This window comes from Bacillus sp. FSL K6-2841, assembly GCF_037976435.1.
Lineage (GTDB): Bacteria > Bacillota > Bacilli > Bacillales > Bacillaceae > Bacillus > Bacillus pumilus.
The window spans coordinates 1-115343 of sequence record NZ_CP150266.1; the positions used below are offsets into that span (position 1 = coordinate 1).

The following is a 115343-nucleotide window of genomic DNA, read 5'->3' on the forward strand; positions in this document are numbered from 1 at the left end:
ATGGAAAATATTTTGGATCTGTGGAATAAAGCACTTCAAAAAATAGAGACAAAGTTGAGCAAACCTAGTTTTGAGACATGGATGAAATCGACAAAAGCCCATTCTCTTCAAGGTGATACGCTCACAATTACGGCACCTAATGAATTTGCTAGAGACTGGCTCGAATCAAGATATCTCCACTTAATTGCTGATACCATCTACGAACTGACAGGTGAAGAGCTCAGCATTAAATTTATTATTCCTCAAAATCAAGATGAAGTGGAAGCTATGCCAAAGTCTCCAATTAAAAAAATATCTAAAGAAGATCCCGTCGATATTCCACAAAATATGCTGAATCCAAAATATACATTTGATACTTTTGTTATTGGTTCAGGCAACCGATTTGCGCATGCCGCTTCACTTGCTGTTGCGGAAGCACCAGCAAAAGCATATAATCCGCTCTTTATTTATGGGGGCGTTGGTTTAGGAAAGACTCACTTGATGCATGCGATTGGTCATTATGTCATCGACCATAATCCATCAGCCAAAGTGGTCTATCTATCATCTGAAAAATTTACAAATGAATTTATCAACTCAATTCGAGACAACAAAGCTGTCGATTTCCGTAATCGCTATCGGAATGTCGATGTGCTTTTGATAGATGATATTCAATTTTTAGCAGGAAAAGAACAAACACAAGAAGAGTTTTTCCATACATTCAACACACTTCACGAAGAAAGTAAGCAAATCGTCATTTCTAGTGACCGGCCGCCGAAAGAAATTCCGACACTTGAAGACAGATTACGCTCTCGATTTGAATGGGGCCTAATCACAGACATTACCCCGCCAGATTTAGAAACGCGTATTGCGATTTTACGAAAAAAGGCAAAAGCAGAGGGCTTAGACATTCCGAATGAAGTCATGCTTTATATTGCCAATCAAATCGACAGCAACATTCGTGAACTGGAGGGTGCGTTGATTCGTGTCGTTGCTTACTCTTCTTTAATTAATAAAGACATCAATGCGGATCTAGCAGCTGAGGCGCTAAAGGACATCATTCCTTCATCGAAGCCAAGGGTCATTACAATTAAAGATATTCAAAGAATTGTAGGGCAGCAATTTAATATTCGTTTAGAGGATTTCAAAGCGAAGAAACGTACAAAGTCAGTTGCTTATCCAAGACAAATTGCCATGTATCTCTCTAGAGAAATGACCGATTCCTCTCTGCCTAAAATAGGAGAAGAATTTGGAGGTCGTGATCATACGACTGTCATTCATGCTCATGAGAAGATTTCGAAATTAATGGTTGAGGATGAACAGCTTCAGCAGCATGTGAAAGAAATCAAAGAACAATTAAAATAACCTGGCTGATATAATAAGTACGGGAAAATGTGAATAACTAGAACATAGTCATACACAGTCTGTCCACATGTGGATAGGCTGTCTTTCCTTTCTTTTTACCGACTTATCCACATATTCACAAGCCCTACTATTACTTCTACGATTTTTATTAATAAAATATATATACATGTCATTAAGAAAATTTAGGAGGACCACTATGAAATTCACGATTCAAAAAGATCGTCTTGTCGAAAGTGTCCAAGATGTATTAAAGGCCGTATCCTCTAGAACAACGATCCCTATTTTGACAGGGATCAAAATTGTTGCATCTGATGAGGGGGTTTCTCTCACAGGAAGCGACTCTGATATCTCAATTGAATCCTTTATTCCTCAAAGAGATGGAGATTTAGAAGTAATCACGATTGATCGTCCAGGGAGTATTGTGCTTCAGGCCCGCTTCTTTAGTGAAATTGTGAAGAAACTGCCGATGGCTACTGTCGAAATTGAAGTAGAACAAAATCACCTCACCATCATCCGTTCTGGTTCAGCGGAATTTAACTTAAACGGTCTAGATGCGGAGGAATATCCACATCTTCCGCAAATCGAAGAGCATCATGCATTTCAAATTCCGACAGATCTACTTAAAAACTTAATTCGTCAAACCGTTTTTGCAGTGTCCACCTCAGAAACACGTCCTATCTTGACAGGTGTAAACTGGAAGGTGGAAAAAGGTGAATTAATATGCACAGCGACGGATAGTCACCGTCTTGCTTTAAGAAAAGCGAAGCTGGATATTGACGAGGAAAGCTCATACAATGTTGTCATTCCAGGGAAGAGCTTAACAGAACTAAGTAGAATCCTTGATGACGGACAAGATCTTGTGAGCATCGTGATTACAGAAACGCAAGTTCTCTTTAAAGCACAAAACGTGTTGTTCTTCTCAAGATTGCTGGATGGTAATTATCCAGATACAGCTCGCCTGATCCCGCAGGAAAGTAAAACAGATGTTGTGGTCAACACGAAGGAATTCCTTCAAGCTATTGATCGTGCATCACTTTTGGCAAGAGAGGGACGTAATAATGTTGTAAAGCTGTCAGCTGATCCTGAACAAAGCCTTGAGATTTCTTCTAATTCACCTGAAATTGGTAAAGTAGTCGAAACGGTTCAAGCAGATGATATTAAAGGGGAGGACCTCAAAATCTCCTTTAGTCCAAAATATATGCTAGATGCGTTAAAAGTATTAGAGGGAACAGAAATTCATGTAAGTTTCACTGGTGCCATGAGACCGTTTCTGTTGCGCACACCAAATGATGATTCAATCTTGCAGTTGATTCTTCCAGTCAGAACATATTAATTCAATCTAAAATAGCTGCTGTGTGAGTGCACAGCAGCTTTTCTTCTCGTTCACCATGCTTTCTTTCATCCCGGTTCGCTTTCCCCCTTTCCTTCTTGTCTTGTTTTTTAGTACAATTAGATATTAGTGATATTGAAAGAGGTCGATACAATGCCTAATCCTATAACCATTGAGAAAGAAATGATTACATTAGGGCAATTTTTGAAATTAGCCGAAGTCATCCAATCTGGCGGAATGGCGAAATGGTTTTTAAGTGAACATGAGGTGTTCATTAATCAAGAGCCAGATAATAGACGGGGACGCAAACTATACCCAGGAGATGTTGTCGAGATAGAAGGTTATGGCACATTTCAAGTTGTGAATTAGAAACGGGTGACAATACATGTACATTCAAAGTCTGGCGTTAACTTCATACCGAAACTATGAACACACCGAGCTTCAATTCGACAACAAGGTGAATGTCATGATCGGTGAGAATGCCCAAGGTAAAACGAACTTGATGGAAGCAATCTATGTATTGTCGATGGCAAAGTCGCATCGTACGTCAAATGATAAAGAACTTATCCGATGGGACCAAGACTATGCTAAAATAGAAGGTAGAGTCATTAAAAAAAATGGTCCACTCCCAATGCAGCTCGTGATCTCCAAAAAAGGGAAAAAGGGCAAGGTCAATCACATTGAACAACAGAAGCTCAGTCATTATGTTGGTGCGCTAAACACCATCATGTTTGCACCAGAGGACTTAAGTCTTGTAAAGGGCAGCCCGCAAATCCGCAGAAGATTCCTCGATATGGAGATTGGACAAGTTTCTGCTGTCTACTTGCATGATTTATCGCTCTATCAAAAAATTCTCTCTCAGCGGAATCATTACTTGAAACAACTGCAGACAAGAAGGCAAACGGATCAAGCGATGCTGGAGGTTTTAACAGAGCAGTTGATTGATGCAGCTGCGAAGGTTGTCAAAAGACGACTGACTTTTACGAAACAGCTCGAAAAATGGGCGCAGCCGTTGCATTTTGGCATATCTAGAGAGCTAGAAACACTCACGCTCCAATACCAAACGGCGATAGAGGTATCAGAAGCGTCAGACTTGTCGAAAATAAAGAATAGCTATGAAGAATCGTTTCAGAAACTAAGAGACAGAGAAATAGACCGAGGAGTGACGTTGTGGGGACCTCACAGAGATGACCTTCTTTTCTTTGTGAATGGTCGGGATGTTCAGACATATGGCTCTCAAGGGCAGCAAAGAACAACAGCTCTTTCACTAAAGCTGGCAGAAATCGACTTGATACACGAAGAAATCGGAGAATATCCCATTCTTCTACTCGATGATGTTTTATCTGAACTTGATGATTACAGACAGTCTCATTTGCTCCATACCATTCAGGGACGTGTACAGACCTTCGTCACCACAACAAGTGTTGAAGGCATCGATCACGCCACCTTGAAAGAAGCGGAAATTTTCAGAGTAGCCAGTGGAAAAGTAATTGACTGATAAATGAGGTGTGGGTCTTGTATATTCATTTAGGTGATGATTGTGTTGTTTCTACACGAGAGATTGTCGCAATTGTTGATTACAAAATGAGGTCGTCTTCTGTTGTAGAAGAGTTTCTTCAAAAACAAGAAGGACAAATCATTTCGTTATCGCATGGGACACCCAAATCCATCGTCGTCACAACTAAATCTGTTTATTACTCTCCTCTTTCCTCAAGCACGCTCAAAAAACGTGCTTCATTTGTGATTGAAATTGAAGTCTAAAAGCTCAATTCATATAAATATATCGTTTAAGAAAAGTGTAGGTGAATGTACGTGGCAATGGAACAGCAACATAATAGTTATGATGAAAATCAGATACAGGTGCTTGAAGGACTAGAAGCTGTTAGAAAACGTCCAGGAATGTACATTGGGTCAACCAGTGCAAAAGGACTTCACCATCTTGTATGGGAAATTGTCGACAACAGTATTGATGAGGCTTTAGCTGGGTATTGCACAGATATTACGGTGCAAATTGAAAAGGATAATAGCATTACAGTGAAAGATAATGGCCGCGGAATTCCTGTTGGGATTCATGAGAAAATGGGACGTCCTGCTGTAGAGGTTATTATGACTGTTCTTCACGCTGGCGGTAAATTTGACGGCAGCGGTTATAAAGTATCTGGCGGTCTGCATGGCGTAGGGGCATCTGTTGTTAATGCGTTATCTACGACCTTAGACGTGACCGTATATCGTGATGGGAAAATTCATTATCAACAATTCAAACGCGGTGTTCCAGCTGGAGATTTAGAGATCATTGGTGAAACAGATGTTACAGGGACAACCACTCATTTTGTGCCAGATCCAGAAATTTTTACTGAAACCATTGAATTTGATTACGACACACTTGCTAACCGTGTACGTGAGTTAGCTTTCTTAACAAAAGGTGTAAACATCATTATTGAAGACTTACGCGAAGGTAAAGAACGACGAAATGAATACTGCTACGAAGGCGGTATTAAGAGCTATGTAGAACATTTAAATCGCTCAAAAGAAGTCGTTCATGAAGAACCTGTTTACATCGAAGGTGAAAAAGACGGAATCACGGTTGAAGTGGCATTACAATATAACGATTCCTATACAAGCAACATCTATTCCTTCGCCAACAATATCAACACGTATGAAGGCGGAACACACGAAGCGGGCTTTAAAACAGGTCTGACGCGTGTCATCAATGATTATGCTCGTAAAAATGGCGTATTCAAAGATGGAGACTCGAATTTGAGCGGTGAAGATGTGCGAGAAGGCTTAACAGCCATTATCTCTATCAAACATCCAGATCCTCAATTCGAAGGACAAACGAAGACAAAGCTTGGGAACTCAGAAGCAAGAACCATTACCGACTCCCTTTTCTCTGAAGCACTTGAGAAATTCCTCTTAGAGAACCCTGATTCTGCAAAGAAAATTGTGGAAAAAGGCGTGATGGCAGCTCGTGCAAGAATGGCTGCCAAAAAGGCACGTGAGCTGACAAGACGTAAAAGTGCACTGGAAGTCTCCAGCTTACCGGGGAAACTAGCGGACTGTTCTTCTAAAGACCCTTCCATCTCTGAACTCTATATCGTAGAGGGAGATTCTGCGGGTGGATCTGCTAAGCAAGGTCGTGATCGTCACTTCCAAGCAATCTTACCGTTAAGAGGGAAGATCCTAAACGTTGAAAAAGCGCGACTAGATAAAATTCTATCGAACAACGAGGTTCGTTCAATGATTACAGCGTTAGGAACTGGAATCGGAGAAGACTTCAATTTAGAGAAAGCTCGCTATCACAAAGTTGTGATTATGACCGATGCCGATGTGGATGGAGCGCACATTCGAACGCTGCTTTTAACATTCTTCTATCGCTACATGCGTGAAATCATTGAAAACGGTTATGTGTATATTGCACAGCCGCCTTTATATAAAGTGCAGCAAGGAAAACGTGTTGAGTACGTGTATAACGATAAACAGCTAGACGAGCTGTTGAAATCACTTTCTCAAACACCAAAACCTGGACTTCAGCGTTATAAAGGTCTTGGAGAAATGAATGCTTCTCAGCTTTGGGAAACAACAATGGATCCGGATGCGAGAACACTTCTTCAAGTGACACTTGAGGATGCAATCGATGCTGATGAGACATTTGAAATGCTCATGGGAGATAAAGTAGAGCCGAGAAGAAACTTTATCGAAGAAAATGCGCAATACGTGAAAAACCTCGATATTTAGATCCCTACTGAGAACAACCTTATTTCTTGTTTGGAATAAGGTTGTTTTTCAAGAAATAGGGGCGTGTAACCAATGTCCTGTTTTTCCGTGTTTTCGTTGATTTTCTAGTAAATAAATGTGTATAAAGACGAGATTATTGATATAATGGAGAATAGTCTTGTGAAGATAAATACATATTTTACTCCCACATAATTTATTTCATGTGATACGTAAAGGGAGGTTCTTATAGTGAGTGAACAACATACACCAAATGTACGCGAAGTGAATATTAGTCAGGAAATGCGTACGTCTTTTTTAGATTATGCAATGAGTGTGATTGTGTCGCGTGCATTACCAGATGTGCGTGACGGATTAAAGCCCGTGCATCGAAGAATTTTGTATGCGATGAATGACCTAGGTATGACAAGTGATAAACCATTTAAGAAATCTGCACGTATTGTCGGGGAAGTTATCGGTAAGTATCACCCTCATGGTGACAGTGCTGTATACGAAGCGATGGTTCGTATGGCGCAAGACTTCAACTATCGTTATATGTTAGTAGATGGTCATGGAAACTTTGGTTCAGTCGATGGAGACGGAGCAGCGGCGATGCGTTACACCGAGGCACGTTTATCGAAGATTTCTATGGAAATCCTCCGTGATATCACTAAGGATACCATTGATTATCAGGATAACTATGACGGCAGTGAAAGAGAGCCAATGGTGATGCCTGCAAGATTCCCGAACTTGTTGGTCAACGGAGCGACAGGAATTGCTGTAGGCATGGCGACTAATATTCCACCGCACCAACTAGGTGAAGTGATTGATGGGGTATTGGCTATCAGTCAAAACCCGGAAATGACCACACAGGAGCTTATGGATATCATTCCAGGTCCAGATTTCCCAACAGCAGGTCAAATCATTGGTCGAAGTGGTATTCGAAAGGCGTATGAAACAGGGCGCGGCTCTATTACATTAAGAGCAAAATCGAATATTGAGGAAACATCTAGTGGTAAACAGCGCATTGTTATCAATGAGATTCCTTACCAAGTCAACAAAGCCCGTTTAATTGAAAAAATTGCTGATCTTGTACGTGATAAAAAGATTGATGGCATTACAGATTTGCGTGATGAATCAGACCGTAATGGTATGCGTATTGTCATTGAACTGCGTAGAGATGCAAACGTCCATGTTCTATTAAACAATCTTTATAAACAAACGACACTTCAAACGTCATTTGGTATCAACTTATTAGCACTTGTTGATGGACAGCCGAAAGTCTTGTCCCTCAAACAATGTCTTGAGTATTATCTAGAGCATCAAAAAGTGATCATTCGCAGAAGAACAGCGTATGAGCTGCGTAAAGCAGAAGCAAGAGCACACATTTTAGAAGGTCTGAGAATTGCACTTGATCACTTAGATGAAGTTATTGCTTTAATTAGAGGCTCTCAAACTGCGGAAATCGCAAGAAATGGTTTGATGGAAAACTATAGCTTGTCCGAAAAACAGGCACAGGCCATTCTTGATATGCGACTTCAGCGTTTGACTGGTCTAGAACGAGAAAAGATAGAAGATGAATATAAAGGACTTGTTGATTTGATTGCTGAATTAAAAGCCATTTTAGCAGACAATGAGAAAGTACTTGAAATCATTAGAGAAGAATTAACAGAAATTAAAGAACGCTTCAATGATACGCGCCGTACTGAAATTGTGACAGCGGGTATTGAAACAATTGAAGACGAAGATTTGATTCCTGTTGAGAACATCGTGATTACGCTGACGCATAATGGTTATATCAAGCGTCTCCCAGCGTCTACATACCGCAGTCAAAAAAGAGGCGGTAAAGGTGTCCAAGGAATGGGAACCAACGAAGATGATTTCGTTGAACAGTTGATTTCAACATCGACCCACGATACGATTCTTTTCTTCTCTAATAAAGGGAAGGTTTATCGTGCGAAAGGGTACGAGATTCCTGAATTCGGACGGACAGCGAAAGGGATTCCGATCATTAACCTTCTTGAAGTAGAAAAGGGAGAATGGATTAACGCCATTATTCCTGTAAGCGAATTTGATGAAAATTCGTATCTCTTCTTTACAACAAGACACGGTGTATCAAAACGGACGACATTGTCTCAGTTCGCTAACATTCGAAACAACGGTCTTATTGCACTTAGCCTTCGTGACGAGGATGAACTGATGGCTGTTCGTTTAACCAATGGAGAAAAACAAATCATCATTGGAACGAAAAAGGGAATGCTGATCCGTTTTGACGAGACTGATGTTCGAGAAATGGGACGTACGGCAGCTGGAGTGAAAGGGATCACACTTTCCGAAGATGACATTGTCGTAGGTATGGAAATCCTTGAGCCAGATGCAAACGTATTGATTGTAACTGAAAAAGGATATGGCAAACTAACCCCTGAAAAAGAATACCGTGTTCAAAGTCGTGGCGGTAAAGGTCTTAAAACGTGCAAAATCACTGACAATAACGGCCCACTTGTCACAGTGAAAGCAACTAATGCTGAAGCCGAAGAAGACTTGATGATCATTACAGGAAGCGGTGTAATCATTCGTATGGCCGTTTCTGACATTTCGACAACAGGTCGAGTCACTCAAGGTGTTCGCCTAATCCGTCTCGGTGATGAGGAACATGTCGCAACAGTGGCATTAGTTGAACAATCACAAGAAGACGATGAAGATGATGAAGAGAACGTAGAAAATATAGAGTCAGATCAAGAGCAATCTGAGTAAAAATAAAGCCGGTTCTACACCGGCTTTATTTTTTTTGAAAAAACACCACTTTTTTTGAAATTTATAATGCTTTTTTCATAGATATGTGTTAATCTTTCAAAGGAGCAAAAAGAGGCTCTATTTTTTATCTCATTCCCCAGTAAAAACTTCTTAGAAAAACAAAATGTTTTTTAAGAAAAATGTTGACTGTTGATAGAGATATATGATATATTTAAGTGGTCGCTTTAAGAGAGTGACACACAAGTTCTTTGAAAACTAAACAAGACAAAACGTACCTGTTAATTCGAGTTTTTATAAAAAAATCCTATGAAATATCATAGGTAGTCAGTCAAACGCTGACGAAAAACAAAACTTCGGTTTTGTACTTTTTCGGAGAGTTTGATCCTGGCTCAGGACGAACGCTGGCGGCGTGCCTAATACATGCAAGTCGAGCGAACAGAAGGGAGCTTGCTCCCGGATGTTAGCGGCGGACGGGTGAGTAACACGTGGGTAACCTGCCTGTAAGACTGGGATAACTCCGGGAAACCGGAGCTAATACCGGATAGTTCCTTGAACCGCATGGTTCAAGGATGAAAGACGGTTTCGGCTGTCACTTACAGATGGACCCGCGGCGCATTAGCTAGTTGGTGGGGTAATGGCTCACCAAGGCGACGATGCGTAGCCGACCTGAGAGGGTGATCGGCCACACTGGGACTGAGACACGGCCCAGACTCCTACGGGAGGCAGCAGTAGGGAATCTTCCGCAATGGACGAAAGTCTGACGGAGCAACGCCGCGTGAGTGATGAAGGTTTTCGGATCGTAAAGCTCTGTTGTTAGGGAAGAACAAGTGCGAGAGTAACTGCTCGCACCTTGACGGTACCTAACCAGAAAGCCACGGCTAACTACGTGCCAGCAGCCGCGGTAATACGTAGGTGGCAAGCGTTGTCCGGAATTATTGGGCGTAAAGGGCTCGCAGGCGGTTTCTTAAGTCTGATGTGAAAGCCCCCGGCTCAACCGGGGAGGGTCATTGGAAACTGGGAAACTTGAGTGCAGAAGAGGAGAGTGGAATTCCACGTGTAGCGGTGAAATGCGTAGAGATGTGGAGGAACACCAGTGGCGAAGGCGACTCTCTGGTCTGTAACTGACGCTGAGGAGCGAAAGCGTGGGGAGCGAACAGGATTAGATACCCTGGTAGTCCACGCCGTAAACGATGAGTGCTAAGTGTTAGGGGGTTTCCGCCCCTTAGTGCTGCAGCTAACGCATTAAGCACTCCGCCTGGGGAGTACGGTCGCAAGACTGAAACTCAAAGGAATTGACGGGGGCCCGCACAAGCGGTGGAGCATGTGGTTTAATTCGAAGCAACGCGAAGAACCTTACCAGGTCTTGACATCCTCTGACAACCCTAGAGATAGGGCTTTCCCTTCGGGGACAGAGTGACAGGTGGTGCATGGTTGTCGTCAGCTCGTGTCGTGAGATGTTGGGTTAAGTCCCGCAACGAGCGCAACCCTTGATCTTAGTTGCCAGCATTTAGTTGGGCACTCTAAGGTGACTGCCGGTGACAAACCGGAGGAAGGTGGGGATGACGTCAAATCATCATGCCCCTTATGACCTGGGCTACACACGTGCTACAATGGACAGAACAAAGGGCTGCGAGACCGCAAGGTTTAGCCAATCCCATAAATCTGTTCTCAGTTCGGATCGCAGTCTGCAACTCGACTGCGTGAAGCTGGAATCGCTAGTAATCGCGGATCAGCATGCCGCGGTGAATACGTTCCCGGGCCTTGTACACACCGCCCGTCACACCACGAGAGTTTGCAACACCCGAAGTCGGTGAGGTAACCTTTATGGAGCCAGCCGCCGAAGGTGGGGCAGATGATTGGGGTGAAGTCGTAACAAGGTAGCCGTATCGGAAGGTGCGGCTGGATCACCTCCTTTCTAAGGATATATGGAGCAGTGTGCGTTTTCGTCTTGTTTAGTTTTGAAGGAACTTGCAAAAGATCCTACAACATCATATCTTCGATATGAAAGATGGGCCTGTAGCTCAGCTGGTTAGAGCGCACGCCTGATAAGCGTGAGGTCGGTGGTTCGAGTCCACTCAGGCCCACCATCTTCTATTAAATCGGGGCCTTAGCTCAGCTGGGAGAGCGCCTGCCTTGCACGCAGGAGGTCAGCGGTTCGATCCCGCTAGGCTCCACCAACGTGTTCTTTGAAAACTAGATAACAATAAGTAATACATTCACATTGAATGCAATGCAAAGTTCATCACACATAGTGATTCTTTCTAAAGTAAGAAATGGTTAAGTTAGAAAGGGCGCACGGTGGATGCCTTGGCACTAGGAGCCGATGAAGGACGGGACGAACACCGATATGCTTCGGGGAGCTGTAAGCAAGCTTTGATCCGGAGATTTCCGAATGGGGAAACCCACTGCTCGTAATGGAGTAGTATCCATACTTGAATACATAGAGTATGAGAAGGCATACCCGGGGAACTGAAACATCTAAGTACCCGGAGGAAGAGAAAGCAAATGCGATTCCCTGAGTAGCGGCGAGCGAAACGGGAACAGCCCAAACCAAGAGGCTTGCCTCTTGGGGTTGTAGGACACTCTATACGGAGTTACAAAGGAACGATATAAGCGAAGAGGTCTGGAAAGGCCCGCCAAAGAAGGTAACAGCCCTGTAACTGAAATGTTGTTCTCTCCAGAGTGGATCCTGAGTACGGCGGAACACGTGAAATTCCGTCGGAATCCGGGAGGACCATCTCCCAAGGCTAAATACTCCCTAGTGACCGATAGTGAACCAGTACCGTGAGGGAAAGGTGAAAAGCACCCCGGAAGGGGAGTGAAATAGATCCTGAAACCGTGTGCCTACAAGTAGTCAGAGCCCGTTAAAGGGTGATGGCGTGCCTTTTGTAGAATGAACCGGCGAGTTACGATCCCGTGCAAGGTTAAGCAGAAGATGCGGAGCCGCAGCGAAAGCGAGTCTGAATAGGGCGCATGAGTACGTGGTCGTAGACCCGAAACCAGGTGATCTACCCATGTCCAGGGTGAAGTTCAGGTAACACTGAATGGAGGCCCGAACCCACGCACGTTGAAAAGTGCGGGGATGAGGTGTGGGTAGGGGTGAAATGCCAATCGAACCTGGAGATAGCTGGTTCTCTCCGAAATAGCTTTAGGGCTAGCCTCAAGGTAAGAGTCTCGGAGGTAGAGCACTGATTGGACTAGGGGCCCCTACCGGGTTACCGAATTCAGTCAAACTCCGAATGCCGATGACTTATCCTTGGGAGTCAGACTGCGAGTGATAAGATCCGTAGTCGAAAGGGAAACAGCCCAGACCGCCAGCTAAGGTCCCAAAGTATACGTTAAGTGGAAAAGGATGTGGAGTTGCTTAGACAACCAGGATGTTGGCTTAGAAGCAGCCACCATTTAAAGAGTGCGTAATAGCTCACTGGTCGAGTGACTCTGCGCCGAAAATGTACCGGGGCTAAACGTATCACCGAAGCTGCGGACTGTTCTTACGAACAGTGGTAGGAGAGCGTTCTAAGTGCTGTGAAGTCAGACCGGAAGGACTGGTGGAGCGCTTAGAAGTGAGAATGCCGGTATGAGTAGCGAAAGACGGGTGAGAATCCCGTCCACCGAATGCCTAAGGTTTCCTGAGGAAGGCTCGTCCGCTCAGGGTTAGTCGGGACCTAAGCCGAGGCCGAAAGGCGTAGGCGATGGACAACAGGTTGATATTCCTGTACCACCTCCTCACCATTTGAGCAATGGGGGGACGCAGGAGGATAGGGTAAGCGCGGTATTGGATATCCGCGTCCAAGCAGTTAGGCTGGGAAATAGGCAAATCCGTTTCCCGTGAAGGCTGAGCTGTGATGGCGAGCGAAATTTAGTAGCGAAGTTCCTGATTCCACACTGCCAAGAAAAGCCTCTAGCGAGGTGAGAGGTGCCCGTACCGCAAACCGACACAGGTAGGCGAGGAGAGAATCCTAAGGTGATCGAGAGAACTCTCGTTAAGGAACTCGGCAAAATGACCCCGTAACTTCGGGAGAAGGGGTGCTTCTTAGGGTGTTAAAGCCCCGAGAAGCCGCAGTGAATAGGCCCAGGCGACTGTTTAGCAAAAACACAGGTCTCTGCGAAGCCGTAAGGCGAAGTATAGGGGCTGACGCCTGCCCGGTGCTGGAAGGTTAAGAGGAGCGCTTAGCGTAAGCGAAGGTGCGAATTGAAGCCCCAGTAAACGGCGGCCGTAACTATAACGGTCCTAAGGTAGCGAAATTCCTTGTCGGGTAAGTTCCGACCCGCACGAAAGGCGCAACGATCTGGGCACTGTCTCAACGAGAGACTCGGTGAAATTATAGTACCTGTGAAGATGCAGGTTACCCGCGACAGGACGGAAAGACCCCGTGGAGCTTTACTGCAGCCTGATATTGAATGTTGGTACAGCTTGTACAGGATAGGTAGGAGCCTTGGAAACCGGAGCGCTAGCTTCGGTGGAGGCATCGGTGGGATACTACCCTGGCTGTATTGACCTTCTAACCCGCTGCCCTTATCGGGCAGGGAGACAGTGTCAGGTGGGCAGTTTGACTGGGGCGGTCGCCTCCTAAAATGTAACGGAGGCGCCCAAAGGTTCCCTCAGAATGGTTGGAAATCATTCGCAGAGTGTAAAGGCACAAGGGAGCTTGACTGCGAGACCTACAAGTCGAGCAGGGACGAAAGTCGGGCTTAGTGATCCGGTGGTTCCGCATGGAAGGGCCATCGCTCAACGGATAAAAGCTACCCCGGGGATAACAGGCTTATCTCCCCCAAGAGTCCACATCGACGGGGAGGTTTGGCACCTCGATGTCGGCTCATCGCATCCTGGGGCTGTAGTCGGTCCCAAGGGTTGGGCTGTTCGCCCATTAAAGCGGTACGCGAGCTGGGTTCAGAACGTCGTGAGACAGTTCGGTCCCTATCCGTCGCGGGCGCAGGAAATTTGAGAGGAGCTGTCCTTAGTACGAGAGGACCGGGATGGACGCACCGCTGGTGTACCAGTTGTTCTGCCAAGGGCATCGCTGGGTAGCTATGTGCGGACGGGATAAGTGCTGAAAGCATCTAAGCATGAAGCCCCCCTCAAGATGAGATTTCCCATTCCGCAAGGAAGTAAGATCCCTGAAAGATGATCAGGTTGATAGGTCTGAGGTGGAAGCGTGGTGACACGTGGAGCTGACAGATACTAATAGATCGAGGACTTAACCTTTATTCTAATGTGAAGTTTGAACATTGTTATCTAGTTTTGAGAGAACATTCTCTCCATCAGGTTTGGTGGCGATAGCGAAGAGGTCACACCCGTTCCCATACCGAACACGGAAGTTAAGCTCTTCAGCGCCGATGGTAGTTGGGGGTCTCCCCCTGTGAGAGTAGGACGCCGCCAAGCTTGTCTAAGGATCAGTTCCATTAGGAACTGGTCTTTTTTGTTTTTTCTTCTAATAGCATCATGATATAAGCTGGGAACTTCTCTTCGGCAATCTCCATGTAGCGCTCAATCATGACGTAATCATCACTAATGTATTGAGACAGTAGCTCGTACCACCATTCAGTTTCGTAGCGGGCAATCATACTAAGGTTATACATTAATAAGTAATGGCTGATGACCTCAGGAATCCCTAAAAAGGAATCACGCGTTGACGGAATATACCATTGATCCATTTCTAAATCATAATGAAGATGAGTGGCGAGCGCTGGATTTTCTTCTAGTGATACATCAAATGTCAGCTTTTTCGCTTCTCTCTGTCTGAGTTTCCAAATTGTATGAAACTCAAAATATTCAATAAAGCGTTCAGCAGACATGTTATAAAGCAATGGAATATGATCTTGAATCATCATCCCATTGGCCTTTTCCACCTTAACTAATGTAGAGGGCTGTTTTTGAAACTCTAGAATATGACTCATTTCCGGTATCTTTGAAAGGAGATGAATCATCGTAAATCGCTCATCTTCAAGTCCATTTAAATGAAATAGATGCTTTAACACATGCATGCATAGTCCATTTCGCTGAATTTTCACCTCATCTTCACTAAAACGGTAATGCTGCTTCTTTCTCTTTCTCGATGTTACACCATGCGCTAAAACAGAGGTTTGAGAAGGATAGTGAGGGTCAACTGTCAGTAAACATGCCTTTAGCAACTGAGCCATTCCATAAAACAATAAAATGGGCTTCAGTTCGAGTGGAGCGATAGCTGCCTGTTCATAGAACGTATGACCATGCTTTAAAAAATAAATAAACCGTTCACAGTTCTTATAGGCTTGCTGGTTTGCATCTTGAATGCTCTGTTTCTCATATTGTTGATATAGAAACTTTTGGGAAGTTTCGAGTGAGTAAAAACGTTTTAAATCCTTCCATCCTGAACTTTTCATCTTCTTCCTCAACTCTCTTTATATTTTCTAAAAATTGCAACTGTTTGTTGCTTCCTTGACATGCTGTTTGCTAGTTGATAATCTACATATAATATTTTGCCGAAAAGAGGGGGATTTACTAATGTGGGAAAGTAAATTTTCAAAAGAAGGTTTGACGTTTGACGATGTTTTGCTTGTTCCAGCTAAGTCTGAAGTACTTCCGCGAGATGTCGATTTATCAGTTGAGTTAACAAGCACATTAAAACTAAACATTCCAATTATCAGTGCAGGAATGGACACGGTGACTGAATCACAAATGGCGATTGCAATGGCACGTCAAGGTGGTCTTGGTATCATTCATAAGAACATGTCTATTGAGCAACAAGCAGAGCAAGTGGATAAAGTAAAACGTTCAGAGCGCGGCGTTATTACAAATCCATTCTTCTTAACACCTGAGCATCAAGTATTTGATGCAGAGCACCTAATGGGTAAGTACCGTATTTCAGGTGTACCGATTGTAAATAACATAGAAGATCAAAAGCTTGTCGGTATTATTACGAACCGTGACCTTCGATTTATTTCGGATTATTCAATGAAGATTAGCGATGTGATGACAAAAGAGGAACTTGTGACAGCTTCTGTAGGTACGACGTTAGAAGAAGCTGAAAAAATTCTACAGCAATATAAAATTGAAAAATTACCTCTTTTAGATGACGAAGGAATGTTAAAAGGTCTCATCACCATCAAAGATATTGAAAAAGTGATCGAATTCCCTAACTCCTCTAAAGATGCGCATGGCCGTTTAATTGTTGGTGCCGCTGTTGGTGTCACTGGCGATACAATGACTCGTGTAAGAAAATTAGTCGAAGCCAATGTGGATGTCGTTGTCATTGATACGGCACATGGTCATTCACAAGGTGTTCTAAACACTGTATCAAAAATCCGTGAAACATATCCTTCTCTTAATATCATTGCTGGTAATGTTGCAACAGCCGAAGCAACTAAAGCATTGTTTGAAGCAGGAGCAGATATTGTGAAAGTCGGTATCGGACCAGGATCTATTTGTACAACACGTGTTGTTGCAGGCGTTGGTGTACCACAAATCACAGCGATCTATGATTGTGCAACAGAAGCAAGAAAACACGGTAAAGCTATTATTGCAGATGGTGGAATTAAATATTCAGGTGATATCGTAAAAGCTCTAGCATCTGGTGGACATGCTGTAATGCTTGGAAGCCTTCTAGCTGGTACATCTGAAAGCCCAGGAGACACAGAAATTTTCCAAGGTAGACGCTTCAAAGTATATCGCGGTATGGGCTCAGTCGCTGCAATGGAAAAAGGAAGTAAAGATCGTTACTTCCAAGAAGATAATAAAAAATTCGTTCCAGAAGGTATTGAAGGCCGTACACCATACAAAGGACCAGTTGTTGATACAGTGTATCAACTCGTTGGCGGTATCCGCTCTGGTATGGGCTATTGTGGAACACAGGACTTACGCTCTCTTAGAGAAGATGCACAGTTCATTCGAATGACTGGTGCAGGGCTTCGTGAGAGTCATCCACATGATGTACAAATTACAAAAGAATCACCAAACTACACAATTTCTTGATAAATTGTGACAATCAAATTACATTTGACAGGGTCTATGACTCTGTCTATTTTTTTTGTCTTTATTGTGATAAAATTTATACTGTTGTGTTGAAATAAGCCCTTGTGGATTAAATATATATGAAATATGTCGAAAAAGATGATAACGGAGGTATGACGATTGAACAGCAAGATATTGAAACAGCTTATGGTCTCTATCCTTGCACTGGCATTGATTGTGACAGCATTTACACCAATGTCCAAAGCAAAAGCAGCTGAAGATCCATTCAATGTGAATGCGAAAGCAGCGATCCTAATTGAAGCTTCTACAGGTAAGATCCTTTATAGTAAGAACGCAGAACAAAGACTGCCTATTGCAAGTATGGCAAAGATGATGACAGAGTATCTATTACTAGAGGCGATTGCTGAAGGCAAAGTGAAATGGGATCAAACGTATACGCCAGATGATTATGTATACGAAATTTCTCAGGACCGCAGTTTATCTAACGTTCCTTTGAGAAAAGATGGCTCGTATACAGTGAAAGAACTTTATCAAGCAACGGCTATTTATTCGGCAAATGCAGCAGCAATTGGCTTAGCAGAAGTGATTGCTGGATCAGAATCGAAGTTCGTTGAAAAAATGAATGCAAAAGCGAAAGAACTAGGTTTAACAAATTACAAATTCGTGAATGCAACTGGACTAGAAAATAAAGACTTACATGGCAAACAGCCAAAGGGTACAGGTCCTGATGAAGAAAGTGAAGTATCTGCGAAAGATATGGCATTGCTTGCACAGCATCTCATCAAAGACCATCCAGAAATCCTTGAAACATCAAGTATTGCGAAAACAAAGTTCAGAGAAGGCACAGACGATGAAATGGACATGCCTAACTGGAACTTCATGCTTAAAGGACTTGTGAAGGAATATGAAGGTGTAGACGGCTTAAAGACAGGTTCTACAGATTCAGCTGGTTCTAGCTTCACAGGTACCGCTAAACAAGGTGACATGCGTGTCATCGCAGTGATCTTGAATGCAAAAGGTAATCTTCATACAGCACGTTTCGACGTGGCGAAAAAACTGTTCGATTATGCGTTTAAAAACTTCACGATGAAAGAAATGTACAAAAAAGGTCAACAGATCAAAGGACATGAAAACATCGAAGTCGACAAAGGCAAAGACAAAGAAGTACCTGTCGTTACGAAAGAAGCTTTCTCTGTGCCAGTCAAAAATGGCGACGAAAAGAGCTTCAAAGCAAAAGTAAATATCGAGAAAACGAAACTAGAAGCTCCTATGAAAAAAGGAACGAAGGTTGGCATGCTGACGACTTCTTATTCAGGTAATGAGAAGGACTACGGCTATTTGAATAAAGATCAATCAGGTGTTGAGCTTATAACGAAAACAGGCGATGAAAAAGCAAACTGGTTCATCCTTGCAATGCGTAGTGTAGGTGGATTCTTCGCTGGCATTTGGGGCGGAATCGTTGACACAGTAAAAGGTTGGTTCTAATAAAAAACTGCTCTCTATGCATGAGAGCAGTTTTTTTATCGTTAAAAGAAAAGCGATTGTTTGTGATTTTGAGGAGTGGACAAGGCTTGCTGAAAAATACCACATAATTTTTCCACACCTTCATACAGCGCTTTTTCATTCACATAAGAAAAGCTGAGGCGGATATAGTTTTGCTTCGGCTCCCCAGGATAGCACACAGAGCCAGGCAAAAAGGTGATTTGCTGTTTGCGTGCCTCATGCAGCAGTGCACGTGTATCAACCCAGGAAGGAAAGCTAAGCCATAAATTGAGCCCACCCTGAGGGATTTGCCACGTCACATCTTTTGGTGCATGCTTCGTTAACACATCTATCATTAAATCACGTCTCACCTTCAAGGCGGTTCGCAGCTTTTTTGTATGATCAATCATTTTATTTGAAGTCAGAAATGGCAGAATGGCTTTTTGTGTGAGAAGAGGGCTACCTAAATCATTATTGGCCTTTGCAGCTAATAAACGATTAAATATTGAGCCTGAAGCAGTAATAATCCCAATTCTGCATCCTGGAGCAAGTGTTTTACTTAAACCGCGTAAATAAATGACATGTCCATCATGATCCAGACTTTTAATAGGTGCAGGCGGCTTCTTTTCGAAATATAGCTCACGATAAGGATCATCCTCTACAATGAGACAATCAATACTTTGAGCCAGTAAGAGAAGTTGTTTTCTGCGTTTCATTGACATACTTGCGCCTGTCGGACTGTGAAAAGTAGGAATCGTGTAGATGAGCTTTGGTTTATACTTATCACAAATGCTTTGAAGCTGCTTCATGTTCATTCCTTCATGATCAACAGGGACTGTAATAATTCTTGCCCCTCTACCCATAAAGACATCAATGGCGCCTGGATAGGTTGGTGCTTCCATGACAACTACATCATCAGGACCGATAAACGCACGTGCGACCAAATCAAGCCCTTGCTGAGAACCACTAGTTACAAGGATATTCTCAGGAGTAGAAGGCACATCCAACTTTTCTAAAAAAGACTGAATGACTTGCCGAAGCTGAAGATCCCCTTGAATTTCCCCATACTTAGACATGATTTGAGGATGTCTGGCTAGGACATGCTGCATTTCCTTTTCTAAATACCGGTTTGGCAAAAGTCCTGGATCGATCATAGAGGAAGAAAGGTTGATCGCTTCTTCGACATAGTGATACTGAGCAAATTGAGATCGTGGTAAATAATCCGGAATGGATAACTGCCAGTCAAAAGAGGTAGATGACGGAACCGGAACATCTGACTGCTTTTGCAGCTCATCCACAAACGTACCTTTTCCTTGCACAGTCGTTAAATATCCGTCGTCCTTCAGCCGAGTGTATGCCTTTGCTGCCGTGACAAGACTCACATTCAGCTGCTTTGCCAAATCACGCACAGTTGGCAGCTTATCTCCCTGTTGAAGCAAACCCGATTGGATATGATCAATGATTGAAAAGTAAATCTGATTTGAAAGCGATGTATCAGAATGTCGATGGATATCAATATGCATGAGAAACCTCCATTGAGTGCAAAATTGTTATACATGAATTTGAATTGTTATAGTTGTATTATAGCATGTAAATGACACTTCAAAGAAAGAATGACATATTTTTAGTAGGTAATCGTTTATATACAAGGGTTTAAGCTTTTTTTTTGGCTGATTGAATTGTTATACTATTCTCTTTATTGTTATACTGTCTCGCTTGTATGATAAAGGGGTAAATCAATCGAATTGACAAATGGGAGGAAACTATTGTGAGCAATAAGGGAACTGAACGAGTGAAACGTGGAATGGCAGAAATGCAAAAGGGTGGCGTCATTATGGATGTCGTCAATGCTGAACAGGCAAAGATTGCAGAAGAAGCAGGTGCGGTGGCAGTTATGGCACTAGAACGCGTACCAGCTGATATCCGTGCAGCCGGCGGTGTTGCCCGTATGGCAGACCCAAGAATCGTAGAAGAAGTACAAAATGCAGTAACGATTCCAGTCATGGCAAAAGCACGTATCGGCCATATCGTCGAGGCTCGTGTTCTTGAAGCACTTGGTGTTGATTATATTGATGAGAGTGAAGTGCTGACGCCCGCAGATGAGGAGTTCCATTTAAATAAAAATGAATACACAGTACCTTTCGTTTGTGGTTGCCGTGATTTAGGTGAAGCAACCCGTCGTATTGCAGAAGGCGCTTCTATGCTTCGTACAAAAGGAGAGCCTGGGACAGGCAACATTGTAGAAGCTGTCCGTCATATGAGAAAGGTCAATGCTCAAATTCGTAAAGTAGCAGCAATGAGTGAAGATGAATTGATGACAGAAGCGAAGAACCTAGGAGCACCGTACGAATTATTGCTTCAAATCAAAAAAGACGGCAAGCTCCCAGTTGTTAACTTTGCAGCGGGAGGCGTTGCGACACCAGCCGATGCTGCGTTAATGATGCAGCTTGGAGCAGACGGTGTATTTGTTGGATCTGGTATTTTTAAATCAGACAATCCAGCGAAATTTGCAAAAGCCATTGTTGAAGCAACGACTCACTTCACAGATTACCGTCTCATTGCAGAACTTTCAAAAGAGCTTGGAACAGCCATGAAAGGAATTGAAATCTCAAATCTACTGCCAGAAGAGCGTATGCAAGAGCGTGGCTGGTAATTAAGGGAGCGGCAAACGAACATGCTAACAATTGGTGTATTAGGGCTTCAAGGAGCCGTGAGAGAGCATATTCAATCGATTGAAGCCTGTGGCGCAGAAGGGAAGATCATCAAACGAGCAGAAGAGCTAGCATCTGTTGACGGTCTTATTATTCCTGGTGGAGAAAGTACGACGATGAGAAGACTCATGGATACGTACCAATTCATTGAACCGATCAAATCGTTCGCTGCAGAAGGGAAACCGATCTTCGGAACATGTGCCGGCTTGATTATGCTGGCAACGCATATAGAAGATCGAGACGATGCGCATCTTGGACTGTTACATGTATCTGTTGCACGGAATTCATTTGGCAGACAGGTAGACAGCTTTGAAGCAGATTTAGAAGTAAAAGGACTGGATGTGCCGTTTACGGGAGTGTTCATCCGTGCGCCTCATATTATCAGCGCAGATGAGAGCGTAGACATCATGGCCGAATATGATGGCAGGATTGTCATGGCGAAGGAAAACAATATCTTAGGCTGTTCTTTTCATCCAGAGCTGACAGACGACCACCGATTAACACAGCTGTTTGTTGAAATGGTGAAGTCCTATAAAACGAAGCTCGCTGTATAAAACGGTTGAAAAGAGATAAAACTTATAGTACATTAAAATCACAATCAAAGATCGAAAAAGCGTTGACGGGAAATAGTAAGAAGCCCCTCTTTCTCAGAGAGCCGATGGTTGGTGCGAATCGGTGAAAGATGCAGTCTGAATCCATCCTTGAGCGAAATGCTGAAACACGAGAAGTAAGCATTTACGGTGATACCGTTACAGAGGAAAGAGGAAAGCATGCTTCTGCATGTTTTCAATCAGGGTGGCAACGCGAGAGCTCTCGTCCCTTTCATGGGATGAGGGCTCTTTTTATTTTTCGATAAAAAAAGGAGTGTTATACATGCTGGATATTAAACAACTGCGCACGGACTTTGATCAAATCAAAGAAAAATTAGCACACCGAGGCGAAGATTTAGCAGATTTTGATAAGTTTGGTGAGCTGGATCAAAAAAGAAGAGAACTAATCGGAAAAACAGAAGAATTAAAGAGCCGAAGAAATGAAGTATCACAGCAAGTGGCTGTGCTAAAAAGAGAAAAGAAAGACGCCGATCACATTATTCAAGAAATGCGTGAGGTAGGAGATGAGATTAAGAAGCTGGATGATGAGCTAAGAACAGTAGAAGAAAGCTTGCAGCACATCTTATTCTCTATTCCGAATATCCCTCATGACACTGTACCCGTTGGGGAAACAGAAGATGACAACGTGGAAGTGAGAAAATGGGGCGAACAGCCTGCATTCTCATTTGAGCCAAAGCCACATTGGGACGTAGCGGATGAACTAAACATTCTCGATTTTGAACGTGCAGGAAAAGTCACAGGAAGCCGTTTCGTTTTTTATAAAGGGCTTGGCGCACGCTTAGAGCGCGCACTATACAACTTTATGCTCGATTTGCACGTAGATGAGTTTGGTTTTACTGAAGTGCTTCCACCTTACATGGTCAATAGAGCAAGCATGACAGGGACTGGACAGCTTCCAAAATTCGAAGAGGATGCCTTTAAAATCCGTGAAGAAGATTATTTCCTCATTCCAACAGCTGAAGTACCTATTACCAACATGCACCGTGATGAAATTCTTGAAGGGGAACAGCTGCCAATCAATTATGCAGCATTCAGTGCTTGCTTTAGATCAGAGGCTGGATCTGCCGGCAGAGATACACGCGGACTTATCCGTCAGCATCAATTTAATAAGGTAGAGCTTGTGAAATTTGTAAGACCTGAAGATTCTTATGAAGAATTAGAGAAACTAACAAACCAAGCAGAAAAAGTCCTTCAGCTATTAAACCTGCCATACCGTGTCATGAGCATGTGTACCGGAGATTTAGGCTTCACGGCTGCGAAGAAATACGACATCGAAGTATGGATTCCGAGCCAAGATACGTATCGTGAAATTTCTTCTTGCAGTAACTTCGAAGCGTTCCAAGCAAGACGTGCAAACATTCGATTCCGTCCAGAGCCTAAAGCCAAGCCAGAACATGTGCACACATTAAATGGATCTGGTTTAGCAGTAGGAAGAACCGTGGCGGCCATTTTAGAAAACTATCAACAAGAGGACGGTACTGTGATTATTCCTGAAGTACTGCGTCCTTATATGGGAAATAAAGAAGTAATTAAATAAGATGCCGCTATGGCATCTTATTTCTTTTTCCCAAAAGTCCTACAGTTTTCCTAAATTTAGCCGATAGAAATACTAAAAGCTTCTAGGAAAGAAGGAATAACCTTGAATAGGCTTGACTATTATGTTGAAATGGCTCAATTAGTTAGGAAAGTTCTAGATGAAAGTATCCTTTTCGGCATCACTGATACAGAGAAGGTGCTTTGTTACTATCCGTCTAACACAATAGATTTTGGCATGAAGGTTGGAGACCCATTGAACCCAGAAGACCAAAACGTGGCGACGACATTAAGAGGACAAGAATATGACGGTCATTTACCAGAGTCTTTATATGGTTATGAAATTGCAGTAAAAGGTTACCCGATTTTTGATGAAAATAGAAAAGTAATTGGCTCTTTTTTAGTGGCATTTTCACATCATCGTGAAAAGAAACTAAGTGGTTATATGGAACATATCAATGATGTAGCGAAAGAACTTCAAAGTGGGATCGAGCAAATTGCTGCGCATTCACAAGAGCTGGCAGCCACAAGTTTAGAAATAAGCGAACAGGCAGGAAGAGCGGAAGAGAAATCCGCAAATATTGAAGAAGTCGTCAAAACCATTGGCGGGATTGCTAGACAAACCAACTTGCTAGGCCTAAATGCTGCAATTGAAGCAGCAAGAGCAGGTGAGAATGGAAAAGGATTTGCTGTCGTAGCTGATGAAGTTCGTAAATTATCAGATGGCTCAAAGGAAGCGGCTGAAACCATTAATACCTTCTTAAAAGAGATCCAAGACAGCATCGGCACTTTGTCTGAAAACATCTCACAAATCAGCAGCTCAACAAATGAACAAGCCAAACAAGTGACAGACTTTACGAAAATTATCGAATCATTAAATGAGTTTAAAGAAGAGATGAATCATTTTATTGAAGAGATTAGACAGGATACAAAATAGATCAAGAGCAGCCGTCGATGGCTGTTTTTTTATGGGCAGATTCTCATGCCAAAATAACTTATTGAAATTTTTTTTCGAAAAGATGTTGACTTGAAATAAATCGATATGGTATATTAATTCTTGTCGATACGGAGGAATACCCAAGTCCGGCTGAAGGGATCGGTCTTGAAAACCGACAGGGGTGTCAAAGCCCGCGGGGGTTCGAATCCCTCTTCCTCCGCCATATTGATTTTTTACCTTAGTTGAATTGAAACGCAAGCATAAAAATTGGAATTGTCAAACCGCTGCATTCGCGAAATGCAGCGGTTTTTTTATTTTGTTTTAGAGCGATTTTTTTGAATAACAGAAGCTATCTCATGAAGAATGGGCTCAAGTGAGCTTTCATCATGAAGTAAGTCGTAATCTTCAATGTTAATTTTAATCACTGGACATAAATCGAATTGTTCGATCCATTCCGTGTATCGCGTGTACATTTCCTCCCAATAGGCTCGATCCGTTTGAGTTTCCATCTCTCTGCCGCGTTCCTCAATACGATGTAAAATATGATCTAAATCCCCGTGTAAATAGATAAGAACATCAGGGTGAGGGAAGTAAGGTGTCATCACCATCGCATCGAATAGACTCGTATACGTTTCATAATCTACTTCAGACATCGTACCTTTGTCCGCATGCATTTTTGCGAAAATGCCCGTGTCCTCATAAATTGAACGATCTTGCACATATCCTCCACCAGATTCAAAAATCCGCTTTTGCTCCTTAAAACGCTCAGCTAGGAAATAAACCTGTAAATGGAAGCTCCATCTTTGGAAATCTGAATAAAAGGGCTCTAAGTAAGGGTTATCATCTACTTTTTCAAGAGAGGTTTGAAAGCCGAGCTTGTCCGCTATTGTTTTAGTCATAGTTGATTTTCCGACACCAACAGTCCCGGCGATTGTGATCACTGCATCCTTTGGTATTTCAATATTGTTCATAGCACTTGCTCCTTTATGTTCTGTACAATTTGCTGGTAATCTTGCTGTGAGGAAACGAAGTCTGTATGATCTCCTTCAATGGTAATGATAGGAAGCCCTGGGTCAGTCTGTTTTAAATGTTCAATGGCCAGCTCATAATCTTCAATGAGTGTTTTTAAATAAGCCGGGTCAATGTCTTCTTCAAAAGAGCGTCCTCTCATCTGTATTCTTTCAAGTAAGGTAGGAAGGCTCGCTTTTATATAGATGATGGCATTTGGTTTAGGAAGATCATCTGTTAGCAGGTGATAGATCTTTCTGTATTTGTCCATGTGCTTTTTTGATAATGTTCTTTCTGCAAATATCATATTTTTATAGACATGATAATCAGTGACAATCGGCTGCTGTTGATTCACATAGGTTTCTTGAATAGATTCTAATTGTTTGAACCGATTGCATAAAAAGAACATTTCAAGCTGAAAGCTCCATTGTTCCATATCTTCATAAAATTTATCTAAGAATGGATTTTCTTCTACAATCTCTTTTACTAAAGGAAATTGAAATTCCTTCGCAAGCATTGTAGCCAAAGTTGTTTTTCCGGCTCCAATCGGGCCTTCCACTGCAATAAAAGGGGCAGGATACATAGGCGTTCTCCTCTATCTATAAAGTTGTCAAACCAATGTATATTGTACCATACCCCTTCCGAGAGATAGAGCGAACGGATTACGATGTCGTTCTTTTTTCAATATTAAATTGATCTGATAATAAGAGCCAATTTTGAGGAAAGGATAGACCTAATTTCCAATAAGCAATTCCGTTCAAGTTTAACTCTTTGATGAGGTTGAACTTTGCTTGAATTGATCTAGCATCTTCGAACCATACCTCATGCTCTTTATTATTGGCATCTGTATAACGAAAATAAGGTGCTTGTGCTGTTTCGTCATATAGAATGGAGGCATTATTATTTCTAGCAATTGCAATCGCTTGTTGTGGACTGACAGCTTTAGCAATCGGACCGCCTTGAACGTAAGGAAGCGTCCAATCATAGCCGTATAAGTTCTGGCCCATAACAATTTTATTAGCTGGAATAACGGTCAGTGCATATTCAATGACTTGGCGGACAGGTCCAATGGGAGAGACTGCTTGCGCAGGGCCGCCGCTGTATCCCCATTCGTAGGTCATTAATACAACATGATCGACGATCTTCCCAATGGCTTCATAGTCATGAGCTTCATACCATTTCCCCTTTTGCTGACTACTGGTTTTAGGGGCAAGTGCAACAGATATTGTCCATCCTTCTTGATGGAAGCGGGTTGTTGCCTCTCTTAAAAATTGAATGTAGGCATCTTTATCAGCGGGACGTAAATATTCAAAATCAAAATGGATTTCTTTTAATTGATACTTTTTTGCAACACGAACGATTTCATTTAAAAATGTGGCTTTGACAGATTGGTTATTCAAAAGAATTTGCCCAAGTTCATCACTGAATTTATCATTCTCTAGATTAGTCACCACCATGGATAAAACGGTTCTGCTCTGAGCGGCTATTTGAGGTAGCTGATCTAACGGTGGTTCTTTCAGTGTTCCATCTCTTTGCGCTTGAAAACTAAAGGCGCCTAAATGCGTTAAATATGGAGAGGCCTCTCTAGCTGCTTGTTTTAAGTTTTCACTGACTTGATTTCCTCGTGGTTCAATGTAAGCATTCGAATTAATGTTCCTTTTAGGTCTTTGAGGAATATAGAGCAAGAAGCGAATAGGAAGTATCACTTCAGGCCGTATTCTATTCACACGTGCCAACTCTTCCACTGAAATTCGAAATCGTCTTCCAATTTGATAAAGTGTGTCATTTTGTTTGACCTCATAAAATTGTCCTCTAATTGGAATGACAATTGTTTGTCCAATGACGAGTTGATTTGGTGTTTCAATATCGTTGGTACGGATGATTTCATTGACTGTTGTTTTAAAACGCATGGCAATTTCGTTTAAAGTATCTCCTCTTTTGACAACATAAATTTGAATAGTCAACGCCCCCTTTGTTATTGCTAACAATTTATGAGGGTTATGGATAAATCATGTTTGATTTTCATTCGTGATCTCTTTAGCAGTGGTGATTTTTGCTAGTAGAACGTTCTCCATCATCGTTAAAGCATATTCGTTGTCTTTATCGTCATTTGATGCGATACAATCTTTAGGTACAATTAAATTGTATTCTCGCATGTATGCGTCATTTGCAGTGAACAGAACGCAAATGTTTCCTGCAATTCCGGTCAAAATGATGTCTTGCACACCTAATTCATTTAAGAGTGTCTCTAATGCAGTTCCATAGAAGGCAGAATGCTTTGGTTTAATTAAGAAGTAATTATCTTTAGATGGTGCCATTTTCTCTAAAATAAGGGCGCTTCTTTCGTTCTTGCATGTTTCCATCACAGCTTGAATATCAGCCTTCCAGAGACCATAGTGGTCGTTGATATAGATGATCGGCCAATTTTCCTTGAAAGCACGATCTTTAAGAGCTAAAATCTTATTGGTCATTTGCTCTGTTTTATCAGCGAGCACATGTCCCATTTCAAAATCAAAATTATTAATCATGTCGATAATAAGCAGTGCCTTTTGGTGCTTTTGCAAAGTAAGACCCCCTTTAAAAGATTGTGCTAATATGTTAACCTCAATATCCTTTTAAAAAACATGAAAAGAGAGCCGTGCTATGACGAGAGATGAACAGTTTATGCAAGAAGCTATTTCTGAAGCCTTAAAAGCAGAACAAATAGGAGAAGTCCCAATCGGTGCCATCATCGTTTTAGATGACCAAATTGTGAGCCGTGCTCATAATTTAAGGGAAACAGAGCAGCGTTCAATTGCACATGCAGAATTACTTGCTATTGATGAAGCGTGTAAAACGACTGGAAGCTGGCGTTTAGAAGATGCTGTACTTTATGTGACGCTTGAACCATGCCCTATGTGTGCGGGAGCGATTGTCCTTTCTAGAGTGAAAAAGGTCGTTTTCGGTGCATACGATCCAAAAGGTGGATGTGCAGGTACTTTAATGAATTTACTGGATGATGAACGGTTCAATCATCAGTCTGAAGTCATTGGTGGTGTACTTGAAAATGAGTGTGGTGAGCTGTTAAGTCAGTTCTTCCGAAATCTCCGTCAGCGAAAGAAACAAGCTAAAAGTAAATGAATGGATGTCGTTTGCAATTTCGACTATAAGAAGGTATACTTATGTCTGCGTCACTAACAATTTAATATTCATTTTGCCGTGCTAAGCGGGGAGGTAGCGGTGCCCTGTACTCGCAATCCGCTCTAGCGAGGCCGAATCCCTTCTCAAGGTTCGTTTACTTCAAGGTCTGCCTTAAATAAGTGGTGTTGACGTCTGGGTCCTGCGCAATGGGAATTCATGAACCATGTCAGGTCCGGAAGGAAGCAGCATTAAGTGAAACCTCTCATGTGCCGCAGGGTTGCCTGGGCCGAGCTAACTGTTTAAGTAACGCTTGGGGTAGCGAATCGACAGAAGGTGCACGGTAAATCAATATTAAATGTAACTCATCTAGTTAATCTAGGTGAGTTTTTTGTTGCTGTTTAAAGAATAGTTCAGCTGCTTTTTTTATACAAATAGTCAAAAAATCTTTTTTGAGTCTTTTTGTTTTTTATTAATCACAATGAGAACTAGTGTTCTTAGTGGCGTGGCAGATCAATTCGAAAATCTAGAAAACAGATTTTTGATTCACAGAAAGTAGAAAATCTATAGTTGAAATCATCATTTTCGTTTATTAGAAAATAAAGGTGTGCTTTTGAATTGATCGGTGCATCATGTATAATAAAAAAGATGATAAATGGAGGAGGGCGTATTTGTGAGTTATCAAGCTTTGTATCGAGTGTTCAGACCTCAAGTTTTTGAGGATGTTGTTGGACAAGAACACATCACAAAAACGTTGCAAAATGCCCTTTTGCAGAAGAAGTTTTCTCATGCTTACTTATTTTCAGGTCCTAGAGGAACAGGTAAAACAAGTGCTGCTAAAATCTTTGCGAAGGCAGTGAACTGTGAAAAGTCACCTGTGAGTGAACCTTGTAATGAATGTGATGCCTGTAAAGGGATTACAAACGGCTCGATTTCAGATGTGATCGAAATAGATGCTGCCTCAAACAACGGCGTAGATGAAATCCGTGATATACGTGATAAAGTGAAGTTTGCACCTTCGGCGGTTACATATAAGGTTTATATTATAGATGAAGTACATATGCTCTCTATCGGGGCGTTTAATGCCCTTCTTAAAACGTTAGAGGAGCCGCCCGCTCATTGTATCTTTATTTTGGCTACCACAGAGCCTCATAAAATTCCTCTTACCATCATATCTCGTTGTCAGAGATTTGATTTTAAACGAATTACGACAAAAGATATTGTTGGAAGAATGCAGAAAATTGTAGATGCAGAAAGCCTAAATGTACAAGAGGGCTCGCTCGAGATTATCTCTAGTGCAGCTGATGGTGGTATGCGTGATGCACTAAGCCTCTTAGATCAAGCCATTTCATTTAGTGGTGAGCAACTGACAATTGATGATGCGCTGCTCATTACAGGAGCTGTTTCTCAGCAATTCATTAGTCAGCTAGCCGAAGCAATTTTTGATCAAAATATTGCCGTGGCGTTAGATACCTTAAATGAATTACTTCAGCAGGGGAAAGATGCTGCTAAATTAATTGAGGACATGATTTTTTATTTTAGAGATATGCTGCTTTATAAAACAGCACCAGATTTGGAAGGAGTCCTTGAAAAGGTAAAGGTCGATGAAAATTTCGTGACGCTTTCGGATCGTGTGACACCTCAATTTCTATATGAAACAATTGAAGTGCTGAATAAAAGTCACCAAGAAATGAAATGGACGAATCATCCGAGGATTTTCTTTGAGGTAGCTGTTGTTAAGCTATGTCAGTCAACGGCTGGAATACCGCAAGCTCATGCTAACGCTGATTTAACGACACTAACGGATAAAATAGACAGGTTGGAACAGGAGCTATCTAGGATAAGAGCTGAGGGTGTGCCAATGTCTCATTCTCATCATCCTCAAGAAAAAAAGGAAGCACCTCGACCACAAACGAGTAACAAAAATGGATACCGTGCACCTGTCGGCCGAATTCACGAGATTCTAAAAGAAGCAAAACGTCCAGAGTTAGAAAAAATTAAAGGCAAATGGGGAGAACTCCTTGCCCACTTGAAACAGCAGAATAAGGTGTCTCACGCTGCACTATTAACGGACAGTGAACCAGTTGCTGCTGCTACTCATGCCTTTGTTTTAAAATTCAAGTTTGAAATACATTGTAAAATGGTTGCTGAAGATAAAAGTGGTGTTCGAACCAACCTTGAGCAGCTATTAGAGTCTATGTTAGGTAAAAGAGTGGAATTAGTTGGCGTTCCTGACGCTCAATGGGGTAAAATAAGAGAAGAATTTTTAAGAGATCATCAGCCGGATGAACAGGCAGATGGTCAGGGGACTTCTGCTGAAGAAGATCCGTTGATTGCAGAAGCTAAGAAGTTAGTAGGAACCGATTTAATTGAAATTAAAGATTAATAAAAATGAAAGAGAGTGGTGTTCATATGCGCGGTGGAATGGGAAATATGCAAAAAATGATGAAACAAATGCAAAAAATGCAAAAGGATATGGCTAAGGCTCAAGAAGAGCTTGCAGAAAAAGTCCTTGAAGGTACAGCAGGTGGCGGTATGGTCACTGTAAAAGTAAATGGACAAAAAGAAGTTGTCGATGTAGCAATCAATGAAGAAGTTGTTGATCCAGAAGATATCGATATGCTTCAAGATCTTGTACTTGCAGCAACAAACGACGCATTGAAAAAAGTGGATGAGTTAACAAATGAAACAATGGGTCAATTCACAAAAGGAATGAACATGCCAGGTTTATTCTAGGAGGAATAACTGAAGATGCAATATCCTGAACCAATATCAAAGCTGATTGACAGCTTTATGAAATTGCCAGGAATCGGACCAAAAACTGCGGTCCGTCTGGCTTTTTTTGTTCTTAGTATGCAGGAAGATGTCGTACTAGATTTCGCGAAGGCGCTTGTTAACGCAAAGCGTAATTTAACTTATTGCTCGGTATGCGGCCATATCACAGATCAAGATCCTTGCTATATTTGTGAAGATACAAGAAGAGATCAATCTGTTATCTGTGTAGTGCAAGATCCAAAAGATGTGATCGCAATGGAAAAGATGAAAGAATACAACGGCTTATATCATGTGCTTCATGGTGCCATTTCGCCGATGGATGGCATTGGCCCAGAGGATATTAAAATTCCTGACCTGTTAAAAAGATTGCAAGACGATCAAGTGACAGAGGTAATACTTGCAACCAATCCAAACATTGAAGGAGAGGCTACAGCCATGTATATCTCTAGATTGTTGAAACCATCAGGAATTAAACTCTCTCGTATTGCTCACGGACTACCAGTAGGTGGAGATTTAGAGTATGCGGATGAAGTCACACTGTCTAAAGCTCTAGAGGGCAGACGTGAGATGTAGGAAGGAGAAGTACGGTACATGGGTTTTCTTCGCAGAAAATCAATTCGAAAAGAATTCGATGAGAAATTAATTCAACAGCTTTTTAAGCAAAAGGAAGAATGGAACAGACAAAAAAAGCTTGTCGCAAATAGCGTTGAGCCTTCACCGGACATTCTATTCGAATTAAAGCTTGCTCAAGCGAAGTACTTTTTCTATCTAAGAGAAGCGAAAAAGAGGAATTTACGTTTAAACAACTGGAGATAGCAGGTCTATTTTATATAGTCCTCTCATATGCTTGTACTATTCTTATGAAGAGGAGATGAGAGGATTATGGAACCTGTTATTGTGATCGGATCAATTTTGCTAGCTGTGCTATTGTTGTTTATGTCAGGTGTTCAAGCGAACCCCTTCAAATGGTTAGGGCTGATCGGAGTTAAGTTTGTGGCAGGTGCTCTTTTTTTATTTTGCCTCAATCTATTTGGTGAGAGTCTAGGATTACATGTTTCTATTAACCCTGTAACAAGTGGAATCAGTGGTTTATTGGGCATCCCAGGCGTAGCAGCGTTAGTCGTAATAGAAAAATTTATTATTTAATGAAAAATATTGTTGACTTTGATCCTGTATGGTGGTAAATTAATATACGTCGCTGATGACGAAGAAACGAAAAAACATGATAACAAAAAAGTTGTTGACATTAACAATTTAAATGTGGTATGATGTTCTAGTCGCTTCTGAAGCGGTAAACAAGTTCTTTGAAAACTAAACAAGACAAAACGTACCTGTTAATTCGAGTTTTTATAAAAAAATCCTATGAAACATCATAGGTAGTCAGTCAAACGCTGACGAAAAACAAAACTTCGGTTTTGTACTTTTTCGGAGAGTTTGATCCTGGCTCAGGACGAACGCTGGCGGCGTGCCTAATACATGCAAGTCGAGCGAACAGAAGGGAGCTTGCTCCCGGATGTTAGCGGCGGACGGGTGAGTAACACGTGGGTAACCTGCCTGTAAGACTGGGATAACTCCGGGAAACCGGAGCTAATACCGGATAGTTCCTTGAACCGCATGGTTCAAGGATGAAAGACGGTTTCGGCTGTCACTTACAGATGGACCCGCGGCGCATTAGCTAGTTGGTGGGGTAATGGCTCACCAAGGCGACGATGCGTAGCCGACCTGAGAGGGTGATCGGCCACACTGGGACTGAGACACGGCCCAGACTCCTACGGGAGGCAGCAGTAGGGAATCTTCCGCAATGGACGAAAGTCTGACGGAGCAACGCCGCGTGAGTGATGAAGGTTTTCGGATCGTAAAGCTCTGTTGTTAGGGAAGAACAAGTGCGAGAGTAACTGCTCGCACCTTGACGGTACCTAACCAGAAAGCCACGGCTAACTACGTGCCAGCAGCCGCGGTAATACGTAGGTGGCAAGCGTTGTCCGGAATTATTGGGCGTAAAGGGCTCGCAGGCGGTTTCTTAAGTCTGATGTGAAAGCCCCCGGCTCAACCGGGGAGGGTCATTGGAAACTGGGAAACTTGAGTGCAGAAGAGGAGAGTGGAATTCCACGTGTAGCGGTGAAATGCGTAGAGATGTGGAGGAACACCAGTGGCGAAGGCGACTCTCTGGTCTGTAACTGACGCTGAGGAGCGAAAGCGTGGGGAGCGAACAGGATTAGATACCCTGGTAGTCCACGCCGTAAACGATGAGTGCTAAGTGTTAGGGGGTTTCCGCCCCTTAGTGCTGCAGCTAACGCATTAAGCACTCCGCCTGGGGAGTACGGTCGCAAGACTGAAACTCAAAGGAATTGACGGGGGCCCGCACAAGCGGTGGAGCATGTGGTTTAATTCGAAGCAACGCGAAGAACCTTACCAGGTCTTGACATCCTCTGACAACCCTAGAGATAGGGCTTTCCCTTCGGGGACAGAGTGACAGGTGGTGCATGGTTGTCGTCAGCTCGTGTCGTGAGATGTTGGGTTAAGTCCCGCAACGAGCGCAACCCTTGATCTTAGTTGCCAGCATTTAGTTGGGCACTCTAAGGTGACTGCCGGTGACAAACCGGAGGAAGGTGGGGATGACGTCAAATCATCATGCCCCTTATGACCTGGGCTACACACGTGCTACAATGGACAGAACAAAGGGCTGCGAGACCGCAAGGTTTAGCCAATCCCATAAATCTGTTCTCAGTTCGGATCGCAGTCTGCAACTCGACTGCGTGAAGCTGGAATCGCTAGTAATCGCGGATCAGCATGCCGCGGTGAATACGTTCCCGGGCCTTGTACACACCGCCCGTCACACCACGAGAGTTTGCAACACCCGAAGTCGGTGAGGTAACCTTTATGGAGCCAGCCGCCGAAGGTGGGGCAGATGATTGGGGTGAAGTCGTAACAAGGTAGCCGTATCGGAAGGTGCGGCTGGATCACCTCCTTTCTAAGGATATATGGAGCAGTGTGCGTTTTCGTCTTGTTTAGTTTTGAAGGAACTTACAAAAGATCCTACAACATCATATCTTCGATATGAAAGATGGGCCTGTAGCTCAGCTGGTTAGAGCGCACGCCTGATAAGCGTGAGGTCGGTGGTTCGAGTCCACTCAGGCCCACCATCTTCTATTAAATCGGGGCCTTAGCTCAGCTGGGAGAGCGCCTGCCTTGCACGCAGGAGGTCAGCGGTTCGATCCCGCTAGGCTCCACCAACGTGTTCTTTGAAAACTAGATAACAATAAGTAATACATTCACATTGAATGCAATGCAAAGTTCATCACACATAGTGATTCTTTCTAAAGTAAGAAATGGTTAAGTTAGAAAGGGCGCACGGTGGATGCCTTGGCACTAGGAGCCGATGAAGGACGGGACGAACACCGATATGCTTCGGGGAGCTGTAAGCAAGCTTTGATCCGGAGATTTCCGAATGGGGAAACCCACTGCTCGTAATGGAGTAGTATCCATACTTGAATACATAGAGTATGAGAAGGCATACCCGGGGAACTGAAACATCTAAGTACCCGGAGGAAGAGAAAGCAAATGCGATTCCCTGAGTAGCGGCGAGCGAAACGGGAACAGCCCAAACCAAGAGGCTTGCCTCTTGGGGTTGTAGGACACTCTATACGGAGTTACAAAGGAACGATATAAGCGAAGAGGTCTGGAAAGGCCCGCCAAAGAAGGTAACAGCCCTGTAACTGAAATGTTGTTCTCTCCAGAGTGGATCCTGAGTACGGCGGAACACGTGAAATTCCGTCGGAATCCGGGAGGACCATCTCCCAAGGCTAAATACTCCCTAGTGACCGATAGTGAACCAGTACCGTGAGGGAAAGGTGAAAAGCACCCCGGAAGGGGAGTGAAATAGATCCTGAAACCGTGTGCCTACAAGTAGTCAGAGCCCGTTAAAGGGTGATGGCGTGCCTTTTGTAGAATGAACCGGCGAGTTACGATCCCGTGCAAGGTTAAGCAGAAGATGCGGAGCCGCAGCGAAAGCGAGTCTGAATAGGGCGCATGAGTACGTGGTCGTAGACCCGAAACCAGGTGATCTACCCATGTCCAGGGTGAAGTTCAGGTAACACTGAATGGAGGCCCGAACCCACGCACGTTGAAAAGTGCGGGGATGAGGTGTGGGTAGGGGTGAAATGCCAATCGAACCTGGAGATAGCTGGTTCTCTCCGAAATAGCTTTAGGGCTAGCCTCAAGGTAAGAGTCTCGGAGGTAGAGCACTGATTGGACTAGGGGCCCCTACCGGGTTACCGAATTCAGTCAAACTCCGAATGCCGATGACTTATCCTTGGGAGTCAGACTGCGAGTGATAAGATCCGTAGTCGAAAGGGAAACAGCCCAGACCGCCAGCTAAGGTCCCAAAGTATACGTTAAGTGGAAAAGGATGTGGAGTTGCTTAGACAACCAGGATGTTGGCTTAGAAGCAGCCACCATTTAAAGAGTGCGTAATAGCTCACTGGTCGAGTGACTCTGCGCCGAAAATGTACCGGGGCTAAACGTATCACCGAAGCTGCGGACTGTTCTTACGAACAGTGGTAGGAGAGCGTTCTAAGTGCTGTGAAGTCAGACCGGAAGGACTGGTGGAGCGCTTAGAAGTGAGAATGCCGGTATGAGTAGCGAAAGACGGGTGAGAATCCCGTCCACCGAATGCCTAAGGTTTCCTGAGGAAGGCTCGTCCGCTCAGGGTTAGTCGGGACCTAAGCCGAGGCCGAAAGGCGTAGGCGATGGACAACAGGTTGATATTCCTGTACCACCTCCTCACCATTTGAGCAATGGGGGGACGCAGGAGGATAGGGTAAGCGCGGTATTGGATATCCGCGTCCAAGCAGTTAGGCTGGGAAATAGGCAAATCCGTTTCCCGTGAAGGCTGAGCTGTGATGGCGAGCGAAATTTAGTAGCGAAGTTCCTGATTCCACACTGCCAAGAAAAGCCTCTAGCGAGGTGAGAGGTGCCCGTACCGCAAACCGACACAGGTAGGCGAGGAGAGAATCCTAAGGTGATCGAGAGAACTCTCGTTAAGGAACTCGGCAAAATGACCCCGTAACTTCGGGAGAAGGGGTGCTTCTTAGGGTGTTAAAGCCCCGAGAAGCCGCAGTGAATAGGCCCAGGCGACTGTTTAGCAAAAACACAGGTCTCTGCGAAGCCGTAAGGCGAAGTATAGGGGCTGACGCCTGCCCGGTGCTGGAAGGTTAAGAGGAGCGCTTAGCGTAAGCGAAGGTGCGAATTGAAGCCCCAGTAAACGGCGGCCGTAACTATAACGGTCCTAAGGTAGCGAAATTCCTTGTCGGGTAAGTTCCGACCCGCACGAAAGGCGCAACGATCTGGGCACTGTCTCAACGAGAGACTCGGTGAAATTATAGTACCTGTGAAGATGCAGGTTACCCGCGACAGGACGGAAAGACCCCGTGGAGCTTTACTGCAGCCTGATATTGAATGTTGGTACAGCTTGTACAGGATAGGTAGGAGCCTTGGAAACCGGAGCGCTAGCTTCGGTGGAGGCATCGGTGGGATACTACCCTGGCTGTATTGACCTTCTAACCCGCTGCCCTTATCGGGCAGGGAGACAGTGTCAGGTGGGCAGTTTGACTGGGGCGGTCGCCTCCTAAAATGTAACGGAGGCGCCCAAAGGTTCCCTCAGAATGGTTGGAAATCATTCGCAGAGTGTAAAGGCACAAGGGAGCTTGACTGCGAGACCTACAAGTCGAGCAGGGACGAAAGTCGGGCTTAGTGATCCGGTGGTTCCGCATGGAAGGGCCATCGCTCAACGGATAAAAGCTACCCCGGGGATAACAGGCTTATCTCCCCCAAGAGTCCACATCGACGGGGAGGTTTGGCACCTCGATGTCGGCTCATCGCATCCTGGGGCTGTAGTCGGTCCCAAGGGTTGGGCTGTTCGCCCATTAAAGCGGTACGCGAGCTGGGTTCAGAACGTCGTGAGACAGTTCGGTCCCTATCCGTCGCGGGCGCAGGAAATTTGAGAGGAGCTGTCCTTAGTACGAGAGGACCGGGATGGACGCACCGCTGGTGTACCAGTTGTTCTGCCAAGGGCATCGCTGGGTAGCTATGTGCGGACGGGATAAGTGCTGAAAGCATCTAAGCATGAAGCCCCCCTCAAGATGAGATTTCCCATTCCGCAAGGAAGTAAGATCCCTGAAAGATGATCAGGTTGATAGGTCTGAGGTGGAAGCGTGGTGACACGTGGAGCTGACAGATACTAATAGATCGAGGACTTAACCTATATTCTATTGTGAAGTTTGAACATTGTTATCTAGTTTTGAGAGAACATTCTCTCCATCAGGTTTGGTGGCGATAGCGAAGAGGTCACACCCGTTCCCATACCGAACACGGAAGTTAAGCTCTTCAGCGCCGATGGTAGTTGGGGGTCTCCCCCTGTGAGAGTAGGACGCCGCCAAGCTTGTCTAAGGATCAGTTCCATTAGGAACTGGTCTTTTTTGTTTTTTAAGAAAAGGAACAAACACCCGATCTGACATGGATACATATACTAAACTACCATCTAAAACATTCTTAATTTTGTATACAATTGAAAGCGCTAGGGCATACTGAAGCTATAAGTGGAGGTGTCACAATGGACAAAAAAGAGCGAGAAGCGATTTGTTTGATTTGTGAAGAGAACAAGACAAAGGGAATTTATTTATATCATCAGTTTTTGTGCCGAGACTGTGAGCGAAAGTTAATTTCTACATCGACCTCGGATCCTAGCTATTCCGATTATGTGAGAAAGCTCAAAAATCTTCATACGCCGCCTTTGTATTCATAGACCACTAGATGGTCTTTTTTTATGAGCTATGAAGGATTGGGCTTGTTTTTTGGAACTTAGTTTGGACATCATCCGTAATTCATAATAAGATAAACAGAGAGCCTGATTATTCATAGGAGTCGATAAACATGAAATCAATCTTTTATACATTTATATGGGCCATCCTCTCTACTTTTTTTTCGCTTGTGATTTTAACCGTCAGTATAGGGGTTTTCCATCATCATGCTGGATTATCGATACTGTATGCGATGATTGGGTGGGGTGTGATGTTTGTAGGGAGCAGATGGACTGCTTTCCAATTGTTTTTAAAGAAACACGGACTGTCTCGTAGTGATTATGTATATATCAAACAGCATTTAAAAGAAGCAGGGCAAAAGCTTGTGCGTTTAAAAAAAGCTTTATTTGCTGTGAAAAACGTACAAACAATCAAACATAATTATGAAGTTTTTCGGCTTGCACGACGAATCTATACAATAACAAAAAAAGAGCCTAATCGATTTTATGATGCACAGCGCTTTTATTTTGAAAGCTTGGATTCTGTCGTTGAACTAACTGAGAAATATGCACTCTTGTATAATCAGCCTAATCGTAGTCATGAGCTGGAAATGACATTGAGCCAAACCCGAGTGACATTGACAGAGCTGCAAAAGCAATTGACGAATGATTTGCAGCAAGTGTTAGGAAGAGATATAGAAGCTCTTCATATTGAGCTTGAAGTAGCTGATAAAATGATGAAGAAATAGATGAAAGGAGTCAATACTCGATGAAACCGGAAGATCACGCCATAACACCGCCTACCCCCAATACAGATCTTCAGTTTCGGGTGTTTGATACCTTATCTGATGAAGAAAAAAAAGAAGCCGTGCAGCGAGCTCAGCAGATCCCTGACAATCCGCAAAAGCTCCTTTTCTATGGTACACGTGTGCAGGAACGACTATTGGAACAATCACAACAGATGATGAAATATGTTGAGAAAAAAGATATCGATCAAATAGGAGATGTGCTGGAGGCTTTTTTGCAGCAGTTGCATGTAGTGGAGCCTGAGGATTTAGTGCCAAAGAAGCAGAGCATTTTTTTGAAATGGTTTCAACGAGATAAGCGATCTACTCAGGAGATCATATCACGTTTTCAACATGCAAAATCACAGATCGAGAGATTGTCAGCAAGGCTTCGTTATGCAAGAGGCGTATTAATCTCGGACCATATGTTATTAGAGCGTTTATTTGAAGAAAATCAAACTTATTTTCAAGAGATGACGATGCAGGTTGCCGCGGTTGAAGCGAAAATGTCAATGTTAGAGCAGCAGCCTCTTTCAGAAACGCAGCTTTCTGTTGAACGGACAATAGAGGAGCAATTGATGAGTCAAGAAGTCAATGAAGAAGAGTATGTGGAGAGACTAAAGGAGCGAAAGTATGATTTGCTGTTAAGCCGGCAAATTGCATTGCAATGTAATGCTCAAATTCGGATGATCCAGCATACGAATCATACATTGGCCAATCACATTCAATCAACTGTTTCAGCATCTATTCCTCTATGGATCAACCAAATGTCGATTGCATTAACGCATATTCAGCAGCGGGCCAATTCAGCTCTTGAGAACCGAATCCAAAAAACATATGAAAATGTATCGAAACAGCAGGGGCAGATTCTTGGAGAGGCATCTTTAGCCTCTATAGATACGTTGAAAAAGGTTCAACGTCAATTAGCTGAAACATTACAGGAAACGTTACAGGTGAAAGAACATGGAAGCCAAGAGCGGGCTCAATTGAAAAGCAGTATGTATGAGGCAGAGCAGCAGTTGGCGAATCCAATAAAGGAATGAGAAACCATCTTTCGGTTCACTTGTTTGAACGTTATAATAGACTTAAGATATCGTTAAAGTGAAAAGGGTCGATTTGTTTGAGAACACCTTTATATACAGCATTAGCACAGCATGCGGAAAAGAAGCCTTATTCTTTTCACGTTCCAGGACATCACAATGGAGATGTCTTTTTTGATGAGGCACGGTCTCACTATGCTTCCATCCTTCAACTGGATGTGACGGAGCTTGAAGGTCTTGATGATCTTCATCATCCGACTGGGGTCATCCAAGAGGCAGAACATTTATTGACTAAGCTATATGGTTCAGATCAAAGCTTCTTCCTTGTGAATGGCACAACAGTCGGAAATTTGGCGATGGTGATGACAGCATGCCGCACGGGAGACGAGATTTTTGTCCAGCGTAATTGCCATAAGTCTGTCTTCCATGCGATCGAGCTGGCAGGGGCAACGCCTATTTTGATAGACGCTGAGATAGACGCACACTTGCACGTTCCAACACATGTGACGGATGATACAGTGAGAAAAGCCATAGCAAGACATCCTCATTGCCGGTCAATCGTTTTGACTTATCCGAACTACTACGGACACGCAGCTGATTTATCAAAGCTGATTCACATGTGTCATGAAGCAGGTATGATTGTTTTGGTTGATGAGGCACATGGTGCTCATTTTGTATTAGGCGGCGGCTTTCCTCCATCGGCTCTTTCCTATGGAGCGGACGTGGTGGTACAATCAGCACATAAAACCCTTCCGGCAATGACGATGGGTTCCTATCTTCATCTTCAAGGGGATCGAATCGATGCGAAGCGTTTGAAAACCTTGCTGACGATGCTTCAAAGTAGTTCGCCCTCTTATCCAATTATGGCCTCATTAGATGTAGCAAGAGCTTATGTTGAGGAGATCAAAGGAAAAGCGACATTGGATGTCATTATGAAAGAACTGACAGAGCTGAAAGATCAGTTCAGCCGTTTGACCTATCTTGAAGTGGTAGAACCTGACTCGCTATATTCCGATCCTTTAAAATGCGTCATTCGATCAACAAAAGGACTGACTGGTTACGAACTAAAACAGGTGCTTGAATCAGTGGATGTTCATCCAGAGCTTGCGGACGAACATCAAGTTTTACTTGTACTTAGCTTAGAACAGAGGAAAAACGTTCCTTTCAAGCGGATCGAGCAGGCTCTTAAGCAAAGTGATTCATTGCTCAAAGGGAAAAAACATATCCAAAATGAAACGGTATCTATTGAGACTGATATACTAAATCAAGACATAGAGGCTGTCCCATTTGAACAAGCAGCAGGCCGGGTGAGTGCAGAATCCATTATTCCCTATCCACCTGGTATTCCTTTGATGATTAAGGGAGAGCGCATTGAAATAGAACAAATTGAGGCGTTAAGCCGTTTGCTTGGTCACGAGGTTCATATTCAAGCAAGTCAGGTCATTCATCAGAGAAAATTATATGTTTATATAGAAGAGGAGACACTATGAGCGGTATGTTTATTACGTTTGAAGGGCCAGAGGGCGCCGGAAAAACGACAGTGATACGAAAAGTGTACGAAGAAATGGAACGTCAAGGATATGCAGTGATGGCGACACGCGAGCCGGGCGGCATTGACATTGCTGAGCAGATCCGTGAAGTTATTTTAAATGAAAAAAATACAAAAATGGATGCGAAAACAGAGGCATTGCTGTATGCAGCAGCAAGAAGGCAGCATTTGGCTGAAAAGGTAGAACCGGCATTGCAGCGCGGAGAGACTGTCTTATGTGATCGTTTTGTTGATAGCTCTCTTGCTTATCAAGGCTATGCGAGAGGACTTGGAATTGACCAAGTCAGATCAATTAACGACTTTGCTATTGATGGCACGATGCCGCAAATGACGATTTACTTTTCCATTACACCTGAGGAAGGCCTAAAGCGAATTCACGCCAATCAAGGAAGAGAAAAGAACCGATTAGACATGGAGACGCTGAATTTCCACCAGTTGGTTAGAGAAGGCTATGAACTGCTTATTGCGCAATCACCAGAACGATTCCGCGTTGTGGATGCTTCTCAGCCGATGCAGGATGTTTATGAAGAAGTACTTCGAGTGATTCAGGACACATTAAAGAAAAATCAAATATGACCTCATTCCCAATCGTTGTTATAATATAGAGGAAGACATCGGCATGTCACCTGTGCCTAAAACAAAGGAGGCCAATCAAATGAAATTAATTGTTGCCGTTGTACAGGACCAAGATAGCAGCAAGTTGTTGAAAATATTGACTGAACATCAATTCGGCGTGACAAAATTAGCTTCAACTGGTGGGTTTTTAAAGTCTGGAAACACGACTTTTATCATTGGTTGTGATGATGTCCGAGTGGATAAAGCGTTACAGCTTATAAAAGAAAATTGCCGTAAACGTGATCAAATGATTGCACCTGTATCTCCAATGGGTGGTAACGCAGATTCATATGTACCATACCCTGTTGAGGTTGAAGTTGGTGGAGCTACTGTCTTTATTCTGCCAGTTGAACAATTTCATCAATTCTAAGGATGGGTTGCTGTGAAAATTAATCAAGATATGCGGCTGCTTTTAGAAAAGCGTGAACTCCAAGGCATTAAAGGAAGCCAAACATCTGCCTCCTTTAAAGCATCGATGGAGACGCAAAGCGGCAAAATGCGCTTAGAGCAGCTGACGGTTATGCTAAGTGATATCGAAGTGTTCGGTAAAAAGCTGACAAAGTCACGAAACTTAAAGGACTTGGCTAGGTTTAAAGGTCTTGTGAAGCGCTTTGTGAAAGAGACAGTCGATAATGGATTAAATATAGAAACATCAAGAAGCTTTGACATTTATGGCAACACGCGTACACTCGCTTTAGTCAAAGCATTAGATGAAAAGCTGATTGAATTAACAGAGGATATGATGGACCAAGAGAAGCCATCTATTGATTTGCTTGAACGTATTGGAGAAATAAAAGGTTTATTGATTAACCTTTACACATAGAGAGTGATAACATGGCAATTAGCTGGGATGACATGAATGATTTGCAGCCGCGCGTCATGCGGCTGATTTTTAATAGTATTGATAAAGACCGACTTGCGCATGCTTACTTATTTGAAGGAAAAAAAGGGACCGGTAAGCAGGATGCTGCGATGCTTTTGGCAAAGAGCTTTTTTTGCTTGAAATCAGGAGTGAAACCGTGTGAATCCTGTCAAAACTGCAAGAGGATTGAATCAGGAAACCATCCCGATTTACATCTCGTGCAGCCTGATGGTCAATCAATTAAGAAAGCTCAAGTACAGGTATTGCAAGAGGAATTTACAAAAGCAGGTGTGGAATCTCACCGAAAAATGTATATCATTCTTCATGCGGACAAAATGACGGTCAATGCCGCGAACAGTTTATTGAAGTTCCTAGAGGAGCCTAACCGGGAAACGATGGCAATTTTAATCACGGAGCAATCGCATAAAATGCTGGATACGATTATTTCAAGATGTCAGATGCTCAGCTTTCAGCCGCTGCAACCACAATCCTTGGAGCAGCAGCTATTACAAGAAGGCGTATCTCAGCATCTTGCAAGGCTTTTGTCGAATTTAACCAACAATTTAGCAGAAGCACTCGAATTAAGTCGAAATGATCAGTTTGCAGAGTCTAGAGCGAAAGTGATAAAATTGTATGAAGTCTTACACCAGCGAAAAGAACATGCATTTTTTTATATACAGGATCAATGGATGCCTTTTTTCAAAGAGAAAGACCTTCAAGAAACAGGTCTGGATATGCTTTTATTTATATATCGTGATGTATTGTCGATTCAAATAGGAAATGAAGATAAAGTCATTTATCAAGACTTATTCCAGACAATGAAGCAGCACGCGCTGCATTCCACACAGCAGATGGTGACGAACCAGATCCTTGCTGTATTAGAAGCGAAAAAAAGACTTCAATCCAACGTGAATGCCCAAGGGCTGATGGAGCAATTGGTGTTGATGTTGCAGGAGGGATAAGCTTGTACAACGTAATTGGTGTTCGCTTTAAAAAAGCGGGCAAAATCTATTATTTCGATCCTAATGGATTTCATATAGAAAATGATAGTTGTGTCATTGTAGAGACGGTCAGAGGAGTTGAGTACGGACAAGTGGTCATCGCTAATAAAAAAGTAGATGAACACGATGTCGTTCTTCCTCTGCGTAAGGTAATTCGTGTAGCAGACGAACGAGACCGGCTCATCGTTGAGGAAAACAAAGAAGCAGCGATGACAGCCTTTGATACATGTCTTCAGAAGGTAAGTGAACACGGTCTTGAAATGAAGCTGGTTGATGTTGAATTTACTTTTGACCGAAATAAGGTCATTTTCTACTTCACAGCGGATGGAAGAGTAGATTTCCGTGAGCTAGTGAAGGATCTTGCATCGATCTTCAAAACGAGAATTGAACTTCGCCAGATTGGTGTAAGAGACGAGGCTAAAATGCTGGGTGGCATAGGACCTTGCGGGAGAATGCTTTGCTGTTCGACATTCTTAGGAGACTTTGAACCAGTATCCATTAAGATGGCAAAAGATCAAAACTTGTCGCTAAATCCGACAAAGATTTCAGGGCTTTGCGGTCGTTTGATGTGCTGCTTGAAATATGAGAATGATGAGTATGAAACAGCGAAAGAACAATTGCCGGATATCGGTGAAACGATTCAGACATCTAGTGGCTCTGCAAAGGTAGTAGGGCTCAACATTTTAGAACGAATTTTGCAAGTTGAATTAACCGGGCAAGAAAAAGTGGTAGAATATACTTGGGAAGAATTATTACAAGAAGGCGTTGTATCTGCACAAACAACTGAGTAACGAGGTGTGCCACCTTGGATAAAAAGGAACTATTTGATACGGTGATCAATTTAGAAGAACAAATCGGTTCTCTTTATCGCCAGTTAGGTGATTTGAAAAATCATATCGGTGAAGTGATTGAAGAAAATCATCAGCTTCAGATGGAGAATCAGCACTTGCGTGAACGTCTGGATCAGTCCGATCGGGACAAATCGTCTGAGACAGAGAATGATTCTGCTCAGAAACCAGGTCATTCTGATATAGGAGAAGGTCATGATAACCTGGCTCGGTTATATCAGGAGGGCTTCCATATTTGCAATGTACATTATGGGAGCATACGTAAAGAGGGAGACTGTTTGTTCTGTCTGTCATTTTTAAATAAAAAATGAGAAAAGGCTTCCGCTGAATCGGAAGCCTTTTTCACAGGAAAAGAAAGGATACATCATGGTTTCGTTAAGAGAAGATGAACGATTAGATTATTTGCTCGCCGAAGATATGAAAATTATTCAAAGTAAAACGGTTTTCGCCTTTTCATTGGACGCAGTGTTATTAGCAAAATTTGCGTATGTGCCCATCCAAAAAGGAGAGATCATTGATCTTTGCACGGGAAATGGCATTGTGCCATTGCTGCTTTCGACTCGATCTAAGGCCTCCATTACTGGGGTCGAAATTCAAGAACGGTTGTTTGATATGGCAAAAAGAAGTGTGGCGTATAATCAACTTGAAAAGCAGATAGAACTGATTCATGGTGATCTAAATGATATGCCAGCACGCTACGGCAATCACAAAGTAGATGTCATCACATGTAATCCACCATATTTTAAGACACCTTCTAAAGAAGAAATCAATGAGAATGAATACTTGGCCATTGCTCGGCATGAAATCCATTGTACATTAGAAGATGTCATTCGTGTTTCTTCCACGCTGCTGAAGCAAGGAGGGAAACTGGCGATGGTTCATCGGCCGGGGCGACTGCTTGAGATTGTGGAATTGATGAAGAAGTACCGAATTGAGCCAAAACGAATTCAATTTGTTTATCCCAAACAGGGGAAAGAAGCCAATACCATCTTAGTAGAGGGGATAAAAGATGGAAAACCAGATCTGAAAATTCTCCCGCCTCTTTTTGTTTATGGAGATGATCAAGAGTATACTGAGGAAATCAGGACGATACTGTATGGAGAAGCATAATCATTATTTCTATGTATTGAAATGTGCAGACGGCAGCCTATATGCAGGTTATACAAATGATTTACAAAAAAGACTGACGACCCACAATAGTGGAAAGGGAGCAAAGTATACAAGAGCAAGACGGCCAGTTGAGCTGTATTATCATGAATGTTTTGCAACCAAAAGAGAAGCCATGCAGCAAGAATATCGTTTCAAAACGTGGACACGGAAAAAGAAAGATCTTTATATAGAAGAAATGCGTATTGAAAAGGAGGCGGCACATGAAAACACAGAAAAGCTTTGATGATCAATCAGATATGGGCATTCTATATCTCGTCCCAACCCCAATTGGCAATTTAGAAGATATGACGTTTCGAGCCATACAAACATTAAAAGATGTAGACTATATTGCCGCAGAGGATACAAGACAAACGAAAAAACTTTGTCATGTTTATGAAATTGATACGCCATTAACGAGTTATCATGAGCATAACAAAGACAGCAGCGGTCACAAGTTGATCGAATGGTTAAAAGAAGGAAAAAACATCGCACTCGTGAGCGATGCTGGTTTACCGACAATTTCTGATCCAGGTGCTGAAGTGGTCCGAGACTTTACGAATATCGGCGGTTATGTCGTTCCATTACCTGGAGCAAATGCTGCACTTACAGCACTCATTGCATCAGGGATTACACCGCAGCCATTTTTCTTTTATGGATTTCTCGACCGACAAAAAAAAGAAAAGAAAAAACAGCTTGAAACTTTGAAGAAGCGTCAAGAAACAATCATTTTCTATGAAGCGCCCCATCGGTTAAAAGAAACGCTGACTTTGATGAAGGAAGTGTGGGGCAACCGGAAAATTGCCATTACGAGAGAACTGACGAAAAAATTTGAAGAGTTTGTTCGTGGAGATTTAGAGTCTGTGCTGACATGGGCGGCAGAGAATCAAATCCGAGGTGAATTCTGTCTTGTCGTACAAGGGAACGATCAAGATGAAGAAGAGCTAAATGAAGAAGCCTGGTGGAAGCCCTTATCAGAAAAAGAACACGTGATCCATTACATAGAACAAGGATTAACGTCGAAGGAAGCCATTAAGCGTACAGCCGTCGAACGTGATGTGCCAAAACGCACCATATACGATGCTTATCATATTGAACAATAAAGAAAGGTTCTTGCAAACGGTGCAAGAACCTTTTTTATATCAAACTTATTTTTGTGATTGAAGTTGGTTTTGGATTTCGTTAATGATTTGCTCTGCACCTTCACGGCTAAGAACTAATTTACCATTAGCAAGTTTAAGGTTATCGTCTGATACTTCACCTGTAACTTGGCAAGTCATGTTTGGTTTATATTTTTTTAGGATAATTTTTTCATCATCAACATAAATTTCCAAAGCGTCTTTTTCAGCGATTCCTAGAGTACGGCGAAGTTCGATTGGAATCACCACGCGTCCTAATTCGTCAACTTTACGTACAATACCTGTAGATTTCATCTTCATTCTCCTCCCAAAGAGTTCTTATTCTTAATATAATATTATCTTCGTCATTATTCGACAAATTCCTTACATTCATAGCATAACAAGGTTTCCATAAATCGTCAATCATTTTGTTTACTATTGTTTGTAAAATATGACTCTTAAAGTCAAAAGACCTTGAAACTACTGATTTATAAGGATTTTGCGGCTCTTTTCTATGAAAATATGAGAAATGACGAGTTCAGATTAACAAGACTTTTGCCCTAAATTAGACAATTGTAAATCTGGAAAGAGATTTCTTACGACAATATTCGACAAAATGTCGACAGGTTTGTCGTTTTTTTCGAAAAACTCATCTTTTTCGATCATTTCATCTTGTTCTATGTATATATGCTTGATCTTAAAGGCTAAGATGGTATCATAGAGAAAGCACAAGTGCAAAATTTAATTAATGGATCTAACACATTTTCATGTAATGATAATAACCGCTCTCGTCCATTGGGCGGGAGTTTTTGACATTTACACACACGCAGGAGGTTCCAACATGCCGGAAAAGAAAAAAACGTTCTATCTGACAACACCTATTTACTATCCGAGCGGAAAATTACATATTGGACATGCTTATACGACAGTAGCAGGGGATGCTATGGCTCGTTATAAACGTCTTCAAGGCTATGATGTGATGTATTTAACGGGTACTGATGAGCACGGACAAAAAATTCAGCAAAAAGCTGAAGAACAAAACATCACACCGATCGAGTATTTAGATCCGGTCGTAGCAGACATTCAATCACTATGGAAGAAACTCGACATTTCCAATGATGATTTCATCCGTACAACAGAAAAAAGACATACGAAAATCATTGAGCAAGTATTTCAAAAGCTGCTTGATCAAGGCGATATTTATTTAGATCAATATGAAGGCTGGTACAGTATTCCGGATGAGACATTCTATACGGAAACACAGCTTGTGGATGTTGAGCGGAATGAAAAGGGAGAAGTCACTGGCGGGAAAAGCCCTGACAGCGGACATCCTGTTGAATTAATTAAAGAGGAATCATATTTCTTCCGTATGAGTAAGTATGCGGATCGTTTACTAGACTATTACGAAAAGAATCCAACGTTCATTCAGCCTGAATCAAGAAAGAATGAAATGATCAATAACTTCATTAAACCAGGTTTAGAGGATCTGGCTGTATCAAGAACAACCTTTGATTGGGGAATTAAAGTTCCAAACAATCCAAAGCACGTCATTTATGTATGGATTGATGCGTTGTTCAACTATTTAACTGCGATTGGTTACGGAACTGATCAGGATGAAAAATATAAAAAATATTGGCCTGCCAACGTGCATCTCGTAGGGAAAGAAATTGTTCGTTTCCATACGATTTATTGGCCAATTATGCTGATGGCACTTGATCTGCCGCTGCCGAAACAAATTTTCGCACACGGCTGGCTGTTGATGAAAGATGGCAAGATGTCTAAATCAAAAGGGAACGTAGTAGATCCGGTCACATTAATTGATCGCTACGGTCTTGATGCCCTTCGTTATTACCTCCTTCGTGAAGTACCATTTGGTGCGGATGGTGTGTTTACACCAGAAGGATTCGTGGAACGTGTAAACTATGATCTTGCCAATGATTTAGGTAACTTGCTTAACCGTACAGTTGCGATGGTACAAAAATATTTTGACGGGACATTAAGCAGCTATAAGGGTCCAGTTAATGAGTTTGATGAGGAGCTTAAAGCAGTAGCTGAGCAAACAGTCAAAGCCTATGAAGAAGCAATGGAAAACCTTGAATTCTCGGTGGCTCTTTCAAATGTTTGGACATTAATCAGCAGAACCAATAAATACATTGATCAGACAGCTCCATGGGTGCTGGCAAAGGATGAAACAAAACGAAAAGAGCTGCATTCTGTTATGTATCATTTAGCAGAATCATTGCGCATCACAGCAGTGCTCTTAACGCCTTTCCTAACGAAAACACCTGAGAAAATCTTCTTCCAGCTTGGCATTGAAGAAGAGAAACTTAAAAGCTGGGATAGCATTCTATCTTTCGGTGCGATTCAACAAGCGACGGTACAAAAAGGAGAGCCTTTGTTCCCGCGTTTAGAGGTTGAAGAAGAAGTAGCATATATTAAAGAGAAAATGCAGGGAAGTGCACCAAAGGTAGAAGAAGAGAAAGTAGAAATAGAAGAAACAGAATTACCTGAGCTGGGAGCAGAAATTGCATTTGATGATTTCTCAAAAGTTGATCTTCGAGTTGCACAGGTGCTGGAAGCAGCCCCAGTGAAAAAAGCAGATCGTCTCCTAAAGTTGCAGCTTGATTTTGGATTTGAAAAGAGACAAATTGTTTCAGGGATAGCCAAGCATTATCAACCTGAGGAATTAGTAGGGAAGAAGCTCGTCTGTGTAGCGAATCTCACACCAGTTAAACTCAGAGGGGAAATTTCTCAGGGAATGATTTTAACTGGAGAAACTGGCGGGAAATTGCAGGTTCTTGAAGTGGATCAATCTCTAGCAAATGGAACAAAAATTTTATAAATCAACAAAGGTGTTCCACGTGTAACATTTCGTCGAACACCTTTTGTTTTTTGGAAGAATTGTCGAAAGGAGCAATCAACGATGTTATTTGATACACATGCCCACTTAAATGCGGAACAATATAATGAAGACTTAGAGCAGGTGATCGAAAGAGCGAAGAGTGAAAAAGTCGAAAAAATCGTGGTGGTAGGGTTTGACCGCCCGACAATTACGAGAGCAATGGAATTAATTGAAGAGTATGATTTCATCTATGCAGCCATTGGCTGGCACCCAGTTGATGCCATTGATATGACAGATGAGGATTTGCTGTGGATCAAAGAATTATCTCAACATGAAAAAGTCGTTGCAATTGGAGAAATGGGTCTGGATTACTATTGGGACAAGTCGCCTAAAGATGTGCAAAAAGAAGTCTTTAGACGTCAAATTGCTCTTGCGAAGGAAGTGAATCTTCCGATCATTATTCATAATCGTGACGCAACGGAAGATGTCGTGACGATCTTAAAGGAAGAGGGAGCGGCTGAAGTTGGAGGAATTATGCATTGCTTTACTGGCAGCCTAGAAATCGCAAAAGCGTGTATGGATATGAACTTTTATATTTCATTCGGTGGACCCGTGACTTTTAAAAATGCAAAAAAACCGAAGGAAGTTGTTAAGGACATACCAAGTGACCGGCTTTTAATTGAAACAGACTGCCCATACTTAACGCCAGCGCCATTTAGAGGGAAACGTAACGAGCCGAGTTATGTGAAATATATCGCAGAACAGATTGCGGAGTTACGAGAAATAAGCTTTGAAGAGCTTGCTGAATTGACCACAAAAAATGCAAAAAAAGTTTTCGGTATAAACTGACAGTATATGATGTCAATCCTTGTTTAAGCTTGTCCATTTGTGAAACATAACGAAAATGTTCTACACGTTTACGCCTCTTCATAGGATAAGTTGTCGATAAGTCTTTCTTCCCTTCCTTCCATTAAACTCCCATAATAGGAGTACAATCGAGCATTTTTGTACAGTGGGTGGAAGGGTTGACAGGTTTTGAGATACTCTATATAATCTCTCCGAGGAGAAGGAGGCGTTTTTCATCGTACAAAAAATGAAAAATCTGTTTTCTGTAAAGCTAGGAAAAGGCAAGGTTTTATTACTAGTTGTTTGCTTGCTTTTAGCTGGAACTGGGACGGCTTACGGTGCGCATGAGCTCACTAAGCAGTCTATTACCATTTCAATCAATGGTAAAGAGAAGACAATTCGTACACATGAAGAGACAGTAGCACAGCTGCTTTCAGACCTTGGAATAAAGACCAAGGCGGAGGATCATATCTCTCCAAGTCTAAATACAAAGATTGAAGACAACATGAACATTGTGTATGATGCGGCTATACCGGTTCATCTGACCCTAGATGGGAAAGAGAAAACGATATGGACAACAGATCAGACGGTTGGAGCATTATTGAAGAATGAGAAGATAGATATTGGGAAGCACGATCAAGTAACTCCAGGAAAGAATGACAAGATTAAAAAAGATATGGATCTTGTGGTTGAGCAGGCCTTCGAGGTCAGCGTAAATGATGGAGGAAAAGAGAAAAAAGTGTGGACCACTTCGACTACGGTCGCTGACTTTTTAAAGCAGCAAGAGCTGAAGCTCAAGAAGCACGATAAGATCAAACCTGCGTTACATAGTCATATAACTAAAAAAAGCGCAGATATTCAGATCACTCGGGTGGAAAAAGTCACCGATGTAGTGGAAGAGAAAATTGCTTTTGATACCAAACATAAAAAGGATCGTTCTCTTGAAAAAGGAAAAGAGAAGGTGCTTAAAAAAGGTGAAGAAGGTAAATTGAAGAAGCACTATGCCATTGTGAAAGAAAACGGCAAAGTGGTGTCTAAAGAATTAATTAAAGAAGTGACTGAAAAAGATAGCAAGGATCGTTTAGTGGCCGTTGGTACACAAGAGTCCCAAAAAGAGCCTAAAGCGACACCTGCCGTTTCAAGAAGCAATGAATCGTCAGGAAAAGAATTTTATGTGGCCTCGACAGCCTATACAGCGAGCTGTGCTGGATGTACGGGCAGAACGTCAACAGGCTATAATTTAAAATCAAATCCAGGTGCAAAGGTCATAGCAGTTGATCCGAGTGTCATTCCGCTAGGCTCTAAAGTGTATGTGGAAGGCTATGGATATGCCGTTGCATCAGACACTGGATCTGCTATAAAAGGGAATAAAATTGATGTGTTCGTCCCAAATAAGTCGGCAGCTTATCAATGGGGAAATAAACGAGTGAAAATTAGAGTACTCAAATAAACACATCAAATCATTTATATGAACAGAGGGCTTTGCGCACCCTCTGTTTTTTTGGTTATAATAGAAGCACTGTTTTCTAATTAATTAGACGCAAAAACAACATGAAAGGTTTCGTTTTTTAACCAAAAAATGTTTTTTGTTTTTGCAAGCGGAGGAATACATGAAAATCAAAGAAATCATTGTGGTGGAAGGTCGTGACGACACTGCGAGAGTGAAGATGGCAGTTGATGCAGATACGATCGAAACAAACGGATCAGCCATTGGCGATACAGTTATTCAACAAGTACGTCTTGCTCAGGAGACGAGAGGGGTCATTATTTTAACTGATCCTGATTTCCCTGGGGAGAAGATCCGTAAAACCATCGCAGAAGCGGTTCCTGGCTGTAAGCACGCATTTTTGCCAAAACATCTTGCGAAGGCGAAGCGGGACAAAGGAATTGGTGTCGAGCATGCTTCCTTGGACAGTATTCGAGAATGCCTTGCCCATGTCCATGAGGAAATGGAAGTAACGGAAAGTGACATTACATTAGATGATTTATTTGACGCAGGCCTTATCGGAGGCGAATCATCGAAACGCCGCCGTGAACGACTAGGTGTGCTTTTAAATATAGGATATACCAATGCGAAGCAGCTGCATAAGCGCCTTCACATGTTCCAAATAACCAAACATGATTTTATTGCGGCCTTAAAGACCGTCATGCAGGAGGAAGCCGATGAATAAAGATATAGCGACACCCATCAGAACGAAGGAAATACTGAAGAAATACGGTTTCTCCTTTAAAAAGAGCTTGGGGCAGAACTTTTTAATTGATACAAATATACTCGATCGTATTGTCGATCATGCAGAGGTGACGGATGAGACCGGCGTGATTGAGATCGGGCCTGGTATCGGTGCATTGACCGAGCAGCTCGCTAAGCGTGCAAAGAAAGTCACCGCTTTTGAAATCGATCAGCGTTTATTGCCCATTTTAAACGATACACTTTCTCCATATGATAATGTTACGATCATTCATCAAGACGTATTAAAGGCAGATGTGGGAAAGGTCATCGAGGAAAATTTTGCTGACTGTAAAGAAGTGATGGTTGTCGCCAACCTACCATATTACGTGACGACACCGATTATTATGAAACTGCTTGAAGAAAACCTTCCATTGAAAGGGATTGTGGTCATGCTTCAAAAAGAAGTTGCAGATCGTATGGCTGCTGTCCCTTCATCAAAGGAATACAATTCGCTTTCTATTGCAGTTCAATACTATACGGAAGCGAAAACAGTGATGGTTGTGCCTAAAACGGTTTTCGTTCCACAGCCAAATGTTGATTCGGCTGTGATCAAGCTGACCGTTCGTGAAACGCCTGCCGTCTCAGTAGAAAATGATGAGTTTTTCTTTCAGTTGATTCGTGCGAGCTTTGGTCAGCGCCGAAAAACATTGATGAATAATCTCATGAACAACTTACCTGATGGAAAGCAACATAAAGCAATTATTGAAGAAGCACTTCAAACAGCAGACATTGATGGAAAGCGCCGCGGCGAGTCATTATCCATTGAGGAATTTGCCCGTTTGTCGAATGTTTTACAAGAAGCCCTGTCTTAAGGGCTTTTTTTGTTTTTCACCACTTCGCTTGTTCGGGCATAGGCTAGAAAGAACAGCACATATGAAAGACGAACATATTTAGCGCAAGACGATACCAACAGGATATGAGCCTGATTGTGGAGTGAAAAGCATGCAATTTCAAATAGGAGATATGGTGACAAGGGCATCCTATCAAATGGATATTTTGTTTCGAATCATTCGAATTGATGAGACCGATCAGCACGAAGCCACCGCCATATTGCATGGGAATGAAGTGAGGCTGATTGCTGATGCCAAGTTGTCAGATCTCGTCAAGGTTCAAAAAGAGGAACAGCTGACTAGAGAGAAAAATGACGAACGAAAAATCAATGAATCGCTCGACTTACTAAGACAGGACTATCAGCTGCTGCGGGAAAAACAAGAGTATTATACTTCTGGACAATATCAGCATCAGGAGCAGTATTTTCACATGCCTGGAAAGGTCCTTCATTTAGATGGAGATGCTTCATACTTAAAGAAATGCTTGGATGTATATGAACGAATTGGTGTACCTGTATACGGTGTGCATTGCCATGAGAAGAAAATGCCAAGCATGATTGACTCGTTAATTGATCAATATCGACCAGATATATTGGTTATCACAGGACATGATGCGTATTCCAAGCAAAAGGGCAGCGTACATGATATCGGTGCCTATCGTCATTCTCGTCATTTTGTTGAAACGGTTCAAAAAGCCAGACGGAAGATCCCTCATTTAGATCAGCTTGTGATCTTTGCTGGTGCCTGTCAATCTCATTTCGAATCATTGATCCAAGCAGGTGCCAATTTTGCGAGCTCTCCTTCCCGTGTGAATATCCATGCGCTCGATCCCGTCTATATCGTTGCAAAGATCAGCTTCACTCCATTTGTAGATCGAATCAACGTTTGGGATGTGCTCCGAAATACATTAACAAGAGAAAAAGGGCTGGGAGGCATCGAGACGAAGGGCGTTCTAAGGGTAGGTATGCCATATAAAAGAGATCATGAATCGACATAACCCGACTGATTTCAGTCTGGTTTTTTTTATGTTCAAAAAGAAATTGCAAAAGGATACATAATTCACCGGAAATTGAGAAAAATAGGGAGAAGAAAAGGTAGAAGTTTGTCAAAATTATTTTGTTGACAATGGCTCGTGTTCGTTGATATAATTTAATTTTTATTTGACAAAAACGGGCCGTTGTTGTATAATTATCTCAGTGAGGTGGATGCAATGGCGAAGACTTTGTCCGACATCAAAAGATCGCTTGATGGTAACTTAGGTAAACGTTTGACGTTAAAGGCTAACGGGGGCCGCCGTAAAACAATTGAGCGTTCGGGCATTTTAGCTGAAACGTACCCTTCTGTATTTGTGATTCAATTAGATCAAGATGAGAATTCGTTTGAAAGAGTTTCTTATAGTTATGCAGATATACTGACTGAGACGGTCGAATTAACGTTCGATGATACCGCTAGCTCAGTCGCCTATTAATGGGCAGTAAACTTTTTGTTTACTGCTTTTTGTTTTGCCTTTTTTTCTGAATGTGAATGGGAGTCTGTCCATTTTTTGAAAGGGGTAAAAGAAAGGATTCGATACAAAATAAGAAAGCCACACAAGCAGTGGCACTGATTCGAATTCTCGACTAAAGGGGCTGTTTCGTTTGGGTAGACGCCGAGGCATTATGTCAGATGAGTTCAAATACGAGCTGGCGAAGGATCTTGGATTTTATGATACCGTCAAAAATGGAGGCTGGGGAGAAATTCGTGCGCGTGACGCAGGTAATATGGTCAAACGTGCCATTGAATTAGCTCAACAGCACATGGCTCAGGATGAGAATCAACGATAGAGAAACGGTCAGGGATACCTCGGGTGTCTCTGGCTTTTTTTGATGAAAAAGTCAGTGTGCTCGGCGTAAAAGCCTATATTCATCAGATCCATCAAATGTGATACAATATTGATACTTATGTTTAGATGGAGAAGTAGGTGAAATGTTTGCGTATTTTAGAAAAAGCACCGGCAAAAATTAATCTCTCACTTGATGTTCACGGAAAGAGACCGGATGGATATCACGAAGTGGAGATGGTGATGACAACAATAGACCTTGCAGATCGACTAGAGTTGACGGAGCTGGACAAGGATGAAATCCGTGTATCATCTCATAATCGATTCGTGCCAGATGATCAGCGTAATTTGGCTTATCAGGCGGCTAAATTACTTAAAACAAGGTTCGGTATTCGAAAAGGGGTATCCATTGTCATCACAAAAACAATTCCAGTCGCAGCAGGGTTAGCTGGAGGCAGCAGTGATGCAGCGGCAGCACTTCGCGGCTTAAATCGCTTGTGGAAGTTGAACCTCACGTTAGATGAACTAGCTGAGCTTGGAGCGGAGATCGGCTCAGATGTGTCTTTTTGTGTACACGGAGGCACAGCACTAGCGACAGGACGTGGGGAAAAGCTGAAGCATATTGCGACACCGCCGCATTGCTGGGTGATTTTAGCGAAGCCGGTGATTGGGGTATCTACAGCTGAAGTCTATAGACAATATGACGCAAGCAAAGTAGACCACCCGAATGTAAAGCGTATGATTGAAGCGATTGAAGCGAAAGATTATAAAGAGATGTGCGGCTCACTCGGAAACGTTCTAGAGTCTGTGACATTAAAGATGTATCCAGAAGTAGATATGATCAAAAGGCAGATGAAGCGTTTCGGTGCTGACGCTGTTTTAATGAGTGGAAGCGGCCCTACAGTATTTGGCTTGATTCAATATGAATCGAAGGTACAAAGAATATATAACGGACTGAGAGGATTTTGTGATCAAGTATACGCTGTCCGCATGATCGGCGAACAAAATGCCCTTGATTAAATCCGTATATTAAGTTATATTTATCATAAATTATTCGGGTTCTGGGGGTAAGTTCATGAAGTTTCGTCGAAGCGGCAGATTGGTGGACTTAACAAATTATTTGTTAGCCCACCCGCACGTACTAGTACCGTTAACTTTTTTTGCAGAAAGATATCAATCTGCGAAGTCCTCCATTAGTGAAGACTTAACGATTATCAAACAGACCTTCGAACAGCAGGGAATAGGCACGTTGCTTACTGTACCTGGTGCTGCTGGCGGAGTGAAATATATTCCAAAGATTCACCTAAAAGAAGCAGACGACGTGGTAAACGATATCGGAGAAGCTCTATCGACTCCTGAACGTGTACTTCCTGGCGGTTATTTATATTTAACCGATGTTTTAGGTAATCCATCAATCCTTGCGAAAATCGGTAAGCTATTTGCGACCATCTTTGCAGACCGTGCGATTGATGTCGTCATGACTGTTGCAACAAAAGGTATTCCTATTGCCTATTCGGTTGCGGGTTATTTAAATGTGCCGGTTGTGATCGTTAGAAAAGATAATAAAGTAACTGAAGGATCAACTGTAAGTATTAACTACGCGTCAGGTTCGTCTAATCGAATTCAAACCATGTCACTTGCAAAGCGAAGCTTAGATAAAGGATCCAATGTCCTGATCATTGATGACTTTATGAAAGCTGGCGGAACCATTAACGGCATGGTGAATTTGCTTGAGGAATTTAATGCAAATGTTGCAGGGATCGGTGTTCTTTTAGAAGATGAAGGCGTAGATGAACGTCTCGTTGATGAATATGTATCGCTTTTAAAGCTTTCAACCATTGATATGAAGCAGAAGATCATTGAGATCAATGAAGGTAATTTCCACGAGTTTTTTCATTCGAAAGCTTAAGAATTGAAAACATGTAGTTGAATGGGAGAGATTGATATGACAAAAGTTGTTCAAACCAAACACGCACCAGCAGCCATTGGACCTTACTCTCAAGGGATTATTGTCAATAACATGTTTTACAGCTCCGGGCAGATTCCATTAACGGCAGCTGGAGACTTTGTAAATGGAGATATTAAAGAACAAACTCATCAAGTGTTCCGTAATCTTAAGGCCGTACTTGAAGCAGCAGGTGCTTCCTTTGAGACAGTCGTGAAAGCAACAGTTTTTATCAAAGATATGGAACAATTCACAGAAGTAAATGAAGTGTACGGTGAGTATTTCCATACACATAAGCCAGCTCGTTCTTGTGTGGAAGTAGCAAGACTTCCTAAGGATGCACTCGTAGAAATTGAAGTGATTGCATTAGTAAAGTAAACAGGCAATCTTAACGAAAGCCGTTTGGTTTCATCATATGCAGGAAAAGACATCATTATGATGTCTTTTTTCACGAAGAGAATGTAAGCGTCGTCACGAAGATGACAAAAAATGTATAAATATCCCGATATTTCAAAAAAAGTTTAAAAAAAGAGCAGGAGAATCACCACAATCGTTGAATACCTAAGTAATGCTTTTATATTGGGAAAAGGTGGTGAACTACTGTGGAAGTTACTGACGTAAGATTACGCCGCGTGAATACCGATGGTCGCATGAGGGCGATTGCATCCATCACGCTGGACCACGAATTTGTTGTTCATGATATTCGTGTGATTGATGGAAACAATGGCTTGTTTGTTGCAATGCCTAGCAAACGTACGCCTGATGGAGAGTTTCGCGACATTGCACATCCAATTAATTCAAGCACTCGGGGTAAAATCCAAGATGCTGTTTTAAATGAGTATCATCGCTTAGGCGAAGAGGAAGAGACAATTGAATATGAAGAAGCTGGAGCTTCTTAAAGATATGTGAACCTAAAAAGACAGCTTTAAGAGAAAATGAATGTTTTCTTTTAAATGCTGTCTTTTTTGCGTTTTTTCTCTTGTTCCTTATGTCTCCCGTTCATTAGAAAATTAATGCACTTCCTCTTGTGTCCTTGAAATCAGTCCTTATTTAGGATATATTTTTCTATGGATAATAGGGATATTGGAGGCCAATCAATGGATAAGCGGTTCGCAGTGATTTTAGCAGCGGGAAAAGGAACGAGAATGAAGTCAAAGCTATACAAAGTACTTCATCCAGTTTGCGGAAAACCAATGGTCGAGCATGTGGCAGATGAAGCGTTAAAGCTTTCTTTAGCCAAGCTAGTGACGATTGTTGGTCATGGAGCAGAGAACGTCAAAGAGCAGCTTGGAGACAGAAGTGAATATGCACTTCAAGAAGAACAGCTGGGAACAGCACATGCCGTCAAACAAGCAAAGTCGTTCCTTGCGCAGGAAAAGGGAACAACCATTGTCATTTGTGGTGATACGCCATTATTGACAGCGGAAACAATGGAAGCTATGTTGAGCGAGCATCAAAAACATCAAGCGAAAGTCACTATTTTAACAGCACGTGCGGAAGACCCGGCAGGTTATGGTCGTATTATTCGTGACGAAACCGGTGCTGTTGTGAAAATTGTGGAGCATAAAGATGCGAATGATGCGGAACGTCAAGTGAATGAAATTAATACAGGGACCTATTGCTTTTCAAATGAAGATCTCTTCCGTGTGATTGAGCAAGTATCGAATGAAAATGCACAGGGTGAGTACTATTTGCCAGACGTCATTGAAATCTTAAAGAATGAGGGGCAAACGGTAGCGGCATATCAAACACCGCATTTTGAAGAAACACTTGGAGTCAATGATCGTATCGCTCTATCACAAGCAGAGCAATTCATGAAGCGACGTATTAATCATCAGCATATGAAGAATGGTGTGACCTTGATTGATCCTGAGAACACGTATATATCACCTGATGCAGTGATCGGTGAAGATACAACGATTTATCCTGGGACGGTCATCAAAGGGAATGTGAAAATCGGTGCAGACGCCATAATTGGGCCAAACACTGAAATTGTTGACAGCATCGTCGGAGACCGCACAGTGATTAAGCAATCTGTCGTCTGCGATAGTGAGGTTGGAGTCGATGTGACAATTGGGCCGTTTGCTCATATTCGCCCGTTGTCGAAAATTGGCGATGAAGTGAAAATCGGGAACTTTGTCGAAATCAAGAAAACGGTTTTCGGTGACCGCAGCAAAGCATCTCATCTCAGCTATATTGGAGATGCAGAGGTCGGAACTGATGTAAACCTTGGCTGTGGATCAATTACAGTCAACTATGATGGGAAGAACAAATTCTTAACGAAGATTGAAGATGGCGCATTTATTGGCTGTAATTCTAATCTCGTGGCACCAGTCACTGTCGGAAAAGGGGCATATGTTGCAGCTGGTTCAACGGTTACAGAAGATGTACCGCAGGATGCATTGTCTATTGCTAGAGCAAGACAAGTAAATAAAGAAGATTATGTGAAAAATATTCATAAAAAATAATCCAAATACCCGGAGGTTTACCATGTCTAATCGTTATGCTGATGCGAATTTAAAGATATTCTCTTTGAATTCAAACCCTGAACTTGCGAAAGAAATTGCCGATCGTATCGGAGTTGATGTAGGAAAGAGCTCTGTTAAACGCTTTAGTGACGGTGAAGTCCAAATCAATATTGAAGAAAGTATCCGCGGCTGTGATTGTTATGTCATTCAATCCACTAGTGCGCCAGTCAATGAGCACATTATGGAGTTGCTCATTATGGTAGACGCACTAAAACGCGCTTCTGCGAAAACGGTCAATATTGTGATCCCTTATTACGGATATGCACGTCAAGATCGTAAGGCAAAACCTCGTGAGCCGATCACTGCGAAGCTTTTTGCGAACTTACTTGAAACAGCAGGTGCTACACGTGTCATTGCACTTGATCTTCATGCGCCGCAAATCCAAGGTTTCTTTGATATTCCAATCGATAATTTAATGGCTGTGCCAATCTTAACAAACTATTTCGAACAGAAAAACTTGAATGATATCGTCGTTGTATCTCCTGATCACGGTGGTGTAACACGTGCGCGTAAAATGGCAGATCGCCTGAAAGCACCAATCGCAATTATCGACAAACGTCGTCCAAAGCCAAACGTTGCTGAAGTGATGAACATCATTGGTAACATTGAAGGCAAAACGGCGATTCTCATCGATGATATCATTGATACAGCTGGTACCATTACACTTGCTGCAAATGCACTTGTGGAAAATGGAGCGGCTGAAGTCTATGCTTGCTGTACTCACCCAGTATTGTCTGGACCAGCAGTAGAACGTATCACAAACTCTAAAATTAAAGAATTAGTTGTGACAAACAGTATTCACTTAACTGATGACAAGAAAGTTGGAAAATTCATTCCGCTTTCAGTTGGGCCTTTGCTTGCAGAAGCCATCATCCGTGTACATGAAGAAGAATCTGTGAGCTACCTTTTCAGCTAATTTTCTGATTGAAAAAGGCCCTAGGCATCAAGCTTGGGGTCTTTTTGCTTTCATCATTCTCGGCAAATAGGTTTAAAATGATTTGGTTATGGGTAATTATGAGAGTAGTGACAAAAAAGAAATAGGATGGTGCTGAATATGGCAACTTTAAAAGCAAATAAAAGAACTGACTTCAAACGTTCCACACTGCAAAAAATCCGTCATTCAGGACACGTTCCTGGTGTCATATACGGAAAAAATACAGACAACCTGGCTGTTTCATTAGACAGTATCGATTTATTAAAGACCTTACGTGATGAAGGGAAGAATACAATCATTACGTTAGACGTGAACGGTGAAACAAAATCCGTGATGGTCACAGAATTACAAACAGACCCGCTGAAAAATGAGCTTGTCCATGCAGATTTCCAAGTAGTCGATTTGCAGCGTGAAATTGAAGCGGATGTACCTGTTCAGCTGATTGGCGAATCTAAAGGAGTTAAAGATGGCGGTGTGCTTCAGCAGCCACTATTTGAACTATCTATTACAGCGAAGCCAAAAGATATCCCTCAGCATATAGAAGCAGATATTACAAACTTAGAAGTGAATGATGTCCTAACAGTCGCTGATTTGCCTGTTCAGTCATCATATCAAGTGAATAACGATCCAGAAGAAGTCGTGGCATCCATTTTACCGCCTCAGCAATCAGAGGTTCCTGAACCAGATAGCGAAGAGGAACCAAAAGAACCTGAGGCCATTAAAGAAAAGGATAACGATGGAGAATAACTGGTCATTTAGAGACGTAACCCTCCCGCGGTTGCGTCTTTTGTGCTAGAATGAAAAGAATTCATACGTTTTACATGAGGCAATCCTATTGGCTCATTTTTTAGGCGTGTGCTTTGTGACAAAGGAGGTTTATGGTTTCATGATTGCATTTGTTGGATTAGGTAATCCTGGAAAAGAATATGAAAAAACAAGACATAATGTCGGGTTTATGACAATAGATGAATTATCAAAAAAATGGGACATCCCTTTAAATCAATCAAAGTTCCATGGACAATTTGGAACGGGATTTGTTTCAGGGCAAAAGGTTCTACTTGTAAAGCCGCTTACATATATGAACTTATCAGGAGAATGCGTGCGTCCGCTAATGGATTACTATGATATTCCCCTTGAACAGTTGAAAGTCATCTATGATGATCTTGATTTGCCAACTGGCCGAATCCGCCTTCGTACAAAAGGGAGTGCAGGCGGGCATAATGGAATCAAATCGTTGATTCAGCATTTAGGGTCACCTGAGTTTGACCGATTCCGTATCGGCATTGGACGTCCTCAAAATGGCATGAAGGTCGTCGATTACGTGCTAGGACGCTTTTCTGAAGAGGAGCAGCCTGATATTGCATCAGCCATTCAGGCGTCTGTCGAAGCTTGTGAGGCGGCTTTAACTAAGCCATTTTTAGAAGTGATGAATGATTTTAACAAGAAGGTATAAGAATGATAAGCAAAGCACATACTGATCATAAAATCTCAGCAGGGGAGGATCACGTATGGCTTTGCATTATTACTGCCGGCACTGTGGTGTAAAGGTTGGCAGTTTAGATGAATCCGCTGTTCAAAGTGAAGCACTTGGATTTCATCACTTAACAAATGAGGAAAGAAACGATATGATTTCTTATAGGGAAAATGGTGATTTGCATGTACAAACCATTTGTGAGGATTGCCAAGAGGCGCTCGAAAGAAATCCTGATTACCATCAGTATCATACCTTTATTCAATAAAAAGCTTTGGTGTAGATAATAGACCAAAGCGTTTTTCTGTTTTAAACAAGCAGGGAGGAGGAGCCAAATGAAAAATATACAATCATTTATCAAACAAAGTGATGATTTTCAGTCCATTTTTAATGGGCTAAAGGAAGGGTTAAAAGAACAACTGCTCGCCGGACTATCAGGCTCCGTCAGATCTTTATTTACAGCCGCTATATCAGACGAACTTAAGCGGCCGATGTTTATTGTGACTCACAACTTATATCAAGCGCAGAAGGTCACAGATGATCTTGCCAGTGTGATGTCAGATCGCTCGGTCCTTCTTTATCCTGTGAATGAACTCATTGCTTCAGAAATTGCCGTTGCCAGCCCTGAGCTTAGAGCTCAGCGTCTAGATGTTCTGAACCGGCTGGCGAATGGAGAAAACCCCATTATCGTCACCCCGGCTGCTGCGGTGCGTAGAATGCTTCCGCCAGTTGAGCTCTGGAAGGAGAGTCAGATCCATTTAAAGCTTGGTGAAGAAATTGATTTGGAGGCGTTTTCAAAACAACTTGTACAAATCGGTTATGACCGGACGTCGATGGTTGCTGCGCCCGGAGATTTTAGTGTGCGCGGAGGAATCATTGATATTTATTCGTTAACGGAAGATCATCCAATTCGTATTGAGCTGTTTGATACTGAAGTAGACTCAATTCGAACGTTCCACTCGGATACACAGCGTTCATTAGAAACACTTCAAGAGATTAAAATCGGTCCCGCAAAAGAGCTGATTGTGAGAGGGCCTGAACGAGTGAGAGCCATTGAACAGCTTGATCAAGGACTTGCGAAGAGCTTAAAGAAATTCAACTCAGACCAGCAAAAAGAATTGCTGCATCAACATATTTCTGCTGATCGAGAGAAGCTGCTAGAAGGAATCGTGACACAGGAAATGACGAAGTACCTGTCCTATTTCTATGAAAAACCTGCTAGTTTGCTAGATTACACTTCACAGGATACGATTATTATTTTAGATGAAATTAGCAGAATTCAGGAGATGGAAGAACAGCTTGAGCAGGAAGAAGCTGATTGGACAATTAGTCTGCTTGAAGAAGGCAACATCCTTCATGATTTATCTCTTTCTTTTCCGTTCCAACAACTAATCAATCAGCAATCGCGGTCGATTCTGTACTACTCCTTGTTCCTGAGACATGTCCAGCAGACAAATCCGCAAAATATCGTCAATGTATCGAGTAAGCAAATGCAGAATTTCCACGGGCAGATGAATGTGCTCGCAAGTGAAATTGAACGCTACAAAAAACAACAATACACGGTTGTCTTCTTAGGTGCGGATGAAGAGCGTACAGACAAATTGTCTTCTGTCTTACATGATTATGACATTGAAGCTGCTCTTGCCAAGCCGGACGCAGAGCTTGTAAGCGGACAGGTGTATATTTTACAAGGTGAGCTACAAACAGGCTTTGAACTGCCGTTATCGAAAATTGCCGTGATCACAGAAGGCGAGCTCTTCAAAAAACGTGTGAAGAAGCAGGCACGTAAGCAAAAGCTGACCAATGCAGAGCGAATTAAGAGCTATTCCGAGCTTCAAGTCGGCGATTATGTGGTGCACATTAACCACGGGATCGGTAAGTATTTAGGAATTGAAACGCTTGAAATCGGCGGCATTCATAAAGATTATTTAAATATTCATTATCAAGGAAGCGACAAGCTTTATGTACCGGTTGAACAAATTGATCAGGTGCAGAAGTATGTTGGATCAGAAGGTAAAGAACCAAAGCTGTACAAACTAGGCGGCAGCGATTGGAAACGTGTGAAGAAAAAAGTGGAGTCATCTGTACAGGACATCGCAGATGATCTCATTAAGCTGTACGCAGAACGTGAGGCAAGTAAAGGGTATGCCTTCTCGCCTGATCATGAGATGCAGCGCCAGTTCGAATCAGCGTTCCCTTACCAGGAAACAGATGATCAAATCCGTTCGATTCATGAAATCAAACAAGACATGGAGCGGGAGCGTCCTATGGACCGCCTGCTTTGTGGAGATGTGGGATATGGAAAAACAGAAGTGGCGATTCGAGCCGCCTTCAAAGCAATTGCTGACGGGAAGCAAGTTGCTCTGCTTGTGCCGACAACCATCTTAGCGCAGCAGCATTTTGACACGATTATGGACCGATTCCAAGACTATCCTGTCAAAATTGCTCAGCTGAGCCGTTTCCGTACAAGAAAAGAAACAACCGAGACGTTAAAAGGTTTGAAAAACGGAACGATAGATATGGTGATCGGCACACACCGTTTGCTTTCGAAAGATATTGTCTATAAGGACTTAGGTCTGTTGATTATTGATGAAGAGCAGCGTTTTGGTGTGACGCATAAAGAGAAAATTAAACAGATGAAAGCCAATATCGATGTACTGACATTAACGGCTACGCCAATTCCGCGTACGCTGCATATGTCTATGCTTGGCGTACGGGATTTATCGGTTATTGAAACACCGCCTGAAAACCGTTTCCCTGTTCAAACCTATGTGGTTGAGTACAATGGCGCTTTAGTCAGAGAAGCGATAGAGCGAGAACTAGCACGTGGTGGTCAAGTGTACTTCCTGTACAACCGTGTCGAGGATATTGAACGCAAAGCAGATGAAATCTCTATGCTAGTTCCAGACGCGAAAGTCAGCTATGCACATGGGAAAATGAGTGAGAACGAGCTGGAATCAGTGATGATCAATTTCCTTGAAGGTGAATCAGATGTATTGGTCAGTACCACCATCATCGAAACGGGAGTCGATATTCCGAATGTGAACACGCTCATCGTTCACGATGCGGATAAAATGGGGCTTTCTCAGCTGTATCAGCTAAGAGGACGAGTAGGACGCTCGAATCGTGTCGCATATGCTTATTTCACGTATCGAAAAGATAAAGTTCTGTCTGAAGTAGCAGAGAAGAGACTTCAAGCTATTAAAGAATTCACAGAGCTCGGGTCAGGATTTAAAATTGCGATGCGTGATTTAACGATTCGAGGAGCAGGAAATTTACTTGGTGCACAGCAGCATGGATTCATTGATTCTGTTGGGTTCGACCTCTATTCCCAAATGCTGAAAGAAGCCATTGAAGAAAGAAGAGGCGATACAACGGCTCAAGATAAATTCGAACCGGAAATCGATCTACAAATCGATGCTTATATCCCTGACACTTACATTTCGGATGGAAAGCAAAAGATCGAGATGTATAAACAGTTCAGAGCGATTGGATCAATTGAAGAGCGAAAAGAGCTTCAAGATGAAATGATCGACCGATTCGGTGAATATCCGCAAGAAGTGGCGGATTTGTTCACAATTGCGACGATGAAAGTATACGCAGTGCAGGAACGTGTCGAATTGATCAAGATGGAGAAAGGCATTGTCAGACTCACCCTTGAAGAGCAAGCAAGCAGTGACATCGACGGTCAAAAATTATTTGCACTTGGCAGTAAATATGGCCGTGATATTGGCCTAGGAATGGAAGGCAGCAAGCTAATTATTTCTGTCCAGACGAAAGGTAAGAAGACGGAGGAATGGCTTGACATCGTTCTGAATATGCTACGAGGTCTTCAAGATGTGAAAAAGGAAACCATTCCATCTTCATAAAAATTTGTTTGTCTCTCGTGTATATTACGTTTGATGTGACGGATACTAATCTCAGGGTCAAGTGGTGAATGTTGCATAAAGTGGACGCTTTTGTTCCATTCACCCAACACATCATCAAACGAAAGAGAGGCAGCAGTGAATGAAAGCAACTGGAATTGTACGCCGCATCGATGATCTAGGTAGAGTGGTTATTCCGAAGGAGATTCGCAGAACATTGCGCATCCGGGAAGGAGATCCACTTGAGATTTTCGTCGACCGCGATGGAGAAGTAATTTTGAAGAAATATTCGCCGATTAGTGAGCTAGGAGACTTTGCGAAGGAATATGCTGATGCATTATTCGACAGTTTGGGTCATTCCATTCTGATTTGTGATCGAGATACGTATATTGCTGTGTCCGGCAGTTCGAAAAAAGAGTACTTAAATAAATCCATCAGTGATTTACTTGAACGAACAATGGACCAGCGTAATTCTGTATTAGAAGAAAGCAAAAAAGAAATTCAACTTGTCGATGGTATTGATGATGACGTATCTGCTTATACCATTGCACCTATTGTTGCAAACGGAGATCCGATTGGCGCCGTCGTCTTATTTTCTAAAGAGCGTTCAATGGGGGAAGTGGAGCATAAAGCGGCAGAAACGGCAGCTGGCTTCTTAGCCCGTCAAATGGAACACTAGGTCTAATAATTGTATATCATTTTGATAAAACAAAAGAATGCCGATGAAATCATTTTGATTTTGTCGGCGTTTTTTATATGGAATGAAACAAAACGAGGAATGTGCCGTCTACTCCTTAGAAAGAAACGGCTTTTCATTCACGTATGATATAATGAGTGCGTTTAACTGTAGATCTATTTTTAAAGGAGTCATCCATGAAAAATGCTGTGAATCAGCCGCATTGGCTTTTCCAAGGTGCGGTGATTTTGACCATCGCAGGCTTGTTATCAAAGATATTAAGTGCCGTTTATCGTGTTCCGTTCCAGAACATCGTAGGAGACACTGGTTTTTATATTTATCAGCAAGTGTACCCCTTCCTTGGTATTGCGATCATGCTCGGCACCACAGGGTTTCCTGTCATGGTGTCCAAGCTTCTAAGTGACCATGGGGAAGAGAATCGACAGATCATTACACGGGTATCCTTGGTCTATATCACCTTACTGAGCCTAGTCTTATTTCTTTGTCTTTACATAGGAGCAGGCAGAATTGCGAGCCTTATGGCGGACAGTCAATTGATCCTGCTTATCCAAATGAGTGCTTTCGTGTTTTTATTTCTGCCGCTTACCGTGATGCTGAGAGGCGTTTTTCAGAGTGACGGTATGATGCTTCCAACGGCTGTTTCTCAATTGATTGAGCAGCTCATCAGGGTAGGCGTCCTGCTTGTTTTATCCTTCTATTTCGTCAAGCATGGCTATTCGCTTTATGAAACAGGGGCGGGTGCAGTTTTCTCTTCCATAGCGGGAAGTGCGGCCTCGCTTATACTGCTTCTTTTTCTTTGGCTGACTTACCGAAAACAGTCTTCTACACGTATGGCAGTCAAGCAGGCGACACTTCGGAAAAAGGATGTTTTGAAGAGTTTGGTGCTGTATACATTGACGATTTGTGTCAGCGGACTGCTCATTTTATGGATGCAAATGATTGATGCTTTTCATCTGTATGCGTTGCTGCGCAGTGAGGGACTGAGTGAAGCCGCGGCAAAGGCGGCAAAAGGCGTGTATGACCGAGGGCAGCCGTTTTTACAGCTAGGGACAGTGTTTGCCATTAGCATCGGGACTTCTCTTGTGCCATTTTTATCAGCGGCCATGAGGAATGGAGAGCATGAAGTGATCAGGCAAAAAGTACGGACATCGTTTAAAACCACGTTGGTTTTAGGGATTGGTTCAGCAGTTGGGCTGATTTGTATTCTTTCGTCAGTTAATACAATGCTTTTTCGTAATGATTTAGGAACCGATGCGCTGCAAATATTCTGTATTTCCATCGCATTTACATCGATTGCGATTACGCAAGCAGCTTTACTTCAAGGGCTCGGGCATACTGTGTATCCGGCTGTTGTGGTACTGCTCAGTGTGCTGGTGAAGTGGATACTTACGCTTGCACTGGTCCCGCTATTTGGCATCTACGGTGCCGCATGGTCAACCGTGTGCGGTTTTCTTGCTGCCGCTCTGCTCAATGCCGTTTATTTGAAACATAAAGGGTGGATTTCGTTGAGAGAGCTGTTCCCAGTGAAAATTCTTTTATCAGCCGCTTTCATGGCCATTGTCTTAATAGGGTATCAGGCGCTGTTTTCTTGGGTCATTCCCTTTGAAAAACGTCCTTTTTCCGTTTTAGAGAGCCTGACGTCAGTTTTTATTGGTGGTTTCGCCTTTTTATATAGTATTCTTAAGCTAGAAGTATTTACGGACGAGGAATGGAGACTCATTCCATTAGGAGAAAAGATTTTATATTTTAAACAGATGAGAGGGAATCAAAATGGCAGGTAAGATTACCGTCGTCGGTCTTGGGGCAGGCGACATGGATCAGCTGACGCTCGGTGTTTACAAGCAGCTGAAGCAGGCGAAAGAAGTATTTATGAGAACGCAGGACCATCCGCTGACCGCAGAGTTGATGCAGGAGGTCCCATCGCTGACCTTTTTTGATGAGATTTATGAAAAGCACGATCAGTTTGATTCGGTCTATCAGGAAATCACGGAAATTTTATTTACAGAGGCTGCTGAAAAGGAGATTGTGTACGCAGTACCAGGTCACCCATTTGTCGCAGAAAAGACCGTCCAGCTATTAGTTTCTCAGCATCAAGAGCGCGGGATTGAGGTGTCTGTTGCAGGTGGACAAAGCTTTTTAGATGCGACGTTTAACTCCTTGCAGATCGACCCAATCGAGGGATTCCAATTCGTTGACGCAGGAGATATGAGAGCGGACGATCTGAAATTGACCCAGCATGTCCTCATTTGTCAGGTATATGATCAGATCACCGCTTCGAATGTGAAACTCACGCTGATGGAAAAGCTTCCAGACGATTATGAAGTCTATATTGTGACTGCGGCTGGAAGCAGCCTGGAACAGATTACTGCCGTTCCTTTATTTGAACTTGATCGAGATGTGTCGATAAATAACTTAACAAGTGTTTATGTACCTCCGATTCAAGATGAAAAGCTGCTTTATCAACAATTTGACACCTTCCGTGACGTCATCCGTACATTAAGAGGTCCGGGCGGCTGTCCATGGGATCAAAAACAAACCAATGAGTCACTGAAACCCTATTTAATTGAAGAATGCTATGAACTGCTTGAAGCGATAGATGAAGATGATCCAGACCATATGGTGGAAGAGCTCGGAGATGTGATGCTGCAGGTGTTACTTCATGCTCAAATCGGTGAAGATGACGGCTTTTTCTCAATTGATGATGTCATCCAGCATGTCACAGAAAAAATGATTCGTAGACATCCCCATGTGTTTGGCGACACAAATGTTTCTGAAGCAGAAGAGGTGGTCGTCAACTGGGAAAAAATCAAGCAGCAGGAGAAACCGGAGCGGGCAGCCTCCATGTTGCAATCCATCCCGGCGACGCTTCCAGCACTAACAAAGGCATATAAGCTCCAAAAGAAAGCCGCCAAAGTAGGCTTTGATTGGACAGATGTGAAAGATATTTGGAACAAATACGAAGAAGAAAAGCAGGAATTTCTCGTTGAAGTAGCAGAGAAGCCGGACGAAAGTGCAACGAAGCAGATGAAAGATGAATTTGGAGATCTTTTGTTTGTTCTCGTCAACATTGGAAGGTTCTATCAGCTAGAGCCTGAAACAGCGCTCGCTTCAGCCAACACAAAATTCATGCGACGTTTTCAGCATATCGAACAAAAAGCAAAGGACATGGGACGTTCATTAGAGGATTTAACGCTAGAGGAAATGGACGATCTATGGAACGATGCCAAACGTATAGAAAGAGGTGAGTAAACATGAGATTAGATAAATTTTTAAAAGTGTCTCGTTTAATAAAAAGAAGAACATTGGCAAAAGAAGTCGCTGATCAAGGCAGAATTTCTATTAACGGCACACAGGCGAAAGCCAGCTCTGACGTGAAAGAAGGAGACGAGCTTAAAATCCGTTTTGGTCAAAAACTAGTGACGGTTCAAGTGAACGAGTTAAAGGACACAACGAAAAAAGAAGAAGCCGCTGGCATGTATACTGTGCTAAAAGAAGAAAAAACAGCGGAATAGGGCTTGTTCTAAATGATCCTCCTGTCACATACAATGCAGTAACAATGCAAGTATGAGATATGGGGGATGTATAAATGAATCAATATTATAATCAACCTCAAGGCACGAAGCTGTCATCAGAAGCGGAACACAATATCACAATGCGAAACAGAAAGCATTTAGATATTACCGGCGTCAAACAGGTGGAAAGCTTTGATAATGAAGAATTTCTGCTTGAGACGGTCATGGGGATTCTCGCTATCCGTGGAGAAAATCTGCAAATGAAAAACCTAGACGTCGAAAAAGGCGTTGTGTCGATTAAAGGACGTGTCTTTGACTTAATTTATGTAGATGAGCAGCACGGGGAGAAAGCTAAAGGATTTTTTAGCAAGCTGTTTAAATGACGCTGACAGTCCAGTTTTATACGATGCTTTCGATGGTAGCGATGGGCATCTGGCTGGGCGCATCGCTTGATACGTACAAGCTGTTTGTGAATCGGGAAAAGACAGCAAAATGGCTTTTGATCATACACGATCTCCTTTTTTGGCTGGTACAGGGACTCTTATTCTTTTATGTTCTGCTGCTGACAAATGAGGGAGAATTCAGGGTTTATATCTTTCTAGCTGTTGCACTAGGTTTCTCGATGTATCAGGCATTGATGAAACAGCTGTATATGAATATTCTCAAGTTTATGGTGATGTGTGTGTATCAAGCCGCTCTCATCTTGAAACGGCTGGTCAAGTCCATCGTCTTCCAGCCAATCCGCTGGCTGATGACCTTAATCATAAGTGCTATTATGTTCTTGCTCCACTTGCTCTTACGTCTTGTTCATTTTACGTTTCGGCTCGTGTGGAAGGTGCTGTCCATTGTTTGTTATCCGCTCATCTGGTTACTTAATGTGACCATCATTCATCGGATTCCCGAAAAATGGCGAACATCAATGAGATTGTTTTTCTCTAAAGGAGCAGGAATTTTACAAGGGACCAAGAAATTATCTGGTACCATCAAAACGAAATGGAAACAATTCTGGACAAAGTAAGAGAGGAGGCCTTCAACCTTGAACAAGAGAAAAAGAAATATCGCACAAATTCAAAATGATTATCAAAAACAAATGGAACAGCAAGCACAGCGCTTAAAACGCAAACGCCGTGGACTCCTAAGAAGGCTTACCGTGTTTGGTGTGATCGTGCTCATGTTTGCTGTCTTGGTGACAAGTGCCCTCTGGTCGCAATCGTCTTCATTAAAGGAAAAAGAAGAGAAGAAGGTTGCACTCGAAAAAGAATTGAAGCAATTACAAACAAAGCAGGAAGATATTTCTGATGAAATTAAAAAGCTGAAAAGCAAGGAATACGTACTCGAACTGGCACGACGGGACTATTATATGTCCAAAAAAGGCGAAAAAATCTTTGATGTGGGCAATAAGAGCGATTAGCCTTGTTGACACTTAAAATTCAGTTTATGTATAATTGAACAAATGAGATTTTTTTATAAGTCTAAGGAGGAGCACTTTTTTTATGTCGATTGAAGTTGGCAGCAAGTTACAAGGGAAAGTTACGGGCATTACAAATTTTGGAGCTTTTGTGGAGTTGCCAGGCGGTTCAACTGGTCTCGTTCATATCAGTGAGGTAGCCGATAACTATGTAAAAGATATTAATGAGCATTTAAAAGTCGGTGAACAAGTTGAAGTGAAAGTGATTAACGTTGAAAAAGACGGTAAAATCGGCTTGTCCATTAAAAAAGCAAAAGATCGTCCTCAACAACAACAATCAAGACCGAGCAGAAATGATTTCCGTCCGAAGGAATCGTTTGAGCAAAAAATGAACAAATTCTTAAAAGATAGTGAAGACCGCTTAACATCTTTAAAACGTAACACGGAATCAAAACGTGGGGGACGCGGAGCAAGAAGAGGTTAACTTGTTGCTGCTTTCTATATATCTTTCACAACAAAGCACCTGCTGACCGCAGGTGCTTTTTTTCTTGATCCATACGACATTTTTTGAGATTTCGTCATTTAATTTAAAACTTCCTATTGACGGACAAGCGATTCCTTTGTATTATAGATCTTGTGCTTCTTAGCGCATTTTCATTATGGCGGTGTAGCTCAGCTGGCTAGAGCGTACGGTTCATACCCGTGAGGTCGGGGGTTCGATCCCCTCCGCCGCTATCCTTTTGATTAGAACATAAAAGCAAGGCCCGTTGGTCAAGCGGTTAAGACACCGCCCTTTCACGGCGGTAACACGGGTTCGAATCCCGTACGGGTCATCTTCGAAAACAGCCTTCCTTAGGAAAGCTGTTTTTTTGTGTCTTCGTAAAATTCTGATGAAAGACATCGACTTTCATGAAAGTATGCCTCTTTGACGAATAAAGCGTCGAACGTTTTATGGAAACGACAACTTCTTTTGACAAAATTTCTTTTTCACCTTCGCTATAATGACAAGCAACGAATATCAGGTGGGGGATGAAAAGATGGAAAAACTAGAAAGAAGAACTGATTTAACAGGAGCAGGGTTTGAAAGAATCAGTGCAGGGTTAAAAAAGATGAAAAACCTGTTTCTTCATCATACGCATTCTCTTTTTTTCTATAAAGGGTTTATTTATGTCGTTCTTGGTTTTTTATTAGGACGAGCCTTTATATTATCTGAAATTATGCCGTTTGCTCTGCCTTTCTTTGGCTCCATGCTGCTTATCAAAAGAGATAAGTCTATGCTCGCTTGTCTCGCTTTACTTGCTGGAGCTATGACGATATCACCTCAAAATGCATTGTTTGTGTTTGCGTCGCTGATCGTATTCCTTCTGATGTCCAAGGTGGTTTCTTTCATCATCAAAGACCCAGTGAAAACATTGCCGGTTGTCATTGTGCTGTCAATGCTGATCACCAGAGGAGCATTTGTTTACCTAGAGCAAGGTGCTGTGCAAAGCTACGATTACGTCATGGCGGGTGTCGAAGCAGGACTTGCCTTCATTTTGACACTGATTTTCCTTCAAAGCCTGCCGATTTTTACAGTCAGAAAAATCAAACACTCCTTAAAGGTTGAAGAAATTATTTGTTTTATGATTTTGATTGCCTCAGTTTTAACAGGTCTGGCAGGGATCACATTTCAAGGAATGCAGGCAGAACATATTTTGTCACGATATGTAGTGCTGAGCTTTGCTTTCATTGGAGGAGCGAGTATTGGTTGTACAGTGGGTGTCGTCACTGGATTAATTCTTGGTCTCGCTAACATCGGAAACCTTTATCAGATGAGTCTTCTTGCCTTTTCAGGTTTATTAGGGGGATTGCTGAAAGAGGGGAAGAAAGCAGGAGCAGCCATTGGCTTAATTGTGGGTTCCTTACTTATTTCCTTGTACGGAGAAGGATCAGCAGGACTCATAACCACGCTATATGAATCATTGATTGCGGTTGCGCTCTTCTTGCTCACGCCACAATCAGTGACCTCTAAGGTAGCGAAATATATTCCTGGTACGGTAGAGCATGTACAGGAACAGCAGCAATACGCCCGGAAAGTACGAGATGTGACAGCAAAAAAGGTAGACCAATTTTCTAATGTATTTCATGCGCTGTCTGAGAGTTTTGCGACATTTTATGAATCCATTCCTGAAGAAAAGAAACAGGAAGAGGATGTAGATCTTTTTTTAAGTACGATCACAGAACGATCCTGTCAAACGTGCTATAAGAAAAATAAATGCTGGGTGCAGAACTTTGATACAACCTATGAACTGATGAAACAAGTTATGCATGAATCTGATGAAAAAACCTACGAGCAAAACCGGAAATTGAAGAAGAAATTTAGCCAGCACTGCTCAAAATCAAAACATGTCGAGGAATTGATTGAAGAGGAGATCGCTTACTATAAAGCCAATCAGACCCTGAAGAAAAAGGTCCAAGACAGCAGACGACTGGTAGCTGAACAACTGATGGGCGTTTCACAAGTGATGGAGGATTTTTCCCGGGAAATAAAACGGGAAAGAGAACAGCATTTTATTCAAGAAGAGCAGATGATAGAAGCACTTCAACACTTTGGAATTGAAATTCAGCAAGTAGAAATTTATAGCTTAGAGCAGGGGAATGTCGATATTGAAATGAGAATCCCATATTGCCAAGGGCATGGTGAATGTGAAAAAATCATCGCCCCTATGCTCTCAGATATTTTAGAAGAACAGATTTTAGTCAAAGCAGAGCAGTGTGCAGAGCACCCAACAGGCTATTGCCACGTTGTATTTGGTTCTGCAAAATCATATCGAGTGGCTACAGGCGTAGCGCATGCAGCAAAAGGCGGAGGATTAGTGTCTGGAGACAGCTACAGTATGATGGAGCTGGGTGCGGGCAAATATGCCGCAGCTATTAGTGATGGAATGGGCAATGGAGCAAGGGCTCATTTTGAAAGCAATGAAACGATTAAGCTGTTAGAAAAAATATTGGCATCAGGTATCAATGAAAAAGTAGCGATCAAAACCATTAATAGTATTTTATCTTTACGAACGACTGATGAAATCTATTCAACATTAGATTTATCCATTATTGATTTACAGGATGCGAGCTGTAAGTTCCTCAAGATTGGTTCAACACCCAGCTTTATTAAACGGGGTGATCAGGTGATGAAGGTACAAGCAAGCAACTTACCGATTGGAATTATTGATGAATTTGAAGTGGAGGTTGTGAGTGAACAGATGAAGGCAGGAGATCTGCTGATTATGATGAGTGATGGCATTTTCGAAGGACCAAAGCATATTGAAAATCATGATCTCTGGGTGAAGCGCAAAATGAAAAGCTTTAAAACAGAAGATCCGCAAGAGATTGCTGATTTATTAATGGAAGAGGTCATTCGAACAAGATCGGGTCAAATTGACGACGATATGACGGTTGTTGTCATCAGGCTTGATCACAATACTCCAAAATGGGCATCCATTCCGACGGGTACATTCTATCTTGAGAAACAAGAGATTTCTTGAAATATCGTATAATATGAAATTCTTCTGGCGATGATGGGGATATAAAGCATTCAGTTACGATCCCAGGAGGAATGAAGATGCGAAAAGGTCACGTAAACCAAATCTTATTGATTACAGATGGCTGCTCAAATCACGGGGAAGATCCACTTGCGATTGCCTCATTGGCAAAGGAACAAGGGATTACAGTCAATGTCATTGGCATTATGGAGGAAAACAGACACGATCATGAAGCAATGAAAGAAGTTGAGGGGATTGCTCTAGCAGGCGGAGGCATTCATCAAGTTGTCTACGTCCAGCAGTTATCTCAAACGGTACAAATGGTCACAAAAAAAGCGATGACACAAACCTTACAAGGTGTTGTGAATAAAGAATTGCAGCAAATACTTGGCAAAGATACTGAAATAGAAGAGCTTCCGCCTGATAAGCGCGGGGAAGTGATGGAAGTAGTCGATGAGTTAGGAGAGACAGTTCACCTTCAAGTACTTGTGCTTGTTGATACAAGTGCAAGTATGAAACCGAAGCTGCCGACCGTTAAAGAAGCACTCATTGATCTCTCCATTAGTTTAAATTCAAGAATTGGTGAAAATCAGTTTGGGATGTGTATATTTCCCGGGAAAAACTCAGATGCTGAAATTGTGTTGAATTGGACGCCTCGATTCGATTCACTATCATCTATTTTCCCGAAACTGACCACAGGAGGAATCACTCCAACTGGACCAGCGCTTCGAGAAGCGCTCCAGCATTTCAAATCAGTTCGTTCGCGTAAAGGGCTGCTTGAAGCAAAGGAAGAGCATGATGAATTCGGCTTCTAACATTCCGTTAGGCACGGTGATTCAAGGGAAATGGCATCACCATCATTACCGCATTGTAAAAGAGCTAGGAAAAGGGGCGAACGGTATTGTCTATCTAGCCGAATCGCCAAATGGTCAAGTAGCCCTTAAAGTGAGTGATGACAGTATGCTCATTGCATCTGAAGTCAATGTATTAAAATCCTTTTCTAAGGCTCCTGTGAAAACCATGGGGCCTTCTTTTTATGATATGGATGATGCGATTTATCCCGGCATGCTTCAAAAGCGTTCCTTTTATGTGATGGAGTATGTCAGAGGCCCATTACTGCTGGAATTTGTCAAACAAAAAGGTGATGAGTGGATCGTCGTTTTAATGGTTCAGCTTTTATCTAATTTGGCTCATTTACATCAAGAAGGGTGGATATTTGGTGACTTGAAGCCAGATAATCTCATCGTGTCAGGTCCCCCGGCCGCGATTCGGTGCATTGATGTAGGGGGAACGACAAAAGCGGGCAGGGCAATCAAGGAATATACAGAGTTTTTTGATCGAGGCTATTGGGGATTCGGCACAAGAAAGGCAGAGCCATCCTATGATCTATTTGCCTTAAGCATGGTAATGGTGAATTGTGCGTATAAGAAAGAATTCAAAAAAGGAGCAGAACCAGAAAAGCAGCTTTACAGAGCCATTGAAGGACATCCATTATTAAAGCAATATGAGAGGGTGTTAAAGGCCGCTCTACAAGGTAAATATCAATCAGCGGCGGCTATGAAGAGTGCGATGCTGAAAGAAGGACAGCTGATCGCTTCAAGAAAAGCGAGTCAAAAGAAGCAACAGAAAAAAAACGGGCAAAAGCCCGCTGTTCAACAAAATCAACATGTGACTTCACGATCGAGAGTTGCAGCAGCAAAAAGAACACAAGTACGCAAAAAATCGGGTGGGCTTTTTGAAACTATTCTTATCGTGTGCAGTGTACTTGCTCTTTACTGTGCATATGTAGTTTTGTTCCTGCTATAGACCTGTAAAAAAGCAGGCTTCATCTTTGCTTGGAGCTACTGAAAGTGATAGGATATGTATATCTTTAAATTACCTGCTCTTTGTGAGGAGGAAGTTGTGAATAGAATTGAATCATTTTTGAAAAAACATGATGTTTACCTTGAAAATACGACAGTCATTGTCGGGGTTTCTGGCGGACCAGATTCCATGCTTTTACTGCACGAACTAAACAAACGTCGCAAAGATTCCTTTCAGCTGATTGCAGCCCATGTAGATCACATGTTCAGAGGAGAAGAATCTTTTGCTGATTTGGCATTTGTTGAGGCATACTGCAAGGAGCAAGAAATTCCTTTTGAATCGGCCCGCATACAAGTTGCCCAATATGCAAAAGAAAACCACTTAAACAAACAGGCAGCTGCAAGAGAGTGCAGATATGCTTTCTTTCGTCAATTGATGGAGCAATACAACGCTCAATTTATAGCGCTTGCACATCATGGGGACGACCAAGTAGAAACAATGATGATGAGGCTTGTGAGAGGGACAGTTGGAATAGGGCTCGCAGGTATCCAAGCAAAACGTCCTTATCAAGGTGGATGGCTGATTCGGCCGCTCATTGGATATTCCAAGGATGACGTGCTGACCGCTTGTGAAAAAGAACATATCCCCTATGTCATTGATCAAAGCAATCACACAGATGACTACTTGAGAAACCGGGTAAGAAGACACATTCTTCCCGTGTTAAAAGAAGAGGCACCTCATGTACATGAAAGCTTTCAGTTTGTAAGTGATATGCTGACTGAAGATGAGCAATACTTGCAGGCATTAACAAAGGAACAAATGAACCAAGTGATAACGAATCAATCGCCTAAGCAAATTAAGATCAAAACGAAGCCTTTGCTTGACCTGCCTTTGCCTTTACAAAGAAGAGGCATTCAACTAATATTAAACTATCTTTATGAAAACACTCAATCAGCGTTTTCAAACCAGCATATTCTAGGGACTTTGGACTGGTTATCTCATACCGAACAACCGTCTGGATCATTAGATTTGCCAAAAGGTTTACAAGCTGTCAAGTCTTATGATTACTGTATGTTTACCTTTGAACGATCGCTTGTACTAGACCAGTCTTATGCTCTTCACTTAAAGGGCGAACTTGGAGAGAAGCTTTTCCTTCCAAATGGGCAGTCTATTGTGGTATCAAATCATGTTCCGGAGGATGCACGGAACGGAAACCATTTTTTCTTGCTTCAAAAAGATCATGTTCGTTTCCCTTTGATCATTCGCTCACGAAAAAATGGTGATCGAATTAAACTTAAAGGGATGAATGGATCAAAAAAGGTGAAGGATATATTTATTGATAAAAAAGTGCCTCTTGCAGAAAGAGACAGCTGGCCGATCGTCACTGACTCGGATCATCAAATCATCTGGATCCCAGGTCTGAAAAAATCCGTTTTTGAAGAAATTGATATGACAAACAGCGATCTCATTGTATTACAATATAGACAGCATGAAAATTTGTAGGGGGCAAGCAAAAGCATGAAACAAGATATTGAAAAGGTTTTGATCTCAGAAGAAGAGATCCAGCAAAAAGTGAAGGAACTGGGTGCAACATTAACCAGCGATTATGATGGTAAATTTCCCCTGGCTATTGGTGTTTTGAAAGGGGCTCTTCCATTTATGGCAGACCTGATCAAGCACATTGATACATATTTAGAACTTGATTTTATGGATGTATCTAGCTACGGAAAATCTACCGTATCTTCAGGAGAAGTAAAGATCATTAAAGATCTAGATACTTCTGTTGAAGGAAGAGATATTTTAATTATGGAAGATATCATCGACAGTGGGTTAACTTTGAGCTATCTGGTAGAGCTTTTCCGATACCGTAAAGCAAACTCCATAAAAATTGTGACATTGCTTGATAAACCAAGCGGTCGTAAAGCAGACATCAAAGCAGATTATGTTGGATTTGAAGTGCCAGATGCATTTGTTGTCGGCTATGGATTGGATTTCGCTGAACGTTACCGAAACCTCCCGTATATTGGAGTGTTAAAACCATCTGTTTACGAAGGCTAATCAGCATACGTATACATGAGGTTATTGGTTGTATTGGAATGATTTTCTATGATACTATTGAACATAGTTGTGCTTACTGTGGGAGGAGGTAAGGAATGAATCGGGTTTTTCGTAATACGATTTTTTATATACTTATTTTATTACTTGTGATAGGGGTAGTCAGTTGGTTAGGATCCCCTAATCAAAAGCCTGAGAACATGTCTTACAGCAAATTTTCGCAAAATCTAAGTGCGGGAAAAGTGGAGAGTATCTCCATTCAGCCTGTAAGAGGGGTTTATGAAATTCGTGGTCAATTAGATGGCGCGAAGAAAGATGAATACTTCATTACCCATGTTCCAGATGGTCAAGGTGTTGACCAGATTTACAGTGCACTGAAGAATACAGATGTAAAAGTAGAACCCGCACCTGAAACAAATGGATGGCTGCAAGTTTTGACAACCATCATTCCGTTCATCATCATCTTTATCCTGTTCTTCTTCTTATTGAACCAAGCTCAGGGCGGTGGAAGCCGTGTTATGAACTTTGGTAAAAGTAAGGCGAAGCTTTACACAGAAGAGAAGAAACGTGTGAAATTTAAAGATGTTGCCGGTGCAGATGAAGAAAAGCAAGAGCTTGTAGAAGTGGTTGAATTCCTGAAGGATCCACGTAAATTTGCGGAGCTTGGCGCAAGAATTCCTAAAGGGGTTTTACTAGTAGGACCTCCAGGTACAGGTAAAACATTACTTGCGAGAGCATCTGCAGGAGAAGCAGGCGTTCCTTTCTTCAGCATCAGTGGTTCTGACTTCGTCGAGATGTTCGTCGGTGTCGGTGCATCACGTGTACGTGATTTATTCGAAAATGCGAAAAAGAATGCACCATGCTTGATCTTTATTGATGAGATTGATGCAGTGGGTCGTCAGCGTGGAGCCGGTCTTGGCGGTGGTCATGACGAGCGTGAACAAACGCTTAACCAGCTTCTTGTTGAAATGGATGGTTTTAGTGCGAACGAAGGTATTATTATCATCGCTGCGACGAACCGTGCAGATATCCTAGATCCTGCATTGCTGCGTCCGGGACGCTTTGACCGTCAAATTACGGTTGACCGCCCAGATGTCATTGGCCGTGAAGAAGTACTGAAGGTTCATGCGAAAAACAAACCGCTTGATGATACAGTGAACTTGAAAGCCATTGCAAGCAGAACACCTGGGTTCTCTGGAGCAGATCTTGAGAACTTACTAAACGAAGCAGCACTTGTTGCTGCCCGTCATAACAAAAAGAAAATTGATATGCGTGATATCGACGAAGCGACTGATCGTGTCATCGCTGGGCCGGCGAAGAAAAGCCGCGTCATTTCGAAGAAAGAACGTAATATCGTGGCTTACCATGAAGCAGGTCATACCGTCATTGGTCTTATCCTAGACGAAGCGGACATGGTGCATAAAGTAACGATCGTTCCTCGTGGTCAGGCAGGCGGATATGCGGTCATGCTTCCAAGAGAAGACCGTTATTTCCAAACGAAGCCAGAGCTTCTTGATAAAATTGTCGGCTTGCTCGGCGGTCGTGTTGCAGAGGAAATTACGTTTGGTGAAGTAAGCACAGGCGCTCACAACGACTTCCAGCGTGCAACAGGCATTGCAAGAAAAATGGTTACTGAGTTCGGTATGTCTGATAAGCTTGGTCCGCTTCAGTTCGGTCAAGCACAAGGTGGTCAAGTGTTCCTAGGCCGTGATTTTAACAACGAGCCGAATTATAGTGAAGCCATTGCTTACGAGATTGACCAAGAAATTCAGCGTTTCATCAAGGACAGCTACGAACGTGCGAAACAAATTCTCACTGAGAACAAAGATAAGCTAGAAATTATCGCACAAGCCCTTCTAGAAGTTGAAACATTAGATGCTGAACAAATTAAATCTCTTTACGAAACTGGAAAGCTTCCAGAGCGTGTATACGCAGATGACGAAGAGAAGAATGATGATGTGAAAGTGAACATCAAGAAAAAAGAAGAAGATGAGGAGATCTAATCTCCCTCTGTGAAAGCTGCCGGGATCACCGGCAGCTTTTTTTATTTCAATTCCTGAATGGATCGGTTTCGAATTGTTTACAAATAGAACTCAATTCGTGTATGGTATGATAGAAAGTCGAAAAATGCTCTTTTTGAGAAACTATTCAAAGTGGTGATGAAGTTGTTACTCGTGATAGATGTAGGGAACACAAATACCGTTTTAGGTGTTTATCATAATGGCGAACTAAACTACCATTGGCGAATTGAAACAAGCCGTCATAAAACAGAAGATGAATTTGGTATGGCCATCAGGTCTTTATTTGATTATGTCGGGCTAATGTTTGACCAAATAGAAGGAATTATCATCTCGTCTGTTGTCCCGCCAATGATGTTTGCATTAGAAAGAATGTGCGAGAAGTACTTTCACATAACTCCCCAAATTGTAGGGCCTGGAATGAAGACTGGATTAAACATTATGTGTGACAATCCAAAGGAAGTCGGGGCTGATCGAATTGTGAATGCAGTAGCGGCGATTCACCTTTATGGGGCACCTCTCATTGTCGTAGATTTCGGTACAGCGACAACCTACTGTTATATCAATGAACAAAAACAATACATGGGTGGGGCGATTGCACCTGGTATTACCATCTCCACAGAGGCTTTATATACAAGAGCAGCAAAACTGCCGAGAATTGAAATTGTCCGTCCAGAACACATTGTTGGAAAAAACACCATCAGTGCGATGCAATCCGGCATCCTTTATGGATATGTTGGGCAAGTCGAGGGAATAGTGAAACGGATGAAGCAGCAAGCGAAACAAACACCGAAAGTCATTGCAACAGGCGGTTTGTCGACATTGATTGGAAATGAATCAGATTGCATTGATGTTGTCGATCCGTTCTTAACATTAAAAGGACTTCAACTCATTTATGAACGTAATCGTGTCGGTGTACTATAGGAGGTTTAAAATCGAATGGATTACTTAGTTAAAGCGTTAGCATATGACGGAAAAGTCCGAGCATATGCTGCAAACACAACAGATACAATCAATGAAGCACAAAGAAGACACCATACATGGCCAACAGCATCAGCAGCGATTGGCAGAACTATGACTGCTACAGTCATGATGGGTGCTATGCTGAAAGGCGAAAATAAGCTAACGGTCAAAATTGAAGGCGGTGGACCAATCGGTGCCATCATTGCTGATGGAAACGCAAAGGGCCAAGTGCGCGGATATGTCTCAAACCCACAAGTCCACTTTGACTTAAATGAACATGGCAAGCTGGATGTTAGACGTGCAGTCGGGACATCTGGAACGTTAAGTGTTGTGAAAGATATCGGACTGAAAGATCACTTTACAGGACAAACGGAGATCGTCTCAGGTGAAATTGGAGATGACTTCACTTATTATCTTGTCTCTTCTGAGCAAGTGCCTTCCTCTGTAGGTGTGGGGGTTCTCGTCAATCCAGATAACTCGATTCTCGCAGCTGGCGGTTTCATCATTCAATTGCTGCCTGGAACAGAAGATGCTGTCATTGAAAGATTAGAAAAGCGGCTCTCAACCATTGAACCCATTTCTAAACTCATTGAAAAAGGGATGACACCAGAAGAAATTTTAGAAGAAGTACTCGGAGAAAAACCTCAAATTTTAGAAACTGTACCTGTCGAATTTTCTTGTAACTGCTCAAAAGAACGTTTTGCTAATGGCATTATCAGCCTAGGAAAAGCCGAAATTGACGATATGATTGAACAAGAAGGACAAGCAGAAGCTCAATGCCATTTTTGTAACGAAACGTATGTATTTACAAAAGAAGAGCTAGAGGAGCTACGTGAAGAAATAACCCGCTAAGCTCTAAGCAGCGGGTTTTCTTTTTAGAATTGAAAGGAGACGAAAGATGAGACTGAAAGCAAGAGTGGTATGGACATTTATTCTCGTGTTGCTTATGATCAATGCCGTTGTCATTGCATATGTATTAACAAAGTCGCAAATGTCACAGGCTTCTTCAAACGGGAAGAGCGGTGAAGAAATCGCGTCGATTGGAAAAGAGAAGGTGACACGTCAAGAATGGTTAAAGAAGATGGAAGACCGCTATGGAAAGGCAACACTTGAGCAAATGATTAATCAGAAGGTGGTCAATCAGCTTGCGAAAGAAAACAAGCTTGAGGTGTCCTCAAAAGAAATCAATCGTGAATTGCTGATGCTTAAGGCGGTATCTAATAATTTCTACGAAGATGGACATACGAGTGAAAAGGACTGGACAGAACAGATTCGTTATCAAATTTTATTAGAGCAGCTTTTAACGAGAGATGCTGTCGTTTCTGAAAAAGAAGCGAAATCCTTTTATGAAAAAAACAAGGACTTATATCAATATGATGATTCATACCGTATTCGTCATATCGTCGTGAAGACAAAAGGTGAAGCTGAAAATGTTTTGAAGGATCTGAAAGGCGGATCTAGCTTCGAGGCGGTGGCAGCTGAACGCTCCATTGACCGCTACACCTCTCCATATGGCGGAGATCTTGGGTTTGTGACGGAAGAACAAGAAAGTATCCCAGCCCTATACATACAGGAAGCTCAAAAGCTTCAGCCAGATGAATGGACAAAAGAACCGATCGAGACCAAAAACGGGTATGCCATTATTCAATTGAAAGAAAAATTAGATGGCCGCTCCTTCTCGTATGAAGAAGTCAAAAATCAGATCAAAAGGCAGATTGCCATGGAAGATCTAGGTGAAAAGGCGAATGTCAAAACTCTGTGGAAAGAAGCAAAAGTCACATGGTTTTACGATGGCGAGCAGGACTAAAAGCATTGACAAAATTTTTCGAAATTGATAATTTAATATTAATACAATAAAATTACTCGGAGATAGAGGTGTTAGTGATGGCTCGTATTGCAAATTCAGTTTTTGAACTAATAGGAAATACACCAGTCGTTAAATTAAACCGTTTAGTAGATGAAGACAGTGCGGATGTCTACTTGAAGCTTGAATATATGAACCCGGGCAGCAGTGTGAAAGATCGTATTGCGTTAGCGATGATCGAAGATGCTGAAGCGAAAGGTACTTTAAAAGCCGGCGACACGCTCATCGAACCAACAAGCGGAAACACAGGTATCGGTCTAGCAATGGTAGCGGCAGCGAAAGGAATTAACGCCATTCTAGTGATGCCAGACACAATGAGTCAGGAGCGCCGTAACCTTTTACGTGCTTATGGTGCAGAGCTTGTATTAACACCAGGTGCAGAAGGAATGAAAGGTGCCATCAAAAAGGCAGAAGAATTAGCAGAAGAGCACGGTTACTTCATGCCTCAGCAATTTAGCAACGAAGCCAATGCGGAGATTCACCGTCGTACTACAGGAAAAGAAATTCTTGAACAGTTTGACGGCGAGCTTGATGCATTTATTGCAGGTGTTGGTACGGGCGGCACAATTACGGGTGCTGGCGAAGTCCTAAAAGAAGCCATCCCATCGATTCAGCTTTATGCGGTAGAGCCGACAGATTCTCCTGTATTATCAGGCGGAAAGCCGGGCCCGCATAAAATCCAAGGGATTGGAGCAGGTTTTATTCCTTCCATCTTAAACACGGAAGTATATGATGGCATTATCCAAGTGAAAAACGAAGATGCATTTGAGCTTGCAAGAAAAGCAGCGAAAGAGGAAGGAATCCTTGGCGGTATTTCTTCAGGAGCAGCTATTTACGCAGCACTTCAAACAGCGAAAAAGCTTGGTAAAGGGAAAAAGGTTCTCGCAATCATCCCAAGTAATGGGGAGCGTTACCTCAGCACACCTCTTTATCAGTTCGATTAAACCAATTACCCCAGCATTTGCTGGGGTTTTTTTATGAAATCTGTAGATGGAAAGCAAATACTATTTTCTAAATAAATTGGATTGCATTACAATAAGATTAATGAAAATGAAAAAGGATGATAACATGACACAACGCAGGCCGATGGGCATCAAAATTCCTTTTACGAAAGATGCATTCTTGGAAAGATACGAACAACTAACTGCTGGCGAAACACACCATGTTCTGCTTGAAAGTGCTCGCGGCGGTTCCTACAGCATTGCTGGTATTCACCCAATCGCTAAAGCGAAGGGGAAAGATGGGATGACAACCATCCATTATCAAGATGAGGTGCTGTTTAAAGAAGGCGATCCATTCAGAGCGTTTACGGATTGGTTCCAAACCCTTCAAACCGAAACGAATGAGGAATACCCTGATTTTCAAGGCGGGGCGATTGGATTTTTAAGCTATGATTATGCTAGATATATCGAGCATTTTAAGATGCTGTCCATTGATGACCTGAAAACACCTGATCTTTATTTTCTCGTGTTTAATGATGTTGCAGTCTTTGATCATAAGGAAAATATGTTGTGGCTGATTACTCACACAGAGGGAGCGGAACCTGTGAGTGTCACTCATCAAAGACTTGAAGATTTGAAGCAAAAGTGGACAAGCTCTGTAATCGAATCAGCACAATCACCTGTTTATGAATCTTCTGCAGAATTTGTACCAGCAGCACCTTTTACTGAAGAGACCTTTGGAGAAGCAGTAGAGAAGATTAAGCAATATATCACAAGCGGTGATGTGTTCCAAGTGAATTTATCCATCAGACAAGATGAACAGCTCCACACCCACCCTTATGATTTATACAAAACGTTACGTCAAGTCAATCCATCTCCTTATATGTCTTATTTGCACACGCCTGATTTCCAAATTGTTTGTGGATCTCCAGAGCTGCTGATTAAGAAAAAGGGGACTCAATTAGAAACAAGACCGATTGCGGGTACAAGATCAAGAGGCAAGGACGATGCTGAGGATCAAGCGCTGGCAAAAGAGCTCATTGAAAATGAAAAAGAACGCGCGGAGCATGTGATGCTCGTCGATCTTGAGCGAAATGATCTTGGACGCGTGTCCACTTATGGCTCAGTAAGAGTGAACGAATTTATGGCGATTGAGAAATATTCACATGTGATGCACATTGTATCCAACGTACAAGGGGAACTGCGTGATGATTGTGATGCAGTAGATGTCATGAGAGCCGTATTCCCAGGCGGCACAATTACAGGTGCTCCAAAGGTAAGAACAATGGAAATCATAGAAGAGCTTGAGCCAACAAGGCGTGGGCTTTATACTGGATCTATAGGCTGGTTTGGATTTAATCAAGATATGCACTTTAACATCGTCATTCGTACGGCGTACTGCACTGAAGGCAAAGCCTTTATGCAGTCGGGTGCTGGGATCGTCATCGATTCTGTACCAAAGCACGAATATAAAGAATCGATTAAAAAAGCCTATGCAGTAAAAAAAGCATTACAGTTGAGCGAAGAAGAGACTATTTTGAGTTAGAGGTGAGCAGAGCATGATAGTAATGATTGATAATTATGATTCATTTACGTACAACCTGGTCCAGTATTTAGGTGAGCTTGGAGAAGAATTGATCGTGAAACGGAATGATCAAGTAACCATTCAAGAAATCGAAGAACTCAAGCCAGATTTTCTCATGATTTCTCCAGGGCCATGCAGTCCTGATGAAGCGGGAATTAGTATGGAGGCAATCAAGCACTTTGCGGGAAGTATTCCGATCTTCGGTGTATGCCTAGGGCATCAATCCATTGCGCAAGTCTTTGGAGGGGATGTCGTTCGTGCTGAGCGCTTAATGCATGGTAAAACGTCAGAGATTGAACATGACGGAAAAGGTGTCTTCACTGGACTCCAAAATCCGCTTGTCGCAACGAGATATCATTCATTAATTGTCAAAAATGAAACGCTGCCGGAGTGCTTTGACGCAACAGCCAGCACAAAGGAAGGCGAGCTCATGGCCATTCGCCATAAAGAGCTGCCAATTGAAAGTGTACAGTTTCATCCTGAATCGATTATGACGTCCTTCGGAAAAGAAATGCTTAAAAATTTCATTGAAACCTATCGTAAAAAGGGGCATGAAGTAAACGCATGATCATTTATCTGAACGGTCAGTATATAGAGGAGAAAGACGCGACTCTTTCTCCTTTTGATCATGGTTTTCTATATGGCATCGGTGTATTCGAAACATTTACCAGCCTGGCAGGACAAGTCTTTCTGTTAGATTGGCACCTTGAAAGGCTCAATCAATCATTGCATGACCTTTGCATCGAATCCACAATAGAGAAACCATTTGTACTCGACATCATTCATACCTTACTAAATAAAAACGAAATAGCCGGTGGCCATGCGAGAATTCGATTCAATGTTTCTGCGGGCAGGGGCAATGGATTTTCTGCAGATCCTTATGAAGAGTCTGTCGTGTTTGTCATGATCTCTCCATTCCGGACCGAATCTGTTTTAGATGAGAAACAGGGAGTCATTCTTCAAACGAGGAGAAATACGCCGGAAGGTCCGAGGCGCCTCAAGTCTCACCATTATATGAACAACCTGCTTGCAAAAAGAGAAGTGGGAAATGACCCGAAGTTAGAAGGTATCTTTTTAACAAAAGAAAATGATGTGGCAGAAGGCATTACCTCCAATGTATTTTGGCGAAAAGGCGATGTGATTTATACACCGTCACTTGATACAGGCATTTTAAATGGGGTCACTCGTCGATATTGTATCGAAACACTCCAAGCGATGGAGGCTTCACTAAAAGTAGGGCGATACCCAGTCTCCCATTTGCTATCAGCTGATGAGGCATGGATGACCAATTCTGTTCAAGGGGTTGTGCCTTTCAGAAGTATAGGGGAAATCTCCTTTCCCCAAAACAGCCGGATCTTCTCAACGAAATTGAGAGCACAATATACAAAAGAACGTCTAGATTATAAAGAGTAGGTGGACACAATGACACAACAAGTGATAAAGCAGCCTAAAGTCATACAAACCAAGCACCACACCCTTAGTTATGAAGAAAAGACATTGGTCATGGGCATTTTAAATGTCACACCTGACTCTTTTTCAGATGGAGGAAAGTTTAATCAAGTGGATAAAGCGCTGGCTCATGCAGCACAGCTGATAGAGGACGGGGCACATATCATTGATATTGGCGGAGAATCGACTCGCCCAGGAGCGGCATTTGTCTCAGAACAAGAGGAGCTTTCAAGAGTCATTCCCGTCATTGAAAAGATCACGAAAGAATTGGATGTACCGATTTCCATTGATACGTATAAAGCCCATGTGGCAGATGAAGCAGTGAAAGCCGGAGCTTCCATCATTAATGATGTATGGGGAGCGAAGGCAGATCCTCAAATGGCGCATGTGGCAGCGAAGCACAATGTGCCGATTATTTTAATGCACAATCGGCCAGAGCGAAATTACACACATTTGATTTCAGATATGATCGCAGATTTGAAAGAAAGTGTTCAGATTGCGAAACAAGCCGGTGTCCGTGATGACATGATCATATTAGACCCTGGTGTAGGGTTTGCGAAAAATAAAGAGGACAACCTGATGGTCATGAATGAGCTCGAACATTTTTGTCACCTTGGGTATCCACTGCTCTTAGCTACATCTCGAAAACGATTCATCGGAGCTGTCTTAGACCTGCCACCGGAAGAACGTACTGAAGGAACGGGGGCCACGGTCTGTCTTGGGATTCAAAAAGGCAGTGCGATGGTTCGCGTACATGATGTAAAAGAAATCGCAAGAATGGCAAAAATGATGGATGCCATGCTGAATAAGGGAGGCGCTTATCATCGATAAAGTATATGTAAATGGAATGGAATTTTACGGCTACCATGGCGTATTTGCAGAAGAAAATAAATTAGGACAGCGGTTCCGTGTGGATTTAACAGCTTCACTTGATTTAAGTAAAGCCGGACAAACTGATGACCTCAATCAGACCATCAATTATGCGGAGCTCTACCAAATCTGCAAAAGCATAGTAGAGGGTGAACCAGTCAACCTCGTTGAAACACTGACAGAAAGAATTGCGAGCCAAGTGCTAAAGGATTTTCCGACAGTTCAGGAATGTACAGTGAAGGTAATCAAACCAGATCCACCAATTCCAGGACACTATCAGTCCGTTGCCATTGAAATGACGAGATCGCGCGCATGAACAATACCGCATACATTGCTTTAGGTTCGAACATAGGGAAAAAGGAAACCTATTTAAAAGAAGCTGTGAAAAAACTGCACGAACATCCAGATGTTCAAGTAGAATCGATCTCATCTATATATGAAACAACACCTGTAGGTTACGAAAACCAAGATGACTTTTTAAATATGGCTGTGAAAATTTCCACCTCGCTTCGTCCAAATGAATTACTGGCACTTACTCAGAAAATCGAGCAAGAGTTAGGCAGAACAAGAGAAGTGAGATGGGGACCGCGAACGGCTGACCTTGACATTTTACTTTATAATCGTGAAAATATTGAAACAGAACAGCTTGTAGTGCCGCATCCTAGAATGTACGAACGTTTATTCGTTCTCGTTCCGATGAGTGAGATTTGCCCAGAAATCGGCGAAGTACAAATAAATGCCGTAACAGACCAAGAAGGTGTAAGCATATGGAAAAAGACATGTGGGGTAGAAGAATTCGTGCATACCGAAAGCTAAAAGGGTATACTCAGGAAGGGTTCGCGAAAAGACTGGGCATCTCTGTCTCTGTCTTAGGAGAAATTGAGCGTGGCAATCGATTACCAACAAACCAATTGGTTGGTCAAATAGCAGATGCTTTAAATATAACGGTGGAAGAACTTTCGCCAATTCTTGAAGAAGGAAGGAGGGGAAATGATGTTTAAAATCGGAGATATCGACATTAAAAACAAAGTGGTGCTCGCGCCTATGGCTGGTGTGTGCAACTCTGCCTTCAGACTGACAGTGAAAGAGTTTGGAGCAGGTTTAGTCTGCGCTGAAATGGTCAGTGATAAGGCGATCCTGATCAACAATGCAAGAACAATGGGTATGCTATACATTGATGAACGGGAAAAGCCTTTGAGCCTTCAGATATTTGGAGGAGAAAAAGACACTCTCGTTGAAGCGGCAAAGTTTGTAGACCAGAATACCACAGCGGACATTATTGATATCAACATGGGCTGTCCTGTGCCGAAGATTACGAAATGTGATGCAGGAGCGAAATGGCTGCTTGATCCAAACAAGATTTATGAAATGGTCTCTGCTGTTGTAGATGCTGTAGATAAACCTGTTACAGTGAAAATGAGAATGGGCTGGGACGAAGATCATATCTTCGCTATCGACAATGCCCGTGCTGTTGAACGAGCAGGTGGACAAGCGGTTGCGCTTCACGGACGGACACGTGTGCAGATGTACGAAGGAACAGCGAATTGGGATATTATAAAAGAGGTCAAACAATCTGTTTCCATTCCAGTCATCGGCAATGGAGATGTCAAAACCCCTCAGGATGCAAAACGTATGCTTGATGAAACGGGTGCAGATGCTGTCATGATCGGAAGAGCCGCACTAGGAAACCCATGGATGATCTATCGAACGGTTCATTATTTAGAAACGGGTGAACTGAAAGAAGAGCCAAACGTACGTGAGAAGATGTCAGTGTGCAAGCTTCACTTAGACAGACTCATTGATCTAAAAGGCGAGCATGTGGCTGTCAGAGAAATGAGAAAGCACGCAGCATGGTACTTAAAAGGTGTCCGAGGCAATGCGGACGTGAGAAATCAAATCAATCAGAGTGAAACGAGAGCGGAACTTGTACAAGTTCTTGATAACTTTACGATCGAAGCCGAGGCAAAAGAGCTTCAAAGTATAAAAGTAGGATAAGACTATCTTTCTTTTTGTAGCTCACTGCTAGTGCATGTACTGGCAGTTTTTCTGCTTTTCTCTGCAAAATACATTAATGGAGTGATATAAATGAGTAATGAAGGGCTTAATAACGAAGAATTAAATGACCAATTCCAGGTCAGACGTGACAAAATGAATAAAATGAGAGAAGAGGGTATTGATCCATTTGGTGAACGATATGACCGTTCTCATCAATCTGCCCAAATTATTGCTGAATACGATGAGTTTTCTAAAGAAGACTTAGAAGAAAAGTCTGCCCAAGTGACAATCGCTGGACGTATGATGACTAAGCGCGGAAAAGGGAAAGCTGGCTTTGCGCATATACAAGATTTAGAAGGACAAATTCAAATCTACGTTCGTAAAGATAGTGTAGGAGAAGAAGCTTACGAATTATTCAAAAGCTCAGACCTAGGCGATATTATCGGTGTAACAGGAACAGTATTTAAAACGAATGTAGGAGAACTTTCTATTAAAGCGACTAGCTTTGAGGTTCTCACAAAAGCACTTCGCCCGCTTCCTGATAAATATCATGGACTTAAAGATGTTGAACAACGTTATCGTCAGCGTTACCTTGATCTGATTGTAAATCCAGAAAGTAAGCAGACGTTCATCATGCGAAGCAAGATCATCCAATCTATGAGAAGATACTTAGATTCTAAAGGATACCTAGAAGTTGAAACACCAACAATGCACAGCATCCCTGGTGGTGCATCAGCACGTCCTTTCATTACTCATCATAATGCACTGGATATGCCGCTTTATATGCGTATTGCGATTGAACTGCACTTAAAACGCCTCATTGTCGGTGGCCTAGAGAAAGTATACGAGATTGGCCGTGTATTCCGTAACGAAGGTGTATCAACTCGCCATAACCCAGAATTCACTATGATCGAGCTTTACGAAGCTTACGCAGATTATAAAGACATCATGAACCTAACCGAAAACCTGATTGCTCATATTGCCGAAGAGGTACTAGGAACAACCACGATTCAATATGGAGAAGATGAAATTGACCTCAAGCCTGAATGGAAGAGACTCCATATGGTTGAAGCGGTCAAAGAAGCAACTGGTGTAGACTTCTGGCAGGAGATGTCCGTAGAAGAAGCGCAACAGCATGCAGCTGATCACGGAATTGAAATTACGAAAAACATGACAGTAGGTCATATCATCAATGAGTTCTTCGAGCAAAAAGTTGAGGAAACTTTGGTACAGCCTACATTTATTTACGGACACCCAGTGGAGATTTCTCCATTAGCTAAGAAAAACCCTGAAGACCCTCGCTTCACAGATCGCTTTGAGCTATTTATCGTACGCCGTGAACATGCTAATGCATTCACAGAGCTAAATGATCCAATCGATCAAAGAGAACGTTTCGAAGCTCAATTAAAAGAACGTGAAGAAGGAAATGACGAAGCGCATCTAATGGATGACGATTTTGTTGAAGCATTAGAATATGGTATGCCTCCAACAGGCGGACTAGGAATCGGTATCGACCGGTTAATCATGCTATTAACAAATTCTCCATCAATCAGAGATGTACTGCTTTTCCCACAAATGAGAAACCGCTAATACATCAATTAAAGCGCCATTATAACTATGGCGCTTTTTATTTTTCATAAAATGAAAATTTTTTTTAAAAAAACTATTGCAAGGAAAGAATCAAGGTGGTATATTATTATTCGTTGCCGCAAAACAGCAGCGAGGTTAAAAAAAGAAATTGAAAAAACTTCTTGACTTTAACCGATACGAAATGTTAAGATATTAAAGTCGCTTACGAGCGATAACGAATATGATCTTTGAAAACTAAACAAGACAAAACGTACCTGTTAATTCGAGTTTTTATAAAAAAATCCTATGATATAACATAGGTAGTCAGTCAAACGCTGACGAAAAACAAAACTTCGGTTTTGTACTTTTTCGGAGAGTTTGATCCTGGCTCAGGACGAACGCTGGCGGCGTGCCTAATACATGCAAGTCGAGCGAACAGAAGGGAGCTTGCTCCCGGATGTTAGCGGCGGACGGGTGAGTAACACGTGGGTAACCTGCCTGTAAGACTGGGATAACTCCGGGAAACCGGAGCTAATACCGGATAGTTCCTTGAACCGCATGGTTCAAGGATGAAAGACGGTTTCGGCTGTCACTTACAGATGGACCCGCGGCGCATTAGCTAGTTGGTGGGGTAATGGCTCACCAAGGCGACGATGCGTAGCCGACCTGAGAGGGTGATCGGCCACACTGGGACTGAGACACGGCCCAGACTCCTACGGGAGGCAGCAGTAGGGAATCTTCCGCAATGGACGAAAGTCTGACGGAGCAACGCCGCGTGAGTGATGAAGGTTTTCGGATCGTAAAGCTCTGTTGTTAGGGAAGAACAAGTGCGAGAGTAACTGCTCGCACCTTGACGGTACCTAACCAGAAAGCCACGGCTAACTACGTGCCAGCAGCCGCGGTAATACGTAGGTGGCAAGCGTTGTCCGGAATTATTGGGCGTAAAGGGCTCGCAGGCGGTTTCTTAAGTCTGATGTGAAAGCCCCCGGCTCAACCGGGGAGGGTCATTGGAAACTGGGAAACTTGAGTGCAGAAGAGGAGAGTGGAATTCCACGTGTAGCGGTGAAATGCGTAGAGATGTGGAGGAACACCAGTGGCGAAGGCGACTCTCTGGTCTGTAACTGACGCTGAGGAGCGAAAGCGTGGGGAGCGAACAGGATTAGATACCCTGGTAGTCCACGCCGTAAACGATGAGTGCTAAGTGTTAGGGGGTTTCCGCCCCTTAGTGCTGCAGCTAACGCATTAAGCACTCCGCCTGGGGAGTACGGTCGCAAGACTGAAACTCAAAGGAATTGACGGGGGCCCGCACAAGCGGTGGAGCATGTGGTTTAATTCGAAGCAACGCGAAGAACCTTACCAGGTCTTGACATCCTCTGACAACCCTAGAGATAGGGCTTTCCCTTCGGGGACAGAGTGACAGGTGGTGCATGGTTGTCGTCAGCTCGTGTCGTGAGATGTTGGGTTAAGTCCCGCAACGAGCGCAACCCTTGATCTTAGTTGCCAGCATTTAGTTGGGCACTCTAAGGTGACTGCCGGTGACAAACCGGAGGAAGGTGGGGATGACGTCAAATCATCATGCCCCTTATGACCTGGGCTACACACGTGCTACAATGGACAGAACAAAGGGCTGCGAGACCGCAAGGTTTAGCCAATCCCATAAATCTGTTCTCAGTTCGGATCGCAGTCTGCAACTCGACTGCGTGAAGCTGGAATCGCTAGTAATCGCGGATCAGCATGCCGCGGTGAATACGTTCCCGGGCCTTGTACACACCGCCCGTCACACCACGAGAGTTTGCAACACCCGAAGTCGGTGAGGTAACCTTTATGGAGCCAGCCGCCGAAGGTGGGGCAGATGATTGGGGTGAAGTCGTAACAAGGTAGCCGTATCGGAAGGTGCGGCTGGATCACCTCCTTTCTAAGGATATATGGAGCAGCGTGCGTTTTCGTCTTGTTTAGTTTTGAAGGATCATTCCTTCAAAACATGTCTCTAGCGAGACAGGATTGTTCTTTGAAAACTAGATAACAATAAGTAATACATTCACATTGAATGCAATGCAAAGTTCATCACACATAGTGATTCTTTCTAAAGTAAGAAATGGTTAAGTTAGAAAGGGCGCACGGTGGATGCCTTGGCACTAGGAGCCGATGAAGGACGGGACGAACACCGATATGCTTCGGGGAGCTGTAAGCAAGCTTTGATCCGGAGATTTCCGAATGGGGAAACCCACTGCTCGTAATGGAGTAGTATCCATACTTGAATACATAGAGTATGAGAAGGCATACCCGGGGAACTGAAACATCTAAGTACCCGGAGGAAGAGAAAGCAAATGCGATTCCCTGAGTAGCGGCGAGCGAAACGGGAACAGCCCAAACCAAGAGGCTTGCCTCTTGGGGTTGTAGGACACTCTATACGGAGTTACAAAGGAACGATATAAGCGAAGAGGTCTGGAAAGGCCCGCCAAAGAAGGTAACAGCCCTGTAACTGAAATGTTGTTCTCTCCAGAGTGGATCCTGAGTACGGCGGAACACGTGAAATTCCGTCGGAATCCGGGAGGACCATCTCCCAAGGCTAAATACTCCCTAGTGACCGATAGTGAACCAGTACCGTGAGGGAAAGGTGAAAAGCACCCCGGAAGGGGAGTGAAATAGATCCTGAAACCGTGTGCCTACAAGTAGTCAGAGCCCGTTAAAGGGTGATGGCGTGCCTTTTGTAGAATGAACCGGCGAGTTACGATCCCGTGCAAGGTTAAGCAGAAGATGCGGAGCCGCAGCGAAAGCGAGTCTGAATAGGGCGCATGAGTACGTGGTCGTAGACCCGAAACCAGGTGATCTACCCATGTCCAGGGTGAAGTTCAGGTAACACTGAATGGAGGCCCGAACCCACGCACGTTGAAAAGTGCGGGGATGAGGTGTGGGTAGGGGTGAAATGCCAATCGAACCTGGAGATAGCTGGTTCTCTCCGAAATAGCTTTAGGGCTAGCCTCAAGGTAAGAGTCTCGGAGGTAGAGCACTGATTGGACTAGGGGCCCCTACCGGGTTACCGAATTCAGTCAAACTCCGAATGCCGATGACTTATCCTTGGGAGTCAGACTGCGAGTGATAAGATCCGTAGTCGAAAGGGAAACAGCCCAGACCGCCAGCTAAGGTCCCAAAGTATACGTTAAGTGGAAAAGGATGTGGAGTTGCTTAGACAACCAGGATGTTGGCTTAGAAGCAGCCACCATTTAAAGAGTGCGTAATAGCTCACTGGTCGAGTGACTCTGCGCCGAAAATGTACCGGGGCTAAACGTATCACCGAAGCTGCGGACTGTTCTTACGAACAGTGGTAGGAGAGCGTTCTAAGTGCTGTGAAGTCAGACCGGAAGGACTGGTGGAGCGCTTAGAAGTGAGAATGCCGGTATGAGTAGCGAAAGACGGGTGAGAATCCCGTCCACCGAATGCCTAAGGTTTCCTGAGGAAGGCTCGTCCGCTCAGGGTTAGTCGGGACCTAAGCCGAGGCCGAAAGGCGTAGGCGATGGACAACAGGTTGATATTCCTGTACCACCTCCTCACCATTTGAGCAATGGGGGGACGCAGGAGGATAGGGTAAGCGCGGTATTGGATATCCGCGTCCAAGCAGTTAGGCTGGGAAATAGGCAAATCCGTTTCCCGTGAAGGCTGAGCTGTGATGGCGAGCGAAATTTAGTAGCGAAGTTCCTGATTCCACACTGCCAAGAAAAGCCTCTAGCGAGGTGAGAGGTGCCCGTACCGCAAACCGACACAGGTAGGCGAGGAGAGAATCCTAAGGTGATCGAGAGAACTCTCGTTAAGGAACTCGGCAAAATGACCCCGTAACTTCGGGAGAAGGGGTGCTTCTTAGGGTGTTAAAGCCCCGAGAAGCCGCAGTGAATAGGCCCAGGCGACTGTTTAGCAAAAACACAGGTCTCTGCGAAGCCGTAAGGCGAAGTATAGGGGCTGACGCCTGCCCGGTGCTGGAAGGTTAAGAGGAGCGCTTAGCGTAAGCGAAGGTGCGAATTGAAGCCCCAGTAAACGGCGGCCGTAACTATAACGGTCCTAAGGTAGCGAAATTCCTTGTCGGGTAAGTTCCGACCCGCACGAAAGGCGCAACGATCTGGGCACTGTCTCAACGAGAGACTCGGTGAAATTATAGTACCTGTGAAGATGCAGGTTACCCGCGACAGGACGGAAAGACCCCGTGGAGCTTTACTGCAGCCTGATATTGAATGTTGGTACAGCTTGTACAGGATAGGTAGGAGCCTTGGAAACCGGAGCGCTAGCTTCGGTGGAGGCATCGGTGGGATACTACCCTGGCTGTATTGACCTTCTAACCCGCTGCCCTTATCGGGCAGGGAGACAGTGTCAGGTGGGCAGTTTGACTGGGGCGGTCGCCTCCTAAAATGTAACGGAGGCGCCCAAAGGTTCCCTCAGAATGGTTGGAAATCATTCGCAGAGTGTAAAGGCACAAGGGAGCTTGACTGCGAGACCTACAAGTCGAGCAGGGACGAAAGTCGGGCTTAGTGATCCGGTGGTTCCGCATGGAAGGGCCATCGCTCAACGGATAAAAGCTACCCCGGGGATAACAGGCTTATCTCCCCCAAGAGTCCACATCGACGGGGAGGTTTGGCACCTCGATGTCGGCTCATCGCATCCTGGGGCTGTAGTCGGTCCCAAGGGTTGGGCTGTTCGCCCATTAAAGCGGTACGCGAGCTGGGTTCAGAACGTCGTGAGACAGTTCGGTCCCTATCCGTCGCGGGCGCAGGAAATTTGAGAGGAGCTGTCCTTAGTACGAGAGGACCGGGATGGACGCACCGCTGGTGTACCAGTTGTTCTGCCAAGGGCATCGCTGGGTAGCTATGTGCGGACGGGATAAGTGCTGAAAGCATCTAAGCATGAAGCCCCCCTCAAGATGAGATTTCCCATTCCGCAAGGAAGTAAGATCCCTGAAAGATGATCAGGTTGATAGGTCTGAGGTGGAAGCGTGGTGACACGTGGAGCTGACAGATACTAATAGATCGAGGACTTAACCTTTATTCTAATGTGAAGTTTGAACATTGTTATCTAGTTTTGAGAGAACATTCTCTCCATCAGGTTTGGTGGCGATAGCGAAGAGGTCACACCCGTTCCCATACCGAACACGGAAGTTAAGCTCTTCAGCGCCGATGGTAGTTGGGGGTCTCCCCCTGTGAGAGTAGGACGCCGCCAAGCTTGTCTAAGGATCAGTTCCATTTGGAACTGGTCTTTTTTGTGTTTTTGAAAAAATTACTTCTATTAAATTGCTTTGTAAAGTGAGAAGTGATGATGTAGCAAGCCTCATCGACCAGCTAATCTTTTCTTCCGTTCACTTTTATGTATTTTCATTGAACAACGCAGCTGTTGTGTGGGTAGGTCGTTCAATTCGTTTAGGATGAAGACCAAAAGCATAGACAGCAGCCAATAAGATTTTCTTTGGTAGCCAACAGATAAAGAGGACTGTTAGAGATACACTATAGATAACTGAGTATTGCCAAAGAGCATAGAGCACCTTCAGTTAATTTTTACGCCTGTTCTAAGTAAGAACAAGAAAGAATCAACAACTAACTTGTTACCTCCAGTAACACTTTAATATTGAAGATAGTAAAGAACAGCATCATTTACTGATATTTTTATATGAAAATGATTTCTCAGAAAAATAAAATAATAAAAGAATCCCTTCTCTAGATGATTTGTATGAGAAGATAGATTGAATAAAACAAGCATATAAAAAACATGAAAAGGGTCATTTTACATCAATGAAGCGTTATTAGAGCGCTTTTTAACAAAAAAACATAAAAAAACGAAAAAAGGACTTTTAAAATGATGAGACAAGTGGTAAACTTCTTTAGGTGCCTTAACGAAAAGATGAAAAAAACAGCGTTAAAATAAATTCAAAAATTATTTTAAAAAAGTCTTTACAAACAATATCTTATCGTTATATAATACTACTTGTCGGATCGAGAGACATTCGAAATGACAACAAAATATGGAGGATTAGCTCAGCTGGGAGAGCATCTGCCTTACAAGCAGAGGGTCGGCGGTTCGAGCCCGTCATCCTCCACCATATTTATTCTTACATAATGTTAGGATAGATAAAGCCGGTGTAGCTCAACTGGTAGAGCAACTGACTTGTAATCAGTAGGTTGGGGGTTCAAGTCCTCTTGCCGGCACCACTTTCATATGGTAAGATAGACAAGTCGCTTTTAAAGCGAGCCATTAGCTCAGTTGGTAGAGCATCTGACTTTTAATCAGAGGGTCGAAGGTTCGAGTCCTTCATGGCTCACCATGTTTCATGCGGGTGTGGCGGAATTGGCAGACGCGCTAGACTTAGGATCTAGTGTCTTTATGACGTGGGGGTTCAAGTCCCTTCACCCGCATTGCCAAATAAAATAAAGAAATCCTGTAATGCGGAAGTAGTTCAGTGGTAGAACACCACCTTGCCAAGGTGGGGGTCGCGGGTTCGAATCCCGTCTTCCGCTTATACCATCCACGCCGGGGTGGTGGAATTGGCAGACACACAGGACTTAAAATCCTGCGGTAGGTGACTACCGTGCCGGTTCAAGTCCGGCCCTCGGCATTATAAAATAAGCGCCCGTAGCTCAATTGGATAGAGCGTTTGACTACGGATCAAAAGGTTAGGGGTTCGACTCCTCTCGGGCGCGCCATTAAGATCGGGAAGTAGCTCAGCTTGGTAGAGCACTTGGTTTGGGACCAAGGGGTCGCAGGTTCGAATCCTGTCTTCCCGACCATCTTTATGGGGCCTTAGCTCAGCTGGGAGAGCGCCTGCCTTGCACGCAGGAGGTCAGCGGTTCGATCCCGCTAGGCTCCACCAATATGATCTTTGAAAACTAAACAAGACAAAACGTACCTGTTAATTCGAGTTTTTATAAAAAATCCTATGAAATATCATAGGTAGTCAGTCAAACGCTGACGAAAAACAAAACTTCGGTTTTGTACTTTTTCGGAGAGTTTGATCCTGGCTCAGGACGAACGCTGGCGGCGTGCCTAATACATGCAAGTCGAGCGAACAGAAGGGAGCTTGCTCCCGGATGTTAGCGGCGGACGGGTGAGTAACACGTGGGTAACCTGCCTGTAAGACTGGGATAACTCCGGGAAACCGGAGCTAATACCGGATAGTTCCTTGAACCGCATGGTTCAAGGATGAAAGACGGTTTCGGCTGTCACTTACAGATGGACCCGCGGCGCATTAGCTAGTTGGTGGGGTAATGGCTCACCAAGGCGACGATGCGTAGCCGACCTGAGAGGGTGATCGGCCACACTGGGACTGAGACACGGCCCAGACTCCTACGGGAGGCAGCAGTAGGGAATCTTCCGCAATGGACGAAAGTCTGACGGAGCAACGCCGCGTGAGTGATGAAGGTTTTCGGATCGTAAAGCTCTGTTGTTAGGGAAGAACAAGTGCGAGAGTAACTGCTCGCACCTTGACGGTACCTAACCAGAAAGCCACGGCTAACTACGTGCCAGCAGCCGCGGTAATACGTAGGTGGCAAGCGTTGTCCGGAATTATTGGGCGTAAAGGGCTCGCAGGCGGTTTCTTAAGTCTGATGTGAAAGCCCCCGGCTCAACCGGGGAGGGTCATTGGAAACTGGGAAACTTGAGTGCAGAAGAGGAGAGTGGAATTCCACGTGTAGCGGTGAAATGCGTAGAGATGTGGAGGAACACCAGTGGCGAAGGCGACTCTCTGGTCTGTAACTGACGCTGAGGAGCGAAAGCGTGGGGAGCGAACAGGATTAGATACCCTGGTAGTCCACGCCGTAAACGATGAGTGCTAAGTGTTAGGGGGTTTCCGCCCCTTAGTGCTGCAGCTAACGCATTAAGCACTCCGCCTGGGGAGTACGGTCGCAAGACTGAAACTCAAAGGAATTGACGGGGGCCCGCACAAGCGGTGGAGCATGTGGTTTAATTCGAAGCAACGCGAAGAACCTTACCAGGTCTTGACATCCTCTGACAACCCTAGAGATAGGGCTTTCCCTTCGGGGACAGAGTGACAGGTGGTGCATGGTTGTCGTCAGCTCGTGTCGTGAGATGTTGGGTTAAGTCCCGCAACGAGCGCAACCCTTGATCTTAGTTGCCAGCATTTAGTTGGGCACTCTAAGGTGACTGCCGGTGACAAACCGGAGGAAGGTGGGGATGACGTCAAATCATCATGCCCCTTATGACCTGGGCTACACACGTGCTACAATGGACAGAACAAAGGGCTGCGAGACCGCAAGGTTTAGCCAATCCCATAAATCTGTTCTCAGTTCGGATCGCAGTCTGCAACTCGACTGCGTGAAGCTGGAATCGCTAGTAATCGCGGATCAGCATGCCGCGGTGAATACGTTCCCGGGCCTTGTACACACCGCCCGTCACACCACGAGAGTTTGCAACACCCGAAGTCGGTGAGGTAACCTTTATGGAGCCAGCCGCCGAAGGTGGGGCAGATGATTGGGGTGAAGTCGTAACAAGGTAGCCGTATCGGAAGGTGCGGCTGGATCACCTCCTTTCTAAGGATATATGGAGCAGCGTGCGTTTTCGTCTTGTTTAGTTTTGAAGGATCATTCCTTCAAAACATGTCTCTAGCGAGACAGGATTGTTCTTTGAAAACTAGATAACAATAAGTAATACATTCACATTGAATGCAATGCAAAGTTCATCACACATAGTGATTCTTTCTAAAGTAAGAAATGGTTAAGTTAGAAAGGGCGCACGGTGGATGCCTTGGCACTAGGAGCCGATGAAGGACGGGACGAACACCGATATGCTTCGGGGAGCTGTAAGCAAGCTTTGATCCGGAGATTTCCGAATGGGGAAACCCACTGCTCGTAATGGAGTAGTATCCATACTTGAATACATAGAGTATGAGAAGGCATACCCGGGGAACTGAAACATCTAAGTACCCGGAGGAAGAGAAAGCAAATGCGATTCCCTGAGTAGCGGCGAGCGAAACGGGAACAGCCCAAACCAAGAGGCTTGCCTCTTGGGGTTGTAGGACACTCTATACGGAGTTACAAAGGAACGATATAAGCGAAGAGGTCTGGAAAGGCCCGCCAAAGAAGGTAACAGCCCTGTAACTGAAATGTTGTTCTCTCCAGAGTGGATCCTGAGTACGGCGGAACACGTGAAATTCCGTCGGAATCCGGGAGGACCATCTCCCAAGGCTAAATACTCCCTAGTGACCGATAGTGAACCAGTACCGTGAGGGAAAGGTGAAAAGCACCCCGGAAGGGGAGTGAAATAGATCCTGAAACCGTGTGCCTACAAGTAGTCAGAGCCCGTTAAAGGGTGATGGCGTGCCTTTTGTAGAATGAACCGGCGAGTTACGATCCCGTGCAAGGTTAAGCAGAAGATGCGGAGCCGCAGCGAAAGCGAGTCTGAATAGGGCGCATGAGTACGTGGTCGTAGACCCGAAACCAGGTGATCTACCCATGTCCAGGGTGAAGTTCAGGTAACACTGAATGGAGGCCCGAACCCACGCACGTTGAAAAGTGCGGGGATGAGGTGTGGGTAGGGGTGAAATGCCAATCGAACCTGGAGATAGCTGGTTCTCTCCGAAATAGCTTTAGGGCTAGCCTCAAGGTAAGAGTCTCGGAGGTAGAGCACTGATTGGACTAGGGGCCCCTACCGGGTTACCGAATTCAGTCAAACTCCGAATGCCGATGACTTATCCTTGGGAGTCAGACTGCGAGTGATAAGATCCGTAGTCGAAAGGGAAACAGCCCAGACCGCCAGCTAAGGTCCCAAAGTATACGTTAAGTGGAAAAGGATGTGGAGTTGCTTAGACAACCAGGATGTTGGCTTAGAAGCAGCCACCATTTAAAGAGTGCGTAATAGCTCACTGGTCGAGTGACTCTGCGCCGAAAATGTACCGGGGCTAAACGTATCACCGAAGCTGCGGACTGTTCTTACGAACAGTGGTAGGAGAGCGTTCTAAGTGCTGTGAAGTCAGACCGGAAGGACTGGTGGAGCGCTTAGAAGTGAGAATGCCGGTATGAGTAGCGAAAGACGGGTGAGAATCCCGTCCACCGAATGCCTAAGGTTTCCTGAGGAAGGCTCGTCCGCTCAGGGTTAGTCGGGACCTAAGCCGAGGCCGAAAGGCGTAGGCGATGGACAACAGGTTGATATTCCTGTACCACCTCCTCACCATTTGAGCAATGGGGGGACGCAGGAGGATAGGGTAAGCGCGGTATTGGATATCCGCGTCCAAGCAGTTAGGCTGGGAAATAGGCAAATCCGTTTCCCGTGAAGGCTGAGCTGTGATGGCGAGCGAAATTTAGTAGCGAAGTTCCTGATTCCACACTGCCAAGAAAAGCCTCTAGCGAGGTGAGAGGTGCCCGTACCGCAAACCGACACAGGTAGGCGAGGAGAGAATCCTAAGGTGATCGAGAGAACTCTCGTTAAGGAACTCGGCAAAATGACCCCGTAACTTCGGGAGAAGGGGTGCTTCTTAGGGTGTTAAAGCCCCGAGAAGCCGCAGTGAATAGGCCCAGGCGACTGTTTAGCAAAAACACAGGTCTCTGCGAAGCCGTAAGGCGAAGTATAGGGGCTGACGCCTGCCCGGTGCTGGAAGGTTAAGAGGAGCGCTTAGCGTAAGCGAAGGTGCGAATTGAAGCCCCAGTAAACGGCGGCCGTAACTATAACGGTCCTAAGGTAGCGAAATTCCTTGTCGGGTAAGTTCCGACCCGCACGAAAGGCGCAACGATCTGGGCACTGTCTCAACGAGAGACTCGGTGAAATTATAGTACCTGTGAAGATGCAGGTTACCCGCGACAGGACGGAAAGACCCCGTGGAGCTTTACTGCAGCCTGATATTGAATGTTGGTACAGCTTGTACAGGATAGGTAGGAGCCTTGGAAACCGGAGCGCTAGCTTCGGTGGAGGCATCGGTGGGATACTACCCTGGCTGTATTGACCTTCTAACCCGCTGCCCTTATCGGGCAGGGAGACAGTGTCAGGTGGGCAGTTTGACTGGGGCGGTCGCCTCCTAAAATGTAACGGAGGCGCCCAAAGGTTCCCTCAGAATGGTTGGAAATCATTCGCAGAGTGTAAAGGCACAAGGGAGCTTGACTGCGAGACCTACAAGTCGAGCAGGGACGAAAGTCGGGCTTAGTGATCCGGTGGTTCCGCATGGAAGGGCCATCGCTCAACGGATAAAAGCTACCCCGGGGATAACAGGCTTATCTCCCCCAAGAGTCCACATCGACGGGGAGGTTTGGCACCTCGATGTCGGCTCATCGCATCCTGGGGCTGTAGTCGGTCCCAAGGGTTGGGCTGTTCGCCCATTAAAGCGGTACGCGAGCTGGGTTCAGAACGTCGTGAGACAGTTCGGTCCCTATCCGTCGCGGGCGCAGGAAATTTGAGAGGAGCTGTCCTTAGTACGAGAGGACCGGGATGGACGCACCGCTGGTGTACCAGTTGTTCTGCCAAGGGCATCGCTGGGTAGCTATGTGCGGACGGGATAAGTGCTGAAAGCATCTAAGCATGAAGCCCCCCTCAAGATGAGATTTCCCATTCCGCAAGGAAGTAAGATCCCTGAAAGATGATCAGGTTGATAGGTCTGAGGTGGAAGCGTGGTGACACGTGGAGCTGACAGATACTAATAGATCGAGGACTTAACCTTTATTCTAATGTGAAGTTTGAACATTGTTATCTAGTTTTGAGAGAACATTCTCTCCATCAGGTTTGGTGGCGATAGCGAAGAGGTCACACCCGTTCCCATACCGAACACGGAAGTTAAGCTCTTCAGCGCCGATGGTAGTTGGGGGTCTCCCCCTGTGAGAGTAGGACGCCGCCAAGCTTGTCTAAGGATCAGTTCCGTATGGAACTGGTCTTTTTTGTGTTTTTGAGAGGTTTGACACCATATAAATGTGGAAATAATATTCTTAGTTGAGCGATTATCTTGAAAAATCGACCGAAAAAATTTATAGTAAGATTAAAGTCAAATATAGTCAAAGTCAATGGAGGAGGAGGCGGAGTGGCACAAAATATTTCTGATATCATCGAGCAGTACTTGAAAGAAGTCTTGGATCAGAATGGTCGAGAAATATTAGAAATTAAGCGCAATGAAATTGCAGATAAGTTTCAATGCGTACCTTCACAAATTAACTATGTTATCAATACACGCTTTACGAGCGAGAGAGGCTACATCGTTGAAAGTAAGCGTGGCGGCGGTGGCTATATCCGCATCATTAAAGTCAAAATGAATGATGAAGTCGACTTATTGAACAATATTATTTCCCAAATATATCATCGTTTATCACAGGCTGCCTCTGATCATATCATCATGCGTCTTGTCGAAAATAACATTTTATCTGAAAGAGAAGCAAAGATGATGATCAGTGTCATGGACCGTTCTGTTTTGCACATTGATTTACCAGAACGTGATGAATTGCGGGCTCGGATGATGAAAGCGATGTTAAATGCTTTGAAATTAAAGTAAAGCGGGTGAAAAGATTGATTTGTCAAGAATGCAATGAGAGACCAGCCACTTTTCACTTTACGAAAGTTATAAATGGAGAAAAACAAGAAATGCACATATGTGAACAATGTGCAAAAGAAAACAGTGATTCATATGCTATGAGTGGAAACCAAGGTTTCTCGATTCACAACTTATTATCGGGTTTATTGAATATTGATCCTAGCTTTACCACAAGTGCGAATAAGGGATCATCTATTTTTCAAGAAGCGAGAGAAGTGGATCAATGTCCTAAGTGTGGCTTAACCTTTCAACAATTCAGAAAAACAGGCCGTTTTGGCTGTGCAGAATGCTATCGTTCATTTGATCAGTATTTGAACCCTGTTTTACGGAAAGTCCATAGTGGAAATACAGTCCATAATGGAAAAGTGCCTAAACGGATTGCCGGCAGTCTTCATGTACGCCGGAAACTTGAATTGATGCAGCAAGAGCTGAAGCAGTTAATTGAACAAGAAGAGTTCGAAAAAGCAGCGGAAGTTCGAGATCAAATTCGTGCATTAGAGCATGAGCAATCTCAGCAGAGGGAGGGAGATTAACAACATGTCGCTCCAGCATTTTATTCAAGACGCTTTAAGTCAATGGATGAAACAAAAAGGACCAGAAAGTGACATTGTTCTAAGCAGTCGAATCAGGCTAGCACGAAACCTAGAGCATGTTCGTTTCCCAACTCAGTTTTCTCAGGAAGAGGCTGAAGCTGTTCTCCAGCAATTCGAGCAAAAGTTTGCTAGCCAGGAAGTGAAGGACATTGGAAACTTTGTTCTAATTCGAATGAATGAAACGCAGCCTTTAGCAAAGAGAGTACTTGTTGAAAAGCATTTGATCAGCCCAAACTTAGCAGAATCAAGATTTGGCGGTTGTTTGCTTTCTGAAAATGAGGAAATCAGTGTGATGCTGAATGAAGAAGACCATATTCGAATCCAATGCTTATTCCCAGGCTTCCAACTAGCCAATGCATTAAAAGCGGCTAACCAGATAGATGACTGGATTGAAGAGCAAGTGGATTATGCGTTTTCTGAAAAGCGAGGATACTTAACAAGCTGTCCAACGAATGTAGGTACAGGTATTAGGGCTTCGGTCATGATGCATTTACCAGCTTTAGCCCTCACAAGACAAATGAATCGGATTATTCCGGCGATTAATCAATTAGGTCTTGTAGTCAGAGGAATTTATGGTGAAGGCAGCGAAGCAATAGGGAACATCTTTCAAATTTCAAATCAAATGACACTTGGTCAATCAGAAGAGGATATTGTAGATGATTTAAATAGTGTGACCGCTCAGCTCATTGAACAAGAGCGATCTGCACGAAAAGCGTTATATCAAACATCTAAAATTGAACTTGAGGACAGAGTGTACCGTTCCTTGGGGATTTTGTCCAATTGTCGGATGATTGAATCAAAGGAAACAGCTAAGTGTTTGTCAGATGTGCGCCTTGGAATTGATTTAGGTATCATTAAGGGGCTTTCAAGTAATATACTGAATGAACTCATGATTTTGACACAGCCTGGCTTTCTTCAACAATATTCTGGAGGAGCTTTGGAGCCAAATGAACGAGATATAAAACGAGCAGCGATTATTAGAGAAAGGCTGCGTTTAGAAATGCATAGGAATGGACAGGAGGATGAAACGATATGATGTTTGGAAGATTCACTGAAAGAGCTCAAAAGGTATTAGCACTTGCACAAGAAGAAGCCATTCGCCTAGGCCATAAGAACATTGGTACTGAACACATTTTACTTGGTCTTGTACGCGAGGGTGAGGGTATTGCCGCAAAAGCGTTAGAAGCACTGGGCCTTGTTTCAGATAAAATCCAAAAAGAAGTCGAAAGCTTGATTGGAAGAGGGCAAGAGGTGTCTCAAGCTATTCCTCATTATACGCCTAGAGCGAAGAAGGTCACTGAGCTTTCAATGGATGAAGCAAGAAAGCTAGGTCATTCCTATGTAGGGACAGAACATATTCTATTAGGTCTTATTCGCGAGGGAGAGGGTGTAGCTGCCCGCGTTTTAAATAACCTCGGAGTGAGCTTAAATAAAGCACGTCAGCAAGTCCTGCAGCTGCTTGGCAGCAATGAAACAGGTGCATCTGCCGCTGGCTCTAACAGCAATGCAAATACACCAACATTAGATAGCTTGGCAAGAGATTTAACAGCGATTGCGAAAGAAGACAGCTTGGACCCTGTCATTGGACGAAGCAAAGAAATTCAGCGTGTCATTGAGGTCCTAAGCAGAAGAACAAAAAACAACCCTGTGCTGATTGGTGAGCCCGGTGTTGGTAAAACAGCCATCGCTGAAGGTCTTGCACAGCAAATTATTCATAATGAAGTGCCTGAAATTCTGCGGGATAAACGAGTGATGACGCTTGATATGGGAACCGTTGTAGCAGGAACGAAATATCGTGGTGAATTTGAGGATCGTTTGAAAAAAGTCATGGACGAAATTCGTCAGGCAGGAAATATCATTCTCTTCATTGATGAGCTTCATACACTGATTGGTGCTGGCGGAGCAGAAGGTGCGATTGACGCATCTAATATTCTCAAACCATCCTTAGCACGTGGAGAGCTTCAATGTATCGGGGCAACAACGTTAGATGAGTACCGTAAATATATTGAAAAGGATGCTGCGCTTGAACGACGTTTCCAGCCAATTCAAGTAGATCAGCCATCCGTTGATGAAAGTATTCAAATCTTAAGAGGTCTTAGAGATCGTTATGAGGCACATCACCGTGTGTCCATCACAGATGAAGCGATTGAGGCGGCGGTGAAGCTGTCTGACCGTTATATTTCTGATCGTTTCCTTCCAGATAAGGCGATTGATTTAATTGATGAGGCAGGTTCGAAAGTCCGCTTACGTTCTTTCACAACACCGCCTAACCTAAAAGAACTAGAGCAAAAGTTGGATGAAGTACGCAAGGAAAAGGATGCGGCTGTTCAAAGTCAGGAATTTGAAAAAGCAGCTTCTCTTCGCGATACAGAGCAGCGTTTACGTGAAAAAGTAGAAGTCACAAAGAAATCTTGGAAAGAAAAGCAAGGTCAGGAGAATTCAGAGGTATCAGTGGATGATATCGCAATGGTTGTCTCTAGCTGGACGGGAGTGCCTGTTTCAAAAATTGCCCAAACAGAAACAGATAAGCTTCTGAATATGGAACAATTACTCCATTCTCGTGTAATCGGGCAGGATGAAGCGGTTGTCGCTGTAGCAAAAGCTGTGAGACGTGCGCGTGCTGGTCTAAAAGATCCAAAACGTCCAATCGGCTCCTTTATCTTCTTAGGCCCAACAGGGGTTGGTAAAACGGAGCTTGCAAGAGCACTTGCGGAGTCTATTTTTGGTGATGAAGAAGCGATGATCCGTATCGATATGTCTGAATACATGGAGAAACATTCTACATCTAGACTTGTTGGGTCACCTCCAGGCTATGTTGGCTATGAAGAAGGCGGACAACTGACTGAAAAAGTGAGAAGAAAACCTTATTCTGTTGTGCTTTTAGACGAGATTGAAAAGGCGCATCCAGATGTATTCAACATCTTACTGCAAGTATTAGAAGATGGTCGTCTGACGGATTCTAAAGGGCGTACCGTTGACTTTAGAAATACGATTTTGATCATGACATCCAACGTTGGAGCTAGTGAACTGAAGCGAAATAAATATGTTGGCTTTAACGTGCAGGATGAAGGTCAAAATTACAAAGATATGAAAGGCAAAGTGATGGGCGAGTTGAAACGTGCGTTTAGACCAGAATTCATCAACCGTATTGATGAAATCATTGTCTTCCATTCACTTGAAAAGAAACATTTAAAAGAGATCGTGTCTCTCATGTCTGATCAATTGACGAAACGATTAAAAGAACAAGACCTTTCAATTGAATTGACAGAAGCAGCAAAAGCGAAGATTGCCGACGAAGGTGTAGACCTTGAGTACGGTGCGCGTCCGTTAAGAAGAGCGATTCAAAAGCATGTGGAGGATCGACTTTCTGAGGAGCTTCTAAAGGGTAATATTGAAAAAGGTCAACAAATCGTATTAGATGTGGAAGATGGAGAAATTGTCGTAAAAACGACGGCTGCTACGAACTAATATAGTAAGAAAAAAGTGTGAGGCATACCAGTAAGGTGTATGCCTCCCTTTACTTATTTTCTGACCAGTATAAGGAGTTGTATTCTTCAATCTATGGCTAAGACAAAATCAAAATTTATATGCCAATCGTGCGGTTATGAATCAGCCAAATGGATGGGGAAATGTCCAGGCTGCGGCACGTGGAACAGTATGACAGAAGAGGTCGTTCGTAAAGAGCCGGTAAACCGTCGAAGCGCTTTTAATCATTCTGTCCAAACCATTCAAAAACCTTCACCTATTTCTGCAATTGAAACATCAGATGAACCCCGAATCAAAACGAATTTAGAAGAATTTAACCGAGTATTAGGAAGTGGAATTGTCAAAGGCTCTCTTGTTCTCATTGGCGGAGATCCTGGAATTGGGAAGTCCACATTATTATTACAAGTATCAGCACAGCTCTCAGACAAAAATCAGAATGTATTATACATATCCGGTGAGGAGTCCATTAAACAAACGAAGTTAAGAGCGGACCGCCTCGGCATAAAAAGCACCTCTTTACATGTTTTGGCTGAAACCGATATGGAGTATATAACGTCTGCTATACAAGAGATGAAACCCGCTTTTGTCGTGGTGGATTCGATTCAAACTGTTTATCAAAGCGATATTACGTCAGCTCCTGGGTCTGTATCTCAAGTGAGAGAATGTACAGCGCAGCTGATGAAGATTGCCAAGACAAATGGGATTCCAATTTTTATTGTTGGTCACGTGACCAAAGAAGGCTCGATCGCAGGTCCACGTCTTTTAGAGCATATGGTGGACACGGTTCTTTATTTTGAAGGTGAGCGTCATCATACGTTTCGTATCTTACGTGCAGTGAAAAACCGATTTGGTTCAACGAATGAACTAGGGATTTTTGAAATGAGAGAGGAAGGGCTCACGGAAGTATTAAACCCATCCGAAATTTTCTTAGAAGAACGTTCGGCAGGTGTATCTGGTTCGTGTGTTGTTGCCTCAATGGAAGGAACAAGACCTGTTCTTGTCGAGATACAAGCGCTAATTTCACCAACAAGCTTCGGAAATCCGCGTAGAATGGCCACTGGTCTTGATCATAATCGAGTGTCACTGCTCATGGCGGTTTTAGAAAAACGTGTTGGACTGCTGCTGCAAAACCAGGATGCGTATTTAAAGGTCGCAGGCGGTGTGAAGCTTGACGAACCAGCAATTGACTTGGCCATTGCGGTCAGTATTGCCTCCAGCTTTAAAGACGCAGCGCCGCATCAAGCGGATTGCTTTATAGGAGAGGTCGGTCTGACGGGAGAAGTCAGAAGAGTATCAAGAATTGAACAGCGTGTGCAGGAAGCGGCGAAACTAGGATTTAAGCGAATGTTTATTCCTCAGGCGAATATAGATGGATGGAAAAAGCCGAGAGGGATTGAGTTAGTCGGTGTAGAAAATGTAGCGGAGGCACTTCGAATTTCACTAGGGGGATCATAGAAATGGAAAAAGAGAAAAAAGGAGCGAGAGAACTCGATCTCTTAGATATCGTACAGTTTGTGGCACCAGGGACACCTCTTCGGGCTGGGATCGAAAACGTCCTGAGGGCCAATACTGGCGGGCTTATTGTTGTTGGTTATAACGACAAGGTAAAAAGTGTTGTCGACGGAGGATTTCATATTAATTCTGCCTTCTCCCCAGCACACTTATATGAATTGGCGAAGATGGATGGAGCCATTATTTTAAGCGATTCTGGTCAAAAGATCTTGTATGCGAATACACAGCTCATGCCAGATGCAACCATTCATTCATCGGAAACGGGCATGAGGCACCGAACTGCTGAACGTGTAGCGAAGCAGACAGGCTGTTTAATCATTGCGATTTCTGAACGGAGGAACGTCATTACCTTATACCAAGGGAATCGTCGTTATACGCTGAAAGATATTGGCTTTATTTTAACGAAGGCCAATCAAGCCATACAAACACTTGAGAAATATAAAACCATTTTAGATCATGCCATTTCTGCGTTAAGCGCCCTGGAATTTGAAGAGCTTGTGACCTTTGGTGATGTATTATCCGTCCTGCATCGTTACGAAATGGTGCTTAGAATTAAAAATGAAATCAATATGTATATCAAAGAGCTTGGAACAGAAGGACATTTGATTCGTCTGCAAGTCAATGAACTGATTACAGATATGGAGCAGGAAGCGGCTTTATTTATTAAAGATTACGTGAAAGAAAAGATTAAAGATCCATATGTTCTGCTTAAACAGCTCCAAGATATGTCTAGCTTTGAGCTTTTAGATGATTCCATTCTGTACAAGTTACTTGGCTATCCAGCTTCTACAAATATTGACGAATATGTGTACACAAGAGGTTACAGACTGCTTCACAAAATCCCTAGACTGCCTATGCCAATCGTCGAAAACGTGGTTGAAGCGTTCGGTGTGTTAGATCGAATTATGGAAGCAGATGTACAAGATTTGGATGAAGTAGAAGGAATTGGAGAAGTAAGAGCGAAAAAGATAAAAAAAGGATTAAAAAGGCTGCAAGAAAAACATTATATCGACCGACAGCTGTAAGAAGAGAAATTTTCTTTAAACACGGTTAAAAATGGATGAATATGGGTATATTAATGATGCTTTTGTTTTCTATTGATTATGATAGGAAACTTAAACATATATCAATGTCAGGTGAGGGTGGATTGACAGATGAAAAATAAAGGAGGTGAAGGTATGTTAAAAAGAATCGTTCAGGCGTTTTTTATCATTTTTGGTGCAGTTGTAGGGATTTTTATCATTCCAGAGTTATTTCTGCTGTTAAATGTAAAGGACATACCTTTCATAACAAATGCTTACTCTTCAGCACTAATAGGAGCCGCTGTGTTCTTTATCATCGGCAAATGGTGCACAGGTTATGTGGTGAATTGGGTGAAATGGATCGAGGATTCTCTCTTAAAGGCGCCTCTTCCTGATCTTATTTCTGGAAGTTTCGGATTAGTATTTGGACTTATTCTAGCATATCTTATTGTAAACGTGATCCCGCTAAACAATATCCCATATCATATTTTTGGTACCATTATTCCGATTTTCCTGGCTTTCTTTTTAGGATACCTTGGATTTCAGGTAGGCTTTAAGAAGAAGGATGAAATGATGGGGCTGTTCTCCCGATCTGCAAAGGTCACCAAGAAAAAAGGAGCAGCTGATGATGAACCTGAAATAGAAGATAAAAAGCTGAAAATTTTAGACACAAGTGTTATCATTGATGGAAGAATCGCAGATATTTGTCAAACTGGATTCTTAGAAGGCATCATGGTCATTCCTCAATTTGTGCTCGAGGAATTACAGCATATTGCAGACTCTTCTGATGTATTAAAGAGAAATAGAGGCCGAAGAGGTCTTGATATTTTAAATCGTATTCAAAAAGAATTAGATATCAAAGTTGAAATTTACGAAGGTGACTTTGAAGACATTCAAGAGGTTGATAGCAAGCTTGTGAAGCTCGCTAAATTAACTTCAGGTGTTGTTGTGACAAATGATTTTAATTTAAATAAAGTATGCGAACTTCAAAAAGTAGCAGTGTTAAACATCAATGACCTAGCCAATGCGGTGAAACCGGTTGTGCTGCCTGGGGAAGAAATGAAGGTACAGGTCATTAAAGATGGGAAAGAGCATAACCAAGGTGTTGCTTACTTAGATGACGGTACGATGATTGTGGTCGAAGAAGGACGCAATTACATTGGAAAAGACATCGATGTGCTCGTCACAAGTGTGCTGCAGACTGCTGCTGGAAGAATGATTTTTGCGAAGCCAAAACTTCTGGAGAAGGCGCTCTAAAGGGAGAACGAACATGTATTATGAAGTAGTTATTCCGGCTGCGGGGCAGGGGAAACGAATGAAGGCCGGCCGCAATAAGCTTTTTATTGAGCTGAAAAGAATGCCGGTCATTATTCATACACTAAAGGTGTTTGACGCTCATGCTCAATGCAAACGCATGATCCTAGCGATCAATGAAGAGGAGCGTCAAGACTTTGAAAGGCTACTCAAGGTACACGCTTTTCAAACGCCTGTTTCACTTGTTACCGGCGGCGAAGAACGTCAGCAAAGTGTATACGAAGGATTAAAGGCTGTGAAAGATGCAGACATCGTGCTTGTTCATGATGGGGCAAGGCCTTTTATTAAGCATACACAGATTGACTTGCTCGTTAAAGCAGCGATTGAAAAAGGCTCCGCAGTTGTAGCGGTACCAGTGAAAGACACAATCAAACGCGTTCAAGAAGGCAAAGTGGAACAAACCATTGAACGTCAGAGCTTGTGGGCAGTCCAGACCCCACAAGCTTTTCGTCATTCTATTTTAAAAGAGGCGCATGAATATGCAGAGCGGACCGGTTTCCTTGGAACAGACGACGCCAGTCTTGTGGAACAATTACATGGTGAAGACGTGTATATTGTCCAAGGAGATTACACCAATATTAAGCTGACGACACCGGATGATTTATTGGTTGCCAAGGCAATTATGGATGCGGAAAGAGGGTACTAGATCATGTTGAGAATAGGACAAGGCTTTGATGTACATCAATTAACTGAGGGAAGACCTTTGATTATCGGCGGGGTTACCATCCCTTATGAAAAGGGGCTGTTTGGGCATTCAGACGCTGATGTACTGCTTCACACAGTGGCAGATGCCTGCCTAGGTGCGATTGCTGAAGGAGATATCGGCAGACATTTCCCAGACACAGATCCTGAGTTTAAGGATGCGGATTCTTTTAAATTACTGCAGCATGTGTGGGCACTAGTAAAGGAAAAAGGCTACACACTTGTGAATATTGATTGCACCATTATGGCGCAAAAGCCCAAAATGGCACCTTACATTCAACCAATGTGTGAGAAGATTGCAGAAGCGCTTGAGGCAGAGGTCACACAGGTGAATGTGAAAGCAACAACGACGGAGAAACTCGGATTTACAGGAAGAGGCGAAGGAATTGCCTCTCAAGCAACGGTGCTTCTTCAGAAAAAGTAAAACTCATTTTGATGAGAATGTGATTTGATGATAAAATACGTTTATAAAAAATTGGTGTCAGACAACATGATGCAGATGAAAGGAAGTTAAACTCATGGGAAATGAAGTGCGTGTTCGTTATGCACCGAGTCCAACTGGTCATTTACATATTGGGAATGCTAGAACGGCTCTTTTCAACTATTTGTTCGCACGCAGTCAAGGCGGCAAATTTATTATTCGAATCGAAGATACGGACCAAAAGCGTAATGTAGAGGGCGGAGAAGAAAGCCAGCTGCGCCACCTGCAATGGCTCGGTATTGATTGGGATGAGAGTATTGATAAAGATGGCGGCTACGGTCCTTACAGACAATCAGAGCGTAATGATATTTATAAAAAGTATTATGATGAGCTGCTAGAGAAGGACTTGGCGTATAAGTGCTATTGTACGGCTGAAGAGCTAGAGGAAGAGCGTGAAGCACAAATTGCCCGCAGTGAAATGCCTCGATATTCTGGTAAATGCAGTCATTTATCAAAAGAAGAAGAGGACAAGCTAATTGCTGAAGGAAGAGAGCCAAGCATCCGCTTCCGAGTGCCAAAAGGAGAAATCATCAAATTTGACGACATGGTCAAAGGCGATATTTCATTTGAGACAGACGGCATCGGTGACTTTGTCATTGTGAAGAAAGATGGTACGCCGACTTATAACTTCGCTGTAGCAGTAGATGATCATTTGATGAAAATGACTCACATTCTCCGCGGAGAGGATCACATTTCGAATACGCCTAAACAAATCATGATCTTCAACGCATTCGGCTGGGATGTTCCGCTATTCGGACATATGACGCTGATTGTGAACGAGAACCGCAAGAAATTAAGCAAGCGTGATGAATCTATTATTCAATTCATCGAGCAATATAAAAACTTAGGCTATTTACCAGAAGCCCTGTTCAACTTCATTGCACTACTTGGATGGTCTCCAGTGGGCGAAGAAGAACTGTTTACAAAAGAGCAATTCATCGACATTTTCGATGTAAATCGACTTTCTAAGTCACCAGCTCTATTCGATATGCATAAACTAAAATGGGTAAATAACCAATACGTGAAAGCACTTGATCTTGATCAGGTTGTTGCGTTAACACTTCCACATCTTCAAAAGGCAGGCAAAGTAATCGAGCAGTTGTCAGATGAAGAAAACACTTGGGTGCGCAAGCTGATTGCTCTGTATCATGAACAATTGAGCTA

Annotated in this window: 94 protein-coding genes, 16 tRNA genes, 12 rRNA genes, 1 other RNA gene and 1 other annotated feature (1 of these 124 running past the window's edge); of the genes, 116 read left to right on the forward strand and 7 right to left on the reverse strand. The window is 43.2% G+C overall.

Annotated features, from left to right (window positions below):
• From dnaA to rrf (MHH68_RS00060), 12 genes are all read left to right on the forward strand, one after another.
• The gene (gene dnaA, locus MHH68_RS00005) at window positions 1–1341 is read left to right on the forward strand and encodes a chromosomal replication initiator protein DnaA (RefSeq protein ID WP_058013178.1); all 1341 of its coding nucleotides are present in this window, start codon (window positions 1–3) and stop codon (window positions 1339–1341) included.
• A gap of 196 nt (window positions 1342–1537) precedes the next feature.
• Complete coding sequence (gene dnaN, locus MHH68_RS00010) at window positions 1538–2674, forward strand: DNA polymerase III subunit beta (protein ID WP_041815072.1); 1137 nt, start codon at window positions 1538–1540, stop codon at window positions 2672–2674.
• Window positions 2675–2824: 150 nt separating this feature from the next.
• Complete coding sequence (yaaA, locus tag MHH68_RS00015; protein ID WP_041815077.1) at window positions 2825–3040, forward strand: S4 domain-containing protein YaaA; 216 nt, start codon at window positions 2825–2827, stop codon at window positions 3038–3040.
• A 16-nt stretch (window positions 3041–3056) separates the two neighbouring features.
• Window positions 3057–4169 carry a DNA replication/repair protein RecF gene (recF, locus tag MHH68_RS00020; protein ID WP_058013177.1) on the forward strand — a complete coding sequence of 371 codons (1113 nt, stop codon included), beginning with the start codon at window positions 3057–3059 and terminating at the stop codon, window positions 4167–4169.
• 17 nt (window positions 4170–4186) lie between these two features.
• A complete protein-coding gene (locus tag MHH68_RS00025) occupies window positions 4187–4432 on the forward strand; it encodes an extracellular matrix/biofilm biosynthesis regulator RemA family protein (protein WP_061406453.1) in 246 nt (81 codons plus the stop codon).
• A gap of 57 nt (window positions 4433–4489) precedes the next feature.
• A complete protein-coding gene (gyrB, locus tag MHH68_RS00030; RefSeq protein WP_058013868.1) occupies window positions 4490–6406 on the forward strand; it encodes a DNA topoisomerase (ATP-hydrolyzing) subunit B in 1917 nt (638 codons plus the stop codon).
• A 228-nt stretch (window positions 6407–6634) separates the two neighbouring features.
• Complete coding sequence (gene gyrA / locus MHH68_RS00035) at window positions 6635–9136, forward strand: DNA gyrase subunit A (RefSeq protein WP_339164666.1); 2502 nt, start codon at window positions 6635–6637, stop codon at window positions 9134–9136.
• A 366-nt stretch (window positions 9137–9502) separates the two neighbouring features.
• Window positions 9503–11051 (forward strand): 16S ribosomal RNA (locus MHH68_RS00040).
• Between the two features lie 95 nt (window positions 11052–11146).
• Window positions 11147–11223: transfer RNA gene (locus MHH68_RS00045), tRNA-Ile, on the forward strand.
• Between the two features lie 14 nt (window positions 11224–11237).
• A tRNA-Ala gene (locus tag MHH68_RS00050) sits at window positions 11238–11313 on the forward strand.
• Window positions 11314–11411: 98 nt separating this feature from the next.
• Window positions 11412–14342 (forward strand): 23S ribosomal RNA (locus tag MHH68_RS00055).
• Between the two features lie 61 nt (window positions 14343–14403).
• Window positions 14404–14519: ribosomal RNA gene (gene rrf / locus MHH68_RS00060) — 5S ribosomal RNA — on the forward strand.
• Together the 16S, 23S and 5S rRNA genes with 2 tRNA genes alongside form the textbook arrangement of a ribosomal RNA operon.
• A gap of 20 nt (window positions 14520–14539) precedes the next feature.
• Here the strand turns inward: rrf (MHH68_RS00060) and MHH68_RS00065 are convergent.
• Complete coding sequence (locus tag MHH68_RS00065) at window positions 14540–15499, reverse strand: YaaC family protein (protein WP_339164667.1); 960 nt, start codon at window positions 15497–15499, stop codon at window positions 14540–14542.
• Window positions 15500–15620: 121 nt separating this feature from the next.
• On the opposite strand from MHH68_RS00065, the gene guaB reads away from it, so the two are divergent.
• Entirely contained in the window at window positions 15621–17087 is a 1467-nt protein-coding gene (gene guaB / locus MHH68_RS00070; protein ID WP_268498368.1) for an IMP dehydrogenase, read from the forward strand.
• 159 nt (window positions 17088–17246) lie between these two features.
• Window positions 17247–18572 carry a D-alanyl-D-alanine carboxypeptidase family protein gene (locus MHH68_RS00075; RefSeq protein WP_061406459.1) on the forward strand — a complete coding sequence of 442 codons (1326 nt, stop codon included), beginning with the start codon at window positions 17247–17249 and terminating at the stop codon, window positions 18570–18572.
• Window positions 18573–18613: 41 nt separating this feature from the next.
• Here MHH68_RS00075 and MHH68_RS00080 read toward each other — a convergent pair whose 3' ends face one another.
• On the reverse strand, window positions 18614–20092 hold the full coding sequence (locus MHH68_RS00080) for a PLP-dependent aminotransferase family protein (protein ID WP_339164668.1): 1479 nt from the start codon (window positions 20090–20092) through the stop codon (window positions 18614–18616).
• 245 nt (window positions 20093–20337) lie between these two features.
• On the opposite strand from MHH68_RS00080, the gene pdxS reads away from it, so the two are divergent.
• The 5 genes from pdxS (at window position 20338) to MHH68_RS00105 (ending at window position 24584) form a co-directional block, all read left to right on the forward strand.
• On the forward strand, window positions 20338–21222 hold the full coding sequence (gene pdxS / locus MHH68_RS00085) for a pyridoxal 5'-phosphate synthase lyase subunit PdxS (protein WP_034666107.1): 885 nt from the start codon (window positions 20338–20340) through the stop codon (window positions 21220–21222).
• A 21-nt stretch (window positions 21223–21243) separates the two neighbouring features.
• Entirely contained in the window at window positions 21244–21834 is a 591-nt protein-coding gene (pdxT, locus tag MHH68_RS00090; RefSeq protein ID WP_339164669.1) for a pyridoxal 5'-phosphate synthase glutaminase subunit PdxT, read from the forward strand.
• Between the two features lie 53 nt (window positions 21835–21887).
• Window positions 21888–22104, forward strand: a binding site (T-box leader).
• Window positions 22105–22153: 49 nt separating this feature from the next.
• A complete protein-coding gene (gene serS / locus MHH68_RS00095) occupies window positions 22154–23428 on the forward strand; it encodes a serine--tRNA ligase (RefSeq protein WP_169057716.1) in 1275 nt (424 codons plus the stop codon).
• Between the two features lie 102 nt (window positions 23429–23530).
• On the forward strand, window positions 23531–24361 hold the full coding sequence (locus MHH68_RS00100; protein WP_058015903.1) for a methyl-accepting chemotaxis protein: 831 nt from the start codon (window positions 23531–23533) through the stop codon (window positions 24359–24361).
• A gap of 130 nt (window positions 24362–24491) precedes the next feature.
• Window positions 24492–24584 (forward strand) — tRNA-Ser (locus MHH68_RS00105).
• Between the two features lie 88 nt (window positions 24585–24672).
• Here the strand turns inward: MHH68_RS00105 and MHH68_RS00110 are convergent.
• The 4 genes from MHH68_RS00110 to MHH68_RS00125 form a co-directional block, all read right to left on the reverse strand.
• Window positions 24673–25332, reverse strand: a complete 660-nt coding sequence (locus tag MHH68_RS00110; RefSeq protein ID WP_058015902.1) for a deoxynucleoside kinase — start codon at window positions 25330–25332, stop codon at window positions 24673–24675.
• Window positions 25329–25952, reverse strand: coding sequence for a deoxynucleoside kinase (locus MHH68_RS00115; RefSeq protein ID WP_058015901.1), 624 nt, complete (start codon window positions 25950–25952; stop codon window positions 25329–25331). The genes MHH68_RS00110 and MHH68_RS00115 overlap by 4 nt, the downstream gene beginning before the upstream one ends.
• A 79-nt stretch (window positions 25953–26031) precedes the next feature.
• Window positions 26032–27333: a glycoside hydrolase family 18 protein gene (locus MHH68_RS00120; RefSeq protein ID WP_339164670.1), complete on the reverse strand. Its 1302-nt coding sequence runs from the start codon at window positions 27331–27333 to the stop codon at window positions 26032–26034.
• Between the two features lie 45 nt (window positions 27334–27378).
• Window positions 27379–27933: an isochorismatase family cysteine hydrolase gene (locus tag MHH68_RS00125; protein WP_339164671.1), complete on the reverse strand. Its 555-nt coding sequence runs from the start codon at window positions 27931–27933 to the stop codon at window positions 27379–27381.
• 79 nt (window positions 27934–28012) lie between these two features.
• Between MHH68_RS00125 and tadA the strand changes: the two genes are divergently transcribed.
• The 25 genes from tadA to rsmI all read left to right on the forward strand — a co-directional run bounded on the left by tadA (window position 28013) and on the right by rsmI (window position 47006).
• Window positions 28013–28489, forward strand: a complete 477-nt coding sequence (gene tadA, locus MHH68_RS00130; protein WP_058015899.1) for a tRNA adenosine(34) deaminase TadA — start codon at window positions 28013–28015, stop codon at window positions 28487–28489.
• A gap of 76 nt (window positions 28490–28565) precedes the next feature.
• Window positions 28566–28830, forward strand: an RNA gene (gene ffs, locus MHH68_RS00135) — signal recognition particle sRNA large type.
• A gap of 329 nt (window positions 28831–29159) precedes the next feature.
• Window positions 29160–30872, forward strand: coding sequence for a DNA polymerase III subunit gamma/tau (gene dnaX / locus MHH68_RS00140; RefSeq protein WP_339164674.1), 1713 nt, complete (start codon window positions 29160–29162; stop codon window positions 30870–30872).
• A gap of 26 nt (window positions 30873–30898) precedes the next feature.
• The gene (locus MHH68_RS00145; protein WP_008342011.1) at window positions 30899–31222 is read left to right on the forward strand and encodes a YbaB/EbfC family nucleoid-associated protein; all 324 of its coding nucleotides are present in this window, start codon (window positions 30899–30901) and stop codon (window positions 31220–31222) included.
• A gap of 15 nt (window positions 31223–31237) precedes the next feature.
• Entirely contained in the window at window positions 31238–31834 is a 597-nt protein-coding gene (gene recR, locus MHH68_RS00150) for a recombination protein RecR (protein ID WP_003218094.1), read from the forward strand.
• An 18-nt stretch (window positions 31835–31852) separates the two neighbouring features.
• Entirely contained in the window at window positions 31853–32077 is a 225-nt protein-coding gene (locus MHH68_RS00155) for a YaaL family protein (protein WP_003218088.1), read from the forward strand.
• A 66-nt stretch (window positions 32078–32143) separates the two neighbouring features.
• Entirely contained in the window at window positions 32144–32407 is a 264-nt protein-coding gene (locus MHH68_RS00160; RefSeq protein ID WP_008342006.1) for a pro-sigmaK processing inhibitor BofA family protein, read from the forward strand.
• 276 nt (window positions 32408–32683) lie between these two features.
• Window positions 32684–34232: ribosomal RNA gene (locus MHH68_RS00165) — 16S ribosomal RNA — on the forward strand.
• Between the two features lie 95 nt (window positions 34233–34327).
• A tRNA-Ile gene (locus MHH68_RS00170) sits at window positions 34328–34404 on the forward strand.
• Window positions 34405–34418: 14 nt separating this feature from the next.
• Window positions 34419–34494, forward strand: a tRNA-Ala gene (locus MHH68_RS00175).
• Window positions 34495–34592: 98 nt separating this feature from the next.
• Window positions 34593–37523 (forward strand): 23S ribosomal RNA (locus tag MHH68_RS00180).
• A 61-nt stretch (window positions 37524–37584) separates the two neighbouring features.
• Window positions 37585–37700, forward strand: a 5S ribosomal RNA gene (gene rrf, locus MHH68_RS00185).
• Between the two features lie 171 nt (window positions 37701–37871).
• On the forward strand, window positions 37872–38063 hold the full coding sequence (locus MHH68_RS00190; protein ID WP_058015823.1) for a sigma factor G inhibitor Gin: 192 nt from the start codon (window positions 37872–37874) through the stop codon (window positions 38061–38063).
• A 128-nt stretch (window positions 38064–38191) separates the two neighbouring features.
• Window positions 38192–38806 (forward strand): 5-bromo-4-chloroindolyl phosphate hydrolysis family protein, encoded by a 615-nt coding sequence (locus MHH68_RS00195; RefSeq protein ID WP_003217944.1) that lies wholly within the window; start codon window positions 38192–38194, stop codon window positions 38804–38806.
• A gap of 20 nt (window positions 38807–38826) precedes the next feature.
• A complete protein-coding gene (locus tag MHH68_RS00200) occupies window positions 38827–39885 on the forward strand; it encodes a toxic anion resistance protein (RefSeq protein WP_306011529.1) in 1059 nt (352 codons plus the stop codon).
• 77 nt (window positions 39886–39962) lie between these two features.
• Complete coding sequence (locus MHH68_RS00205) at window positions 39963–41372, forward strand: aminotransferase class I/II-fold pyridoxal phosphate-dependent enzyme (protein ID WP_306011530.1); 1410 nt, start codon at window positions 39963–39965, stop codon at window positions 41370–41372.
• On the forward strand, window positions 41369–42007 hold the full coding sequence (gene tmk, locus MHH68_RS00210) for a dTMP kinase (protein ID WP_058015826.1): 639 nt from the start codon (window positions 41369–41371) through the stop codon (window positions 42005–42007). The genes MHH68_RS00205 and tmk overlap by 4 nt, the downstream gene beginning before the upstream one ends.
• A 79-nt stretch (window positions 42008–42086) precedes the next feature.
• Window positions 42087–42416 (forward strand): cyclic-di-AMP receptor, encoded by a 330-nt coding sequence (locus MHH68_RS00215; RefSeq protein WP_012008640.1) that lies wholly within the window; start codon window positions 42087–42089, stop codon window positions 42414–42416.
• A 12-nt stretch (window positions 42417–42428) separates the two neighbouring features.
• A complete protein-coding gene (locus tag MHH68_RS00220; RefSeq protein WP_058015827.1) occupies window positions 42429–42869 on the forward strand; it encodes a DUF327 family protein in 441 nt (146 codons plus the stop codon).
• Between the two features lie 11 nt (window positions 42870–42880).
• Window positions 42881–43870 carry a DNA polymerase III subunit delta' gene (holB, locus tag MHH68_RS00225; RefSeq protein WP_339164677.1) on the forward strand — a complete coding sequence of 330 codons (990 nt, stop codon included), beginning with the start codon at window positions 42881–42883 and terminating at the stop codon, window positions 43868–43870.
• A 2-nt stretch (window positions 43871–43872) separates the two neighbouring features.
• On the forward strand, window positions 43873–44700 hold the full coding sequence (locus MHH68_RS00230) for a stage 0 sporulation family protein (RefSeq protein WP_003217932.1): 828 nt from the start codon (window positions 43873–43875) through the stop codon (window positions 44698–44700).
• A 14-nt stretch (window positions 44701–44714) separates the two neighbouring features.
• Window positions 44715–45068: a DNA replication initiation control protein YabA gene (gene yabA / locus MHH68_RS00235; RefSeq protein ID WP_003217957.1), complete on the forward strand. Its 354-nt coding sequence runs from the start codon at window positions 44715–44717 to the stop codon at window positions 45066–45068.
• Window positions 45069–45123: 55 nt separating this feature from the next.
• A complete protein-coding gene (locus tag MHH68_RS00240) occupies window positions 45124–45867 on the forward strand; it encodes a tRNA1(Val) (adenine(37)-N6)-methyltransferase (protein ID WP_044140390.1) in 744 nt (247 codons plus the stop codon).
• A complete protein-coding gene (locus tag MHH68_RS00245) occupies window positions 45854–46150 on the forward strand; it encodes a GIY-YIG nuclease family protein (RefSeq protein WP_003217970.1) in 297 nt (98 codons plus the stop codon). The genes MHH68_RS00240 and MHH68_RS00245 overlap by 14 nt, the downstream gene beginning before the upstream one ends.
• Window positions 46128–47006: a 16S rRNA (cytidine(1402)-2'-O)-methyltransferase gene (gene rsmI / locus MHH68_RS00250; protein ID WP_180309728.1), complete on the forward strand. Its 879-nt coding sequence runs from the start codon at window positions 46128–46130 to the stop codon at window positions 47004–47006. The genes MHH68_RS00245 and rsmI overlap by 23 nt, the downstream gene beginning before the upstream one ends.
• A gap of 45 nt (window positions 47007–47051) precedes the next feature.
• On the opposite strand, the gene MHH68_RS00255 is transcribed toward rsmI, so the two are convergent.
• Window positions 47052–47342, reverse strand: a complete 291-nt coding sequence (locus MHH68_RS00255; RefSeq protein ID WP_087975202.1) for an AbrB/MazE/SpoVT family DNA-binding domain-containing protein — start codon at window positions 47340–47342, stop codon at window positions 47052–47054.
• Window positions 47343–47862: 520 nt separating this feature from the next.
• On the opposite strand from MHH68_RS00255, the gene metG reads away from it, so the two are divergent.
• The 72 genes from metG to gltX all read left to right on the forward strand — a co-directional run.
• The gene (gene metG, locus MHH68_RS00260) at window positions 47863–49863 is read left to right on the forward strand and encodes a methionine--tRNA ligase (RefSeq protein ID WP_339164679.1); all 2001 of its coding nucleotides are present in this window, start codon (window positions 47863–47865) and stop codon (window positions 49861–49863) included.
• A gap of 81 nt (window positions 49864–49944) precedes the next feature.
• Window positions 49945–50712 (forward strand): TatD family hydrolase, encoded by a 768-nt coding sequence (locus tag MHH68_RS00265; RefSeq protein WP_050945797.1) that lies wholly within the window; start codon window positions 49945–49947, stop codon window positions 50710–50712.
• A gap of 244 nt (window positions 50713–50956) precedes the next feature.
• Window positions 50957–52159 (forward strand): ubiquitin-like domain-containing protein, encoded by a 1203-nt coding sequence (locus tag MHH68_RS00270; protein WP_339164681.1) that lies wholly within the window; start codon window positions 50957–50959, stop codon window positions 52157–52159.
• Window positions 52160–52319: 160 nt separating this feature from the next.
• Window positions 52320–52880 carry a ribonuclease M5 gene (gene rnmV / locus MHH68_RS00275; RefSeq protein ID WP_012008650.1) on the forward strand — a complete coding sequence of 187 codons (561 nt, stop codon included), beginning with the start codon at window positions 52320–52322 and terminating at the stop codon, window positions 52878–52880.
• A complete protein-coding gene (rsmA, locus tag MHH68_RS00280; RefSeq protein ID WP_058015835.1) occupies window positions 52873–53751 on the forward strand; it encodes a 16S rRNA (adenine(1518)-N(6)/adenine(1519)-N(6))-dimethyltransferase RsmA in 879 nt (292 codons plus the stop codon). The genes rnmV and rsmA overlap by 8 nt, the downstream gene beginning before the upstream one ends.
• 130 nt (window positions 53752–53881) lie before the next feature.
• Window positions 53882–54766, forward strand: coding sequence for a sporulation peptidase YabG (gene yabG, locus MHH68_RS00285; protein ID WP_058015836.1), 885 nt, complete (start codon window positions 53882–53884; stop codon window positions 54764–54766).
• Between the two features lie 213 nt (window positions 54767–54979).
• On the forward strand, window positions 54980–55237 hold the full coding sequence (locus MHH68_RS00290) for a Veg family protein (RefSeq protein ID WP_003217979.1): 258 nt from the start codon (window positions 54980–54982) through the stop codon (window positions 55235–55237).
• A gap of 169 nt (window positions 55238–55406) precedes the next feature.
• On the forward strand, window positions 55407–55592 hold the full coding sequence (locus tag MHH68_RS00295; protein ID WP_012008653.1) for a small, acid-soluble spore protein, alpha/beta type: 186 nt from the start codon (window positions 55407–55409) through the stop codon (window positions 55590–55592).
• A 146-nt stretch (window positions 55593–55738) separates the two neighbouring features.
• Window positions 55739–56608, forward strand: a complete 870-nt coding sequence (gene ispE / locus MHH68_RS00300) for a 4-(cytidine 5'-diphospho)-2-C-methyl-D-erythritol kinase (RefSeq protein ID WP_058015837.1) — start codon at window positions 55739–55741, stop codon at window positions 56606–56608.
• Between the two features lie 55 nt (window positions 56609–56663).
• Window positions 56664–57497, forward strand: a complete 834-nt coding sequence (gene purR, locus MHH68_RS00305) for a pur operon repressor (protein ID WP_003217919.1) — start codon at window positions 56664–56666, stop codon at window positions 57495–57497.
• 36 nt (window positions 57498–57533) lie between these two features.
• On the forward strand, window positions 57534–57911 hold the full coding sequence (gene ridA, locus MHH68_RS00310) for a 2-iminobutanoate/2-iminopropanoate deaminase (protein WP_169057693.1): 378 nt from the start codon (window positions 57534–57536) through the stop codon (window positions 57909–57911).
• Window positions 57912–58135: 224 nt separating this feature from the next.
• Window positions 58136–58432, forward strand: coding sequence for a septation regulator SpoVG (gene spoVG, locus MHH68_RS00315; protein WP_008357439.1), 297 nt, complete (start codon window positions 58136–58138; stop codon window positions 58430–58432).
• Window positions 58433–58630: 198 nt separating this feature from the next.
• Window positions 58631–60001 carry a bifunctional UDP-N-acetylglucosamine diphosphorylase/glucosamine-1-phosphate N-acetyltransferase GlmU gene (gene glmU / locus MHH68_RS00320; RefSeq protein WP_339164684.1) on the forward strand — a complete coding sequence of 457 codons (1371 nt, stop codon included), beginning with the start codon at window positions 58631–58633 and terminating at the stop codon, window positions 59999–60001.
• 22 nt (window positions 60002–60023) lie between these two features.
• On the forward strand, window positions 60024–60977 hold the full coding sequence (locus MHH68_RS00325; protein ID WP_003217907.1) for a ribose-phosphate diphosphokinase: 954 nt from the start codon (window positions 60024–60026) through the stop codon (window positions 60975–60977).
• A gap of 138 nt (window positions 60978–61115) precedes the next feature.
• Window positions 61116–61742 (forward strand): 50S ribosomal protein L25/general stress protein Ctc, encoded by a 627-nt coding sequence (locus tag MHH68_RS00330; protein WP_012008657.1) that lies wholly within the window; start codon window positions 61116–61118, stop codon window positions 61740–61742.
• A 139-nt stretch (window positions 61743–61881) separates the two neighbouring features.
• Window positions 61882–62448, forward strand: coding sequence for an aminoacyl-tRNA hydrolase (pth, locus tag MHH68_RS00335; RefSeq protein WP_058015840.1), 567 nt, complete (start codon window positions 61882–61884; stop codon window positions 62446–62448).
• A gap of 55 nt (window positions 62449–62503) precedes the next feature.
• Window positions 62504–62734: an anti-sigma-F factor Fin family protein gene (locus MHH68_RS00340; RefSeq protein ID WP_003217967.1), complete on the forward strand. Its 231-nt coding sequence runs from the start codon at window positions 62504–62506 to the stop codon at window positions 62732–62734.
• Between the two features lie 67 nt (window positions 62735–62801).
• Window positions 62802–66335 (forward strand): transcription-repair coupling factor, encoded by a 3534-nt coding sequence (gene mfd, locus MHH68_RS00345; protein ID WP_058015841.1) that lies wholly within the window; start codon window positions 62802–62804, stop codon window positions 66333–66335.
• Between the two features lie 139 nt (window positions 66336–66474).
• Window positions 66475–67011, forward strand: a complete 537-nt coding sequence (gene spoVT / locus MHH68_RS00350; protein WP_003217990.1) for a stage V sporulation protein T — start codon at window positions 66475–66477, stop codon at window positions 67009–67011.
• Window positions 67012–67205: 194 nt separating this feature from the next.
• Window positions 67206–68810, forward strand: a complete 1605-nt coding sequence (locus tag MHH68_RS00355) for a polysaccharide biosynthesis protein (protein WP_339164687.1) — start codon at window positions 67206–67208, stop codon at window positions 68808–68810.
• Window positions 68800–70278 carry a nucleoside triphosphate pyrophosphohydrolase gene (gene mazG, locus MHH68_RS00360; RefSeq protein WP_339164689.1) on the forward strand — a complete coding sequence of 493 codons (1479 nt, stop codon included), beginning with the start codon at window positions 68800–68802 and terminating at the stop codon, window positions 70276–70278. Before MHH68_RS00355 ends, mazG begins: the two co-directional genes overlap by 11 nt.
• Window positions 70279–70280: 2 nt before the next feature.
• On the forward strand, window positions 70281–70541 hold the full coding sequence (locus MHH68_RS00365; protein ID WP_003217975.1) for an RNA-binding S4 domain-containing protein: 261 nt from the start codon (window positions 70281–70283) through the stop codon (window positions 70539–70541).
• Window positions 70542–70615: 74 nt separating this feature from the next.
• The gene (yabP, locus tag MHH68_RS00370) at window positions 70616–70924 is read left to right on the forward strand and encodes a sporulation protein YabP (protein ID WP_003217974.1); all 309 of its coding nucleotides are present in this window, start codon (window positions 70616–70618) and stop codon (window positions 70922–70924) included.
• The gene (gene yabQ, locus MHH68_RS00375) at window positions 70921–71559 is read left to right on the forward strand and encodes a spore cortex biosynthesis protein YabQ (RefSeq protein ID WP_061406497.1); all 639 of its coding nucleotides are present in this window, start codon (window positions 70921–70923) and stop codon (window positions 71557–71559) included. Before yabP ends, yabQ begins: the two co-directional genes overlap by 4 nt.
• An 18-nt stretch (window positions 71560–71577) precedes the next feature.
• Window positions 71578–71952 carry a septum formation initiator family protein gene (locus MHH68_RS00380; protein ID WP_003217952.1) on the forward strand — a complete coding sequence of 125 codons (375 nt, stop codon included), beginning with the start codon at window positions 71578–71580 and terminating at the stop codon, window positions 71950–71952.
• Between the two features lie 82 nt (window positions 71953–72034).
• Entirely contained in the window at window positions 72035–72433 is a 399-nt protein-coding gene (locus MHH68_RS00385) for a S1 domain-containing RNA-binding protein (RefSeq protein ID WP_003217901.1), read from the forward strand.
• Between the two features lie 177 nt (window positions 72434–72610).
• A tRNA-Met gene (locus MHH68_RS00390) sits at window positions 72611–72684 on the forward strand.
• Window positions 72685–72710: 26 nt separating this feature from the next.
• A tRNA-Glu gene (locus tag MHH68_RS00395) sits at window positions 72711–72782 on the forward strand.
• Window positions 72783–72986: 204 nt separating this feature from the next.
• Entirely contained in the window at window positions 72987–75470 is a 2484-nt protein-coding gene (spoIIE, locus tag MHH68_RS00400) for a stage II sporulation protein E (protein ID WP_144463329.1), read from the forward strand.
• 77 nt (window positions 75471–75547) lie between these two features.
• Window positions 75548–76282, forward strand: a complete 735-nt coding sequence (locus MHH68_RS00405) for a VWA domain-containing protein (RefSeq protein WP_003217969.1) — start codon at window positions 75548–75550, stop codon at window positions 76280–76282.
• Window positions 76266–77273, forward strand: coding sequence for a protein kinase family protein (locus tag MHH68_RS00410; RefSeq protein ID WP_144463331.1), 1008 nt, complete (start codon window positions 76266–76268; stop codon window positions 77271–77273). Before MHH68_RS00405 ends, MHH68_RS00410 begins: the two co-directional genes overlap by 17 nt.
• Before the next feature lie 96 nt (window positions 77274–77369).
• Window positions 77370–78773, forward strand: coding sequence for a tRNA lysidine(34) synthetase TilS (tilS, locus tag MHH68_RS00415; protein ID WP_081042368.1), 1404 nt, complete (start codon window positions 77370–77372; stop codon window positions 78771–78773).
• Window positions 78774–78788: 15 nt separating this feature from the next.
• Window positions 78789–79328 carry a hypoxanthine phosphoribosyltransferase gene (hpt, locus tag MHH68_RS00420; RefSeq protein ID WP_003217950.1) on the forward strand — a complete coding sequence of 180 codons (540 nt, stop codon included), beginning with the start codon at window positions 78789–78791 and terminating at the stop codon, window positions 79326–79328.
• A gap of 95 nt (window positions 79329–79423) precedes the next feature.
• Window positions 79424–81328 carry an ATP-dependent zinc metalloprotease FtsH gene (ftsH, locus tag MHH68_RS00425; protein WP_034620893.1) on the forward strand — a complete coding sequence of 635 codons (1905 nt, stop codon included), beginning with the start codon at window positions 79424–79426 and terminating at the stop codon, window positions 81326–81328.
• A 162-nt stretch (window positions 81329–81490) separates the two neighbouring features.
• Window positions 81491–82267, forward strand: a complete 777-nt coding sequence (locus MHH68_RS00430; RefSeq protein ID WP_058015848.1) for a type III pantothenate kinase — start codon at window positions 81491–81493, stop codon at window positions 82265–82267.
• 15 nt (window positions 82268–82282) lie between these two features.
• Complete coding sequence (gene hslO / locus MHH68_RS00435) at window positions 82283–83158, forward strand: Hsp33 family molecular chaperone HslO (RefSeq protein WP_058015849.1); 876 nt, start codon at window positions 82283–82285, stop codon at window positions 83156–83158.
• Between the two features lie 52 nt (window positions 83159–83210).
• Window positions 83211–84113, forward strand: a complete 903-nt coding sequence (locus MHH68_RS00440; protein ID WP_224925996.1) for a peptidyl-prolyl cis-trans isomerase — start codon at window positions 83211–83213, stop codon at window positions 84111–84113.
• Between the two features lie 77 nt (window positions 84114–84190).
• Complete coding sequence (cysK, locus tag MHH68_RS00445) at window positions 84191–85114, forward strand: cysteine synthase A (RefSeq protein WP_012008673.1); 924 nt, start codon at window positions 84191–84193, stop codon at window positions 85112–85114.
• Between the two features lie 124 nt (window positions 85115–85238).
• Window positions 85239–86657: an anthranilate synthase component I family protein gene (locus MHH68_RS00450; RefSeq protein WP_061406501.1), complete on the forward strand. Its 1419-nt coding sequence runs from the start codon at window positions 85239–85241 to the stop codon at window positions 86655–86657.
• A gap of 13 nt (window positions 86658–86670) precedes the next feature.
• On the forward strand, window positions 86671–87264 hold the full coding sequence (gene pabA, locus MHH68_RS00455; RefSeq protein WP_058015850.1) for an aminodeoxychorismate/anthranilate synthase component II: 594 nt from the start codon (window positions 86671–86673) through the stop codon (window positions 87262–87264).
• On the forward strand, window positions 87261–88109 hold the full coding sequence (gene pabC, locus MHH68_RS00460) for an aminodeoxychorismate lyase (RefSeq protein ID WP_268497178.1): 849 nt from the start codon (window positions 87261–87263) through the stop codon (window positions 88107–88109). The genes pabA and pabC overlap by 4 nt, the downstream gene beginning before the upstream one ends.
• Before the next feature lie 9 nt (window positions 88110–88118).
• Entirely contained in the window at window positions 88119–88976 is an 858-nt protein-coding gene (gene folP / locus MHH68_RS00465; protein WP_180309716.1) for a dihydropteroate synthase, read from the forward strand.
• Window positions 88969–89331, forward strand: a complete 363-nt coding sequence (gene folB / locus MHH68_RS00470; protein ID WP_081042369.1) for a dihydroneopterin aldolase — start codon at window positions 88969–88971, stop codon at window positions 89329–89331. The genes folP and folB overlap by 8 nt, the downstream gene beginning before the upstream one ends.
• Window positions 89328–89831, forward strand: coding sequence for a 2-amino-4-hydroxy-6-hydroxymethyldihydropteridine diphosphokinase (gene folK, locus MHH68_RS00475; RefSeq protein WP_061406503.1), 504 nt, complete (start codon window positions 89328–89330; stop codon window positions 89829–89831). The genes folB and folK overlap by 4 nt, the downstream gene beginning before the upstream one ends.
• On the forward strand, window positions 89783–90016 hold the full coding sequence (locus tag MHH68_RS00480; protein ID WP_034665770.1) for a helix-turn-helix transcriptional regulator: 234 nt from the start codon (window positions 89783–89785) through the stop codon (window positions 90014–90016). The genes folK and MHH68_RS00480 overlap by 49 nt, the downstream gene beginning before the upstream one ends.
• Window positions 90009–91010 carry a tRNA dihydrouridine synthase DusB gene (dusB, locus tag MHH68_RS00485; protein WP_061406505.1) on the forward strand — a complete coding sequence of 334 codons (1002 nt, stop codon included), beginning with the start codon at window positions 90009–90011 and terminating at the stop codon, window positions 91008–91010. The genes MHH68_RS00480 and dusB overlap by 8 nt, the downstream gene beginning before the upstream one ends.
• 90 nt (window positions 91011–91100) lie before the next feature.
• Entirely contained in the window at window positions 91101–92600 is a 1500-nt protein-coding gene (lysS, locus tag MHH68_RS00490; protein WP_012008682.1) for a lysine--tRNA ligase, read from the forward strand.
• 345 nt (window positions 92601–92945) lie between these two features.
• Window positions 92946–94494 (forward strand): 16S ribosomal RNA (locus MHH68_RS00495).
• A 182-nt stretch (window positions 94495–94676) separates the two neighbouring features.
• Window positions 94677–97607 (forward strand): 23S ribosomal RNA (locus tag MHH68_RS00500).
• Between the two features lie 61 nt (window positions 97608–97668).
• Window positions 97669–97784, forward strand: a 5S ribosomal RNA gene (rrf, locus tag MHH68_RS00505).
• A gap of 795 nt (window positions 97785–98579) precedes the next feature.
• Window positions 98580–98655, forward strand: a tRNA-Val gene (locus MHH68_RS00510).
• 33 nt (window positions 98656–98688) lie between these two features.
• Window positions 98689–98764: transfer RNA gene (locus tag MHH68_RS00515), tRNA-Thr, on the forward strand.
• Window positions 98765–98801: 37 nt separating this feature from the next.
• Window positions 98802–98877: transfer RNA gene (locus MHH68_RS00520), tRNA-Lys, on the forward strand.
• 8 nt (window positions 98878–98885) lie between these two features.
• A tRNA-Leu gene (locus MHH68_RS00525) sits at window positions 98886–98968 on the forward strand.
• Between the two features lie 30 nt (window positions 98969–98998).
• Window positions 98999–99070 (forward strand) — tRNA-Gly (locus tag MHH68_RS00530).
• A 12-nt stretch (window positions 99071–99082) separates the two neighbouring features.
• Window positions 99083–99168, forward strand: a tRNA-Leu gene (locus MHH68_RS00535).
• 11 nt (window positions 99169–99179) lie between these two features.
• A tRNA-Arg gene (locus MHH68_RS00540) sits at window positions 99180–99256 on the forward strand.
• Window positions 99257–99263: 7 nt separating this feature from the next.
• Window positions 99264–99340: transfer RNA gene (locus MHH68_RS00545), tRNA-Pro, on the forward strand.
• Between the two features lie 7 nt (window positions 99341–99347).
• Window positions 99348–99423: transfer RNA gene (locus MHH68_RS00550), tRNA-Ala, on the forward strand.
• 126 nt (window positions 99424–99549) lie between these two features.
• Window positions 99550–101098, forward strand: a 16S ribosomal RNA gene (locus tag MHH68_RS00555).
• A 182-nt stretch (window positions 101099–101280) separates the two neighbouring features.
• A 23S ribosomal RNA gene (locus tag MHH68_RS00560) occupies window positions 101281–104211 on the forward strand.
• A gap of 61 nt (window positions 104212–104272) precedes the next feature.
• Window positions 104273–104388: ribosomal RNA gene (gene rrf / locus MHH68_RS00565) — 5S ribosomal RNA — on the forward strand.
• Between the two features lie 177 nt (window positions 104389–104565).
• Complete coding sequence (locus tag MHH68_RS00570) at window positions 104566–105030, forward strand: CtsR family transcriptional regulator (protein ID WP_003217184.1); 465 nt, start codon at window positions 104566–104568, stop codon at window positions 105028–105030.
• Between the two features lie 14 nt (window positions 105031–105044).
• Entirely contained in the window at window positions 105045–105602 is a 558-nt protein-coding gene (locus tag MHH68_RS00575) for a UvrB/UvrC motif-containing protein (RefSeq protein WP_034665655.1), read from the forward strand.
• A gap of 4 nt (window positions 105603–105606) precedes the next feature.
• Complete coding sequence (locus tag MHH68_RS00580) at window positions 105607–106698, forward strand: protein arginine kinase (RefSeq protein ID WP_003217181.1); 1092 nt, start codon at window positions 105607–105609, stop codon at window positions 106696–106698.
• Window positions 106695–109130 carry an ATP-dependent protease ATP-binding subunit ClpC gene (gene clpC, locus MHH68_RS00585; protein WP_003216969.1) on the forward strand — a complete coding sequence of 812 codons (2436 nt, stop codon included), beginning with the start codon at window positions 106695–106697 and terminating at the stop codon, window positions 109128–109130. The genes MHH68_RS00580 and clpC overlap by 4 nt, the downstream gene beginning before the upstream one ends.
• Before the next feature lie 93 nt (window positions 109131–109223).
• A complete protein-coding gene (gene radA / locus MHH68_RS00590) occupies window positions 109224–110603 on the forward strand; it encodes a DNA repair protein RadA (protein ID WP_058015795.1) in 1380 nt (459 codons plus the stop codon).
• A gap of 2 nt (window positions 110604–110605) precedes the next feature.
• Entirely contained in the window at window positions 110606–111685 is a 1080-nt protein-coding gene (gene disA / locus MHH68_RS00595) for a DNA integrity scanning diadenylate cyclase DisA (protein ID WP_012008686.1), read from the forward strand.
• A gap of 153 nt (window positions 111686–111838) precedes the next feature.
• Window positions 111839–112939 (forward strand): PIN/TRAM domain-containing protein, encoded by a 1101-nt coding sequence (locus MHH68_RS00600; RefSeq protein WP_058015822.1) that lies wholly within the window; start codon window positions 111839–111841, stop codon window positions 112937–112939.
• A 13-nt stretch (window positions 112940–112952) separates the two neighbouring features.
• Window positions 112953–113642 (forward strand): 2-C-methyl-D-erythritol 4-phosphate cytidylyltransferase, encoded by a 690-nt coding sequence (gene ispD, locus MHH68_RS00605; protein WP_061406507.1) that lies wholly within the window; start codon window positions 112953–112955, stop codon window positions 113640–113642.
• Window positions 113643–113645: 3 nt separating this feature from the next.
• Window positions 113646–114122: a 2-C-methyl-D-erythritol 2,4-cyclodiphosphate synthase gene (gene ispF, locus MHH68_RS00610; RefSeq protein WP_061406509.1), complete on the forward strand. Its 477-nt coding sequence runs from the start codon at window positions 113646–113648 to the stop codon at window positions 114120–114122.
• Window positions 114123–114216: 94 nt separating this feature from the next.
• Window positions 114217–115343: the 5' portion of a glutamate--tRNA ligase gene (gene gltX, locus MHH68_RS00615; protein ID WP_061406513.1), read on the forward strand. Its footprint extends 325 nt past the window's final position; only the first 1127 of its 1452 coding nucleotides appear in the window; it begins with the start codon at window positions 114217–114219; its stop codon lies beyond the right edge, outside the window.

Coding starts and splice junctions, on each gene's coding strand:
- dnaA (WP_058013178.1), top strand. CDS start 1: ATGGAAAATATTTTGGATCTGTGGAATAAAGCACTTCAAAAAATAGAG.
- dnaN (WP_041815072.1), top strand. CDS start 1,538: ATGAAATTCACGATTCAAAAAGATCGTCTTGTCGAAAGTGTCCAAGAT.
- yaaA (WP_041815077.1), top strand. CDS start 2,825: ATGCCTAATCCTATAACCATTGAGAAAGAAATGATTACATTAGGGCAA.
- recF (WP_058013177.1), top strand. CDS start 3,057: ATGTACATTCAAAGTCTGGCGTTAACTTCATACCGAAACTATGAACAC.
- gyrB (WP_058013868.1), top strand. CDS start 4,490: ATGGAACAGCAACATAATAGTTATGATGAAAATCAGATACAGGTGCTT.
- MHH68_RS00065 (WP_339164667.1), bottom strand. CDS start 15,499: ATGAAAAGTTCAGGATGGAAGGATTTAAAACGTTTTTACTCACTCGAA.
- guaB (WP_268498368.1), top strand. CDS start 15,621: ATGTGGGAAAGTAAATTTTCAAAAGAAGGTTTGACGTTTGACGATGTT.
- MHH68_RS00080 (WP_339164668.1), bottom strand. CDS start 20,092: ATGCATATTGATATCCATCGACATTCTGATACATCGCTTTCAAATCAG.
- pdxT (WP_339164669.1), top strand. CDS start 21,244: ATGCTAACAATTGGTGTATTAGGGCTTCAAGGAGCCGTGAGAGAGCAT.
- serS (WP_169057716.1), top strand. CDS start 22,154: ATGCTGGATATTAAACAACTGCGCACGGACTTTGATCAAATCAAAGAA.
- MHH68_RS00110 (WP_058015902.1), bottom strand. CDS start 25,332: ATGAACAATATTGAAATACCAAAGGATGCAGTGATCACAATCGCCGGG.
- MHH68_RS00115 (WP_058015901.1), bottom strand. CDS start 25,952: ATGTATCCTGCCCCTTTTATTGCAGTGGAAGGCCCGATTGGAGCCGGA.
- tadA (WP_058015899.1), top strand. CDS start 28,013: ATGACGAGAGATGAACAGTTTATGCAAGAAGCTATTTCTGAAGCCTTA.
- MHH68_RS00145 (WP_008342011.1), top strand. CDS start 30,899: ATGCGCGGTGGAATGGGAAATATGCAAAAAATGATGAAACAAATGCAA.
- recR (WP_003218094.1), top strand. CDS start 31,238: ATGCAATATCCTGAACCAATATCAAAGCTGATTGACAGCTTTATGAAA.
- MHH68_RS00155 (WP_003218088.1), top strand. CDS start 31,853: ATGGGTTTTCTTCGCAGAAAATCAATTCGAAAAGAATTCGATGAGAAA.
- MHH68_RS00160 (WP_008342006.1), top strand. CDS start 32,144: ATGGAACCTGTTATTGTGATCGGATCAATTTTGCTAGCTGTGCTATTG.
- MHH68_RS00190 (WP_058015823.1), top strand. CDS start 37,872: ATGGACAAAAAAGAGCGAGAAGCGATTTGTTTGATTTGTGAAGAGAAC.
- MHH68_RS00195 (WP_003217944.1), top strand. CDS start 38,192: ATGAAATCAATCTTTTATACATTTATATGGGCCATCCTCTCTACTTTT.
- MHH68_RS00200 (WP_306011529.1), top strand. CDS start 38,827: ATGAAACCGGAAGATCACGCCATAACACCGCCTACCCCCAATACAGAT.
- tmk (WP_058015826.1), top strand. CDS start 41,369: ATGAGCGGTATGTTTATTACGTTTGAAGGGCCAGAGGGCGCCGGAAAA.
- MHH68_RS00215 (WP_012008640.1), top strand. CDS start 42,087: ATGAAATTAATTGTTGCCGTTGTACAGGACCAAGATAGCAGCAAGTTG.
- holB (WP_339164677.1), top strand. CDS start 42,881: ATGGCAATTAGCTGGGATGACATGAATGATTTGCAGCCGCGCGTCATG.
- MHH68_RS00240 (WP_044140390.1), top strand. CDS start 45,124: ATGGTTTCGTTAAGAGAAGATGAACGATTAGATTATTTGCTCGCCGAA.
- MHH68_RS00245 (WP_003217970.1), top strand. CDS start 45,854: ATGGAGAAGCATAATCATTATTTCTATGTATTGAAATGTGCAGACGGC.
- rsmI (WP_180309728.1), top strand. CDS start 46,128: ATGAAAACACAGAAAAGCTTTGATGATCAATCAGATATGGGCATTCTA.
- MHH68_RS00255 (WP_087975202.1), bottom strand. CDS start 47,342: ATGAAGATGAAATCTACAGGTATTGTACGTAAAGTTGACGAATTAGGA.
- metG (WP_339164679.1), top strand. CDS start 47,863: ATGCCGGAAAAGAAAAAAACGTTCTATCTGACAACACCTATTTACTAT.
- MHH68_RS00265 (WP_050945797.1), top strand. CDS start 49,945: ATGTTATTTGATACACATGCCCACTTAAATGCGGAACAATATAATGAA.
- MHH68_RS00270 (WP_339164681.1), top strand. CDS start 50,957: ATGAAAAATCTGTTTTCTGTAAAGCTAGGAAAAGGCAAGGTTTTATTA.
- rnmV (WP_012008650.1), top strand. CDS start 52,320: ATGAAAATCAAAGAAATCATTGTGGTGGAAGGTCGTGACGACACTGCG.
- rsmA (WP_058015835.1), top strand. CDS start 52,873: ATGAATAAAGATATAGCGACACCCATCAGAACGAAGGAAATACTGAAG.
- yabG (WP_058015836.1), top strand. CDS start 53,882: ATGCAATTTCAAATAGGAGATATGGTGACAAGGGCATCCTATCAAATG.
- MHH68_RS00290 (WP_003217979.1), top strand. CDS start 54,980: ATGGCGAAGACTTTGTCCGACATCAAAAGATCGCTTGATGGTAACTTA.
- purR (WP_003217919.1), top strand. CDS start 56,664: ATGAAGTTTCGTCGAAGCGGCAGATTGGTGGACTTAACAAATTATTTG.
- ridA (WP_169057693.1), top strand. CDS start 57,534: ATGACAAAAGTTGTTCAAACCAAACACGCACCAGCAGCCATTGGACCT.
- glmU (WP_339164684.1), top strand. CDS start 58,631: ATGGATAAGCGGTTCGCAGTGATTTTAGCAGCGGGAAAAGGAACGAGA.
- MHH68_RS00325 (WP_003217907.1), top strand. CDS start 60,024: ATGTCTAATCGTTATGCTGATGCGAATTTAAAGATATTCTCTTTGAAT.
- MHH68_RS00330 (WP_012008657.1), top strand. CDS start 61,116: ATGGCAACTTTAAAAGCAAATAAAAGAACTGACTTCAAACGTTCCACA.
- pth (WP_058015840.1), top strand. CDS start 61,882: ATGATTGCATTTGTTGGATTAGGTAATCCTGGAAAAGAATATGAAAAA.
- MHH68_RS00340 (WP_003217967.1), top strand. CDS start 62,504: ATGGCTTTGCATTATTACTGCCGGCACTGTGGTGTAAAGGTTGGCAGT.
- mfd (WP_058015841.1), top strand. CDS start 62,802: ATGAAAAATATACAATCATTTATCAAACAAAGTGATGATTTTCAGTCC.
- spoVT (WP_003217990.1), top strand. CDS start 66,475: ATGAAAGCAACTGGAATTGTACGCCGCATCGATGATCTAGGTAGAGTG.
- MHH68_RS00355 (WP_339164687.1), top strand. CDS start 67,206: ATGAAAAATGCTGTGAATCAGCCGCATTGGCTTTTCCAAGGTGCGGTG.
- mazG (WP_339164689.1), top strand. CDS start 68,800: ATGGCAGGTAAGATTACCGTCGTCGGTCTTGGGGCAGGCGACATGGAT.
- MHH68_RS00365 (WP_003217975.1), top strand. CDS start 70,281: ATGAGATTAGATAAATTTTTAAAAGTGTCTCGTTTAATAAAAAGAAGA.
- yabP (WP_003217974.1), top strand. CDS start 70,616: ATGAATCAATATTATAATCAACCTCAAGGCACGAAGCTGTCATCAGAA.
- yabQ (WP_061406497.1), top strand. CDS start 70,921: ATGACGCTGACAGTCCAGTTTTATACGATGCTTTCGATGGTAGCGATG.
- MHH68_RS00385 (WP_003217901.1), top strand. CDS start 72,035: ATGTCGATTGAAGTTGGCAGCAAGTTACAAGGGAAAGTTACGGGCATT.
- spoIIE (WP_144463329.1), top strand. CDS start 72,987: ATGGAAAAACTAGAAAGAAGAACTGATTTAACAGGAGCAGGGTTTGAA.
- MHH68_RS00405 (WP_003217969.1), top strand. CDS start 75,548: ATGCGAAAAGGTCACGTAAACCAAATCTTATTGATTACAGATGGCTGC.
- MHH68_RS00410 (WP_144463331.1), top strand. CDS start 76,266: ATGAATTCGGCTTCTAACATTCCGTTAGGCACGGTGATTCAAGGGAAA.
- hpt (WP_003217950.1), top strand. CDS start 78,789: ATGAAACAAGATATTGAAAAGGTTTTGATCTCAGAAGAAGAGATCCAG.
- ftsH (WP_034620893.1), top strand. CDS start 79,424: ATGAATCGGGTTTTTCGTAATACGATTTTTTATATACTTATTTTATTA.
- hslO (WP_058015849.1), top strand. CDS start 82,283: ATGGATTACTTAGTTAAAGCGTTAGCATATGACGGAAAAGTCCGAGCA.
- cysK (WP_012008673.1), top strand. CDS start 84,191: ATGGCTCGTATTGCAAATTCAGTTTTTGAACTAATAGGAAATACACCA.
- MHH68_RS00450 (WP_061406501.1), top strand. CDS start 85,239: ATGACACAACGCAGGCCGATGGGCATCAAAATTCCTTTTACGAAAGAT.
- pabA (WP_058015850.1), top strand. CDS start 86,671: ATGATAGTAATGATTGATAATTATGATTCATTTACGTACAACCTGGTC.
- pabC (WP_268497178.1), top strand. CDS start 87,261: ATGATCATTTATCTGAACGGTCAGTATATAGAGGAGAAAGACGCGACT.
- folP (WP_180309716.1), top strand. CDS start 88,119: ATGACACAACAAGTGATAAAGCAGCCTAAAGTCATACAAACCAAGCAC.
- folK (WP_061406503.1), top strand. CDS start 89,328: ATGAACAATACCGCATACATTGCTTTAGGTTCGAACATAGGGAAAAAG.
- MHH68_RS00480 (WP_034665770.1), top strand. CDS start 89,783: ATGGAAAAAGACATGTGGGGTAGAAGAATTCGTGCATACCGAAAGCTA.
- dusB (WP_061406505.1), top strand. CDS start 90,009: ATGTTTAAAATCGGAGATATCGACATTAAAAACAAAGTGGTGCTCGCG.
- lysS (WP_012008682.1), top strand. CDS start 91,101: ATGAGTAATGAAGGGCTTAATAACGAAGAATTAAATGACCAATTCCAG.
- MHH68_RS00580 (WP_003217181.1), top strand. CDS start 105,607: ATGTCGCTCCAGCATTTTATTCAAGACGCTTTAAGTCAATGGATGAAA.
- clpC (WP_003216969.1), top strand. CDS start 106,695: ATGATGTTTGGAAGATTCACTGAAAGAGCTCAAAAGGTATTAGCACTT.
- radA (WP_058015795.1), top strand. CDS start 109,224: ATGGCTAAGACAAAATCAAAATTTATATGCCAATCGTGCGGTTATGAA.
- disA (WP_012008686.1), top strand. CDS start 110,606: ATGGAAAAAGAGAAAAAAGGAGCGAGAGAACTCGATCTCTTAGATATC.
- MHH68_RS00600 (WP_058015822.1), top strand. CDS start 111,839: ATGTTAAAAAGAATCGTTCAGGCGTTTTTTATCATTTTTGGTGCAGTT.
- ispD (WP_061406507.1), top strand. CDS start 112,953: ATGTATTATGAAGTAGTTATTCCGGCTGCGGGGCAGGGGAAACGAATG.
- ispF (WP_061406509.1), top strand. CDS start 113,646: ATGTTGAGAATAGGACAAGGCTTTGATGTACATCAATTAACTGAGGGA.